The sequence below is a fragment of the Brevibacterium sp. LAARM3_SD1 genome, from assembly GCF_057364765.1.
This window is the reverse complement of the sequence record NZ_JBNFOL010000005.1, coordinates 1-114,285: the sequence shown is the minus strand read 5'-3', so window position 1 is coordinate 114,285 and position 114,285 is coordinate 1. Positions and strand designations below refer to the sequence as shown.

The 114,285-nt window shown below is 62.5% G+C and carries 108 protein-coding genes, 1 tRNA gene and 7 pseudogenes (1 of these 116 only partly in view); 72 read left to right on the top strand and 44 right to left on the bottom strand.

The window, feature by feature from the left end; translation table 11 throughout:
- Positions 1–369: pseudogene (locus tag AC2W7L_RS04485) on the bottom strand (IS1634 family transposase); its annotated part reaches 203 nt to the left of the window's first position; the annotation flags it as partial.
- 704 nt (positions 370–1,073) lie between these two features.
- Here AC2W7L_RS04485 and AC2W7L_RS04480 point away from each other — a divergent pair.
- From AC2W7L_RS04480 to AC2W7L_RS04430, 11 genes and pseudogenes are all read left to right on the top strand, one after another.
- A complete protein-coding gene (locus AC2W7L_RS04480; RefSeq protein WP_486003441.1) occupies positions 1,074–2,297 on the top strand; it encodes an ROK family transcriptional regulator in 1,224 nt (407 codons plus the stop codon).
- A gap of 100 nt (positions 2,298–2,397) precedes the next feature.
- Entirely contained in the window at positions 2,398–3,732 is a 1,335-nt protein-coding gene (locus AC2W7L_RS04475; RefSeq protein ID WP_486003440.1) for an MFS transporter, read from the top strand.
- Between the two features lie 103 nt (positions 3,733–3,835).
- Entirely contained in the window at positions 3,836–5,209 is a 1,374-nt protein-coding gene (locus tag AC2W7L_RS04470) for an MFS transporter (protein ID WP_486003439.1), read from the top strand.
- A 181-nt stretch (positions 5,210–5,390) separates the two neighbouring features.
- Positions 5,391–5,510: pseudogene (locus AC2W7L_RS04465) on the top strand (NAD(P)-binding protein); the annotation flags it as partial.
- Between the two features lie 57 nt (positions 5,511–5,567).
- Positions 5,568–7,088 (top strand): GMC oxidoreductase, encoded by a 1,521-nt coding sequence (locus AC2W7L_RS04460; RefSeq protein WP_486003489.1) that lies wholly within the window; start codon positions 5,568–5,570, stop codon positions 7,086–7,088.
- Positions 7,081–7,548 carry a C-glycoside deglycosidase beta subunit domain-containing protein gene (locus AC2W7L_RS04455; protein WP_486003438.1) on the top strand — a complete coding sequence of 156 codons (468 nt, stop codon included), beginning with the start codon at positions 7,081–7,083 and terminating at the stop codon, positions 7,546–7,548. The genes AC2W7L_RS04460 and AC2W7L_RS04455 overlap by 8 nt, the downstream gene beginning before the upstream one ends.
- Positions 7,548–8,672: a TIM barrel protein gene (locus tag AC2W7L_RS04450; protein WP_486003437.1), complete on the top strand. Its 1,125-nt coding sequence runs from the start codon at positions 7,548–7,550 to the stop codon at positions 8,670–8,672. Before AC2W7L_RS04455 ends, AC2W7L_RS04450 begins: the two co-directional genes overlap by 1 nt.
- A complete protein-coding gene (locus AC2W7L_RS04445) occupies positions 8,669–9,868 on the top strand; it encodes a lactonase family protein (RefSeq protein WP_486003436.1) in 1,200 nt (399 codons plus the stop codon). The genes AC2W7L_RS04450 and AC2W7L_RS04445 overlap by 4 nt, the downstream gene beginning before the upstream one ends.
- Positions 9,865–10,473, top strand: a pseudogene (locus tag AC2W7L_RS04440) (Gfo/Idh/MocA family protein); the annotation flags it as partial. The gene AC2W7L_RS04445 and the pseudogene AC2W7L_RS04440, both read left to right, overlap by 4 nt.
- The gene (locus AC2W7L_RS04435; RefSeq protein ID WP_486003488.1) at positions 10,473–11,024 is read left to right on the top strand and encodes a Gfo/Idh/MocA family oxidoreductase; all 552 of its coding nucleotides are present in this window, start codon (positions 10,473–10,475) and stop codon (positions 11,022–11,024) included. The pseudogene AC2W7L_RS04440 and the gene AC2W7L_RS04435, both read left to right, overlap by 1 nt.
- On the top strand, positions 11,021–12,073 hold the full coding sequence (locus AC2W7L_RS04430; protein WP_486003435.1) for a sugar phosphate isomerase/epimerase family protein: 1,053 nt from the start codon (positions 11,021–11,023) through the stop codon (positions 12,071–12,073). The genes AC2W7L_RS04435 and AC2W7L_RS04430 overlap by 4 nt, the downstream gene beginning before the upstream one ends.
- 237 nt (positions 12,074–12,310) lie before the next feature.
- Here AC2W7L_RS04430 and purU read toward each other — a convergent pair.
- The 3 genes and pseudogenes from purU to AC2W7L_RS04415 all read right to left on the bottom strand — a co-directional run.
- Positions 12,311–13,153, bottom strand: a pseudogene (purU, locus tag AC2W7L_RS04425) (formyltetrahydrofolate deformylase); the annotation flags it as partial.
- Positions 13,154–13,183: 30 nt separating this feature from the next.
- The gene (locus tag AC2W7L_RS04420; protein WP_486003434.1) at positions 13,184–14,098 is read right to left on the bottom strand and encodes a methylenetetrahydrofolate reductase; all 915 of its coding nucleotides are present in this window, start codon (positions 14,096–14,098) and stop codon (positions 13,184–13,186) included.
- Positions 14,099–14,102: 4 nt separating this feature from the next.
- A complete protein-coding gene (locus tag AC2W7L_RS04415) occupies positions 14,103–15,458 on the bottom strand; it encodes an aminomethyl transferase family protein (RefSeq protein ID WP_486003433.1) in 1,356 nt (451 codons plus the stop codon).
- Between the two features lie 114 nt (positions 15,459–15,572).
- Between AC2W7L_RS04415 and AC2W7L_RS04410 the strand changes: the two genes are divergently transcribed.
- Positions 15,573–16,499, top strand: coding sequence for a LysR family transcriptional regulator (locus AC2W7L_RS04410; protein ID WP_486003432.1), 927 nt, complete (start codon positions 15,573–15,575; stop codon positions 16,497–16,499).
- A gap of 93 nt (positions 16,500–16,592) precedes the next feature.
- Here AC2W7L_RS04410 and AC2W7L_RS04405 read toward each other — a convergent pair whose 3' ends face one another.
- Genes AC2W7L_RS04405 through AC2W7L_RS04390 form a run of 4 tightly spaced genes read right to left on the bottom strand, consistent with a single transcriptional unit; the run spans position 16,593 to position 20,596 of the window.
- Complete coding sequence (locus AC2W7L_RS04405; protein ID WP_486003431.1) at positions 16,593–17,603, bottom strand: VOC family protein; 1,011 nt, start codon at positions 17,601–17,603, stop codon at positions 16,593–16,595.
- A gap of 17 nt (positions 17,604–17,620) precedes the next feature.
- Positions 17,621–18,304, bottom strand: a complete 684-nt coding sequence (gene ligK, locus AC2W7L_RS04400; protein WP_486003430.1) for a 4-carboxy-4-hydroxy-2-oxoadipate aldolase/oxaloacetate decarboxylase — start codon at positions 18,302–18,304, stop codon at positions 17,621–17,623.
- Positions 18,305–18,359: 55 nt separating this feature from the next.
- On the bottom strand, positions 18,360–19,382 hold the full coding sequence (locus tag AC2W7L_RS04395; protein WP_486003429.1) for an amidohydrolase family protein: 1,023 nt from the start codon (positions 19,380–19,382) through the stop codon (positions 18,360–18,362).
- Positions 19,379–20,596, bottom strand: coding sequence for a 4-oxalomesaconate tautomerase (locus tag AC2W7L_RS04390; protein WP_486003428.1), 1,218 nt, complete (start codon positions 20,594–20,596; stop codon positions 19,379–19,381). Before AC2W7L_RS04390 ends, AC2W7L_RS04395 begins: the two co-directional genes overlap by 4 nt.
- A gap of 135 nt (positions 20,597–20,731) precedes the next feature.
- Here AC2W7L_RS04390 and AC2W7L_RS04385 point away from each other — a divergent pair, with 135 nt between their 5' ends.
- From AC2W7L_RS04385 to AC2W7L_RS04365, 5 genes are all read left to right on the top strand, one after another.
- Positions 20,732–21,433: a GntR family transcriptional regulator gene (locus AC2W7L_RS04385; protein WP_486003427.1), complete on the top strand. Its 702-nt coding sequence runs from the start codon at positions 20,732–20,734 to the stop codon at positions 21,431–21,433.
- A gap of 214 nt (positions 21,434–21,647) precedes the next feature.
- Positions 21,648–22,970 (top strand): MFS transporter, encoded by a 1,323-nt coding sequence (locus AC2W7L_RS04380; protein WP_486003426.1) that lies wholly within the window; start codon positions 21,648–21,650, stop codon positions 22,968–22,970.
- Positions 22,971–23,202: 232 nt separating this feature from the next.
- On the top strand, positions 23,203–24,108 hold the full coding sequence (locus AC2W7L_RS04375; protein WP_486003425.1) for a bifunctional methylenetetrahydrofolate dehydrogenase/methenyltetrahydrofolate cyclohydrolase: 906 nt from the start codon (positions 23,203–23,205) through the stop codon (positions 24,106–24,108).
- 14 nt (positions 24,109–24,122) lie between these two features.
- Entirely contained in the window at positions 24,123–24,776 is a 654-nt protein-coding gene (locus AC2W7L_RS04370) for an MFS transporter (protein ID WP_486003424.1), read from the top strand.
- Positions 24,773–25,363: an MFS transporter gene (locus tag AC2W7L_RS04365; protein ID WP_486003423.1), complete on the top strand. Its 591-nt coding sequence runs from the start codon at positions 24,773–24,775 to the stop codon at positions 25,361–25,363. Before AC2W7L_RS04370 ends, AC2W7L_RS04365 begins: the two co-directional genes overlap by 4 nt.
- Before the next feature lie 133 nt (positions 25,364–25,496).
- On the opposite strand, the gene AC2W7L_RS04360 is transcribed toward AC2W7L_RS04365, so the two are convergent.
- The 8 genes from AC2W7L_RS04360 to AC2W7L_RS04325 all read right to left on the bottom strand — a co-directional run bounded on the left by AC2W7L_RS04360 (position 25,497) and on the right by AC2W7L_RS04325 (position 32,944).
- Complete coding sequence (locus tag AC2W7L_RS04360; protein WP_486003487.1) at positions 25,497–25,811, bottom strand: FAD-dependent oxidoreductase; 315 nt, start codon at positions 25,809–25,811, stop codon at positions 25,497–25,499.
- Positions 25,812–25,820: 9 nt separating this feature from the next.
- On the bottom strand, positions 25,821–25,997 hold the full coding sequence (locus AC2W7L_RS04355) for a hypothetical protein (protein WP_486003422.1): 177 nt from the start codon (positions 25,995–25,997) through the stop codon (positions 25,821–25,823).
- Positions 25,998–27,086: 1,089 nt separating this feature from the next.
- Complete coding sequence (locus tag AC2W7L_RS04350) at positions 27,087–28,109, bottom strand: sensor histidine kinase (RefSeq protein ID WP_486003421.1); 1,023 nt, start codon at positions 28,107–28,109, stop codon at positions 27,087–27,089.
- A 556-nt stretch (positions 28,110–28,665) separates the two neighbouring features.
- The gene (locus AC2W7L_RS04345; protein ID WP_486003420.1) at positions 28,666–29,388 is read right to left on the bottom strand and encodes a response regulator transcription factor; all 723 of its coding nucleotides are present in this window, start codon (positions 29,386–29,388) and stop codon (positions 28,666–28,668) included.
- Between the two features lie 141 nt (positions 29,389–29,529).
- Positions 29,530–30,546 (bottom strand): CotH kinase family protein, encoded by a 1,017-nt coding sequence (locus AC2W7L_RS04340; RefSeq protein ID WP_486003486.1) that lies wholly within the window; start codon positions 30,544–30,546, stop codon positions 29,530–29,532.
- Complete coding sequence (locus AC2W7L_RS04335) at positions 30,547–31,143, bottom strand: hypothetical protein (protein WP_486003419.1); 597 nt, start codon at positions 31,141–31,143, stop codon at positions 30,547–30,549.
- A 1-nt stretch (position 31,144) separates the two neighbouring features.
- A complete protein-coding gene (locus AC2W7L_RS04330; RefSeq protein WP_486003418.1) occupies positions 31,145–31,831 on the bottom strand; it encodes a DUF4956 domain-containing protein in 687 nt (228 codons plus the stop codon).
- Between the two features lie 39 nt (positions 31,832–31,870).
- A complete protein-coding gene (locus AC2W7L_RS04325; RefSeq protein WP_486003417.1) occupies positions 31,871–32,944 on the bottom strand; it encodes a VTC domain-containing protein in 1,074 nt (357 codons plus the stop codon).
- Between the two features lie 443 nt (positions 32,945–33,387).
- On the opposite strand from AC2W7L_RS04325, the gene AC2W7L_RS04320 reads away from it, so the two are divergent.
- The gene (locus AC2W7L_RS04320) at positions 33,388–34,329 is read left to right on the top strand and encodes a S1C family serine protease (RefSeq protein ID WP_486003485.1); all 942 of its coding nucleotides are present in this window, start codon (positions 33,388–33,390) and stop codon (positions 34,327–34,329) included.
- 1,620 nt (positions 34,330–35,949) lie between these two features.
- On the top strand, positions 35,950–36,504 hold the full coding sequence (locus AC2W7L_RS04315; RefSeq protein WP_486003416.1) for a hypothetical protein: 555 nt from the start codon (positions 35,950–35,952) through the stop codon (positions 36,502–36,504).
- A gap of 32 nt (positions 36,505–36,536) precedes the next feature.
- Here the strand turns inward: AC2W7L_RS04315 and AC2W7L_RS04310 are convergent, their stop codons facing one another.
- A complete protein-coding gene (locus AC2W7L_RS04310) occupies positions 36,537–37,379 on the bottom strand; it encodes a DUF5677 domain-containing protein (RefSeq protein WP_486003415.1) in 843 nt (280 codons plus the stop codon).
- 456 nt (positions 37,380–37,835) lie between these two features.
- The gene (locus tag AC2W7L_RS04305) at positions 37,836–38,474 is read right to left on the bottom strand and encodes an FRG domain-containing protein (RefSeq protein WP_486003414.1); all 639 of its coding nucleotides are present in this window, start codon (positions 38,472–38,474) and stop codon (positions 37,836–37,838) included.
- 506 nt (positions 38,475–38,980) lie between these two features.
- Here AC2W7L_RS04305 and AC2W7L_RS04300 point away from each other — a divergent pair.
- Positions 38,981–40,204 (top strand): zinc-ribbon domain-containing protein, encoded by a 1,224-nt coding sequence (locus tag AC2W7L_RS04300; protein ID WP_486003413.1) that lies wholly within the window; start codon positions 38,981–38,983, stop codon positions 40,202–40,204.
- Positions 40,205–40,622: 418 nt separating this feature from the next.
- On the opposite strand, the gene AC2W7L_RS04295 is transcribed toward AC2W7L_RS04300, so the two are convergent.
- Positions 40,623–40,943: an 8-oxoguanine DNA glycosylase OGG fold protein gene (locus AC2W7L_RS04295; protein WP_486003412.1), complete on the bottom strand. Its 321-nt coding sequence runs from the start codon at positions 40,941–40,943 to the stop codon at positions 40,623–40,625.
- A gap of 321 nt (positions 40,944–41,264) precedes the next feature.
- Between AC2W7L_RS04295 and AC2W7L_RS04290 the strand changes: the two are divergent.
- The 3 genes and pseudogenes from AC2W7L_RS04290 to AC2W7L_RS04280 all read left to right on the top strand — a co-directional run.
- Positions 41,265–41,351: pseudogene (locus AC2W7L_RS04290) on the top strand (metal-sulfur cluster biosynthetic enzyme); the annotation flags it as partial.
- A 177-nt stretch (positions 41,352–41,528) separates the two neighbouring features.
- Complete coding sequence (locus AC2W7L_RS04285) at positions 41,529–42,014, top strand: ribonuclease H family protein (RefSeq protein ID WP_486003411.1); 486 nt, start codon at positions 41,529–41,531, stop codon at positions 42,012–42,014.
- A 210-nt stretch (positions 42,015–42,224) separates the two neighbouring features.
- Positions 42,225–43,823, top strand: a complete 1,599-nt coding sequence (locus tag AC2W7L_RS04280; protein WP_092013696.1) for an ABC-F family ATP-binding cassette domain-containing protein — start codon at positions 42,225–42,227, stop codon at positions 43,821–43,823.
- Between the two features lie 30 nt (positions 43,824–43,853).
- On the opposite strand, the gene AC2W7L_RS04275 is transcribed toward AC2W7L_RS04280, so the two are convergent.
- The 3 genes from AC2W7L_RS04275 to AC2W7L_RS04265 are packed head-to-tail and all read right to left on the bottom strand — an operon-like array spanning position 43,854 to position 45,402.
- A complete protein-coding gene (locus tag AC2W7L_RS04275; protein ID WP_486003410.1) occupies positions 43,854–44,756 on the bottom strand; it encodes an SURF1 family cytochrome oxidase biogenesis protein in 903 nt (300 codons plus the stop codon).
- Entirely contained in the window at positions 44,753–44,965 is a 213-nt protein-coding gene (locus AC2W7L_RS04270; RefSeq protein ID WP_482400309.1) for a hypothetical protein, read from the bottom strand. Before AC2W7L_RS04270 ends, AC2W7L_RS04275 begins: the two co-directional genes overlap by 4 nt.
- Positions 44,962–45,402, bottom strand: coding sequence for a DUF3099 domain-containing protein (locus tag AC2W7L_RS04265; protein WP_486003409.1), 441 nt, complete (start codon positions 45,400–45,402; stop codon positions 44,962–44,964). The genes AC2W7L_RS04270 and AC2W7L_RS04265 overlap by 4 nt, the downstream gene beginning before the upstream one ends.
- 184 nt (positions 45,403–45,586) lie before the next feature.
- Here AC2W7L_RS04265 and AC2W7L_RS04260 point away from each other — a divergent pair, with 184 nt between their 5' ends.
- The 3 genes from AC2W7L_RS04260 to AC2W7L_RS04250 all read left to right on the top strand — a co-directional run bounded on the left by AC2W7L_RS04260 (position 45,587) and on the right by AC2W7L_RS04250 (position 47,716).
- The gene (locus AC2W7L_RS04260) at positions 45,587–46,297 is read left to right on the top strand and encodes a beta-ketoacyl-ACP reductase (protein WP_486003408.1); all 711 of its coding nucleotides are present in this window, start codon (positions 45,587–45,589) and stop codon (positions 46,295–46,297) included.
- A 145-nt stretch (positions 46,298–46,442) separates the two neighbouring features.
- A complete protein-coding gene (fabI, locus tag AC2W7L_RS04255; RefSeq protein ID WP_101544266.1) occupies positions 46,443–47,201 on the top strand; it encodes an enoyl-ACP reductase FabI in 759 nt (252 codons plus the stop codon).
- A gap of 8 nt (positions 47,202–47,209) precedes the next feature.
- Complete coding sequence (locus AC2W7L_RS04250) at positions 47,210–47,716, top strand: SixA phosphatase family protein (RefSeq protein WP_172169584.1); 507 nt, start codon at positions 47,210–47,212, stop codon at positions 47,714–47,716.
- A 76-nt stretch (positions 47,717–47,792) separates the two neighbouring features.
- Here the strand turns inward: AC2W7L_RS04250 and serB are convergent, their stop codons facing one another.
- Complete coding sequence (gene serB, locus AC2W7L_RS04245; protein ID WP_486003407.1) at positions 47,793–48,476, bottom strand: phosphoserine phosphatase SerB; 684 nt, start codon at positions 48,474–48,476, stop codon at positions 47,793–47,795.
- Entirely contained in the window at positions 48,473–49,207 is a 735-nt protein-coding gene (locus tag AC2W7L_RS04240; RefSeq protein WP_486003406.1) for a hypothetical protein, read from the bottom strand. The genes serB and AC2W7L_RS04240 overlap by 4 nt, the downstream gene beginning before the upstream one ends.
- Before the next feature lie 44 nt (positions 49,208–49,251).
- Here AC2W7L_RS04240 and AC2W7L_RS04235 point away from each other — a divergent pair, with 44 nt between their 5' ends.
- Genes AC2W7L_RS04235 through AC2W7L_RS04225 form a run of 3 tightly spaced genes read left to right on the top strand, consistent with a single transcriptional unit; the run spans position 49,252 to position 51,840 of the window.
- Positions 49,252–50,037: an ABC transporter ATP-binding protein gene (locus tag AC2W7L_RS04235; RefSeq protein ID WP_486003405.1), complete on the top strand. Its 786-nt coding sequence runs from the start codon at positions 49,252–49,254 to the stop codon at positions 50,035–50,037.
- Positions 50,038–50,039: 2 nt separating this feature from the next.
- Positions 50,040–50,876, top strand: coding sequence for a sulfite exporter TauE/SafE family protein (locus AC2W7L_RS04230; protein ID WP_486003404.1), 837 nt, complete (start codon positions 50,040–50,042; stop codon positions 50,874–50,876).
- 25 nt (positions 50,877–50,901) lie between these two features.
- Complete coding sequence (locus tag AC2W7L_RS04225) at positions 50,902–51,840, top strand: TrmH family RNA methyltransferase (RefSeq protein WP_486003403.1); 939 nt, start codon at positions 50,902–50,904, stop codon at positions 51,838–51,840.
- Here the strand turns inward: AC2W7L_RS04225 and AC2W7L_RS04220 are convergent.
- Complete coding sequence (locus AC2W7L_RS04220; protein WP_486003402.1) at positions 51,825–52,496, bottom strand: DUF998 domain-containing protein; 672 nt, start codon at positions 52,494–52,496, stop codon at positions 51,825–51,827. The genes AC2W7L_RS04225 and AC2W7L_RS04220 overlap by 16 nt on opposite strands.
- A gap of 34 nt (positions 52,497–52,530) precedes the next feature.
- A complete protein-coding gene (locus AC2W7L_RS04215) occupies positions 52,531–53,814 on the bottom strand; it encodes an erythromycin esterase family protein (protein ID WP_486003401.1) in 1,284 nt (427 codons plus the stop codon).
- A gap of 131 nt (positions 53,815–53,945) precedes the next feature.
- On the opposite strand from AC2W7L_RS04215, the gene AC2W7L_RS04210 reads away from it, so the two are divergent.
- Both AC2W7L_RS04210 and AC2W7L_RS04205 read left to right on the top strand, forming a co-directional pair.
- Complete coding sequence (locus tag AC2W7L_RS04210; RefSeq protein WP_486003400.1) at positions 53,946–54,566, top strand: TetR/AcrR family transcriptional regulator; 621 nt, start codon at positions 53,946–53,948, stop codon at positions 54,564–54,566.
- Between the two features lie 226 nt (positions 54,567–54,792).
- Positions 54,793–55,305: a hypothetical protein gene (locus AC2W7L_RS04205; protein WP_486003399.1), complete on the top strand. Its 513-nt coding sequence runs from the start codon at positions 54,793–54,795 to the stop codon at positions 55,303–55,305.
- Between the two features lie 354 nt (positions 55,306–55,659).
- Here AC2W7L_RS04205 and AC2W7L_RS04200 read toward each other — a convergent pair whose 3' ends face one another.
- Positions 55,660–56,253 carry a dihydrofolate reductase family protein gene (locus AC2W7L_RS04200; protein ID WP_486003398.1) on the bottom strand — a complete coding sequence of 198 codons (594 nt, stop codon included), beginning with the start codon at positions 56,251–56,253 and terminating at the stop codon, positions 55,660–55,662.
- A 369-nt stretch (positions 56,254–56,622) separates the two neighbouring features.
- Between AC2W7L_RS04200 and AC2W7L_RS04195 the strand changes: the two genes are divergently transcribed.
- From AC2W7L_RS04195 to AC2W7L_RS04175, 5 genes and pseudogenes are all read left to right on the top strand, one after another.
- The gene (locus AC2W7L_RS04195; protein WP_486003397.1) at positions 56,623–57,189 is read left to right on the top strand and encodes a TetR/AcrR family transcriptional regulator; all 567 of its coding nucleotides are present in this window, start codon (positions 56,623–56,625) and stop codon (positions 57,187–57,189) included.
- 73 nt (positions 57,190–57,262) lie between these two features.
- A pseudogene (locus tag AC2W7L_RS04190) lies at positions 57,263–57,640 on the top strand (TrmH family RNA methyltransferase); the annotation flags it as partial.
- Positions 57,641–57,852: 212 nt separating this feature from the next.
- Positions 57,853–58,368, top strand: a complete 516-nt coding sequence (locus AC2W7L_RS04185; RefSeq protein WP_486003396.1) for a virulence RhuM family protein — start codon at positions 57,853–57,855, stop codon at positions 58,366–58,368.
- Positions 58,369–58,392: 24 nt separating this feature from the next.
- A complete protein-coding gene (locus AC2W7L_RS04180) occupies positions 58,393–58,818 on the top strand; it encodes a type II toxin-antitoxin system death-on-curing family toxin (protein WP_486003484.1) in 426 nt (141 codons plus the stop codon).
- A 120-nt stretch (positions 58,819–58,938) separates the two neighbouring features.
- Positions 58,939–59,709, top strand: coding sequence for a phosphatase (locus AC2W7L_RS04175; RefSeq protein ID WP_486003395.1), 771 nt, complete (start codon positions 58,939–58,941; stop codon positions 59,707–59,709).
- A 45-nt stretch (positions 59,710–59,754) separates the two neighbouring features.
- Here AC2W7L_RS04175 and AC2W7L_RS04170 read toward each other — a convergent pair whose 3' ends face one another.
- On the bottom strand, positions 59,755–60,306 hold the full coding sequence (locus tag AC2W7L_RS04170; RefSeq protein ID WP_486003394.1) for a YbaK/EbsC family protein: 552 nt from the start codon (positions 60,304–60,306) through the stop codon (positions 59,755–59,757).
- Positions 60,307–60,483: 177 nt separating this feature from the next.
- Here AC2W7L_RS04170 and AC2W7L_RS04165 point away from each other — a divergent pair, with 177 nt between their 5' ends.
- Positions 60,484–60,738, top strand: a complete 255-nt coding sequence (locus AC2W7L_RS04165; protein ID WP_009375892.1) for a type B 50S ribosomal protein L31 — start codon at positions 60,484–60,486, stop codon at positions 60,736–60,738.
- 120 nt (positions 60,739–60,858) lie between these two features.
- Here the strand turns inward: AC2W7L_RS04165 and AC2W7L_RS04160 are convergent, their stop codons facing one another.
- Genes AC2W7L_RS04160 through AC2W7L_RS04150 form a run of 3 tightly spaced genes read right to left on the bottom strand, consistent with a single transcriptional unit; the run spans position 60,859 to position 62,891 of the window.
- On the bottom strand, positions 60,859–61,683 hold the full coding sequence (locus AC2W7L_RS04160; RefSeq protein ID WP_486003393.1) for a PfkB family carbohydrate kinase: 825 nt from the start codon (positions 61,681–61,683) through the stop codon (positions 60,859–60,861).
- A 45-nt stretch (positions 61,684–61,728) separates the two neighbouring features.
- Complete coding sequence (locus AC2W7L_RS04155; RefSeq protein ID WP_486003392.1) at positions 61,729–62,193, bottom strand: tRNA (cytidine(34)-2'-O)-methyltransferase; 465 nt, start codon at positions 62,191–62,193, stop codon at positions 61,729–61,731.
- A 20-nt stretch (positions 62,194–62,213) separates the two neighbouring features.
- On the bottom strand, positions 62,214–62,891 hold the full coding sequence (locus tag AC2W7L_RS04150) for a class I SAM-dependent methyltransferase (protein ID WP_486003391.1): 678 nt from the start codon (positions 62,889–62,891) through the stop codon (positions 62,214–62,216).
- Between the two features lie 257 nt (positions 62,892–63,148).
- Between AC2W7L_RS04150 and AC2W7L_RS04145 the strand changes: the two genes are divergently transcribed.
- The 7 genes from AC2W7L_RS04145 (at position 63,149) to metX (ending at position 73,481) form a co-directional block, all read left to right on the top strand.
- The gene (locus AC2W7L_RS04145) at positions 63,149–64,342 is read left to right on the top strand and encodes a 13E12 repeat family protein (RefSeq protein WP_486003390.1); all 1,194 of its coding nucleotides are present in this window, start codon (positions 63,149–63,151) and stop codon (positions 64,340–64,342) included.
- A 23-nt stretch (positions 64,343–64,365) separates the two neighbouring features.
- Complete coding sequence (locus AC2W7L_RS04140; protein ID WP_486003389.1) at positions 64,366–64,887, top strand: HNH endonuclease signature motif containing protein; 522 nt, start codon at positions 64,366–64,368, stop codon at positions 64,885–64,887.
- Between the two features lie 39 nt (positions 64,888–64,926).
- Positions 64,927–65,664 carry a porin gene (locus AC2W7L_RS04135; RefSeq protein WP_486003388.1) on the top strand — a complete coding sequence of 246 codons (738 nt, stop codon included), beginning with the start codon at positions 64,927–64,929 and terminating at the stop codon, positions 65,662–65,664.
- A gap of 44 nt (positions 65,665–65,708) precedes the next feature.
- Positions 65,709–67,358 (top strand): Y-family DNA polymerase, encoded by a 1,650-nt coding sequence (locus tag AC2W7L_RS04130; RefSeq protein WP_486003387.1) that lies wholly within the window; start codon positions 65,709–65,711, stop codon positions 67,356–67,358.
- 14 nt (positions 67,359–67,372) lie between these two features.
- The gene (locus tag AC2W7L_RS04125; RefSeq protein ID WP_486003386.1) at positions 67,373–70,834 is read left to right on the top strand and encodes an error-prone DNA polymerase; all 3,462 of its coding nucleotides are present in this window, start codon (positions 67,373–67,375) and stop codon (positions 70,832–70,834) included.
- A gap of 288 nt (positions 70,835–71,122) precedes the next feature.
- Positions 71,123–72,445 (top strand): O-acetylhomoserine aminocarboxypropyltransferase/cysteine synthase family protein, encoded by a 1,323-nt coding sequence (locus AC2W7L_RS04120; RefSeq protein ID WP_486003385.1) that lies wholly within the window; start codon positions 71,123–71,125, stop codon positions 72,443–72,445.
- Position 72,446: 1 nt separating this feature from the next.
- Entirely contained in the window at positions 72,447–73,481 is a 1,035-nt protein-coding gene (gene metX / locus AC2W7L_RS04115; RefSeq protein WP_167196329.1) for a homoserine O-acetyltransferase MetX, read from the top strand.
- 90 nt (positions 73,482–73,571) lie between these two features.
- Here the strand turns inward: metX and AC2W7L_RS04110 are convergent, their stop codons facing one another.
- Both AC2W7L_RS04110 and AC2W7L_RS04105 read right to left on the bottom strand, forming a co-directional pair.
- Positions 73,572–75,611, bottom strand: a complete 2,040-nt coding sequence (locus tag AC2W7L_RS04110; protein WP_486003384.1) for an acyl-CoA dehydrogenase family protein — start codon at positions 75,609–75,611, stop codon at positions 73,572–73,574.
- Positions 75,608–76,219: a TetR/AcrR family transcriptional regulator gene (locus AC2W7L_RS04105; protein WP_486003383.1), complete on the bottom strand. Its 612-nt coding sequence runs from the start codon at positions 76,217–76,219 to the stop codon at positions 75,608–75,610. The genes AC2W7L_RS04110 and AC2W7L_RS04105 overlap by 4 nt, the downstream gene beginning before the upstream one ends.
- A 58-nt stretch (positions 76,220–76,277) precedes the next feature.
- Between AC2W7L_RS04105 and AC2W7L_RS04100 the strand changes: the two genes are divergently transcribed.
- The 5 genes from AC2W7L_RS04100 (at position 76,278) to AC2W7L_RS04080 (ending at position 81,479) form a co-directional block, all read left to right on the top strand.
- The gene (locus tag AC2W7L_RS04100) at positions 76,278–77,567 is read left to right on the top strand and encodes an acetyl-CoA C-acetyltransferase (RefSeq protein ID WP_486003382.1); all 1,290 of its coding nucleotides are present in this window, start codon (positions 76,278–76,280) and stop codon (positions 77,565–77,567) included.
- On the top strand, positions 77,564–78,916 hold the full coding sequence (locus AC2W7L_RS04095) for a 3-oxoacyl-ACP reductase (protein WP_486003381.1): 1,353 nt from the start codon (positions 77,564–77,566) through the stop codon (positions 78,914–78,916). The genes AC2W7L_RS04100 and AC2W7L_RS04095 overlap by 4 nt, the downstream gene beginning before the upstream one ends.
- 11 nt (positions 78,917–78,927) lie before the next feature.
- Entirely contained in the window at positions 78,928–79,764 is an 837-nt protein-coding gene (locus AC2W7L_RS04090; protein WP_486003380.1) for a MaoC/PaaZ C-terminal domain-containing protein, read from the top strand.
- Positions 79,765–79,848: 84 nt separating this feature from the next.
- Positions 79,849–79,936, top strand: a tRNA-Leu gene (locus AC2W7L_RS04085).
- A 235-nt stretch (positions 79,937–80,171) separates the two neighbouring features.
- Complete coding sequence (locus AC2W7L_RS04080) at positions 80,172–81,479, top strand: M20/M25/M40 family metallo-hydrolase (protein ID WP_486003379.1); 1,308 nt, start codon at positions 80,172–80,174, stop codon at positions 81,477–81,479.
- On the opposite strand, the gene AC2W7L_RS04075 is transcribed toward AC2W7L_RS04080, so the two are convergent.
- Both AC2W7L_RS04075 and AC2W7L_RS04070 read right to left on the bottom strand, forming a co-directional pair.
- Positions 81,433–81,816: a hypothetical protein gene (locus tag AC2W7L_RS04075; protein ID WP_486003378.1), complete on the bottom strand. Its 384-nt coding sequence runs from the start codon at positions 81,814–81,816 to the stop codon at positions 81,433–81,435. The two genes, AC2W7L_RS04080 and AC2W7L_RS04075, sit on opposite strands and share 47 nt — an antisense overlap.
- A 108-nt stretch (positions 81,817–81,924) precedes the next feature.
- On the bottom strand, positions 81,925–82,107 hold the full coding sequence (locus AC2W7L_RS04070; RefSeq protein ID WP_167196305.1) for a DUF5703 family protein: 183 nt from the start codon (positions 82,105–82,107) through the stop codon (positions 81,925–81,927).
- Positions 82,108–82,165: 58 nt separating this feature from the next.
- Here AC2W7L_RS04070 and AC2W7L_RS04065 point away from each other — a divergent pair, with 58 nt between their 5' ends.
- On the top strand, positions 82,166–82,897 hold the full coding sequence (locus AC2W7L_RS04065; RefSeq protein WP_486003377.1) for a histidine phosphatase family protein: 732 nt from the start codon (positions 82,166–82,168) through the stop codon (positions 82,895–82,897).
- An 87-nt stretch (positions 82,898–82,984) separates the two neighbouring features.
- Here AC2W7L_RS04065 and AC2W7L_RS04060 read toward each other — a convergent pair whose 3' ends face one another.
- The gene (locus AC2W7L_RS04060) at positions 82,985–83,821 is read right to left on the bottom strand and encodes an undecaprenyl-diphosphate phosphatase (protein WP_486003376.1); all 837 of its coding nucleotides are present in this window, start codon (positions 83,819–83,821) and stop codon (positions 82,985–82,987) included.
- A gap of 69 nt (positions 83,822–83,890) precedes the next feature.
- On the opposite strand from AC2W7L_RS04060, the gene AC2W7L_RS04055 reads away from it, so the two are divergent.
- Complete coding sequence (locus AC2W7L_RS04055) at positions 83,891–84,805, top strand: aldo/keto reductase (RefSeq protein WP_486003375.1); 915 nt, start codon at positions 83,891–83,893, stop codon at positions 84,803–84,805.
- Between the two features lie 46 nt (positions 84,806–84,851).
- Here AC2W7L_RS04055 and AC2W7L_RS04050 read toward each other — a convergent pair whose 3' ends face one another.
- Entirely contained in the window at positions 84,852–85,112 is a 261-nt protein-coding gene (locus AC2W7L_RS04050; protein WP_025778383.1) for a hypothetical protein, read from the bottom strand.
- A 57-nt stretch (positions 85,113–85,169) separates the two neighbouring features.
- On the opposite strand from AC2W7L_RS04050, the gene AC2W7L_RS04045 reads away from it, so the two are divergent.
- Genes AC2W7L_RS04045 through mshC form a run of 3 tightly spaced genes read left to right on the top strand, consistent with a single transcriptional unit; the run spans position 85,170 to position 87,872 of the window.
- A complete protein-coding gene (locus tag AC2W7L_RS04045; RefSeq protein ID WP_486003374.1) occupies positions 85,170–85,733 on the top strand; it encodes a DUF3090 family protein in 564 nt (187 codons plus the stop codon).
- A gap of 6 nt (positions 85,734–85,739) precedes the next feature.
- A complete protein-coding gene (locus tag AC2W7L_RS04040; RefSeq protein WP_486003373.1) occupies positions 85,740–86,552 on the top strand; it encodes an SCO1664 family protein in 813 nt (270 codons plus the stop codon).
- A gap of 60 nt (positions 86,553–86,612) precedes the next feature.
- Entirely contained in the window at positions 86,613–87,872 is a 1,260-nt protein-coding gene (mshC, locus tag AC2W7L_RS04035; protein WP_167196284.1) for a cysteine--1-D-myo-inosityl 2-amino-2-deoxy-alpha-D-glucopyranoside ligase, read from the top strand.
- 56 nt (positions 87,873–87,928) lie between these two features.
- Here the strand turns inward: mshC and AC2W7L_RS04030 are convergent, their stop codons facing one another.
- Positions 87,929–88,759, bottom strand: a complete 831-nt coding sequence (locus tag AC2W7L_RS04030; RefSeq protein ID WP_167196281.1) for a proteasome assembly chaperone family protein — start codon at positions 88,757–88,759, stop codon at positions 87,929–87,931.
- A gap of 22 nt (positions 88,760–88,781) precedes the next feature.
- Between AC2W7L_RS04030 and AC2W7L_RS04025 the strand changes: the two genes are divergently transcribed.
- Complete coding sequence (locus tag AC2W7L_RS04025) at positions 88,782–89,456, top strand: HAD family hydrolase (RefSeq protein WP_167196278.1); 675 nt, start codon at positions 88,782–88,784, stop codon at positions 89,454–89,456.
- A gap of 3 nt (positions 89,457–89,459) precedes the next feature.
- Here the strand turns inward: AC2W7L_RS04025 and AC2W7L_RS04020 are convergent, their stop codons facing one another.
- The gene (locus AC2W7L_RS04020) at positions 89,460–90,269 is read right to left on the bottom strand and encodes a RecB family exonuclease (RefSeq protein ID WP_486003372.1); all 810 of its coding nucleotides are present in this window, start codon (positions 90,267–90,269) and stop codon (positions 89,460–89,462) included.
- A 127-nt stretch (positions 90,270–90,396) separates the two neighbouring features.
- Here AC2W7L_RS04020 and AC2W7L_RS04015 point away from each other — a divergent pair, with 127 nt between their 5' ends.
- The 3 genes from AC2W7L_RS04015 to arc are packed head-to-tail and all read left to right on the top strand — an operon-like array spanning position 90,397 to position 94,325.
- Positions 90,397–91,557, top strand: coding sequence for a site-2 protease family protein (locus AC2W7L_RS04015; RefSeq protein ID WP_167196272.1), 1,161 nt, complete (start codon positions 90,397–90,399; stop codon positions 91,555–91,557).
- Between the two features lie 45 nt (positions 91,558–91,602).
- Positions 91,603–92,676, top strand: coding sequence for a tRNA (adenine-N1)-methyltransferase (locus AC2W7L_RS04010; RefSeq protein ID WP_486003371.1), 1,074 nt, complete (start codon positions 91,603–91,605; stop codon positions 92,674–92,676).
- Positions 92,673–94,325 carry a proteasome ATPase gene (gene arc, locus AC2W7L_RS04005; protein ID WP_486003370.1) on the top strand — a complete coding sequence of 551 codons (1,653 nt, stop codon included), beginning with the start codon at positions 92,673–92,675 and terminating at the stop codon, positions 94,323–94,325. Before AC2W7L_RS04010 ends, arc begins: the two co-directional genes overlap by 4 nt.
- Positions 94,326–94,440: 115 nt before the next feature.
- On the opposite strand, the gene AC2W7L_RS04000 is transcribed toward arc, so the two are convergent.
- Complete coding sequence (locus AC2W7L_RS04000; RefSeq protein ID WP_486003369.1) at positions 94,441–94,845, bottom strand: DUF3054 domain-containing protein; 405 nt, start codon at positions 94,843–94,845, stop codon at positions 94,441–94,443.
- Positions 94,846–94,877: 32 nt separating this feature from the next.
- Here AC2W7L_RS04000 and dop point away from each other — a divergent pair, with 32 nt between their 5' ends.
- The 7 genes from dop (at position 94,878) to AC2W7L_RS03965 (ending at position 101,006) form a co-directional block, all read left to right on the top strand.
- Positions 94,878–96,407 carry a depupylase/deamidase Dop gene (dop, locus tag AC2W7L_RS03995; RefSeq protein WP_167196260.1) on the top strand — a complete coding sequence of 510 codons (1,530 nt, stop codon included), beginning with the start codon at positions 94,878–94,880 and terminating at the stop codon, positions 96,405–96,407.
- A gap of 11 nt (positions 96,408–96,418) precedes the next feature.
- On the top strand, positions 96,419–96,610 hold the full coding sequence (locus tag AC2W7L_RS03990) for a ubiquitin-like protein Pup (protein WP_167196257.1): 192 nt from the start codon (positions 96,419–96,421) through the stop codon (positions 96,608–96,610).
- A 1-nt stretch (position 96,611) separates the two neighbouring features.
- Positions 96,612–97,409 (top strand): proteasome subunit beta, encoded by a 798-nt coding sequence (gene prcB / locus AC2W7L_RS03985; RefSeq protein WP_486003368.1) that lies wholly within the window; start codon positions 96,612–96,614, stop codon positions 97,407–97,409.
- A 34-nt stretch (positions 97,410–97,443) separates the two neighbouring features.
- On the top strand, positions 97,444–98,133 hold the full coding sequence (gene prcA / locus AC2W7L_RS03980; RefSeq protein ID WP_486003367.1) for a proteasome subunit alpha: 690 nt from the start codon (positions 97,444–97,446) through the stop codon (positions 98,131–98,133).
- Entirely contained in the window at positions 98,134–99,537 is a 1,404-nt protein-coding gene (pafA, locus tag AC2W7L_RS03975; protein ID WP_486003366.1) for a Pup--protein ligase, read from the top strand.
- Positions 99,538–99,601: 64 nt separating this feature from the next.
- The gene (locus AC2W7L_RS03970) at positions 99,602–100,558 is read left to right on the top strand and encodes an FKBP-type peptidyl-prolyl cis-trans isomerase (RefSeq protein ID WP_486003365.1); all 957 of its coding nucleotides are present in this window, start codon (positions 99,602–99,604) and stop codon (positions 100,556–100,558) included.
- 73 nt (positions 100,559–100,631) lie between these two features.
- A complete protein-coding gene (locus tag AC2W7L_RS03965) occupies positions 100,632–101,006 on the top strand; it encodes an FKBP-type peptidyl-prolyl cis-trans isomerase (RefSeq protein ID WP_486003364.1) in 375 nt (124 codons plus the stop codon).
- An 87-nt stretch (positions 101,007–101,093) separates the two neighbouring features.
- Here AC2W7L_RS03965 and AC2W7L_RS03960 read toward each other — a convergent pair whose 3' ends face one another.
- Positions 101,094–102,227 carry a DUF3866 family protein gene (locus AC2W7L_RS03960; protein WP_167196242.1) on the bottom strand — a complete coding sequence of 378 codons (1,134 nt, stop codon included), beginning with the start codon at positions 102,225–102,227 and terminating at the stop codon, positions 101,094–101,096.
- Positions 102,228–102,267: 40 nt separating this feature from the next.
- Here AC2W7L_RS03960 and AC2W7L_RS03955 point away from each other — a divergent pair, with 40 nt between their 5' ends.
- The 5 genes from AC2W7L_RS03955 (at position 102,268) to AC2W7L_RS03935 (ending at position 108,084) form a co-directional block, all read left to right on the top strand.
- A complete protein-coding gene (locus AC2W7L_RS03955) occupies positions 102,268–103,290 on the top strand; it encodes a helix-turn-helix transcriptional regulator (RefSeq protein WP_486003363.1) in 1,023 nt (340 codons plus the stop codon).
- The gene (locus tag AC2W7L_RS03950) at positions 103,274–104,161 is read left to right on the top strand and encodes a WYL domain-containing transcriptional regulator (RefSeq protein ID WP_167196239.1); all 888 of its coding nucleotides are present in this window, start codon (positions 103,274–103,276) and stop codon (positions 104,159–104,161) included. Before AC2W7L_RS03955 ends, AC2W7L_RS03950 begins: the two co-directional genes overlap by 17 nt.
- Before the next feature lie 86 nt (positions 104,162–104,247).
- Positions 104,248–104,532: a Sec-independent protein translocase subunit TatA gene (tatA, locus tag AC2W7L_RS03945; protein WP_167196236.1), complete on the top strand. Its 285-nt coding sequence runs from the start codon at positions 104,248–104,250 to the stop codon at positions 104,530–104,532.
- On the top strand, positions 104,529–105,371 hold the full coding sequence (gene tatC / locus AC2W7L_RS03940) for a twin-arginine translocase subunit TatC (RefSeq protein ID WP_486003362.1): 843 nt from the start codon (positions 104,529–104,531) through the stop codon (positions 105,369–105,371). The genes tatA and tatC overlap by 4 nt, the downstream gene beginning before the upstream one ends.
- The gene (locus tag AC2W7L_RS03935) at positions 105,364–108,084 is read left to right on the top strand and encodes a DEAD/DEAH box helicase (protein ID WP_486003361.1); all 2,721 of its coding nucleotides are present in this window, start codon (positions 105,364–105,366) and stop codon (positions 108,082–108,084) included. Before tatC ends, AC2W7L_RS03935 begins: the two co-directional genes overlap by 8 nt.
- Before the next feature lie 11 nt (positions 108,085–108,095).
- On the opposite strand, the gene secA2 is transcribed toward AC2W7L_RS03935, so the two are convergent.
- The 3 genes and pseudogenes from secA2 to AC2W7L_RS03920 all read right to left on the bottom strand — a co-directional run.
- A complete protein-coding gene (gene secA2 / locus AC2W7L_RS03930) occupies positions 108,096–110,357 on the bottom strand; it encodes an accessory Sec system translocase SecA2 (RefSeq protein WP_486003360.1) in 2,262 nt (753 codons plus the stop codon).
- A 42-nt stretch (positions 110,358–110,399) separates the two neighbouring features.
- Positions 110,400–111,122 carry an exonuclease domain-containing protein gene (locus tag AC2W7L_RS03925; RefSeq protein ID WP_486003483.1) on the bottom strand — a complete coding sequence of 241 codons (723 nt, stop codon included), beginning with the start codon at positions 111,120–111,122 and terminating at the stop codon, positions 110,400–110,402.
- Between the two features lie 218 nt (positions 111,123–111,340).
- Positions 111,341–112,036 (bottom strand): annotated as a pseudogene (locus AC2W7L_RS03920) (5'-3' exonuclease); the annotation flags it as partial.
- Positions 112,037–112,169: 133 nt separating this feature from the next.
- Between AC2W7L_RS03920 and AC2W7L_RS03915 the strand changes: the two are divergent.
- Both AC2W7L_RS03915 and AC2W7L_RS03910 read left to right on the top strand, forming a co-directional pair.
- On the top strand, positions 112,170–113,096 hold the full coding sequence (locus tag AC2W7L_RS03915) for a metal-dependent hydrolase (protein WP_486003482.1): 927 nt from the start codon (positions 112,170–112,172) through the stop codon (positions 113,094–113,096).
- Between the two features lie 272 nt (positions 113,097–113,368).
- The gene (locus AC2W7L_RS03910; protein WP_486003359.1) at positions 113,369–114,127 is read left to right on the top strand and encodes a polyprenol monophosphomannose synthase; all 759 of its coding nucleotides are present in this window, start codon (positions 113,369–113,371) and stop codon (positions 114,125–114,127) included.
- Positions 114,128–114,285 lie beyond the last annotated feature (158 nt).

The following is a 114,285-nucleotide window of genomic DNA, read 5'->3' as shown; positions in this document are numbered from 1 at the left end:
TGAACACGACCGTTAAGCACGCCTCGATCGCATCCTCGGTGCGGTGAAAGATCGGGCGGGCACTCAGATTGGTCTTCGACATCCGAAAAGACTGCTCGACATGCCACAGCTCGTGATAGGAACCCACGACTTCGCGGGCTGTCATCGTCTTGGCCTCGATGTTGGTGACGTAGCCCTTCCACCCGGACAGACCCGCTGCTTTGTCAGAACTGGGCTCGTCGAAGATCTTCGTCAACCCCTTGGTCTTCACGCACCGTGCCGCTTTCGGATTCGGGTCCCCCTCGATGATGCGCATCGCCCTGTCGCGCTGCAGGTTCAGCGTTTCCCTGTAGCGGAGTGCCCGTTACGTCGGTACTGTCGCACCGCCCGCTATACTTTGGGACTAATGCAATAGTGCTGACGATTGCGACTGCCAAACCGCCAACGCTGCCGAGCCACGCTGGAATTACGGCTCCCCAGAAGTTGAGAGCAGTCATACGGCGAATATACCGGGGCTTGCCTTTAGGAGGGCATCCGGAAGTGTCTTGAGATCGTGGGGTAGGCAGAAGACGGTAAAGGATCGCCACGCCTACTCGTAGGCCTTGCGTGTGTTGGCTGTCAAGATGTGCATTTCGTGTCCAGGCAAGATCGCCTCGAGCTCTGCCAACTCGTCCCCGACCCCAGGGGATAGGACAGCCTCGGGGACCGCCGCTGCTGCCAAACGGGGTGCGGGCCTTCATGCCACCAGTATTCACGACCTACCTGCATCTCTGCGCGCGGTCTGTGCTAATGGCGCTTCTCACCGTATGGAAGTGAGCCACCGTCGCGTGAGCCGCATGGTGCTTCTTGACATCGAGCTGTCGAGCCTTCTGCTGTAGATCTCTGTCCTCTAAATAAGACGAAAACCAGTGAAGAGCCAACGCCCTGCAGCACTATGGTGAATTGCTCGCCGGTGTCTCTATCGGCAGTAAGCTGATGAGAACTCGAAATTGGATCGTTGGCGAGCCTGCCTCTGACCGTCCAGGTGGCAAATTGATTTGAGTATCCATGACGGATCGATTCGCATTGATTGTTCAAGTTCCGAACGATAGATTGTGCACGTGGTTTCAACGAATGGCAGCGATCGTAAAAAGACCTCCGGGTTCAGACAGCATAATGAACAGAGGGTGGTTGATGTTCTGCGTCTTTCCGGGCCCTCTTCGCAGGCGGGTCTGGCTAGGGCAACGGGGCTTTCTCCTGCCACGATCACGAGTATCGTCAGGTCTCTGACGTCCGATGGTCGGGTTGGGTCACGATCAGTCAACGGGCGCGAGACCCTGGTCTCGCTCACCGCGGGGTCGGGACGACTGGTGTCGATCAGTGTGCGGCCGGAGTCCGTAAGCGGTGCCCTATTCGACCTTGAACGCGAATTTCGTGTGGATGCGTCCAGTACTGATGTTGGTGTCGAGATGCCGAGCAGTCCCGAAGTCGTAGCGCAAGTGGTCGAGGAGCTAGCGAGGCGAGCTGACCTCTCTACCTACGATCTCACTGAAGTGGCTACTGCAGTGCAGGGGCCGATCTCGCGAGAGACGGGGGCAGTAGCATCATGGGCGGGAACACACATGCCGAGTTGGCGTAATATCGTTATTCGTGCCGAATTGGAGCAGCGCTTGGATCTGCCTGTTTTCGTGGACAACGACGCGAACCTCGCTGCGATTGCAGAGTGGACCTGGGGAGCGGGTCGTGGAGCCTCGAACCTCTTCTATCTCATGTGCTCGGATCATGTGGGAGGAGCGTTCCTCCACAATGGGGAAGTTTTCTCCGGCGCAGACGGATTGGCGGGAGAGATCGGGCACATGGTTGTTGACCATACGGGTCCGGTCTGCGAGTGCGGAAGCCGTGGATGTCTGACGATGTACGCTTCGCAACACGCTCTTCTCACTGGACTTCGTCGCCACGCCGCCTTCGTCTCCACGAGAGAGGTGATTGACGCTGCTGAGTCCGGTGATCTGGCCGCCCGTGGTGCCCTCTTTGAAGTTGGACGGCTGCTTGGTCGTGCTTTTGCCAACGTTGGTAAGCTCACCGCGCCAAACGTGATGGTACTCGGAGGAGACCTCGGCAGGGCGGGTCGACTGGTCCTGGAGAGTCTTGATGCATCGCTTGAGATCACGAGCCTGAGAGCGGTTTCGCCATCGATACAACTAAGGCCCGCTGGCATCACTGACGGCGCGGTGATCCTCGGCGGGGTGGCGGCATTGCTCAGGCGCTCCGGAGGCGACCTCAGTGAGCTGCCTCTGTGGATGGAGTTCGGATCGACCACGAACTCGTCCGATGAGTAATTGTCTGCGCTGTTGACATAATTCAATTTAAAGGTAAAACTTCGGCAGATCAGTTTCCTGATGGAATGTTCAGATAGTAAACAGTCGAAGGATCTCAACGATGAGACACAGGCCTCAGCCCGGACGAACGCCCACCACACCACTGCCGGTATCGGCCCGACGCGGATCCGATACTGCGGTATCCGTTCGACTCGTCATCATGATGATGCTCGAGTTCTTCGTGCCAGGCACGTTCGTCGCAACGATGGGATTGGTCCTCGCGACTTACGACATGGGAAGCATCATCGGTGCGTCTTACACGTTGGCTGCCGTGGCCGCGATTGTCTCACCGATGTTCCTCGGCGCTCTTGGCGATCGTTTCCTGCAAACTCAGAATGTTCTGGGACTGTCGCATATAGCGGGCGGCCTTGTCCTTTTGGCGTTACCCGCGGCGGTCCACGCCGATAAGGCACTTGTTGTTCTCTTGCTCATCTTTGTCTACAAGATCTTCTATCAGCCCACGGTAGGACTGGCGAACTCGATCGCACTGCGTCATCTGGGCGAGGGCAGGCGGTTCTTTCCCTATATCCGTGTCTTCGGCACGTTGGGGTGGGTCATCGCCGGACTCACGATCGGTTGGATGGGCTTGTCAGCCTCCGTAGCGGCCTTCACCGTCACCGCAATCGGTAGCTTTATCATGGGCCTGTATTCGTTCACATTGCCCAAGACACGGCCCGAAGGTAAGGGGGCTGGCGTGGCGTGGGGCGATCTTATCGGCGCGAAGGCATTCGTCTTGTTGAAAGATCGCAGTTTCCGCACCTTTATGCTCTGCGCAGTGCTGACTGCGATCTCATTGGGAACTTACAACTCGTATGCCTCACCGTTCCTCGGTGCGATCGGCATCGAAAACGTCGCCGGAGTGCTTGCGATCGGCCAAATCTCTGAGATCGTCTTCATTCTCACCATTCCCTTCGCTATTAAGAAGATGGGTATGAAGGGCGCTCTGTTGCTTGGCATGTTCACCTGGGGCGCACGATTCCTTCTCCTCGGCCTTGCCGCGGACCACGAGGCGTGGATCGCCGTTGTCGCCGTGGGCTTGCATGGAATCTGCAACGACTTCTTTGTCATTGTCGGGTCGATGTATATCGATCGGGTTGCGCCGGCCGAGCTTCAAGCACAAGGGCAAAGCATGCTGATCCTCGTCATCCAAGGAATCGGAGCTTCTATCGGTTCTCTTGTGGCAGGAACGGTGTACAACATGACCGTCAACGCGGCTGAGAATCCGTCACCGCAGGACTGGTGGCCGATCTGGGCCTTCCCGATGATCGCCGCGCTGATCACTGCATTTCTGTGGATCAGATACTTCCGAGACCCCGACCGGTACTCAAATGTGAGGCCCGGAGACTTTACGAATACACGCGCTGCAACTGGGGATGGAACCGCTCCTTCGGCCTGATTCTTGCCAGACCACGAGCTGAAACAACAGCGAAAACCAATAGTCGTAGGGACCCTTCAAACCCTCTTCAAACACTCATCACGAGACAGCATTGGGAGACAAAATGACCGAGACCCACCGCGGTGAAGACGACGACGTCTCCACTCGAGAAGCCCGATTCGGCAGCAACAGGCAAAAGACAGCAGGTGTAGAATCGACCACCGACCAAGAGCGCATCTTTCGTTCCGACCGGAACGTGTTCGTCAGGCTCACAGCGATGATGCTGCTGCAGTTCATCGTCTTCGGCTCCTGGTTCGCCACGTTTGGCCTCGTCCTCGCGACGAATGGCCTCGCTGACATCATCGGAGCTGCCTACTCACTCGCTGCTGTCGCCGCGATTGTGTCGCCAATGTTTCTCGGTGCCATTGCCGACCGGTTCATGGCCTCGCAGAAAGCACTTGGACTCGCCCATCTCGGTGGTGGCTTCGTGATGCTGTTCCTGCCGGCGGTCGTGACCACTGCGAATGGAGCACTGGCCCTCGGCGCGATATTCATTTACATGCTCTTCTTCCAGCCGACCTTGGGAATGGCCAATTCGATCGCATTCCGCCACCTCGGTGAAAACAAACGCCTGTTTCCCTATATTCGGGTCTTCGGCACACTCGGGTGGGTAATCGGCGGCTTGACCGTCGGTTGGATGGGGTTGTCCGCATCAACAGGACTCTTCTACGTCACAGCGATCGCCAGTTTCGTCTACGCCGCCTACTCTTTCACACTGCCGGCCACGCCCGCACCAGCCAAAGGCGTCCGGTTCTCCTTCGGCGACGTCGTCGGCGCTGACGCCTTCCGTCTCCTCAAGCACCGTAATTTCGCTATTCTCATGATCTGCGCACTCTTCACATCGATCGCCCTCGGTGTCTACAACACCTACGCGTCGCCCTTCCTCGGGGCCATGGGCATCGGCAACGTCGCTGGTGCACTTGCGATCGGCCAAGCCACCGAAGTCGCCTTCATCATCACGATCCCCTGGGTGGTCCGTCACATCGGCATGAAATGGGCACTGTTCGCGGGAATGGTGATGTGGGGTGTCCGCTTCGCAGTGTTCATCACCGCCGGAGGGCTCGACAACGGGTGGCTCGTCATCATCGCGATCGCGCTCCAAGGAATCTGCAATGACTTCTTCCTCGTCCTCGCGGCAATGTACATCGGCAGTGTCGCCCCCGTACAGTACTCGGCGCAGGCCCAGAGCATGCTCATCCTCGTTGTCTCCGGCTTCGGCCAACTGATCGGCTCAGTTCTCGCCGGCTGGGTCTACGCCGGAACGGTCGGGGCGAATCCGACCGCCACTGCCGCAGACTGGTGGCCGGTATTCACCATCCCAATCATCTCGGGGGTCATCACAGGCATTATCTGGGCCGTCGGCTTCCGCTACTCCCGTTCCGAGACGCTGACTCCCTATCCGATTCCCGATGCGAAGACCGCAGCGGCGGCCTCGTGACTATTCCTAGGGCACACTCCACACCCACGCCTAGACGCGAGAAAGCCGGAAATATCCACGAGTGGACCGCCTACCGCTCACAGCGCCTCGGTCTCAGAGAGCTCCGAGGACCGACCGAACCGTACTGAAACGATCCCACTTCAGTACAGAACTACAAGGCACCACTCGGAACAGGAACACAATGAGCAACGACATCTCCACCAAGCACTTCGACGCGATCGTCGTCGGATCCGGACCAGCCGGGAGCACCGCGGCCAAGGAACTCACTGAAAGGGGCCTCGAAGTTCTCCTGCTCGAGGCCGGCCGCGACATCACCGAAGACGATTTCGTCCCCGGACCACCCGCTCCGCCCGCGGCGATGAGCATCGACCTGAGAGGCAGAGCTCGTGCCTTTCTCCGCGGCCAGTACGTCCAGGCCCGCCGCGCGATGTACCAGCCTCAGAAGGACCCGTTCCTGGTCAATGACTTCAAACAGCCCTACTCGACGTCGGGCGAGAGTTTCCTGTGGATCAGGGGCCAGCAGCTCGGCGGCCGTTTCCACTCCTATGGGCGGATGCTCCTACGCGCGTCAGACCACGAGTTCAAAGGTCGTACACGGACCGGTCGCGGGCTCGATTGGCCGATCTCCTACGCCGATCTCGCGCCATACTATGACCGAATCGAAGAATTTCTCGGTCTCTATGGCAACTCCGATGGACTGGACAATCTGCCCGACGGCAAATATCGCGGCCCATCCCTTCTTACCGCTGCGGAAGAAGAATTCCAACAGACCGTGGCCGGCCGATGGCCGGACCGAAAAGTCATCGGATGGCGGTACGCTGCCCCCAACCTCCATCGTGTGCCCCTCGGAATCATCGCCGCTCGTGACACCGGACGACTCACTGAACGGATGAATTCCGTGGTCAGTCGCGTCACGATCGACCGGAGAACAGGTCGAGCCGACGGCGTCGAGTTTGTCGACCGAATCACGAAGCTGAATCACACGGCGCGTGCAGACGTCGTTGTCTCGTGCGCCTCGACGATCGAATCCATCCGCCTACTCCTCAACTCGGCGAACGACCAACATCCTGACGGCCTCGCCAACTCCTCCGGAGTCCTCGGGAAATACTTCATGGACCAGACACCAAGTCTGCTCTTCGGGGACGACCCGAAGCGCAAAGGATATGAAACGCTCGACCCCGCTCCACCAGATCCCTACTATCCTCCTGTCGGAGGTGTCTACATACCGCAGTTCGACAACATCGACCGCGTCTCGAATCCGAACTTCCAGCACGGTTGGGCGATGCAAGGCACGATTGGTCGTATCCCTGTGCCTGACGGACATGGAGGAACAGTCGGACTGATGGGCTTCGGCGAGATCGAGCCTTTGCACCAGAACCGCGTCAGTGTCAGTAGGCGGCGAAAGGATCATTGGGGCATTCCGATTCCGCGCATCCGTCTTGGAATCACCGAAAACGAACGCAACCTCATGACAGCACAAGTGGCCGGTCTCAAAGAAATGGCGCAGGCAAGCGGCTACCGGATCAACTTCGCGGGCTCCGCTCTCGGCTTGGATTCGAAAAAGGTGTGGCCCGACGCCGATCCGATCAGCCGAGCTCTGTTCGTTCTCGCATTCAAAAAGAGTGTGTCGATGGGGGCGGCCATTCACGAATGCGGTGGAGCCCGTATGGGTTCAGACCCTCAGAGTTCCGTGCTCAACGAGTTCAATCAGGCGTGGGACGTACCGAATCTATTCGTCACAGACGGTAGTGCCTACGTCACCAATGGTGCCGTAGGCCCGACCCTGACAATCATGGCTATGACCGCTCGGACCTGCAAATACATTGCCGACCAACATTTCAACGGCGGACTGCATCAGAAAGGGGCATCCCGTGTTTGATAATCTCCTCATCCGTCCGAACAGTCTCCGAAACGAGGAGCGCGACGGAGACGTGATCGGCTTCACGCTCGCTGTGCGAATTGCAAACTATCGAGGCGTCTACCTCTCACTCCACAATGGCTACTTCCTCGAAGTCGATGGAATCCGATATCCAAATGACGTCCAGACTTTCGAAATCAATGGAAAGCCCCCGCGAACCTACCAGCAACTGGAAAAGGCTGTCTGGGAGCACTGGGACTACGACGACGAGGCGATTCTCCACGTCGCCGTGCCCGGCGGTCTCGCGCCGGGGGAGCACATCATCCGGTTTCAACAGTCCGTGCTCGCTGCATACGGCTATCTACCGACTGACGAGGAATGGGTGAACGCTCCGCCCGAGCCGGGTACAGGCGCGGGATCGGATAAGACACTGCACATCGTGACCTACCGAATTCCCCTGACCGACGAGGTGAACGCCTGATGCCCATCAAACGTGGAGTCTCGCTCTACAGCTATCAACAGACTCAATTTCTCAAGCAACTCGACCTGGAGGGCCAGATTCGAGAAGTAGGAACGAATCTCTACGGTGCCGAAGGCATCGAAATGATCGACGAGATGTCCTTACGCTATCCCGACCCCGGTGAACAGTTCGTCGACCAGTGGTTCCAATGGATGGACCGCTACGGCACAACACCGGTGGCGATGGATGTCAGCATGGACGTGCTTCAATTCCGCGACCATGTGATGACATTTCGTGAGGCCGCTGACCGGCTCATCCACGACATCCGATTGGCTAAACGACTCGGATTCTCGATCGTGCGCACACTGTCCGTCGTACCTATCGAAATCATCGCTATGGCGCTGCCGGTTGCTGAAGAGCTCGACATCAAGCTCGGCAAAGAGATTCACCAGCCGATGCGCCTCGAAGGTGAAGAAGTACAGGAGATTCTCGAACTGGCCGAACACACGGGAAGCAGCCACATCGGAATTGTCCCTGACTTCGGTATATTCCAGTTCCGGCTCTCGGAGGCACAGCTCCAACAGTTCGGACGACGAGGTGCCCAACCGGCGGCACTCGAGTCCTCGGTCGAACTCGCGTTGGCGATCCGGGACGGACAGGTCCCCTTCGAGCTCGAGCCCATTCATAGCCGCACTGCTGGGAACATCCGAGTCGAATTCTCCCAGTACCTCACAAGCGGGGAAACGCCCCCGGACGTCTCCGAACTTTTCAGAGCGGTAGAAGAGTGGACGAATAGGCATGTCGAATCGCCTGAGACGATCGACTTCACCGTTGTTGCCGAGGCCCTGTTGTTCTCCCACACGTCTGTGCAGCGCCTGCGCGACCTCATTCCACACATCACGCACATCCACGGCAAATTCAATCACATGTCGGAGGTTGCCGGGTCTCCGGGAAACTTCGAAGAACCAGCAATCGACTACCCCGCAGCGATTCAGGCGCTCAAGGACGGCGGATTCGACGGCTACATCAACACCGAGTACGAAGGCCAGCGTTATTGGCAGGACTTGCCCGTCTCCGGTCTTCAAAATGAAGTGGAGCAGGTGCGTTGCCATCAGGACATGCTGCGACGACTGATCGAATCATGACGAAAGACGATGACACCCGTCTCATCGCGTGGGCAGGATGCTACGCCGACGGCCCCGCAGAAGGACCAGGCGGAATCGTCGTGCTCAGCGTCAACCGCGATGGCACTGACCTTCGCATGAACGGTCGGACTGATTGCCCGGAACAGGCCGGATACCTCGTATACTCACCGTCGCGTTCGACCCTCTATGCAGTGGACGAGCGGAAAAACGACGGGCGCGGGCCGACAGGACCTGCGGCATCCGTTTATGCGTTTTCAATCGACCAGACCAACGGGACTCTCACCGAACTCAACCGACAGATCTCTCCGGGGCCATTTCCCACGTACCTGTCTATCCATGAAGAAGGCGCAAAGCTCGTCAGCGCCAATCATGGCAGCTTCGACCACGTCGAGCACGTCGTGAAGACCGCGGAAGGGTGGACCACAGAATTTCGCTATGACGACTCCACCGTGGTGCTCTACGACATCGACAGAATCGGACGAATAGATGGCATCTCTGATGTGAGGGTTTTTGCCGATGGAGGTGTCGACCCAAATTCGTCGCGGCAAGCCAGCGGACACGGTCAGGCGAGTGGGCACGCCCATTGCGCCGTCATTGACCCGACAGGGAAATTCGTTGTCGTGTGCGACAAGGCCGCCGATCGGATCACAACCTTCGGACTGAGTGAGACGTTCAAAGAGATATCACATCTGCAGCTGCCGCCTGAAACAGGGCCCCGCCACCTCGTATTCAGCCCTGGAGGAAAACATGCTTGGGCGACGTGCGAGTTCTCCTCAACTGTCGTCTCACTCAGCTTCGACGCCTCGAGCGGCGAGTTCGGGCTGCTGGGCGAGGTGGTCGCCACGGCGGCGGACGGTCCCCAGGGTAATGAGCCGGCGGATATTCGATGCCACCCGAACGGCCGTATCCTCTACGTGAATAACCGAGGTGAGGACACGTTGGCCTGGTTCGATATCGGTAGCAGAGGGCAACTCGTCCGCGCCGGGGCCACCAAGTTGGCAACGTCCGACCACCCAGGAGTTGCCGCTCGCAGCTTCGCTCTTTCACCGGGTGGAGAGATCCTGTTGCTCGCTGACCGACCGGCGAACTTGATTCGATCGTACCGAATCGACGCAGACTCTGGGGCCGTCGAACAGGTGGATGCATTTCCCGTAGCTGATCCGGCGTTCGTGACTGTCGCGAACCTCGGGCAATGATGGAAAGGAAGAGAATGCAGAACATGTACTCTGACGGTCAGGATCGCCCGCGGGTTGCGTTTGTCGGCACCGGAATGATCGCAACCGCGCACCTGCGCGCCGCCCGCCATGCTCGGGCGTCCATTCTTGGGGTCCTCGCGTCCCGGCCCGAGCGCTCACAGCGAGCGGCCCAGGAGTGGAGGCTGCCGGAAGGATACCCAGATCTGGCGGCTCTGATCTCTGATCGACCTGATGTTGTTCACATCTGCTCACCGAACGACACACATGCGCCGTATGCTGAAGAACTCATCAACGCCGGGATCAACGTCGTTGTCGAAAAGCCGATTGCGACGACGACGTCTGATGCACTCCGTATCGCCCGAGCAGCACAAGAGAACCACGTTCTCGCAACAGTGCCATATGTCTACCGTTATCACCCTCTGGTGAGAGAGATCCGCGCTCGTCGAATTGCTGGAGAGTTCGGCGATGTCGCTCTCGTGCATGGCTCCTACCTGCAGGATTGGATGATGTCACCAAACGTGGGCTCATGGCGCGTCAGTTCCAAGACGGGCGGTTCGTCCCGTGCATTCGCCGACATCGGCACCCACTGGTGTGATCTTGCCGAATTCGTCTCCGGGGAGACATTCACCGAGGTGATGGCGTCCACAAACATCATTCACCCCACTCGCCCCATCGCATCAGGCACCTCGTTCGCGCGCCACTTGACCCACGGGGAGAACATATCCAGGTCGAGACCGAAGACACGGCGATCGTCACTTTCCGAACGGCGAGAGGTATTACGGCCAATGTCGTCGTTTCCCAAGTGTCACCGGGACGGAAGAACCGACTATGGATCGAAATCGACGGTGTCGACGGTTCGGCGGTGTTCGATCAAGAGACCCCTGAGTCGATCTGGCTTGGCAGTGAACACGGCTCGATGACACTACACAGAGGGGAGGGCCAAGTCAGTCGCGATCAGCATCGTCTCAACTGCACCCCGCCTGGTCACTCCCAGGGGTGGACTGATGCGTTCGACGCCTTCGTCGTTGATACCTATGCTGCTGTGCGGGGGAAGGAACACAGCGGCCTGCCGACGGTCGATGACGGAGTGCGTTCTGTTCGTCTCGTCGAAGCAGTTCTTAAGTCAGCCGAAACAGGAGAATGGACCACAGTATGAATGACGCGGTCAGTGATGACAGCCTCAAGTCGGATAGCGTGGCCTCGAGCCATCCCATCACCCTGTTCACAGGTCAGTGGGCAGACCTGCCCTTTGAAGAAGTGGCACGTCTGGCCGCCTCGTGGGGTTACGACGGTTTGGAGATCGCTGCCAGCGGTGATCATCTTGACCTGGAAAGGGCTGACGAAGACGAAGCATACCTACAGTCGCGCCGTGAGATTCTCGATCGGCACGGGTTACAGGTATTCGCAATTTCGAACCATCTCACAGGGCAGGCTGTCTGCGACGATCCGATCGATTTCCGGCACAAGGCGATCGTACGACGCTCCACATGGGGCGATGGCGACCCTGAAGGAGTCAGGCAGCGGGCCGCCGAAGATATGAAACGTGCTGCGCGAGTTGCGCGCCGACTCGACGTCGGCACCGTCGTCGGATTCACCGGGTCAAAGATCTGGCAGTATGTGGCGATGTTCCCGCCGGTGGATCAATCGGTGATTGAGGGTGGTTTCGAGGACTTCGCTACTCGGTGGAACCCCATTCTCGATGTCTTTGACCGTGAAGGAGTGCGCTTCGCGCTGGAGGTGCACCCGAGCGAGATCGCCTATGACTACTGGTCCAGTGTACGGGCGCTCGACGCAGTGGAGCACCGAGAAGCTTTCGGTTTCAATTGGGACCCCTCACACATGCTGTGGCAGAACGTCGACCCTGTCGGGTTTATCACCGATTTCGCAGATCGGATCTACCATGTCGATTGCAAGGACACGCGCCTTCGCCCTGCCAACGGCCGTGCTGGAATACTCGGTTCGCACCTTCCGTGGGGTGACCCGCACCGACCCTGGGACTTCGTCTCGGCCGGACATGGCGATGTGCCGTGGGAAGACGTGTTTCGGGCTCTCAGGGCGATCGGCTATACAGGTCCTATCTCGATTGAGTGGGAGGACGCCGGGATGGATCGTCTGTACGGCGCTGAGGAAGCGGTGCGTTACATCCGCTCGCTGCTGTGGCCCAAGCCGACTGCATCTTTCGACAGCGCCTTTTCCAACCAGTGACGCGTTTCGCAATGCACGCCAACTATCTTGCAGCGGACTTCAAGGGCGTCCAGGAAGTGGGAGAAACAGCGGTCGACGTGGCAACGGTGTGATCGTCCTGGACGATCATGCAACTCGTCTGCACAACTGAACAGCGCGCACTTGCTGGGTCTGAAGTGCTTCTTCACCCAACCAAGTGCGCGCTGTCAGCTGGTGATGTGTGATGGTCTGATCGTCACACAGGACACCGGGGAACTATCAGCTGAAGACGATAGTGTGATTGCCGTGTCTGACCACCCGATCTTCCACGTGAGCCTGCACAGCTCGTGAGAGCACGGCGCGTTCGACGTAGGCACCACGTTTCTGTAGGTCCTTGTGATCGAATGTGTGATTGACCGAGGCCACATCCTGTTCGATGATCGGCCCGGCATCGAGCTCGGGAGTGACATAGTGAGCAGTCGCCCCGATGAGCTTGACCCCCCGTTCCCACGCCTTGCGGTATGGCGCGGCACCGATGAATGCCGGTAAGAACGAGTGATGGATATTGACGATCGGTACCTTGACCGCGTCGAGGAAGTCACCCGAGAGGATCTGCATATAGCGGGCGAGAACCAGGAAGTCGGCCTGACCTTCGATGAGTTCGAGGATTGTGGCCTCTGCCTCTGATTTGTCCGGGCCCGCCGCTGGCACATGGTGGAAGGGGATGCCGAAGAAGCTCACTTCTTCTTCGACATCGCGGTGGTTTGAGATCACCATGGGGATCTCGACATTGAGCTCTCCGCGCTCATGTCGCCACAGCAGTTCAAGGAGACAGTGGTCGGATTTCGAAGCGAAGACGATCATCCGCTTGGGGATCGTCTGGTCGACCAGCTGCCATGTGAGGCCGAGCTGTGGCAGTGTCGCCGCCAGGTCGGCTTCGAGGAGGGGCCGTGTCTCGACCAGATCCTCCATCTCGATTTCGAGTCTTTGGTAGAAGGTCGAGTCTTCGCCCTTGCTGGAGAATTGATCACTTTTGACGATATTGCCGTCATGACGAGTCACGATTGTGCTGACGGCCGAGACGATGCCCTTACGCTCAGGTCCGGAAACGATGAGGCAGGCTCGGTCGCGTTCCTTTGAATGATGGTCTGGCTACTGTCGGGAGACATCGGTATCCGACTCTCCTTTGCGCATTGATGGATTCGCTTCGCGGCCACCGTCTGCCAGGTATTCTTTTGCCCACTGCGCGGTGGCCTCGAGGCCACCGAACGTGTAGAAATGGATTCGCACGTCGCCGAAGTCGTGACCAGCGAAGTCCTCGGCGGCACGTTCGATGAAGGTAGCCGGGGTGGAACGGCCGAGAAGGTTGGTGACAGAGGCTCCATATTTCTTGAGCAGAGCTGCATTCGCAGAGATTCCAAGTCTGCGTGCGAATCCGAGGAGGCGTTTGACTCCTGCTGGACCTGGTGCTCCGACTCGAATCGGAACGTCGATTCCGCGGTCTCGGACGGCTTGGACCCAGTTCGCGACTGCCGTCGAATCGAAAGATACCTGGGTGGTAATCGAAGCCGCGATGCCTGCACGCTCCAAAGCAGACAGCTTCTGCTCCAGCGCGTTCCACAGCGTGACTTCGTCGATGTCTGGGTGGCCCTCCGGGTATCCGGTGATCCCGACCTCCTTGACTCCGAATTCTTCGAGCAATCCGGTTCGGATCACGGAGAAGGCATCGGAGAACGGTCCCACAGGTTTGGTCGGGTCGCCGCCGACGATGAAGAGCCGCTCGACAGCGCCGACAGCGGCTAGGCGTTCGAGATAGTCGCGAAGCTCTTCTTCGCCGGTGAGACGCCGAGCCGAGATGTGCGGTACTGCATCAAATCCTGCTCCGACTATCGCCTGCGCTGCTTCGATGCGCATCTCGGTGGTCTCATTGCCGAGATAGGTGAGGTTGACAGTCGTCCCGGCGGGAATTGACGCCGCAGCTGCGCCGAGAGCGTCGATGTCCTTGGCCGTCATCTCAAGGGAGAAAGCCGACAGCAATTCTCGAGAATCGATGGTCGTCTGTGTCATCATCTCAGTTCTTCCGGTAGTTTTCGCGGGCGAATGATGAGTACGGTGCCGGCTGAACGACGGCCTTGATGCTGACCTGCCGGTGGTGCTCCACTGCAGGCTTGGTCGACACTGGTGACTCGCCCCACAAGAGTTCGACTTCGGTACCTGGCGCTGCGTATTCCTTGTCGATGCTGGCCAGTGAGATGAACGCCTGTTCGTTCGTGATGTAGCCGGCGTCATGAGAGATGCCGACGGTCTTTCCTTTGACCTGGATTGCGTCGACCTGGAAGAGACCGTAACGCGCCTTGGGGAACTCGATGTACTTGGCGGGGACTCCAGCTTCATAAAGCGTCTGCTGCGTGGCCGCAAGGTCCTGGGGGTCCCAGACCAACGTCACCTTTTCGCGGTTGTCGCGAGTGGCGATGTCCTCGAGAGCCTCGCGCCCGATGAAGTCGTGGTCAAACTTCACTGTGCGTCCGTAGCCGATGTCGTAGGGCGTGTTGTAGTAGTCTTCGATGTCCTCAGAGGCAAAACTGCCTGCGAGGGATCCCATACGCTCGGCGGGAAGCCACTCGAGGTAGTCGGCCATTCGATGTCCTGTGAAGATCGCCGGCGTCGGCGACGGCACCCACGCTGATTCGAGGTTTGCCGTGGAGTAGGCTTTGGCTCCAGCACGAACGAGATCGAACTTCTCTCCCTTGGCGAGGAACTCTGCTCGAACATCGTCTCCCTCCTGCCACGGGCCGAAGAGCTCGAACCCGGGCTGTCCGGCCATCCCATGACGCAGCGAGCGGACAGTGTGCCCTGCGATTTCGAGGTCGGCCATGCCGAAGAACTTGGTGTCGGGAACCGGGCCCCCGATGACATCTTCCAGGAGCGCCAAAGCGTTGGGGCCCTGGATCTCGTAGCGGTAGAGGACCGGGTCGCCTGATTCGCGCATGATCGAGTTGCTGTCGCGTTCGAACGTCACATCATAGCCACCGGTTTCAGCGATGTACTGGACCCAGTCGATGACCATGTACCAGCCGACGAGGTCAAAGGAGTCCTCCTCAAGGTAGAAGAGCACGGCATCGCCGATGAGATAGCCCTCGTAGTTGACGGCCACGAACTGTTTGGCCTTGCCCGGAGTGAACTTCGCGAAACTGTTGACGCCGGTGTCGGTCAGCAGTTTGAGTGCATCGGGGCCCTTGATGAACAGATCGGTCATATGGTGCGACTGGTCGAGGAAAGCGACCGATTCACGCCATGACCTCTGTTCTGAGCGCCAGTTCGTGAACTCGGGGGTGACCGGGAAGATTGCTGGCCGCGCCTGGGCATTCCGCAAGGCAGGGATGACACCGCCGGCGGCTGAGATGGCTTGGGCTGCAGAATACGTCATGGTAGCTCCTTCACTACGTTTCTTGATGAACGCAAGCAACACTACTTAATTGAGGCACCTGATAGAATTAGTAATACTAATTCGACCGTGAATGATTCTGCAGAGGTGGAGCCAATGACAACGATCGATCTCAACCTGATCAAGGTCTTTGTCAACGTGTACGAGAGTCGCAGCCTGACATCGGCGGCTCAAGAACTGTTCGTCACACAATCGGCGATCAGTCAGTCGCTGGGGCGTTTGCGAAAGCACTTCGGGGATCCACTGTTCGAACGTGTCGGGAGAAGAATGGAGCCCACGCCGGTGGCGCAAGATGCCTATCCTGAATTGCGTGCGGCAGTGGATAGCATCGACACCGCTCTGGGGAGAGTGCATCGCTTCGATCCGAGTACCTCGGACAAGATCTTCCGGATCGCGTTATCGGAGCTGGGAGAGGTCGGATGGATGGGCAATATTCTTGCCGAGGTGAGAGGAACTGCACCGTCGATTCGAATCGAATCGATCTCCCTCGACCAGACGCAGTTTGTCGATTGGCTCGAGCGAGGATACGTCGATGTGGCGGTGGCACCTGCCGATCTGTCAGGTGGATTCGTGAGAACTCGAGTCAAAGATCAGTCCTATGCCGCTGTGGTGTCGAAACAGACTTTGGGGGCAGACTCGCTGACCTTGGAGCGCTTTTCTGAGTTACCGCGGATCGCGGTCACTGGCGATTCCGCATCTGAGCTTCTCAAGACAGCCGAGCGTCACGCCGACGTCTACCGTCAACCGGCCGCGACCGTCGAGAGATTCGCCGCGTTGCCGAGTCTTCTGCGGTCGAATCCCGGACATGTCGCCATCATCCCGCGTCCGATCGCAGAAGGGTGGGCACACGTGTGGGACCTCGAAGTGCGCGAATTGCCCTTCGAGGTCCCACCAGTGCGTCTGCACGTATGCCGTCGAAGCACGTCGCAGAGCCAAGACGCGCTCGACTGGTTCTACCGAACAGTCATCCGTGCAGTAGTGACCACTCCGGCCGATTTCGGATCAATGCACGTAGAGAGCTGAGTCCCCGGGGTAGCAAGAGTCATCCGTGCCACTCAACCATGGAGAGAACCTGCTGTGCATGTACCGTACAAATTGGGCGAACCGCAGCAGTTCCTATGACTGCGGCGTGTACGGGCGACCTTCCATTGCAGCACGATCAATCTCTTCCTGGTCAGCGACATAGGGAGTGCCGTGGGTATGGAAGGTGGGCACGGTCTTCATTCCCCAGGCCTGTCCCTTTGCCCGCTCGGCTTCACTCCACTCGACGACGGGCCAGTCCGGGTCGAGGATGAGGCGGGCTCCAGCGTTGGCGAACTCGATGCGATTGCCACCCGGCTCCCAGACGTAGAGGAAGAAGGTCTGATTGATGGCGTGTTTATAGGGACCGTACTCGATGAAGATCCCATTCTCGAGGAAGATATCGGCTGCTTTGAGAATGTCCTCGCGCGTATCGGGGGAGAAAGCAAGGTGGTGGAATCGTCCGCGTTCTTTTGTCCAATCGTTGGAATAGACGACGTCGTAGGACTTCTGTTGGAACCGGTACCACCATGCTCCATAGCCACCGTCATCGAGGGCGACGCGTTCGGACTCGCGCGCCATCATGACATCTCGCCAGAACTCGCCCGAGGCGGTGACGTCGGCTGCGAGGTAGTTGATGTGGTCGAGACGCCGAGCATTGACTCCGTGGCCGGGGAACTTCGCAGCCTGATTCTTCAATGCCGGCTGGTCAGCTCCGGAGGGCTCGTAGCGTTCAGTGTCGTAGTAGATGGCCATGAGGTGACCATCGGGATCTTCGAACTCGTAGGAAGCACCCACGCCTACTTCGGGTTGTTTCCACCCGTGTCCAAGCCCGGTTGTTTCGATCGCAGCGACTCTGCGCTCGAGAGCCTCTTGACTGGAGGCTCTGTAGAGTGTGCGTCCGACGCCATTGGTGTGCGAGGCGGTGAGTTTGATGGTGTAGAGCTCGTATTCGTCCCAGCACCGAAGATAGGCGGAGTCACCGATTCGGGCGACCTCTTTCATCGCGAGCAGATCGGTAAAGAAGCTTAGGCTCTCGTCGAATACCGGAGTGAAGAGTTCAACCGCGCTGAGATGGGACACGTCGAAATTTTCGTAGTTTGTCATGGTGAAGCCTTTCGTAGTCAGTCGAGGTAGGTCAGGCCGGCGTCTGCCAGCGGCTGCCGCATTCCGTACAGGTCGAGTCCGAGGACTCCTTTGTCGAACTCAGCGCGCTTCTGCGCTTCGTTGTCTTCGCGTTTCTGTGCGGCATCGGCCACATCGGACACGCGCTCCTGGGGCACGACGACGACTCCGTCGTGGTCAGCGACGATGACATCGCCCGGGTGAATAAGCGCGTTCGCGCAGACCACAGGGACGTTGACGGAGCCGAGCGTCGCTTTGACGGTGCCTTTGGCGCTGATGGCTCGGGAGAAGACGGGAAAGTCCATCTCTTCGAGTTCGGTGGTGTCGCGGCAGCCGCCATCGATGACGAGACCGTTGGCTCCGCGGGAGCGCAGCGAGCTGGCGAGCAATTCACCGAAGAAGCCGTCCTCGGATTCGGTTGTGCAGGCAGCAACGACGACGTCGCCAGGTTGGACCTGTTCTGCCGCAACGTGAAGCATCCAATTGTCGCCCGGTTGCAGGAGCACGGTAATCGCGGGCCCGCACAGAGAAGCACTCGGATAGATCGGGCGGATGTAGGGGCGCATGAGGCCCACCCGTCCGAGCGCTTCGTGAACGGTTGCAACGCCGAACGATCGAAGTCTGGCGACCTCAGTTGGTTCGGGTCGAGGGATGGAGGTGTGGACTATGCCGAGATCGAACATTCTGCCTTCTTTCGTATGAGGTGGTTGGGAATGTCGTGGTGGACTCGAACGAGAGTCAGAGGCCCTGTTTGTGAAGAAGCTCGTCGAGGCGAGGGTAGACCCGGCGGACATTGGCCTCGAAGATTGAGGCACGTTCGTTCTCATTGATGTCAGCGGCATCGAGATAACGGACAGTGTCGTCAAAGTAGTGGCCTGTTTCTGGGTCGATTGTGCGCACCGCGCCGATCATCTCCGACGCGAACAGAATGTTCTTCGTCGGAATTGCGGTGAGGAGTTCGTCGATTCCGGGCTGGTGGTAGACGCAGGTGTCGAAGTAGAGGTTTCCCAACAGGTGCGTGTCCAATTCTGGTTTGTTCAATGCAGCGGCCAGACCGCGAAAGCGACCCCAGTGGTACGGTGCAGCGCCGCCGCCGTGGGGAATGACGAGGTTGAGCTCGGGATAGCGTTCGAACAGGTCACCTTCGATGAGCTGCATCACCGCAGTGGTATCGGCGTTGAGATAGTGGGCTCCAGTGGTGTGGAACGCTGGGTTGACTGATGTCGAAACATGTATCATACCCGGCAGTTGGTGCTCGATCATGGCCTCGTAGATGGGGAACCAGGAAGAGTCGGTTAGCGGGGGAGAGGTCCAGTACCCGCCCGAGGGATCGGGGTTGATGTTGACAGCCACCGCGTTATTATCCAGTGCACTGCGTCTGATTTCGTCAACGCAGGTGGCCGGGTCGAATCCGGGGGACTGGGGGAGCATCGCTGCCGCAGCGAACCTGTGCGGGTAGAGGCCGGCAACACGTGCGCAGAGATTGTTGCAAACTCGTGCCCACTGAGCGGAAACGCTGAAGTCTCCGACATGATGTGCCATGAACGAGGCACGCGGCGAGAAGACTGTGAGGTCGATTCCGCGTTCATTCATGAGGCGCAGCTGGTTGGATTCCAGGGACTCACGGATCTCATCATCACTGATGGTGGGCCCAGTACCTGGCAGTTCGAGACCTGCGTTGAACGCAGTGAGCTGTGCTTCGCGCCAATGGCCCAGCGCGCCTGGAGCTGTCGTGTAGTGTCCGTGGCAGTCGATGATCACGCTTGCATTCCTTCCGTTGGAGTGTGGGTATTGCCCTCGTGCGAGTCGTCGGACACCGAGGCGTTGCCCGTCCACAGACTGCGGGGAACGTAGACTGAGCCGGCCATGAGGGTTCGGGCGGTGCGTGTGAGTCCCGAGCGGATGACGGTCTCGCCGTCGAGGCGAAGGTCGACAGGAAAGCCGCCGCTGGGATGGTCGATCAGTAACGTGCGTTCATCACCGGTGCCTGGTTGCGAGACTGCAGCGGCGACGGTCCCTTCCATGCACGCGGCAGTGGCGATGGTGAGTGCGGCGAGAACGCCGACGGACCTGTGGACTGTATGCGGGATGAAGCTACGGGTGTTCAGCGCTGAGCCAGTCCTAGGCTCGGAGACGAGCGTCATCTTCGGATAGCTCTTGTCCGTGACGTTGCCCAAGCCCATGAGTCTTCCGGCCTCGAGACGGAGGTTTTCAATGCTCTCCCTTAGACGGGTGTTAGCCTCAAGGACTTCAGGCGTTTCTGTACCTTTCAGGCCTAAGTCGGTGGCTCGGATAATGACGACGGGTTGGCCGTTATCGATCATCGTGGCGTCGACGGCGGTCCCATCGGGAAGTCGCAGTTCGTCGCGTCTGTTGCCTGTCGGCAAGAGTTGTGGAGCGATCGACCCCGCTGTGTCACGGAAGAGGATGGACACTGGGCTGCCAGTGCCATTGACTCCGTCTATTGCGGTTTCTCCAGCGTATTCGATGACGCGATGCCCGTCGGGCAGCACGGGGGTGTGCACGGTGATCTCGGCCACGAGGCCGGTGTTCAACGTTCTCACCGTGACAGTTGTCAATTCTTCCACCGGGCAGATGAGGCCGATTTCTATAGCGAAGGGCACGACGGCGGCGAGCATGTTTCCGCAGTTCGCGAGTGTCTGCACTTCAGTGCTCTCCGGTTGAAGTTGGGCGAATGTGAAATCAAGGTCGATACCGACGGCGTCAGAGACGGAGACGATGCCGGCCTTGCTGGTGAGAGGATGCCCGCCGCCGAGACCATCGACTTGCAGAGGGTGTGGGCTTCCCATGACCGCGCTGAGCACTTGGTCGCGCTGTCCGGTGTCAGCGGGCAGATCTGACGCCTGGAAGAACGCGCCCCGTGAGGTCCCGCCGCGCATGAACAACGCGGGCAAGGCAGTCTGTGAACTCGAGACGCTTGGACCCGCAGGCGGTGGGGAGTTGGAATCATGCATCGTTGCAAACCTTTCGACAGCCGGACACTTCGAGTATAGATGTTAACAATATTGTGCTCAATCTGAGGTTGCATCGCGAATTCCGAGGTATGTCGGTACGCTGAACGAGACCGAATCAGTTGGCTAACGGAGCAGATGAACATGTCAGATTCACCCGCGATTGCTGATCCGAGTGCCCTTCGCCCTTCGCGCAGAGCCGAAACGATGCCCGCGGCCCATCTGAGTGACCGGCTGCGAGAGAAGATCATGTCCGGGGACCTCGTGCCGAACCAGCGATTGATCGAAGCTGATCTCGCCGAAGAATTTGGTTCTTCGCGCGGAAACGTGCGCATTGCTCTGGCTGACTTGAGCGCTGAGGGGCTTGTGGAGAAGGTGGCCAATCGCGGAGCCAGGGTCCGGGCCATTTCGCTCGAGGAGGCGATCGAGATCACCGAGGTGCGGGGAGCGCTCGAATCGTTGTGCGCTCGACGAGCGGCTGAGAAAGTGGATTCTGATCAGGTTGAACTGCTCAGAAGTATCGGTCGGCGTATGGCTGAAGCGGTCGTTGACGGAGACCGGGAGGCCTATTCTGTGTGTAATAGTGAACTGCACTCCCTGGTCATCGATATCAGCGGGCAGCGTACTGCCGCTGAGACGATCAGGCGTCTCCGGGGGCAGGCGGTGCGGTTTCAATACAAACTGGCTCAGCAGCCTGGCCGCCCGGCAGAGTCTCTCCCTCAGCATCTTGCCATCATCGAAAGTGTGTGCGCGCACGATCCCAATGCGGCAGCGGCTGCGATGCAGGCTCATATCAGTAGCGTGGGTCGTTCGATTGAGGCAATCGAGGCGGCAAAGTAGGCGACTTCGGTGCGCTTATCGGGCTCGTTGAAAAAGCTAATCAGTCGGACTCTCCCATTCTCGTGTTAATGAAATTGTTGACAATGTGAGTCTGATGCTGGTTCACTCTTAGTTGTCGGTTCATGCCGACTCACTCTCAACGACGAGCTCGAACTGAGGAGCCCACATGGTCTCTGCACAACCCACACAAACCGCGACGAGTAGGCGTGGAGTCATGATCGTCATGGTCCTGTCGTGGCTGGCGGTCTTCTTCGACGGCATCGACACCTTCATGTACGGCGCGACTATTCCGTCTATGACGTCCGACGTAAGTTTTGGGATGACTGATCTCCACGCTGGCAACATCGGCTCCTATGCCACCTTCGGCATGCTCATCGGTGCTCTTTTTGCTGGAATGATGACCGACGGAATAGGGCGACGACGCGGCATCATCGTTTGCACGATTATTTTCTCAGTGGCATCAGCTGGATGTGCCCTCGCTCCCTCTGCCACCTCCTTCGGCATCTTTCGTACGATTGCCGGCGTTGGCCTGGGCGGTCTCTTGCCGACAGCGATCGCGATGGTGTCCGAATTCGCCACCGACAAGCGTCGAAACCTGTCCATCGGCATTCTGATGACAGCACACCAGTTCGGCGGCATCGTTGCTGGCCTGTTGGGAATCTCTCTGCTGCAATCAGCAGGATGGCGCTCGATGTACTGGGTCGGCGTCATTCCTCTGGTGCTGCTCGTGCCGTTGATCTGGGCATTCCTACCTGAGTCGCTGAGCTTCCTCGTCGCCAAAGGGAGAATGGAGAAGGCCCAAGCAACAGCGCGGAAGCTCGGCATGGTCGTACCTGCACTCACAGGCGACAGCTCCGCGCCCAGAGATTCGTTCATGCGGAATCTCGGTCGTCTCTTTCAGCGTCGGAACGGTCTCATTACGCTACTCTTCTGGGCGGCTTCTTTCGGCGGTCTCCTTCTCGTCTATGGGGTGAGCACATGGCTGCCGAAGCTGATGGCGGCCGAGGGCTATGAGCTCGGCTCCTCGCTGTCGTTCCTCATCGTGATCAACCTCGGTGGTGTCTTCGGGCTGTTGGTCGCCGGCCGAACGTCGGACAAGCTGGGGCCTGTCAAGGTCGCGATGCTGTGGTTCATGGTCACTGCTGTCGCCGTGTGCCTCCTCAGCGTCAAAATGCCGATTGTCATCACCTACCTGGTTGTCTTCATCGCAGGGTTCTTCCTTTTCAGTGCCCAGACCATGGTCTACGCCGCAGTCGCTCATGTCTTCCCCACGAGGACTCGAGCATCGGCCATCGGATGGACGACTGGAATGGGTCGGTTCGGCGCGGTGTTCGGCCCGTGGATGGGCGGACAGCTGATGGCACTCGGGCTGCACGATTGGGGTTTTGCGGCGTTTGCAGCTTTCGCCGTGTCATCGATGATCATGCTTCTGCTCGTCCTGGTGGTAACGAGGACCAGCCGCGGCCGTGCAGTCGACTACTCCGTGCGTCAGCACGATTCCCTGACAGCCATCGGAGACGGTGGGCAATCCATCTAGCGGCGGCATTCTGAGCTGGAGAACTGAGATCAATGGTGTTCCGCCAACAGTCAGCTTCGTTCGACATCGACAGCGACGACGCCTCAGCTCTACTTGGGTTGACGTTGAACAGAGACGTGTAGTTGACGGTATGTTCGCGTCGCCGCCGAACCGACTCAAACCCGAAGTGATCTGGCGCGACGATATGCCCGCGCGAACGCCGGCAAACAACAAAAAGTGAGGAGCAGTACTGATGACAGCAGTGAGGCTTGACGGCCGAGAAGCGTCGCAGGTGATCAAGACTGAATTGACCGAGCGAGTCGCGATGCTCAAACGCCAGGGAACAATCCCTGGCATTGCGACAGTGCTCGTAGGCGCAGACCCTGGATCGCGGCTTTATGTGAATATGAAGCACAAGCAGTCAGTGTCTGTCGGGATGAACTCGATTCAGCGCGAGCTGCCTGCCGACGCGAGCCAAGCCGACATTGAGACAGTCATCGATGAACTCAACGCCGATCCTGATTGTCATGGCTACATCGTGCAGCTGCCGCTTCCATCTCATATCGACACAAAGGAAGTGTTGGAACGAATCGACCCGGCCAAAGATGCGGACGGATTGCACCCGACCAACCTGGGCCGCCTTGTTCTGAACGTCAACGAGCCTATTCAGTCTCCTCTGCCGTGCACACCCCGCGGAGTCGTCGAGCTCCTCGAGCGTAACGGCTATGATCTGCGCGGCAAGCATGTGGTTGTCGTGGGTCGCGGCGTGACAATTGGCCGTACGATTGGGCTGCTGCTCACCCGACGTGCGATCAACTCGACCGTGACGCTCACACATACGGGAACGAAGGACCTCTCCAGACATTTACGCCAGGCCGATGTCATCGTGGCCGCCGCCGGAGTGAAGCACCTGGTAGGCCCAGAAGATGTGAAACCAGGTGCTGCGGTCCTCGACGTGGGTGTCACACGCGAGAACGATCCGACCGGCAAGAGCCGCATCTTTGGTGACGTGGACCCGGCGGTTGCTGACGTTGCTGGATACGTGTCTCCGAACCCGGGAGGCGTAGGCCCAATGACTGTCGCGCTGCTGCTGACTAACGTGGTCGAGGCCGCAGAGAGAACCTTCGACGCACACGAGGTGCAAGTCCAGCCGCGATAGAAGAATTGATCGTGATGCCCAGGGCGACAGCCCGCACCAAGGTTCGAGAGGAGACCACTACTCACCGTCACGCATGGATCGTCCTTCTTGTAAGTGGGGTCGTCGCCGCGATGCATGTGTGGAAACTACCCGGTGCACTCGCGTTCATCCGCACGGATCTGGGCATGAGTCTGGTCCAATCGGGCACTCTGCTCGGCATCGTCCAAGTCGGGGCGGCCCTGCTTGGACTGAGCGGCTCCATCGTAGCCGAGAAGATCGGACTGCGGACCACGATCCTCATCGGTCTCGCAACTCTGGCGCTCGGCTCATTAGTCGGAGCATTGTCTCAGGAGACCTGGCAGCTGATGCTCACACGAGCGTGCGAAGGAGTCGGCTTCCTTTTCGTCACGCTGGCGGCCCCTCCGCTGATACGGTTGAGCACCGAACAGGGCAGAGTGTCCCAGGCGATGGGCTGGTGGTCGGCTTTTCAGGGCATAGCCGTGTTCTTCGCGGTGCTGGTCTCTACAGTGCTGCTAGGTGGTCTCGAGTGGGTCAACTGGCAGGTCTGGTGGGTGATCATGGGGGCGGCATCTGCTCTCATGATGGTCGTCGTCATCAGGGCGGTGCCGTCTGACTCGGGGCATGCCCTGATTTCTGTTCCGCGCTGGCGTCGATCGGTTCGACATTGAAGACCCTGGTGCCGTGGGTCATCTCCGCCATATTCGCCTGCTATACGTTGCAATGGGGTGCGATTATCGGCTTCTTGCCCGATATCGTAGGGCATCAGGAAGGGGTCATGGTCGGTGTGGCCACTGCCGCTGTTGGAGGAGCCAATGGTGTCGGCAACGTCATCAGCGGTCAGCTGCTCAAGCACGAGGTCTCTCCTCGGCTGTTGGTTATCGTCGGAATGATCAGCATGATCGTAACGACCGTGCTGATCTTCGCCCCTGACTGGGGGAGTGTTGGTGGTGGCGAGTGGTTCCAGCTGATGATCGCTGTCGTCTTCTCCGGTGTTGCGGCATTCATTCCGTCGACGATCACAAGGATCGCCGTTGACGTTCCTTCACCTCATGGGTCGCCCTCGGCAGTGCTGGGACTGATGATCCAGGTCTACAACGCAGCCAACTTCATCGGCCCGATCGTACTCACTTCCATCGCGACCGCGGTCGGCGGCTGGCAACTGTCCTGGGTTATGACATCAGCAGCCGCTGTTCTCGGTGCTGTCCTTGGGGCGGTGTTCCTCAATCCCCGTCGTTTGAGGATCTCCTTCTCCTGAGTTGGATGACACGATTGACGAGTCTCTGCGTTCTGATCAGGGGCGGTCTGAAACCGCACGCTGGTGTAGATCGGATGGCGGGCTGCGTACCGTGCTCGATCAGTGTCGTTCCAGACGCCTATCGGTAAAGAACTCAACAACCTGGCCCAGGCCACCTAGTTGTCGTCGCCGTTAGGGGCAACGCACTAGACCATAGCCAATCGACAGCCGGGCGAGCTCCGACGGCGACATCTGCGGCATCCACCTTCACTGTCCGACCGTTGCCGAGTGTGACTCCTGTCAGCTTTCCGTTCCTCTCCTCGAACCCGCTGACTCCGTGGCCCAGTTCCATTTCGACGCCATGTTCGCGATGCAGCTCGGCGATCATTGGGCCAGCCTCGTCGCCCACGACGTTCTGCATCGGCAGGGTGAGTGGGGCGATCAAAGAGACCGTGTGACCGAGCGAGATAGACAGATGCTACCTCCGCGAAGCCAGCCCGATCACGGCGACGCGTGCGGCCTTCTTCATTCTAGTGCGCGGAGCCAGCGTGTCATCGAGAGTACGCAGGACGTGGACTCCTCGGAGATTGTGTCCGAACGGCAACTCTCGCGCAGTCACCCCGGTGGCGATGATCTGCCCGTCATAGTCATCCAAGTCGCCGGTCTCGAGTGTGATTATTCGCGCGTCAACCCCGAGACCGGTGACTATGCTTGAGAGGTGGATCGTCACGTTCGCAGTCGCGAGTTGTTCAGTAGAGCGCAAGTATGCCTTTTCAGCAACCACGTCCCTGTCAGAACCTGTTTCGACAGCGGCGGTCTACCATATGGCGTATGTCGTTCTTCACCAAAGATGCGGATCTCTCCGGTGTGTCCCTATGCGCAAAGTGCATCTGCTGATGCATTTGCCGCAGCCCCCGCGCCGACAATGACGATTCTCATGGTCGCAGGAGTCGGCACCACTGCGCGAGCACGCGGATGGCGGTTGCGGGGCACAGGGCTGCGGCCTCACCGATGGCCGCCAGAAGCAAATGATGACCGATGTTGCCTACCACACCAGTATGGGCTGAGCATTTCGCTTCAGGTGCCTACTACCCGCTTTTCCCGGCATGGATGAGAGATGCCCTCGCGTGAACCGAATAGTGACAGACGTCATCGTTCCGCAACACAGCATGGAAAGATTGCAGACTCCACTAGCCTTCGTGTTGATGTCGTTTTCGTCGTCCGCGACGTTAGCTTTCTCTTCGCCAGCGACCAAAACGAAATTACTTGAAGGTAGGACATTTAAGCTCGTTATGACCTACGCTCCGCCCGCGAAGCTGTCAAGGTCTCTAGCCAGTCTCTTCCGCAAATGTTTAAGGCAAAATATAACAGCGCAACCGCCGCGAACTTTGAAGATACGCCGACGTCGAACACATCGGCAGGTTGAAATGCCCGACATTTGAGTGGTGCGGCAGCCACGTCAAAGGGACAGAAGAGTCCTCTCACGGACGACCGCGATCCCGAGGGCCGTGGTGTGAGTTCAGTACGGAAGCACCGTTGCGGTCGGCAACTCTCAAATCCAAGACTGACCCAGCTTTCGAAGTGTATATCGGCCCGAACGCCCAGATCTTATGCAGATTTGCGTTACTACCCAAGAATGTTCTGGTCTGCCCCACCAGGGTCGAAGTTGTCCAAACTTGTTCTCGTACAATACGTGGTCCAGACGCATGATGAAGCGTGGACATTGGACGAAGGTGCGAAGCTATCAGATCCCTCGGAGACGGAATTCAAATGAACTGCCTGTGTCTGTCGGTATCAGGTTCAGTTCTCCGCCCATGAGGTCGACGAGTCCATCTGCGATTGCCAACCCCAGTCCCGAAGACCCGCCGCGCACGCCGGGCCTCCTACTTCGTGCTGAATCGCCGCGAACTAAACGGTCGAAAACAGTATTGCGGATCTCTGCAGGGATTCCCGGACCATCGTCCGTGATTGTGACAACTACGATCGGGGCCGGATCCGGGTTTCGCTCGTCCGCGACCCGGTCGGCCCTCACTTGCACCCTTGTACCTGGGGGCGTGTGAACGGAGGCATTCGTGAGCACGATCGACAGAGCCTGCCGTACCTGATCAGCAGCACCCCAAACTTCGAGTGCATCTGGGGGAAGGTCGATGACGATCGAATGCTCTGGGCTGAGCACATGCGCGTCTTCCACTAGCTCAAGGAGAAGAGCTGAGATATCAACGGCCTCTGCCTTCGTTGACTGCCTTCCCGCCTCCAAACGGGCAAGTAGAAGGAGATCGTCGACCAGGGAGGACATTCGCATGGCTCCGGCATCGATCTTCGACAAAGACGTTGCGACCTCGGTCGGCAGTCCCTCCCGATACGGACGGGTCAGGTCGGACCATCCTCGGATGGTCGCTACTGGGGTATGCAGCTCGTGAGATGCATCAGCAACGAATCGTCGCATCTGCATGGTTCCGCGATATCTTTCCTCGAGTGCCGAGCCCACATGGTCGAGCATTCGATTGACCGATGCGCCCACATCGCCGACTTCTGTTCCGGGAGTCGCCAGCTCAGAAGGAACCCGCAGCGCCAACTCCGGTTTGCCCGCGCCGAGCTCGAGATCGGCTACTTGACGAGCAGTCCGAGCGACGTCACGCAGATCACCCAACTGACGGCGGATGATGACAGCCATGAGCAGGGCAGTCGTTAGAACACCGATGGTCACAACAACCGCTGTGGTCCATGCCGTGCGTTCTAGAGCCGAATCGACATTCGTTTGGGGCACTCCATACACAGTGCGCGTGTCTCCGTCGTCGAAGGCGACGACCCGATACGAGCCGTACCCAGGGATCTCCACCGACTAGTGTCGAGTCTGCGAATCTGTCTGGACCGAGACATCTTCATCGTTGCTGCCATCGCCTGCTGCGAGGAGCGCCGTTACCGCAGTCTCAGTGAGGTTTTGAGGGTGATTTCGGCCAACCTCAGCGATGAGACCTTGTGTGCTGGTCTTGGAGTCGACAGCGACTAGGGCACCGTCCCCGACACCGGGCTGGAAGAGGATTTTCAGCGCCGAATCCACCTGCTCGGGCGATTGCGAGTCGAAGCCCGCACCGGGGCTTCTATCTGAGGTCAAACTCGGTCCGTGTTAGCTGCGGGAGAATCCAGTCATCCGCTCGAGCTGACTGTCGAGGTCGGACATCAGCGATGCCCTCACACTCAACCAGGATGCTGCTCCGATACCCACTCCGACGAGAACCAAGACCATGCTGGCGATGACGATCAACCGTGTCTGCAACCGCCAGCGGCGAAGAAGCCACCGTCGACGTCAGTGTGATCAGACGTCACAGGTCCGCCTTCAACATGTAACCGGCCCCACGCTTGGTGTGGAAGAGATTCGGCAGATCCGGGAACGGTGCGTCGATCTTCTTGCGCAGATATGAAACGTAGAGTTCAACGATGTTGCCGTTGCCTCCGAAGTCGTAATCCCACACACGATCGAGAATCTGCGCTTTCGACAATACTGCTCTCGGATTGTTCATGAACAGTTGCAGTAGATCGAATTCCCGGGCAGTGAGATCAATCGTGCAGCCGGAGCGGGTGACTTCACGTGAGCGCTCATCGAGTTCGAGATCACCCACGCGGAGAATATCGTGATCGATGGGCAGGATGAGTGCACTGCGACGTATCCTGGCCTCGATTCTGGCGAGCACCTCGTCGAGGTTGAACGGTTTCGTCACGTAGTCATCACCACCGAGCCTCAACCCTGTGAGTCGGTCATCGACCTCGTCGCGCGCCGATAGGAAGACGACCGGAGTCTCGATTCTCTCTCGGCGGATCTTCTCGAGCACCTCGAAACCATCGACATCGGGAAGCATGACATCAAGGATGATGACATCGAAGTCGTCCTTCCTGGTACGTGCCACTGCGTCACGCCCCGTCCCGACGCTCTTCGCGTCCCATCCCTTCAGTTGACAAGCCATGACAAGCAACTCGGCAAGGTACTCTTCATCATCAACGACGAGAATACGTGCCCGAGAATCCGGACTCTTCGCCGGAACACTCATGAACTCTTCACCTTCCTAACCGGGCCGACGCTATGACGCGGCGTCGGCCCGGCCGTTACGCTCAGTATTCGAACACGAACCAGACTCATTTTCAGCTTACGTTCGCCTGCCACCACTGGTGCCGTGAAGCCTGAGCCTTTCCTATCTGCCGCCAAACATTCCCGATGACGGTTCCGGAGCCTCGGCACTGATCGTCGACAGCTTCTCCTTGATGGAGGCCACTGCGGTCTGAGTCTCCTCGTCACCGGAGGCCTCTGCTTGCTCGGCGAGGGTCGAGAGCGTTTTGGTCGCATATCCGTTGTCGATCAGTTCGGAGTACAGGTCGGCATAGGCATCTTCGTAGAGCTGATAGAACTCGTCGTTATCCAAGAACCGCTCTTTCAGCACTCCGCTGCCACGACTCTGACTAGAGTCACCGTCGCCTTGGCTGCCGCCAGGACCGCCCTCGGGCATGCCCTGACCACCTTCCGGCATGTCGGGCATCTTGCCGTCTCCTACCTCAGCTCCTTCAGACTTCTGACCCTGGTCCTGATCGTCGTTCTGGCCGCCTCCCGGCATTCCGCCCATGTTCGACAGTGCCATGTTCAGGTCCCATGACAGGACTTCGAATTTCTCCGAGTCCGTGTCGTACCACAGATAGAAATTGTTCCCTGCCCCATCCATGGCGTCCCAGTTCGACAACAGCTCTTGAGTCGCCAGGTATTGAGCAAACGAGTCGACATCAAGATGGTCCTCGATCTCCTCGGCGAACTCGTCGTCATCGGATTCGTTGACGAACTTCAACAGTTCCATCACCGGTTGCAGGTCATACGAGCCTTCGGCGTTGATCTGTTTGAAAGACTCTTCGTAGTCGGTCGGATCTTCGCCGACGTAGTCGAACGATCCGCTCGCCCGCCCTTTGTAGAGAACACCGTTTCCGAGCGCGTCCGCCCACTGTGTGTCGGGAGAGTCGAGGACGAGCCTGGCTGCCGAGTCACTGCCGTTGACAGAGACCGACGAGAAATTGAACTCCTGAGTGGCCTGATCGGATTCAGCCGTCAAGCTCAACGCCAGTGCCTCATTCAAAGCCGTATCCGATCCGTTCGCAGCCGGCCGCAGCGCGACCTCGGTACGACCCTGATAGGCCCGACCATCTTCGAACTCCTCAAAACTGACCAGTCATGGCAGCTCCTCGGGGTGGTCTTCCGATAGTTGCACCATCTGCATGCCACCACCGGGTTCACCGCCCTCGTCAGTTCCACCACCAGCGGGCATGTCCGGCATTCCGTCCTCGTCGCCTTCTGGCATATCCGGCATCTGCCCGTCCTTGCCGCCGGGCATGGCCGAATCACCGCGCAGCGACATAAGGGTGGAATTGCCCTTCAGCCGCAAACCGACATTCTCGATAAGCGTTCCATCAATGGTCATATCCGCATGGATGAATTCCTTTTCACCCTCGTCCTTGAATGTCTCCATCATGTCTTTGTACTCAGACTCATTGAAGCTGATTTCAATCGTGTGGTTCGAACCGTCGAAGAGGTCTCCCGTCCCCTCGATATTGTTGGTGACTGTGTCTTCCGAGACCAACTCGGAGGTGATGAAGGGCCGGACTGTGTACGCGCCGAAGACCAGTGCCACTGCGATGAAACCGGCTGCAACTGCGGCCGCCGTCTTCCAGTAGTGACGTAATCTCACCGGCAGGCGATGGCGGAACCGGACCCGTTTATTCTCACCGCCTTGTTGGGGCGCATTCGACTGTGACGATTTCTTCGACATGTCACATGTCCGTCTGGTCGTATCCGGTCAGGACCGTTGCCTTCTGACCCACATTGACCGAGCGGAGTTGGGAGATGAGGTCATTGGGCTTGACGCCCTTCTTCAGTTTCGCCGTGTAGCTGTACTCCATCAGCGAGCCACCGCGAATGCTTTCTGTGCTGATGAGCTCGAACTCATCGGTCGAGGCGATGAGGATGTCATCGATGCGAGGTCCGTAGTCCCCGTCATCGGCAGGGACCTGGACCTTGACGACCTGACGCTGGACGTTGAGGCCGAAGAGATTGAACCGGTGCATGAGGAGAATGATCGCGCAGATGAAGACGGTCGCGATGATCGCCAGAGTGTAAAACCGTGTGCCACAGGCCATGCCAATACCCATGACGAGGAAGATGAATCCGACATCACGTGTTTCTTTGATTGCGTTTCTGAATCGCACTACGGATAGTGCCCCGACGAGGGCGAACGCTCGGGCGATGTTGGAACCGACGATGAGCATGATCAATGCTACGAGCATGCCGAGGATGATCAGTGTTTGGACGTAGCTCTGGCTGTAGCTGACGTTCTGGTGGGTCGCCCGATATACCCAGGCGATGACCAGGCTGCACGCGAAGGCCAAGAGCAGTGACAGCATCACGTCCCAGACGCTGAAGGTGCCGGATAGATCGGTCAGGCTGAAATCGAGGTTCATAAGAGGTTTGTTCCTATTCTGTAGAAATTGTTGGTGATACTAGGAGGCGGACATCGTGTTCGCCACATGCTGATCCTCAGGCACATGGAAGACAGATCGTGGAGCCAGTCCGTGGGCTTCGACGCTTTGGCAGTACTTCGAAATACGCTGGATCTGGAGGCCGTACCGGGCAGCCATGTCTGTGACCCAATATGGTGCGCGTTCGTTGATCTTGACTTCCATCACCGCGAGATCGGGCCGAATGATGTAACGGTTCTCGGTTTCTGACCTCAGATCGAAGTCACGGTCCCTGCCCCTGACCCGATGATCGAGAGTGACCCTCAAGCCCAGGTCCGCATCAGTTCCGACATAGGGTTCTCGTCGATACCCCGTCATCGCGATCGGACGCAGATCGAGGCGAATGATCAGATCAAGGACCTCGTCGATGAAGGGCTGATCGGCAGACCCTACGCTGATGTGTTCTCGACGGTCACACAGGGCAAGAGCCTGTTCATAGGGCAGAATGACTCTGCGTTTTTGTGTCACTCGGTTCACGCGCTGTTTGATCTCGACGGAGACAGACGATTGATCGTCGGTGGCGTCTCCGGTTTCGCCGTAGCGGCGTATCCGCAGCTTCCGCCGGAACTTCAGCCCCTCGATCTTTTCGTAGTAGAACCGCAACCGTGACGTGTCGTAGTAGACGCTCCACACGCCATATCCTCGAGGACCGGCATACGAATCTCTCGTCATCCGCTCATTGAGCTCAGCACGAATATCACCGACCTGGTCCGAGGGAACGAGATACTTCAACTCGTACCTGTTGAAAGCGTGTAGTCGACTCGGGGCGCGAAGTCTCTCCCCCTGGCCTTCGTGCTTCGCTGGATTCTTCGGTTCTGCTGTATCGGTGATCGTGCGTTCGCTGTTGTTGGATCCGATCTCATTAATATCAGTTCCTTCTTGTTGGCAATGCCGACACGATGAACTTATGGAAACAACCGATGAACAGAGTATGTCTAACCTGTGTCCAGGCTGTGCGATCCTCTGGATTCGAATCGCGACGAACTCCGGCCGGACGCCCTCGCCCGTGTACCCCTTCGTCTTAGGTTGAAAACAGGTGCTCCATGGGTGAGTCACAGGTTCGCATGAAGAAATAGGTACTCAAAGCTTCGCACCAGAAAACGAGGAGCAGAACGATGGATGAACCTACCATTCGAGCACCGCAGCATGATGGAACGCACCCAGGGAGCGCCCCGGCCACACGGCCCCGAAGATCGAGAACAACGCATGTGCTTCTTGCCATCGGCATGACTTGCGTCCTCACGGTGGTGGCAGCCTTCGGGATCTCCTACACAACGCAGGCGGCTACTCGCATCGACGATTTCAGTGCCGAAGACATACCTTTTCAGGACCAATCACTGAGAACCAGTCCTGGAGTGCAGGATCAACCTCAGGACTCGACACCGAACCCTTCCGAGGACAACCGACTGCCCGTTGGGCCAGAAGGTGGATCGACCTCCGAACAAGGGTAGCTCGACTCCCAGCCAGCCACAGAAGCTGAGTCCACTGGCGTTGTCCTCATAGAGACCGAACTCGGCTACCAGCAATCGGAAGCAGCAGGAACCGGAATCATCGTCGACAGCGAAGGCACGATTCTGACCAATAGCCATGTCATCGCGGACGCAACATCGATTTCCGTAACGATTGCAACGATTGGTCAAACCTATGAAGCCACCGTCATCGGGACAGACTCGACCGAAGACGTCGCCGTTGTACAGATCGATTCCACAACACCTCTTGAGCCAGCCACTATGGCCTCGGACGAGGTTGCAGTCGGAGATTATGTCACCGCTGTGGGCAATTCCGGTGGCACCGGAGAATTACAGGCCGCTGAGGGAACGGTCACCGCGACCGACGCAAGCGTGACCTCCACGTCCGAAGCAACCATGGAAACGGAATCGCTCGAGGGCATGATCGAAGTCGATGCCGATATCGTCTCAGGCGACTCCGGGGGCGCTCTTCTCAATGACGACGGAGAGGTCGTCGGAATGAACACGGCCGCGTCTCAGGGCAGCGCCGACATCACCGGATATGCCATCGCCATCGACAATGCACTCGACACCGCCGATGAGATCAGGCACGGAATCAGCACCGATACCAACACCATCGGCTATCCGGCGTTCCTCGGAGTCAGTGTCAGATCGTCACAGTCATCCTCCATCGAGAGCGGAGACTCACCCCTCGGCCCGGGCTCGAATCGCTCCCCCCAGACACAGTCCAGCAGTGACGAATCCGGGGCGAGCGTCATCGACGTGTATGAGAACATGCCTGCAGCGAATGCCGGCATACAGGAAGGTGATTCCATCACGCGTGTCGATTCGATTGAGATTACGAATGGTCAGCAACTCTCCGAAATCCTCGAACAACACCATCCCGGAGACCAGTTTGACATCACATGGACCAATTCCAGTGGCGAGTCCAACACTGCCTCAGTGATGCTCGAGGAGGGTCCAGCTAACTGACGACACTCGCCCTGCATCAGTCCTGACAGCCGAGAGTCCGTCCTTGGTCTTGCGTCCCTCTTTACGCTATGCGTTGGAGGAAATGCCAACGCACCATTGATGAACTTCCGCAGTTCCCACTCCATTGGTAGGAAACGTCGCGGCATCAGGCGGGTGCGAGAGTACGTGACACAGGTTCGAAACCGACCGTAGAATCATGCGACGTCTCTTGGACGAAACTCTCGACGTCGCGGAGAATCGCGGTGGTAATATCCTGGCCTCTTTGAAGCTGTCGGCTTCAACGGTCAGTTGCAAGTCGATGAGGTCGGGATGACTGCTCGGAGAGAAGGTCATATTGTGGACCGCAGGTACATGGGTGGCACTGCCAGGACGACTCTGATTGAACCAGCTGAGCACGAGGTCTCGGTTGGTATCACCGGAGATCTCGATCTCAACGGATACCGAGAAAAAGCCGCTTTTGTTCGGATCCTGGTTGAGCCGAGTCGTTGTCACGATCCCCTCCCGACCAAGAAGTCGCCCGACGGGGTCACCAGTCGTGCTTGTCTGCGCACCATTACAGTTGGCGCTAACTTAGACTCAAGCCTCGCCGTCACAATGCTTCGTTCGTCTCCCCGTGGGCGTCTTGTGAGTCCTTGCGGTGCTGTGACGATTGCACTCGACGACGTCGATGAACACAACCTAAGAAGTAGGGCAGGAGAAACTATTAGTCGATCTGCAGCGCTCAACCGATCGATGAGGGCAGGACTATCGCACGGAGGTTTCAACGGGGACGTCGAATCGATACATCTCGAATCGATACATCAGTGGTTCACCATTCGTGAGACCGACGAATTTGGGGCGACCTACGGGAGTGTAGCCGGCCTTCCACGCTTTGTCAGTGGCCTCGTCATCAAGCTTGATGATGCGTTCTCCCCGTTGGTAGACGGACTGGACACGTTTGGCTTCGATCTGATCAGCAGCGGCAATTTCAATACTCAACTTCGCATACCGTGACAGTAGATCGGTTACCCTTGAACGTTCCCGTGGGGAGGACCTGACCATTTCCTGTTAGGCGAACGTCCTACTTTCGGGATGCCTCAGTGATTCCAGAGCGGGCTCGCGCGCGACCAATCTCACTTCGCGCCCCGTGCGTGATGGGAACCGCCTGCACGACCAGAAAAGTTCTGAGCATTTTCGGCAAGAATGTCGGCCGCCCTCCCTGGAGCCGGTCGAGGAGGAACTAGATCATCGTCAGTTGACTGAAGGTTCGAGACCATTCGGTCGTGAGCGAACGGATATGTTCAAATGGCATTTCAAGCTGACCAATACTCTGCGTCGAACGCACCAACAACGCGATAGCCCCAATGGGCTTCGTAATTACCGCGCACCCCAGAGCGACGGTAGTGGGATCGAGAATCTCCGAGAGGGTTCCGAAGATGTTGTTCGTGACAATGATTCAGCACCGAACCCGGCGACGATGGCCGAGAGCGAAGCCATCCAAATCAGAGTTGTTAGTGCGACCAACACGATTCCTTAACTGGAGACAAGTAGACCCGTTACTGATGGACTTCTACTGAGCTAATGGCTACCAGCGGCTACAGTACGTGCATGAGACATGGACCAGATGGTATCGAGTTAGCGGTGTACGATCAGATCGGAGAGATACTGGGCGTCGAAGTTCGGCACCACGATGACGGCTCGACGCAAGGAATGTTTGACGCTGTTCTGGCTTATCCCGACGGTTCCAAGGCCGCGCTAGAGGTTACTTCGAATCAGTCAGCGGAATTTATGCGTCAGTATGCAGAAAATAGGCGCAACGGTAGGCTCAACATGATTGGTTCGGCCGACTCACCAGGAGTGGACAACTTCGCCGCTTGGCTCGACAGCGTGCTCGATGAGGACTCGGTGAGCAGGAACTTCGCTAAGCTCGACCGTAGTGGCCTGTTAGAACAACATCTGGTTCTGATCGTACGCGGCACCGAGGCAGAAGCTTTAATGTACGACATGTCTGTCTCAGCGTTGCCGACCACCGCACCAAAACTGCCTAGCACCTGTACAGATCTTTGGGTCAAGCTTCCGGATCAGAATTTTCTCCGGTGGAATCGTGACGGCAGCTGGTCTAAGCCTCGACATACGTATCCGACTTCCGAACGAATTGATGAGTACAAGTCACATGGCGGGGCCCCAGGTTGTTGAGCTCCGCTGTTGTTAGAGGATCGTTGTAGCGATCATTTTTGCTTAGCCTTTTGCCGCCGCCTTATGGGCTCGTCTGAAGGAATCATGTCGAGGACTACGTCGCATTCTCTGGCAATATGCCGGATGGAGTTCTTCGCCCGGTGATCGGTCAGTGTAGTTGTGAGTGCGTAGACCGCTCTGCATGCTGAGAAAAGCGTGAAGTAGGCGAGCTGGTTGGAGGGAAAGTCCGACGGCGTACTGCTAAAGATCGGCATACCATTCCCTTCTCCATGCTCAGGGCTAGATAAGTAGAGATCGGCGACCGTCACCGAGGGATGGCAGTACTCGGAGAGCATCCGATAGTAGCTATAGAGATCTTTGCCCTGTCTAAAATCGTTGATCATTCTGTTGACAAACCGCGCCTGCTCCTGCGACGTGGTGTCAAGGGTTTCGTGGTCGAGCCCTGCAAGGGTGTCTGCATTCTTGACCAAATGGGGAACGCCAGACTCTTTCATCGTCGTCTGTAGATTTTTTCGACTCCGACCGTACTCGTTGGCAATTGCTCGCGGTGCATCGGGTCCACTGATGTACACCCAATTTTGCGTAAGCGATGTTTCGTAGGCCATGCGAACCAGTGGGATCGACTGAACTACATGCCCCTCGCCAAGCAGGAGCCGAATCGACATAGAAAGTTGCATGATATGAGCGCAGTACCCAAGCAACAGAGCAGATTGAGTCCGGTCGAACCGGGTCCGCTTGCCATTGACTTTCTTTGCTCGGACCACTAATTTGCCCTGTCCTGAACTGGCCAGGTAGTTCCACTCGGTCTGGAGGTCGTCGAGTTTCGCCAGCAGGAACTGAAGCTGCTGGAACCCTTTGGCATCAACGCTATGCATGAAAAGATCGTAGACGACTTTCGAACTGGAGTATACGAACCCTGAGAACGGCGTACGCGCAACGTCTCAAACTGCGCCATTCCTCGAGTAGTTGGAACTCTTAAACATATCTGGTGGAGAATGTGCGAGAGTTCGCCTCCTGGATGTACCCCTGGCGTGGCTTAATTGGCTCCCCGCCTAATTAACGACTTCAGTGAATCCCCACGAACACTTATGCAATCGATGATGTTGCGGACGATGAATTCTGAGTGGTGTAAGTGGTAAGCGGAATCTCTACTAGCAGAAGTCTGTGGGTGCGGTCTACGGAGTTCAGCAGCCCGTTTTTGGAACACATGGAAGTCGGAACGAATGAAGAATGTGAGATCGGATGCTCATCGGTAGCATTCGCCTGCAGCTACGTGGTGGTCCACCCGCATTCCTCTCGCGCTCGACCCGGAATCCGGTGGGGGCGTTCGACTACAACTTTGCTGGGGTGAACCCTTCGGACAGGCCGGCCCAGTCGGGATAGATAGTCTCGCGGGTGAAGCCGAAGTGGGCTTCGAGCATTGACCGCAACATAGATTTCACCTCTCGCGGGATACGGATTCCCATTAGGTTGGGATATGCGCGTTGAGGCTGTCCCCTCTTACTGGTGAGCTGCTCATTACCCATTGCCGTCTCGAGCTTTCCCCTATGCGAGGCCTGCGGCCGCCGAACCGCGAACAGCTCACACTCCGGTGCTTCGGTCTCCGTCAGTGGCGATGTCGAGAACATGAACTCTCCACGCTGCGCAGCAATGCGTGGATCGATAGGCGGGGTTGTGATGACCATCGAGGCACGCGACTTTCTTCCGAGCATCGCCTGATACGAGCCGTCCACCCACGGCTTACTGACTGGGCTGAGCGCGTCGCGCCGCACAGCGATCAGTACTCCGTCAACTTCATCTGTGCCTATTTCGGCTACGTCATCACACAGCATAAATAGAGCAACGAACGGGTCGGTGGTGATGTCGATGAGCCGAGTGGCGGCACCGTTGTGTCGATAGCGAGCGAGAATTTCCCAGTCCCCAGCGTGCTGGGCGTCAGCGACGCCGATGCGTCGAGCCGTGTCAATCATGTTAAGTTCGTGCTCATTGAGGGAGTCACCTACGATTCCCGCGCGGTGGCACCCGATTCTAACCGCCAAGCAATGTTGGCCTGTCCACGCCAACGCACTCCTTTCTCCGGACCAAGAACGCTCACACCACCAATTGCGTTGATGATCGACCGACACGTATCTTGTTGTCCTCGTAGTGTTGTAGTTCTAGCCGCCGCCGGAACAAAAATTAGATCGTCACTCCACGGGCCGAATGCCGCGTTTGATTCATTGGTGTCATCTTCGACTCCGTTCATGCGGACGATTCTGCCACAGGAGAACGTGTTGCGAGACGGTGTGCCGACAGCGCTCCATATGGCTTGGGGAGGTGCTGTCTGACTTTGGTTCGTGCCCGAGACGATTCAGCGTGATTCTTGTGTGCGTACGAGATCACACTCGGTGCCATCGGGCAGGCTCTCGCGGTGGACGAACACGGTGGACGGTGAGGTCCCCCAGCATACGCAGGAAGAAGTGAGAGACAATGAGATATGACCATGTTTGAGAGCAGTGGCGAACGAGTCCACCGCTCCGACATCTGGGCGGGCTTCGCCTTCGACAGCATCCACGAAGTAGATCATCCGCACCTTGTCGCCCAGACCCGCGACGGAATCCCCGGTCTGGTCGACATCTCGGCCCGCGACCTCTTCGGCGTCGATTCGTGGTTCGCCCTGAAACAGAGCACGCGGGAAGCCGCGCGCCGAACCTTGGAAGACGGAGGTCAACCGGCTCAGTCTTTCGACCGATGGATCAGTGAAGGATGGCAGCTGGAGCGAAACCGCGGACATCGGATGCTCGCCTCCCACCAGTACCGGATCGGTGATGGTTTCGTTGACCCCAAGGGGAACAAGCGCAATTTCCTGGTCCCCGACTGCTGGATGCGAGAGAACGGGGACCCTGCCACTTACCTGACCAGCTACTCCGATGTGGTACTCATACGCTGTCGGGCGCATGGTCCCTGCGCCATTCCTGTTCGTACCCTCATGCAATTGGGCAGCAGGTGTTGGACGTGCTTGCAGGAAGATAACTCCGGACGAAAGAGCAAATTTCTGAACGTCGACAATTCTCGTCTCTCATCGCAGTTCTCCGAACTCAACCTCGGACTGCGCCCCGATATGTTCCGGGCCACGTCCCAGTTCGACATCATCTGGGAGTGCCCAGTCTGTGCCAACCGCTGGTGCATCCCTGTCTTTCTGCGCAGCCGTAACAACAGAAGCAACTGCCCTTCCTGCCAGTCCAACACCTCGAAGTCAGAAATCACATTGTGGTTGGCCCTGAAACAACTGTTGCCGGGCATCGAGGTGCGCCACGGAGAAGGAGTGACTGGATATTCCGCCTCGGACGTGACGATTCCGGGACATCGCATCATCGTTGAGTACGACGGTGACCTGCATGCCAAGAAAGGCGACTCGGAACTTCGCAAGGACCGCGCCACCTACCATCTAGGTTGGAAGACCATTCGCCTACGTATGGTCGGCCTGCCGCCAGTGTTGCACCAGAAGGTGCGGAGCATGGACACGCCGCGCAGCGGCAAGATCCATGCCACTCTGCCCAATCTACTTCGAGTCCTGATCGAGTGGGGTGTGCCCGTCCCTCCGGAATCCCTGGAGGCTGATCACTTCGCCCTGACCCAGGGACTGCAAGACGAGGCGTCCAGTCTGCTCGAACGCATGAGCCACAGGCGCAAGAACACGGGGAGAAAGCGCTCCGCCTGAATCGCGTGTTCGACTGTGCCCGCATGGTTTCGTTGTGCGGGCAACAGAAAGGGATCATCTAAGATCCGCTATACCGATGAATACTCCATCATGGCTGTATCCATCGCCGTTAATGCCCGCGAACGCGCTCAGCTCATCATCGCTCCTTACGAGAGCGGGTTCGTCTCGCGCCGAGGGCACGGTTTCGGTATTCTGTCTCGTGTAACGCCCCGGTGACCATTCGGGCCTCACGGCCTGGACTCCCGGGGCGACAGTCTTCTCGAGGGAAGGTCCGGCGCGAACAATCGCGAGGACAAACCGGACGCAAGACCGGAGTCGTGCCACCGGTACCTGGTGCGCCGTCGCTACCAGAAGTTCGAGTCTCTCGATCATCGCTTCGTCACGAGGGCAGTGGAGCCGCTTCGGGCCGGTCTCGCGTCTAATCGAAGATCGCCAGTTCGACCTGGGCTCGCGTCCGGCCGAAAGGGGCACTCCACGAGTCGATCTGGGCGAGATAGCGGCAGTAGTCTCGACTGGAACGCGGCGACGGGCAGATGGCTCTCTTCCCAACAATGTGAGGAGCAATCCAGTCGCTTACGCGCTTGTCCAGGATTGGGCAACTCTGGGACTGTCGATGGAGTCGGCCATCGACGCGAAGGCGATCCGTTTCGTGAAGAAGGCTGCGCCGAGGTACTTGAAGAAGGTTGGATCCGACGGCGACGACCTCGAACGAGTACTGCTCGCACGCGTTGCTCGACACGCATCGCAAGCACTTCGGCCAACGCGTCTGCGTCTAGTCTCTGCAGCGTCCTGATGCACATGTGTGGACGAGGTGCACACCGAATCACGTCGTACCTACGTTCGAGAATTCACTTTGGCATGAGTGTGTTGAAGCAGCATCTGCAAGACCAGCTTCGTGCCTGCGAGCACCCTTCAGCACCCTCCATCCTCCGCCCGATCCTCAGTCAAATAGTGTCCGGTCATTGTGCGGGGTTTTGTGCGTGAAACGGCGTGAAAGTGTTAGGCACGAAGCGTATAAGGCCTGGTCAAGATGCGTTTCCACGAAGAGGGTAGGCTTCACAACTGGGTCTGGATGCCGCCATGGGGCCCGGAGAAGATCACCGAGGACGGCCGCGAACAGATGCGGGCGCTGGGCTTCAATATCTGATCCGATACCCAACACCATCGCCGAGGCGGGGCGACCTGAGAAGGTCACCCCGTCTCAGCGATCGTCGTTGGGTGGGATGTCCGTGACCGGTGCCGGGGTCGCGGAGATCACCGCCCCGCGGACCGAGAACTCGCATGCGGCGTGAAAGAATGGAATCCGACTTTCCAAGGAGAACCATTGACGATCATCGCTGCCGCCGACGGATCCGCGCTCGGCAACCCCGGACCCGCCGGGTGGGCCTGGTACATCGACGACACCTCCTGGCACGCCGGCGGGTGGAAGAATGCGACGAACAACCGCGGTGAGCTCATGGCCGTCCTCGACCTGCTCTGGTCGACCGCCGAGTGCGACGACAGTCTGAAGATATACTGTGATTCGCAGTACGTGATCAACGCCCTGACCAAATGGATGCCGGGGTGGAAACGCAAAGGGTGGAAGAAGGCCGATGGAAAAGAAGTCCTCAACAAGGACCTCTTAGCGTCCCTCGATGAGGCGCTGAGCGGGCGGACGGTCGAGTTCGAGTGGGTCAAAGGCCACAACAACCACGAACTCAATGAGGCCGCCGATGATCGAGCCCGCGCCGCAGCCACCGCATTCCAGAAGGGCACGGCTGTGCCGGAGGGCCCCGGTTTCGTCCCGCGGGACGTCGACTGCGGCAGCTGAGGACGCACCGGCAGAGGAACCGTCAGTCACGTCCCTGCACGAGGACGTCCTCACCGAGCCCGCCACCGCAGAGGCTGCGCCGGCCACCACCGTCGTGTCGTGTCGGGTGCCGTCCGCAGTCGCAGATGAACTCGTCGCCCGGGCACAGGCTCGCGGCATCCACCCCCAAGAATTCCTGGCCGAACTCATCGGCCGCAGTTTGGAGACAGAATGATTCAGGCCTCCGGCCTCGAAGTCGCCGTCGGCGCCCGCACCCTCATGTCCGAGGTGTCCTTCCGCGTCGATAAGGGCGACCGTGTCGGTCTCGTCGGGCGCAATGGCGCCGGCAAGACGACCCTGACCAAGGTGATCATGGGCGGACACCCCGCTCAATCGGGATCCGTGTCGATCTCCGGCACCGTCGGCTACCTGCCGCAGGACCCGCGCAGCGGCGACCTCACCGCCACCGGCATGGAGCGCATTCTCTCGGTGCGCGACCTCGACGTCCTCGTCAAACGTCTGCGGAAGGCCGAACGTCAGATGGCTTCGCCGGATGAGAAGGTGGCGACGAAGGCCATCGATCGGTACCCGCGCATCGAAGCCGAATTCATCGCCGCCGGCGGTTATGCCGCCGAATCCGAAGCCTTCGCCATCGCTGCGAATCTCGGCCTCGACGAAGCCCTCATCAGTCAGGAGATCGGCACGCTCTCCGGCGGTCAGCGCCGCCGCGTCGAGCTCGCCCGGATCCTGTTCTCGGCTCCGGACACGATGATCCTCGACGAGCCGACGAACCACCTCGACGCCGAATCCGTGCTGTGGCTGCGTGACCACCTCAAGGCCTATTCCGGTGGCCTGATCATCATCAGCCACGACCTCGACCTCATCGACGAAGTGGTCAACAAGGTCTTCTTCCTCGACGCCACCCGTCAGACCATCGACATCTATTCGATGGGCTACCGGCTGTACCTCAAACAGCGTGAGGATGATGAGCGGCGTCGTCGCCGCGAACGTGCCAACGCGGAGAAGAAGGCCGCGGCCCTCAACGCTCAGGCGAACAAGATGATGGCGAAGGCGACGAAGACCGTAGCCGCACAGCAGATGGCCAAACGTGCCGACCGGCTGCTCGCCGGCCTCGAGGACGAACGTGCCACAGAGAAGGTCGCGAATCTGCGCTTCCCGGCCCCGGCCGACTGCGGTCGCGTACCGCTGACGGCCGAAGGACTCTCACGCAGCTTCGGTTCGACCGAGGTGTTCACGGGTGTCGACCTCGCGATCGACAAGGGCACACGCGTCGTCGTGCTCGGCTACAACGGCGCGGGCAAGACGACTCTGCTGCGTCTGCTCGCCGGACTCGACGAACCGGATTCCGGTGAAGTCGTGCCCGGACACGGTCTCAAGCTCGGCTACTATGCGCAGGAGCACGAGACCCTCGACCTCGAGCGCACCGTGCTGGAGAACATGTCGCGGAACTCCCCGCACCTCGATGACACGGCGGTGCGCAATGTGCTCGGATCGTTCCTGTTCAGCGGTGACGATGTGCACAAGCCCGCAGGAGTGCTCTCCGGCGGTGAGAAGACACGTCTGGCTCTGGCCACCCTCGTGGTCTCGAGCGCGAACGTGCTGCTGCTCGACGAGCCGACGAACAACCTCGATCCGGCCTCGCGTGAGGAGATCCTCTCGGCGATCCGCCGCTACGAGGGTGCGATCGTGCTCGTCACACACGATGAGGGTGCGGTGTCCGCGCTCGATCCCGACCGTGTGCTGCTTCTGCCCGACGGTGACGAGGATCTGTGGAACGACACGTACCTCGACCTCGTCACGCTCGCCTGAGCAGGCTCGCCGAGACTCGCCCGAGGCGGCTCACTGAGAGCGGAAGCGCTCCTCGAACAGGGCATCCTCATCGGCTTCGGCCTGCCCGCGCACGGTCGGTGAGGCCCAGCGATTGCGGCCGTACCGGCTGCCCGGCTGGCTGATCTTCGCGCCTGCATCGAGTGCGGCCTTGTCGATGACGACCATTTCGCCGTCGGCAATGCCGTGCTCGACCGCCTCGGCGGCGGCTTTGCGCTCACGACGGGCCGAGATGACCACGGCGATGATGATCATGATTCCGAAGGCGAACCACTGGAGCATATAGGACAGATGGTTGCCCGGATCGAGCTCGGGCATCGGCAGCGGGGTCAGTCCCTCTTCCGGGGCACCACCGGTCTCCGCCGGTGAGGCCTCGACGTAGACGTGCGCATAGCCGTCATCCATTCCGGGGATGCGCGCGGGATCGATGGCTCTGATGAGGCCCTTCGGGTTCTCATCCTCGGATCCGTCCTGAGCGGGACGCAGGTGAGCGACGACGGTCTGCTCACCCTGCGGTGCCGGTGGCACGGAGTCCTCTTCGGCGGTGAAGCCGCGGACGACGGCGATCGTCGACCCGCCGGCGATTTCGAACGGAGTCACCACATAGAAGCCGGGCTGGTCATTGACGGTGCGATTGCGTGCGAGGACGGTGTTCTCATCGGAGAACTGACCGGTCAGCTCCACCTGTGTCCACTCGTCGGTGGTCTCCAGCGTGGAATTCGGTGTCGAGAGCACCGAGGAGATGTCGACGGGGTCGGCGGAGTAGTTCGCGGTGATCGTGGCGATCTCCTGCTCCCGCTGATCGCGGCGGTCCTTCTGCCATAGGGCGAGGAACACGCAGGCGATGATGACGATGATCGCCATGGCGATGTATTTGAGCCAGCGTGCGGAGAAGAGGAAGGAATAGCGGCTCAACCTGCGTCCTCCGGAATCTCGTCGACGGAGACGTCGGTGATGAAGAAGTCGCGCAGCGTCAGGAAGTCGCGCAGATAGTCGAGGTGCTCATCGCAGGCCAACCACGTCTTCTTCCGCTCGGGACTGTGGACGCGGGGATTGTTCCACAGCAGGGCGCGGGTTGCGAACTCCCGGCATTCCTTCGCGGAACACTGCAGCTGCTCGCTCAAGCCTGGTCACTCCTGTCGTCGTCTTCTATGGTCTCACCCGGGACGGTCTCACCCGGAATCGTCTCGCTCTCCTCGTCTGGGCTGTGGTCGTCCTGGTCGGATTCGGCTGTGCCCGGTGCGGCAGCAGTGAAGTCTGCGTCGTCGACCGGCTCATCATCAACGGTCTCCCCGGCGAGGGTGTCGCCGGAGATCGTCTCACCCCGTGCGGGCGGCAGCTCCGCCAGCGGGGCCTGATCGAGCAGCGCGGACTGATCATCGCGGGTGCGTTCGCGACCCGCATTGGCGAAGATCACCGCCGGATAGGGGAGGACTACAGCTCCGGCCACGCAGATCCACATGAGGATGTGCAGATCGGCGACGAAAGCGAAATAGGCGCCCACGAAGCAGGCCGTCCTGATGCCCATGGTGATCGAATACTTGATGATCCGAGACTTCATATCATCATCAAGGGCGGTGTCTGCCGTTGTGATCTGCTGAGAGTGCCTGACCATATCCTTCTTCGATCGATGACTGCCAAACATGATACTCGTCCTTTGTGAGAGTCGTATCCATCGACCAAAGGACAGGATAGGTTTGTCCACGATAGATTTGAAGAACACAGTCGATCAACAGGAGACCAACGTGTCAGATCCACGCACAGTCCTCGTCACCGGCGGCAACCGCGGAATCGGTCGCACCATCGCCGAGGAATTCCTCGCCCAGGGGGACAAGGTGGCAGTCACCTCCCGCAACGGTCAGGCCCCGGAAGGGGCGCTGGCAGTGGCCGCCGATGTCACCGACAGCGACTCGATCGATCGGGCATTCACCGAGATCGAGGAGAAGCTCGGCCCCGTCGAGGTCGTCGTGGCCAATGCCGGAATCACCGCCGACAACCTGCTCATGCGGATGAACGATGATGAGTTCGAATCCGTCATCAACACGAATCTCACCGGCGCCTTCCGCACCGTCAAGCGCGGCATCACCGGCATGATCCGAGCGAAGAAGGGCCGCATCGTCCTCATCTCCTCGGTGTCGGGTCTCTACGGAGTGCCCGGCCAGGCGAACTATTCGGCCTCGAAGGCCGGACTCGTCGGCTTCGCCCGCTCCATCACTCGTGAGGTCGGCTCCCGCGGAATCACGGCCAATGTCGTCGCCCCCGGGTTCATCCGCACGGATATGACCGATGAGCTCAGCGAGAAGCAGCAGAAAGAATACCTGTCGACGATCCCGGCCAAACGCTTCGCCGAACCCGCAGAGGTCGCCAAGGTCGTGCGCTGGATGGCCTCGGACGAAGCCGCCTACATCTCTGGTGCCGTCATCCCCGTCGACGGCGGACTGGGCATGGGCCACTGACCCAGACGGCGCCGGGCCGGCCACCACCGGATCCTGGGCCGCAGACGATGCGGCGGCCGGGCCACAGCCCGTAGACTTCGATACAGAGACACCGCCCGAAGCGGCGTCATGCACACGCAACCACCTTCCTTTCGAAAGGACCACCATGGGAATTCTTGACGGAAAGCGCATTCTCGTCACCGGCGTGCTCACCGAGGCGTCGATCGCCTTCGCCGCTGCTCGCATCGCACAGGAGCAGGGAGCCGAGGTCATCCTCTCGAGCTTCGGCCGCCAGATGAAGATCACTCAGGTCATCGCCGAACGCCTGCCCGAGACCCCGCAGGTCATCGAACTCGACGCCACGAACGAAGAGGATCTCGCAGCCCTGCCCGAGCGCCTCGGCGGCAACATCGACGGAATCGTCCACGCCATCGCCTTCGCACCGAAGGATGCCCTCGGCGGAGTCTTCCTCGACACCCCGTGGGACTCCGTATCTGCGGCTATCCACGTCTCCGCATACTCGCTCAAGGCCATTGCTGTGGCCGCGAAGCCCGTGCTGAACAAGGGCGCCGGAATCGTCGGTCTGACCTTCGACGCGACCATCTCCTGGCCGGTCTACGACTGGATGGGTGTGGCCAAGGCCGCCTTCGAATCGACCGCCCGCTACCTCGCCAAGTACGTCGGCGAAGACGGAGTGCGCGTCAATCTCGTCTCGGCCGGACCGCTGAAGACCACCGCCGCAACCTCCATCCCCGGCTTCGGCACGCTCGAAGACATGTGGGGCGACCGCGCACCCCTGGGCTGGGATCAGAAGGACACCACTCCTGCCGGCAAGGCCATCGTCGCCCTGCTCTCCGACTGGTTCCCCGCCACCACCGGCGAGATGATCCACGTCGACGGCGGATTCCACTCGACCGGCGCCTGAGACAGCTCATGCCTGTGCTCATCCTCGCCCGCCACGCCAAGGCGGAAGCGCACGGTCCGACCGACTTCGAACGGTCACTGGATGCGAAGGGTCTGGCTCAAGCGGTCGAGGCCGGTGCCGAGATCGCCGAGCGCTGGTCACCCGATGTGGCCATCGCCTCGGCGGCCAGGCGCACCGTGCAGACCGGACAGGCTGTCGTCGAAGCCGTCAACCGTGCTCACGGAGGAACCCTCGACGAACCGGGTGACCTGACCCTGCGCGAGGATCCCTCGCTGTACTCCGGGTCCGTCGACGACTGGCTGGATGCGATCAACTCGATCCCCGCGGATGCGCAGTGCGCGTATATCGTGGGCCACCAGCCGACCGTCGCCGAGGTGGTCGGCCACCTCAATCCGGAAGGCGGGGTTCCCGACACGTTCCGTCCCTCGTCGATCGCGGTCTTCGACCTCGAGAGCTGGGACGTGGAGCCGGGACACTACCCGGCCCCGCAGATCCGGGTCTTCCACGGGGTCTGAGACCCCATAGAGCTCCGCCCGAGCCGAACGACTGTGGCCCTGACGAATGCATCGTCAGGGCCACAGTCGTCTTCAGTCAGTGAGACCCGTCCGCACGGGCAGTCACGAAATCGATCACGGCACGCAGATCCCGAGTCTCCACCGACGCATCCGCTGCGGCGACGAGAGCGGGCTTCGCGCAGAAGGCGACTCCGAGTCCGGCGACTTCGATCATGCCGATGTCATTGGCGCCGTCCCCGACCGCCACCGAGGCGGCCCGGTCGTACCCACCGGCGGCCAGCAGATCCTCGAAGATCTCCGCCTTGGCGCTCGGGTCGATGACACGGCCGTTCGTCCGCCCGGTCAGCTTGCCATCCTCGACATCGAGTCCGTTGGCGAAGACATCGGTGATCCCCAATTCTGCGGCCACGGGAGCGATGATGGCGGTGAATCCGCCCGAGACCAAGGCCACCTGGCCACCGGAGGAGTGCACGGCCGCGACCAGGTCGGCAGCCCCCTCGGTGAGGGTGATCTGCTCGCGGACCTCATCGAGTACGGTCTCCGGCAGTCCGGTCAGCAGGGCGACCCGTTCGGCCAGGGAGGCGGCGAAGTCGAGTTCGCCGGCCATGGCCCGTTCGGTGATGTCGGCGACCTTGTCTCCGACTCCGGCGTGGGCGGCGATGAGGTCGATGACCTCCTCGTTGATGAACGTCGAATCGACGTCCATGACGAGCAGCTGGACGGGGATCTGGGAGGCATGGGCCTGGGGCGTCTCATTCACCCCTTCATCGTAGCCACAGCCATGATGTAGTCCGCGGCGGCGGGGTGCAGCTGAGACAGCAGCGCACCGAACCGGGGTGGGGCGATGGTGGCCGGGGCCAAGACCGTGCGCATCCGTTGATGGATGTCGAGTGCGGCGTAGATGGCTCGGGAATCCGCCTCGGTGGGGATGAGCCGGGAGATCGGGTGCAGTGTCGACAGCTCCTCCTGCCAGTCGCGCCACGGCCCCTGTCGCCATTCCTCGGGGACGTCGATGGTCTCGATGAGCCCCAGGCCCTCCATCACCAGCAGGCGCAGACGCCGCAGCGCCTCTGCAGCGGTTCCGACCGTGACGGGGCGGAAGACGGCGGGGGCACAGGCCAGGATCTCCACGTTCGCCTCGGCGCCGATGAGGGCGATCGCCGCCTGTTCGTCACCGCGGTGAAGGACGACGGGGGCCGAGTGGCGGCCGACCTTCGTCCTGGCGGTGCGATCGACCGGGGGAGTCGTATGCGGCAGGGACGGGTGGTGCAGCGCCAAGCGCGCATGCGTGATTCCGGCGGCGGCCGCCTCGGCGGTGAATAGCAGCAGACCGGTGGGCACGGCCGAGTCGAAGACCTCATCGGAGACGATGAGAGGAACATCACGATCGTCGTCGAGGAAGGCAGAGGAGACCTCGTCAGGAGGCAGGGTCGAGCGCAGACGGTGGTTGAGCGCCAGGGTCAGCAGCAGTGAGTCGGTCGTGAGGTCCATGTCGAACCAGGATAGACGGCTCGTCTGCGATAGAGTCTGAGGATATGAGTGAAGTCCTGAATCTGGATTCTGTGTCCGTGCGCCGGGGGACCAATTTCCTCCTCGACGATTTCTCGCTGACCGTCGCCGAGGGCGAGCACTGGGCGGTGCTCGGACCCAATGGTGCGGGCAAGACGACCCTGCTCGAAATCGCGGCCGGTCGCATGCATCCGACGACGGGTACGGTCACCATCCTCGAGGAGCAGCTCGGGCGCGTCGATGTGTTCGAACTGCGTCCGCGCATCGGCTATGCCTCGACGATTCTGGCCAACCGCATTCCGAGTTCCGAAGCGGTCCTCGACACCGTCCTCACCGCCGCCTACGGCGTCACCGGGCGCTGGGTGGAGGAGTATGAGCAGGACGATATCGAACGTGCCCGTGATCTGCTGGCCGCGTTCCACATCACGCATCTGGCCGATCGCACCTTCGGCACGCTGTCCGAAGGCGAGCGCAAGCGCGTGCAGATCGCGCGTGCACTCATGACCGACCCGGAGCTGCTGCTGCTCGACGAGCCCGCTTCCGGACTCGACTTCGGAGGGCGTGAGGAGCTGCTCGGTGCGCTCTCGGAGATCCTGTCGTCGAAGTGGGCTCCGGCGACGATCATGGTCACCCATCATGTCGAGGAGATTCCCGCGGGCATCACTCACGTGCTGCTGCTGTCCGAGGGCACCGATCTTGCTGCAGGTCCGATCGAGGAGACCCTGACTGCGGAGAATCTCGCTGCGACCTTCGGCATCGACGTCAAGCTCACCCGGGACGGTCAGCGCTACCACGCACGTTCCGCCCTCTGAGCATGGAGTTCCTGGCGCACCTGAGCCTCGAGCCGTGGCAGATCGGCCTCGTCATCGTCGCCGGAATCGCGGCGGGTGGCATCAATGCCGTCGTCGGCTCCGGAACTCTCATCACCTTCCCGGCACTTGTCGCCTTCGGAGTTCCGCCGGTGGTGTCGACGATGAGCAATGCGGTCGGTCTCATCCCCGGCAACATCGCCTCCTCGTTCGGGTACCGCGAAGAGCTGCGGGGGCAATGGAAGCGGATCCTCGGGTTCGTTCCCGCCTCACTGTTCGGGTCGCTGACCGGGGCGTATCTGCTGCTGCACCTGCCCGAGGATGCGTTCGAGACGATCGTGCCCGTCCTCCTCGTCGTGGCTCTGATCATGGTCGTGGGGCAGCCGTATCTCTCGCGGTATCTGAAGCATCGGTCCCTACGCCGGGCCGAGGCTGCCGGCGTCGAGCATCGGGCCGCCTCGGTGGGGGATCGACTGTCCACGGGCCGCTACATCGCCGTGCTCCTCGTCGTCTTCCTCACCGCGATCTACGGCGGCTACTTCGCCGCCGCCCAGGGCATCATCCTCATCGCCCTGCTCGGTCTGATGCTGCCCGACGATCTGCAGCGTCTCAACGGTCTGAAGAACGTGCTCGTCCTCGTCGTCAACACGGTCTCGGCGAGCACATACATCATCGTCGGCCACGACCGGATCAACTGGATCGCCGTGATCTGCATCGCCATCGGCTCCCTCATCGGCGGGTACTTCGGGGCGCGAATCGGCCGGCGGTTCTCACCGGTGCTGCTGCGCACGGTCATCGTCATCCTCGGCCTCGTCGCGATCTGGAGGATCGTCACGCTGTGAGTGGAGCTGTGAACTGGGGAGTGCTGTGAACACGCCGGCCAAGGCACCTCTGACCCGCCAGCAGGTCATCGACCGATCCGCCGAACTCGGGATCGCCGTCGAGCGTCTGCGCTTCTTCGACGAAGCGGACCTGACTGCCGACGGTGCGGAGGCCGGGAAGTCAGGGGTCGGCTCGGGCGATGGTCTGCACGGGCGACTCGAGGGAATGCGCGACTACACGCAGCTGACCGATGTCGCCCTGCGCAGCGTCCGCGAACCCGCCGAGGGACTGTTCATCGCCGAATCCTCGAAGATCATCCGCCGCGCTCACACCGCCGGACTGTCACCCCGTTCCTTCCTGACCAGCCCGAAATGGCTGTTCGATCTCGCCGACATCATTTCTGTCAGCGATGTGCCGATCTTCATCGGCACAGATGCCGCCGTCGAAACGCTGACCGGATTCCACCTCCACCGAGGCGCCCTGGCCGCGATGGGTCGTCCCGTCCTGTCCCCGGTCGCCTCCTTGGTCGAGGACGCCCGGCGCATCGTCGTCATCGAGGACATCGTCGACCATACGAATGTTGGTGCTCTAATTCGTTGTGCAGCCGCGATGGGCGTCGATGCGGTCCTCGTGACTCCGCGTTGCGCCGACCCGTTGTACCGGCGAGCTGTCCGAGTGTCGATGGGCACGGTCTTCCAGGTCCCTTGGACAAGGATCGATCCTTGGCCAGAGAGCATCGGTACTCTCCAGGATGCAGGGTTCGTCGTCGCGGGCATGACGCTGGGCGAGGGGGCGATCACCTTGGAGGAATTGGTCGCTGAAGACCATGAGAAGCTCGCTCTGGTCTTCGGGTCCGAGGGTCATGGATTGACTCGGGCGACTGAGCAGCGGCTCGACAAAAGGGTGACGATCCCGATGATGGCCGGGGTGGATTCGCTGAACGTCGCTGCTGCGGCGGCGGTGGCGTTCTACGCGACGAAGTAGCCGTCTTGACGGCTGTCGCAATAGGCGACGACGGCGAGGACTGGGAGCCACAGGTAGGCTGGCCACAGTGCTAGTCTCTCGAACAATCCGCCGAGTTCGGCGTTGCCAACGCGGGCGAGGTAAACGCCCGTTGCTACCAGTGACACAAATCCGACGGCCAGAGTAGAGCGGGCGAGCACTGGTCGATGCCGCAAAACAAAGCTGGCGGTAAGCAGGGCCAGCGGTTGAGCGAGGAAAACCGGCAGAGACATGACGGCGTGCAATTCCAGGTCCCGGTCGAGTGGGACGAGTCCGGTCGCAATCGAGCTGAGCCCGGCGAGAACCCATAGCACCACCGTCGTGCTGGCCGCCAGCCCTCTCCGCGGCCAACCCCTGAGAAGAAGCGCTCCTCCCGCGAGCAGCAGGCCGAACACGACAAACGAGACGTTCTGAAGTAGGTGCCACGGGGAACAGACCGGAACCTGGCCAAACGAATACCCGATAGATGTACATGTGGTCGCTCCGAGATCGCTGATCGTATTATTGATCAGGCTGTAAGAGGTGGTTACAGCCGTCGCGGTGAGGAGCTCGGCCCCGATGTACAAAGGTTGTACTGCCCACATCAGCGCTCCGAGTCGAATAGTCACGGTCGGAGCCGGTTGCGCGTCAATGACCATGGCAGCCATCCTTCGGGTGTATACGGCGAGGATTTCATCTGGCCGATCGGGTGTACAGAGTTCCCGACGTTCTGGCGACGCAACCCAGGCCGTCGAAGCTCTCGAACGCCGGCTGTTCGAGGAAGTAGTCGGCCATTCTCATGCGTCTGAAACGCTCCGCATCGTTCACCTCTGGCGCTGCCTTCCGCAGGTCGACCAGCGTCCAGGGAGCATCCCCGGCGAAGGCGGACTCCACGCAGTCGGCTTCCGGTTTCGGTTGGGGTGCTTCCTGGAAGGGGAACGCCCCTGAGCCGTCGAGTGCTGCACCGTTGGTGATGGCGGTCCGTCCGGCGCGGGCCGTGAGGCCGATTGACCGATAGTCTTCGCCCAGGGCAGCGGCCAGATGGTATCCAGCTGGGTAGAGCAGTTGCCCGTCGTCGCCACGTTCTGGCTCTTTCTTGATGTGCCAATTATGAGCCGCGACGACGACCTTGGCCGCCGGGTCCTCGTTGAGCGATCGCAGGACCGATTCCGCCAGGTAGACGTCGCGGAACGTCGAGGCGATGCCCATGTCTTCGCTGAGGAAGGACCGGTGGACCTGGTCGACGAGCCACGCGCCGCGCAGGTGGTGCACTACCTCGGCATGCTCGGCAGCGCTGCCGGCGACGCGTCGACTGCTGGTCATTCGCTCGGTCCGGGCGACGAGTTCGCTCAGAGTGCTGCTCAGCTCATCACGGTCGTGCTCCGGAAGGGTGGCGTAGTTGCCCAGGACCATGGTGGCCAAGCGGTCGTGATATCGGCTGACGAGTTCGATAGCGCGGTCCAGTGTGGGGCCGGATGCGGGGTCGTGTTTACGCAGGTAGGGTGCGATTCGTTCCAGGGCCGCCAGGGGGGAGCCGATCGAACCGGGCAAGTCGATACCGACGCAGTCCACCGGCGAACTCCCGCTCATATTGCGGGCCCGTAGCCAGCGGAGGGTCTCATACATCTCCGGGGCGTCGCCCAGGGACATCGCGATCCCATCGGATGCGACGCGCTCGACCTCGCCGGGGCCACCATGTACCCAATCGGAGACCACTTCGGCCTCGGCGAACGGTGCTTCCAGTGTGAGAACTGTGAATCCGTGGTGCTCGACGAGATAGCTTAGGATCCGGTGCCGTATCTGGTAAAACTCCGAGGTATGGTGAGAGCTCTCACCGAGGGCGACGACGCGCGCCTCACCGATCAGTTCGGATACGGGCTCAAGCTCGTCCAGCGGGGCCTCTGGATCGAGGTGTGACTGTGGTGTGCCGTTCGTGGTGATCCATTCTGACAGCGTCTTTGGGGCAAGTGTTGTCATCGGCAACCTCCGCGAGGAATAGGCGCGTGTTCGGACGGCTTCTCGCCAATGACGACGACGGCGTCCGAGGCTTCGTAGGTGTACACTGTACTCCTAACCTGTAATCTACGCCTGCTCAGTCTGGAACGTCAATGCCCCGACCGAAGTCTCGAACCGAAACCGACATCGCGGATGCGGCGCTGGCCGTGCTCGAGAGGGAGGGCCACGCCATGCTGTCGATGCGCAGCGTTGCGCGGGAACTCGGGATGAGCGCAATGGCCCTGTACCGCTACATTGACGACCGCTCGGAGCTGGAACGCCTGGTGGTGGATCGCATCTGGGCGTCCGTCGAGCTCGACGTGGACGAGGCCCCATGGGAGGACCAGGTTGTCGAGCTGGTCGGACGAGTCCGAGCCGAGGCCGGGGCGCACCCCGAGGCCGTCCCCCTTCTGCTGCAGCACCGGCACGATACGCCGAGCTCCGTGCGCTGGATCGAGACGATGCTCAGCCTCCTCGCCGACGCGGGGTTTCGCGGCACCGACCGCGTCGTGGCGCAGCGTGCGATCGTGCACTTCCTCGTCGGGGCGATCCAGGCGCAGCGGCTGAGCTCCGTGTCCGGTGCGGGGACGGCCGCCATGGTCGAACTGCCCGAGGAAGACTTCCCTCATCTGGTCGAGTCGGCCGGTCTCGCCCGCGGGCTCGATCCGGATGAGGAGTTCCACCGAGGCCTGGTGAGCCTCCTGGCGGGGCTGCGCCGGGAACAGGGAACGTGACGCAATCATGCTGGGTGCGTGACAGATGGACACCGCATGGCCGGGGGCGCTGCGTAGCGGTCGCGGCACCGGTGTGCGCGCCCGTGTACGCCGCCGTGTCTTTCCGGCTGACCGGCGTGCCGTTGACGCTCACCGTCTGGCCTGGACGCGCGACCGCCGTTCGGGCGGCGACGACAACTGGGCGTTCCGAGAGAGCAAGAACAGGAAATCCTGAGGAGGAATACCCGTGGCATCGTCCAATCAGCCGTCGACCACGTCCGAGGCCGGGCACATCCATCAGTCGGCCCGCGTCCCGGCGGCGCTGCGCTGGCTGGTGGTCGGCATCGGGGCCAGCATCGTGCTGCTCATCAGCCTGCCGATCCTCATGCTCGCCAACCAGTCCAAGCTCATCGCGACCATCGAACGGGAGGCCGCTGGCACGCTTAGCGAGGAGTGGATGGGCCGCGTCGTCGTCTTCGTGATGATCTACTCGATCGTGCTGCATTTGCTCGATCTGATCGTGCTCGTGTGGCTGACCCCGAAGGTGCTGCGCGGTCGGCAGTGGGCACGGATCACCCTGACGGCATGCCTGGCCGTCGCCACCGCAGGGAGCCTGTACTCCGCGACCATGGGCGGCGTCTTCCTGTGGATCGCGATTCCCACCGACCTGCTGCATCTGCTCATGCTCGTGCTGCTGTGGGCACCGCCGAGCGTGCGAAGTTTCTTCGCCGCCCAGCGAATCCAGCACGCTCCCCGCTGAAGGCCTCAGGGACATCACCGCGTTCAGCTGCGTCAATGCGTGACAGTCCCCGCAGACCCCATTTCGTGAGGATTGACGAGCCCCTTGGTGGGTTTGTGGAGCGAGTGAGATGGACCGGACTGAACGAGTGATTGTTCCCTGGGCGGACCGCCAAGCGGACCCGGGCGGTTCGACAGCCCCAACGGGCGGGAGCAGTTCGAGTCAATCTTGCCCGCGCTGCCAGCGAGACCGTTACCCCCGTTGCATCGCAACGCTGCCAGCATTCCGGCCTCGCCGTCCCGCTTGAGTTGTGCTGGCTGCCGTGCCTGCGCGATCGACTCCTGGGCCGCGCCGGAGTCGCCGCGGGTAACCAGATCAGCACTCGGCTCGGCGCTCGTACCACGTGATATTGGCCCCGTTCGGGAACGTCCTACTGTCCGCAGCGGTGAACTCCGTGGGGCGGAAATAGCCCTCGACGAGGGTCGGACCGGCACGGGCCACGACGGGGTAGCGCTTGACGATCAGCTCGTCGATCTCGGGCAGCAGCGAGCCGGCCAGCCGGCCGCCGCCACAGAGCCAGATGTCCAGTCCCTCTTCGCGCTTGAGCTCCTGCACGAGCGCTGCGGCATCGGGGGCCAGCGTCACAGCAGGCTCCTCGATCCGGTCGCATGATGCGGAGGCCACGTATTGACGCATGTGCGTGTACGGACTGGCCGTCCCCTGATCGAGCACGACGTGGTACGTGTTCAGGCCCATCACCACAGTGTCGAAGCGCTTGTTCGGCGCGGCTTCGAGCCCGGCCTGCTGGCGGTATTGGCTGGGCACTGTCTCGGGGTAGCGCTGGTTGACCCAGTCCATGTACGTGGCGACGTCCGCGCCCTCGCCGACGGGGTAGAAGTCCACTTCGCCGTGTGGACCCGCTATGCGGCCGTCGATGGACACGCCGATGTAATAGACGAGCTTGCGCATCAAGACTCCTTTCCATTCGCTCCGCTCAGTGCGGCTCGATGTTGATGCTGCGCGGGATCCGAAGTGGAGACGTCCTCCCTTCGGCCGCCAGCACGTGCAGCGGACTGAATTGGCCAGCGTTGAGGATCCGAACGACGACACTTGAACAGCATCCTCCCGGCCCAGACGTGTCCCAGCGGACAGTGAGCCCGGTTTTCGTGCGGCGCACCAGTTGCGCCAGACGGAGCAGAACCGAGTAGCTCGGTGCGAGCGCATGCACGATGATCAGCGGTTTCCAGAGCTCCACAAGAGGCGACCATTGTCACTCCATGTAAAGTACTATGATCAGAGTGGTTTGAGTGTTACTACTGCGATTGGAGTGGTGTCAATATGCGGAGGAACGATGAGAGGAGAGCGGCACTCGTCGACGCCGCCATCGAGGTCCTCGCGGGGCAGGGTGCGCGGGGCCTGACGTTGCGGGCGGTCGACGGTACAGCCGCCGTGCCGCCGGGGACGGCATCGAACTACTTCACCAGCCGCGACGACCTGCTCACCCAGGCCGCTGCCCGCGTGTACGAGCGGGTCCAGCCCGACGAGCAGACCATCGCCAACCATCTCACCGGCAAGCAGGATCGGGAGAAGTTCGCTAACGCAATGCACGAAACCGTCCGCCGGGTCGCCAGTTTCCGATCCGGTTACTTGGCTCTGCTCGAGCTCCGGCTCGAAGCCACTCGCCGTACCGAGCTGCGGACGGTGCTGACCGATAGCGTCCGCGGCGACCTTGCTGCCAACGTCGCCGCTCACAAGGCCTCGGGCCTGCCCGGTGATTCGACGTCGGTGCGATTGTTGCACATGGCGCTGAACTGGCTGATCGTCGAGCGGCTCACGCTGCCGGAGGTCTATTCCGCACAGGAGGCCGACGAACTCGTCGCGCGCGCCGTCGAACGACTCATCTGAATCTAGAACTCAGAAAGTGGGGGTGAATGCCCCATGTGCCTTCATCGGCACAGCGCGTAGTTTGGAACACCCGACCAACGTCGGTGCGATCTTCCGCTCCGCCGCCGCGTTCGGTGCCGATGCCGTGCTCGTGACTCCGCGCTGCGCCGATCCGCTCTATCGCCGGTCGATCCGGGTGTCGATGGGCACGGTCTTCCAGGTGCCGTGGACGCGCATCGAGACCTGGCCCGGCGGGATCGCCGAACTTCAGAAGGCCGGATTCCATGTGGCGGCTCTGGCACTCGATGATGATTCGGTGAGCCTGCGGGAATTCGCCGCCACCGCAGCAGAACGCACGGCTGTCGTCTTCGGCACCGAAGGAGACGGCTTGAAGAGATCGACGATCGCCGCCTGCGATTCGACCGTGATGATCCCCATGAGCGGGGGAGTGGACTCCCTCAACGTCGCGGCGCCTCGGCGGTCACCTGCTTCGCCCTGCAGGAGGGGTGAGTCGTGTCAGTTGTCGGCTGACCTTCGAAACCCGCGCAGTCCATCACCGACTGCTCCGCCGTCCACAAGACTCTGACGACTGAGCAGTCCAAGGTGGCTGATAGCGGACTTCCTGCGTTTGCCTCCTTCGTTTCAGTCAGAGGTTGAGTCAGTACCGCACTCTAGAGTTCTGTCATGGACACAATTGAGCTCTACAGCGCCGATGGCGGGTCAACGTCGATCGAAGTACGTCTCAACGGAGAGACTGTTTGGCTGACCCAGCAGCAGATCGCCGACCTTTTCGAGACGTCTCGAGAAAACATCACTATGCATCTGAAGAACATCTATTCCGAAGGTGAGCTGGTCGAGCAGGCAACCCGTAAGGAATTCTTACAGGTTCGGCAAGAGGGTTCTCGGAAAGTGAGCAGAAGGGTCGCTCACTACAATCTGGACGCAATTATCTCAGTCGGCTATCGGGTGAAGAGCCGGATTGCAACCAAATTCCGCATCTGGGCTACCGAACGGCTGCGTGCCTATTTGGTAGCTGGCTACGCAGTCAACGAGGAGCGGCTGGCTCAGTTGGGGTCGATAGTCAACGTACTCTCACGTGCGAACGATGAAATGGTCGCAGGAGTCGTTGATGTTCTCTCTGTCTATCTTCCCGGCATCACTCTTCTCCGTGAGTTCGATGAGGGAGACATCGCTTCTTAGGCCACTTCGGTCCCGAATTGGACTCTGACAATCGAAGAAGCTCGTTCAGTTATCGCTCGGTTAGCCCGCGAGTTTCCCGCCGACCGTCTACTCGGTCGAGAACGAGGGAACCAACTGGAATCTGTGGTGAACGCGATCTATCAAGGATTTGGTGATGTGGAGCTCTATCCAACTGTCGAAGAGAAGGCTGCGAACCTGCTCTATTTCATTGTCAAGGATCACCCGCTCGCCGACGGGAACAAACCTAGCGCAGCAGCTCTGTTCATTGTATTCCTTGAGCGGAACGCACTGCTGCTCGGCAGAGAAGGGCGCCTACGCATCGACAGCAACACGCTTGCCGCAGTGACCCTCCTGGTCGCGTTGAGCGATCCCGCGGAGAAGGAACTGATGATCGCACTCATCATTCGGATGCTCACGCCCGTGGTCGATGGATCGAATTACGAAGAATAGCCGCGAAGGGGTGTCGGCGCAGCTGGCCCTCTCGGGCCGATATTTCCATTACGTTCAACTCATACGGATAGAGTTGGGACGAGCCGAACCGGGCTCTGAAAGCCCCGAACGAGGAGATCAGTGGACCGCAGCACGTTAGCCCATGCCCTGGAAGCTGGACGGATCACCGGGGAGGTTGCCACTCCGAGAGAGAACAACCTCTCGCACATCCACCGTTTCCTCGACCAGGAGCGCCAGTTCGACTTCGGCGTCGAACTCACCCGGAACTGGGATTATGATTCGGTGTTCGCGCTGATGGTCGAGCGCTGTGGTCTGCGGCCCGATCTCGACTTCGTCGTAGGCGTGGACACGATCTCCACTGACGCCTGCATCGACGCTTTGGAGAGACTCGCGGAGGCGGTCGGTGAGGTCACGCGGGCAGGTGGACGCATCCTCTTTGCCACCGGTCATCCGGCCGGACTGCTGCCCGTGCACATGGCCATTGCCGCCGCAGCGAAGTCGGCAGGCGCCGTCATCGACACCCGTGACCACTTGATCCCGGTCCCGGAGATCGGGGGCGACGTCCGACAGATCAACAACGTGTGGACCTGGCACCTGCACGGCGGCAGCCCGCACACGCACCTGGCCGAGCCGATGCATGCCCTGCTCGATGATGTCGCCGCCCGCGGCGGATCGGCTCCCGACCTCGTCGTGGCCGACCATGGGTGGGCCGGAGCCGCCGCGAGCAGGGGACTGCGGACCATCGGCTACGCCGACTGCAACGATCCGGCCCTCTTCGTCGCCGAGGAACAGGGACAGATCGAGGCGACCATCCCGCTCGATGACGACGTCGTGCCCAACCTCTACGCCCCGCTCATCGACTTCGTCATCGAACGCGCGGGACTGAACTGACGGTCGGCAGCTGACAGGCCGGTGGGACTGGACTGAGCGACACGGTCACTCGATGTCGTTGGCCAGGTCCTCGATCACCTCGGCGCCGGACAGGGACGCGAGTGTGGAGCCGGAGAGCAACAGCTTGGAGCCGCGGATTCCGGAGCCGATGATGAGCTCGTCGGCCGCAGCGACGCGGGAATCGATGAGCACCCGGTAGTTCTCCGGAAGTCCGATCGGTCCGATCCCGCCGTACTCCATCCCGGACTCGCTGACGGCACGCTCGAGCGGGAGGAACGACGCCTTGCGGACGTCGAGGAGCTTCTTGACTCGCTTGTTGACATCGGCCCGCGTGTTCGCGAGCACCATGCATGCGGCGATGCGCTCCTCGCCGCCTCGAGAACCGGCGACGAGGACGCAGTTCGCCGAGGTGGCCGGCGGCAGATCCGTGGCCCCGAGGAGAGACGCAGTGTCTGCGATCTGCGGGTCGATGGCAAAGACCTCGACATCGCCGGAGACCGTCGGCAGGGCGGCGGCCGTCGATTCGGCCATGAGCTCCGGAGCGGTGTCGGCGGGTTGGAGGGTGAACTGAGTGGACAGGCGTTCCTTCGTGGTCATGGCCACAGTGTAGGAGATCCGTGTCGAATCGCTTTGTCCGGGCCCATCAGTTAGAATTGACTGTCGCTCCGTGTCCGGTTCCTACGGTTCGGAGCGTGTCCAGCAGACGAATTCGGGCACTGGCAGATGGGTCGGACCCATATCAGGCGCCTGAAAGAATTCAGCAGAGGTAAGAAAATGAAGAAGGACATCCACCCGGAATACGCGCCGATCGTGTTCAACGATCTGGCTTCCGGCACCAAGTTCCTCACCCGCTCCACCGCTAAGAGCGACAAGACCATCGAGTGGGAAGACGGCAACACCTACCCCGTGATTGACGTCGAGATCTCGTCCGCTTCGCACCCGTTCTACACGGGCAAGCAGCGCATCCTCGACTCCGCCGGCCGCGTGGAGAAGTTCAAGGACCGCTACAAGGGCTTCGGCAAGCGCTGATCTCTGGCGTTCCCAACAGCTTCATACAGATTGCCCCGCACACCGAATGGTGTGCGGGGGCAATCTGCTGTCTGCGGACTGGCTGCCGTCCCCGCGGGGACGCAGCTACGGCAGCAGTGATCAGTCGACGGTGACCGAGACCTCGGGGGAGGGACTCACCCGAGCCGCCGGATGGTAGAGCGAGGCGACGCCGGTGGCGTTGTCGAGGCAGTTCGCGATTCCGTGAGCGACCTTCTCCTTCGCGGAGACGACCGCGTCCTTGATGTCCAGACCGGTGGCGATGCCCGCCGCGATCGAGGAAGCGAAGGAGCAGCCTGCGCCGTTGACGAGCTTGTTGTTGACCTTGCGCGAACGCAGAGTCGTCACGTTCTCACCATCGAAGAGGATGTCGATGGCATCGTCTCCGGCGAGACGGGCTCCGCCCTTGACGACGACGTTCTTCGCACCCTGCCCGTGGATGATCTTCGCGGCCTCGACCATGCCTTCGACGGAGTCGATGGGGCCGACCCCGGCCAGGGTCGCGGCCTCTTCGAGGTTCGGGGTGACGACGGTGGCCAGAGGTACGAGGTTCTCGACGAAGAGATCCTTGAGGTCGACCATGGTGCCTGCGCCCTTGCACACGAGCACAGGGTCGAAGACGTACGGCAGATCGTTGGTCTTCAGCTTCTCGGCGAGGACCAGAGCCGAATCGACGGAGCCGAGCATTCCGGACTTGATGGCAGAGAACTCGTGCACGGCCATCGTCGAGTCGAGCTGACGGGTGACGACCTCTGGTTCGATGAACTCGAGGACGTGGGCGAATCCGTCATTGGGGTCGAAGGTGACGATGCAGGTGACGGCGGCAGTGCCGAAGGCACCGTATTCGTCGAACATCTTCAGGTCGGCTTCGAGTCCGGCTCCTCCGGATACGTCGGATCCGGCGACGGTGAGCACCTTTGCGGTCATTGTGGTCCTTTCAGGTAAAGCGTTCGCGAAGAAGTCTACGCGGGTTCAGGCCCCTGCGTAGCCGTGCTGACGCCAGGCTTCGTAGATGGCGATGGATGCCGAATTCGCCAGGTTGAGCGAACGACGGGCTGGCAACATCGGGATCCGCACCGCCATGTCCACATGGTCGTCGTTGATGACCTCGTCGGGCAGCCCCGTCGACTCGCACCCGAAGAGGAGGACGTCGCCGTCTTGGTATTCGACCTCGGCGAAGGAATTGTCCGTGTGCGTGCTGAACGCGATCACCCGACGCTCACCGAGGTGGCTCCACAGTTCGTCGATCGATGGATGGACGGTGACATGGGCGAGGTCGTGATAGTCGAGCCCGGCGCGGCGCAGCTTCGCATCGGAGAGATCGAAGCCGAGGGGCTCGACGAGATGAAGATGGGCCCCGGTGACCGCGGCAAGCCGGATGGCGTTTCCGGTGTTGCCGGGGATCTCGGGAGTATGGAAGACGATGTCGATATTCATATCCCCTTCATCTTCTCACCTCAGAGACTGGCCTTACGCACGAGGAGGTACCCCTGCCCAGTCGTCTCCGGAAAGCGGCCTGCCCGATCGGGTTCGCGTTCGAGACGGGTGGCCGGAACGAAACCATGAGGGGCAAGAGCGGTGAGCACGTTATCGATCGAGCGTCGGTGGAAGTCGAGGTCGACGTCGAAGCCTGCGAGATCGGAGAAGTGATCGACTCGATCGCCGAGCTGAAACGCCAGCTGGAACCAGCCGCCCGGACGAAGGACGCGAGCCGCCTCGGCGAAGACGGTTGAAAGCTCCTCATCGGGGATGTGGATGGTCGAATACCAGGCGACGAGACCGGAGAAGGAATCATCGGCATAGGGCAGTGCGGTCATCGATCCGACGTCGAACGGAAGCGTCGGATAGAGGCCCCGAGCGAGTTCGACCATGGCAGGAGAGAGGTCGAGTCCGCGCGGTCCGAGTCCGAGGGCGGCGAGGAACGAAGTGATGCGACCCGGACCGCAGCCCATGTCGAGGACCGCGGCTGAACCGGTGCCGAGGACGAGTTCGGAGAAGGCTCCGAGCACTGCGCGGTCATGAGGTTTCGCGGTGAGCTCATCGGCGATCCATTCCGTGTAGGTCTGGGCGATCGCGTCATAGGAATCACGCGTCGAGGATTCGTGCGTACTGGTCTCGTGGGCTTCGTCGGTCATGACGTCACCCTACCCGGATGCGCCGTCGCTGACTCATCGTCTGGGCACGTTGTCTGGACACGGCACCGGTGGCCCGGGTCGGGTGTGCGAGTGTCACCATCGGAAACGAAAACGAATCGAATCTATGGAATGAATGATGAGTGGAAAGAGGGATAAGAGAGATTCTCGTGTCAGCGCCGAGTTCTAGAGTGATGGCACGGTCGGCGGTCATGGGGGCTGCGGAGCCGGAGGGCCGGAAGGCCGCGGGGAGGGGAGCCATGCGCAACGAAGAACGGGGCGATTCATGGGATGTGATCGTGGAGAGGGCAAGGCGCTCGAGGGAGGCAGCAGCGCCGGATTCGACCTCGGGGGAGACGGTGCGACCGCGTGCAGCGAAGGCCGCGGAACTCGATGGGCTGAGCGTCGATTCGAAAGACTATGGGGGATCCGCGGACGACGTAGATCTCAGCACCCTCACCTGTGCGCAGATCGTGGATGACATTCGGCGCAACATCTCATGCATCTCGTTCTGCCATGCACGCGTCATCGCCCTCATCGACGAGGTCGAAAGGCGGGGACTGTGGGCGGAATGGGTCGGGGTGAAGACCCTGACCGAGTGGGTGATGCATGTGGCGTCCGTGAGTATGCACACGGCTCGCGAGTATGTGCGTGTGATGAGGGCGCTGCGGGAGATGCCGAAGGTGAAGAAGAGTTTGGCGGGCGGTGATGTCAGCTTCTCAAAGGTGAGGGAGGTGACCCGGCTGGGGGAGCGGATCGGCGACGATGAGGCGCTGCGTCTGGCCACACTTGCCACCGGCAGCCAGATCAGTCGGATCTCGCAGAACTATCAGCAGCTGGCCGACAAGATCGACAACGGCCCGTTCCCGTTGTATCTGGCTCAGGACAGTGTGAGCATGCGTCAGGTGGGGCCAGGGCGCACTCGCATCACGACCGAGCTCGAGGAGGATGAAGCGGCGGAGATCGCCACAATGCTCGACGCTGCCCGTCAGGTTCTCGAGCGCCCTATCGCCGAGGTGGGCGAGACGGCAGAGTCCGGTGCGGAGGATGAAGTCGAAAACAGTGCTGGGGAAGTGCCGTACGAGCCGGTCTCCCAGGTGATGTGCCTGATGGAGGTCATCCGGGCTTTCCCTCGCGCTGCGCCCGCCGGTTCGGTCGATGCCGACCGTGCCCGCCTGCTCGTCCACGCCTCCGCCGAGGTGATCACCCGCAGCGGCGCCACAGTGGAGGCCGCCCCGGCTTTTGAGCCTCCGATGGTGAGCATCCCCGCAAGGGCCGCGACCGAAACTGGTGTCCCCGCGGGGATACCTGCCGGAGGGAAGTCCAGGGCGGACATGCTGACGGGGGCGACGTACGAGGAAGACGTCCCCGCGGGACGCAGAAAGAGCGCGCGGACACGACTCGTCGGATCGAGGGATTCGGAGGCATCACTGCAGCGACGGCGGAGCGTCTGAGCTGCGAGGCTCTCATCAGCGGGGTGATCAAGGACTCCGGAGGCGACGTCCTCATGCTCGGGCGGTCGAAGCGTCTGGTGAGCAGGCGGCAGCGACTGGCTCTGAGTGTGCGCGATGTCTGCTGCCAGTTCCCCGGCTGCCGGAGCCGCCGACGATGCGACGCCCACCACATCCGCCCCTGGTCGCAGGGAGGGGCGACGGACATGGACAATCTCATCCTGCTCTGCCGTCGTCACCACACCGTGGTGCACAAGTACCAGCTGCGCATCGAACGCACCGGAGCGGACTTCGCCGGAGCGATGCGCGGTCCCGCCGCCTTTGCCTTCTACCTGCCCGACGGCTCTCAGCTGCTTCCTCTGGAAAGTCGAGTGAGGGGACGGATGATGTTCAACACAGCGGTTCGCGTCGCCGAGGTCAAGAAGATCACGAAAGCGGCCGATCCTGGCACCGTCGGTGGCGGTTACGGCTTTGACCTCGGCCTCTGTATCGCATGGATGTTCGAAGCCGAATGGCGACACGCCCGGGAGAAGAATGCGGCTGCCTGAATCTTGCCAATTTAGAACACCAGTTCGATAATGGATGTCATGTCAGCAGCACCAGTCATCGAACAGCTCAGCCGGGAGACGGGGATCTCCACGGCTGCGGCGCTGTTCGATAAGATCCCACCCCATCCGGTGGATCCTGTGCTCTCTCCGCTGTTCCGTCGCGGCGGCCTGCCGCGTGGGGAACTCGTCACCGTCACCGGTGGGCTGTCGCTGAGCTGCGGGCTGGCGACGATCGCTGCGGCGACCCGGGAGCAGAAGTGGTGTGCCGGCATCGGACTCGGCGAGCCGTCCGTGTCCTCGATCGCCGACCTCGGTGTGGACCTCGACCATTTCGTCAACCTCGCGACTCCCGGTGAGGACTGGCTGCGAGTGGCCTCGATCCTCATCGAGTCCTTCGACATCATCCTCGTCGACCCCGGCTTCGCCCCGAGCGCTTCCGAACGGGCCCGACTCCTGGCGAAGATCCGTGAACGGCGGATGAGCCTCATCAGCCTCCGCCCCATGTCCGGCAGCACGGAGCAGATCGAGATCACCGACACCCGCTGGTCGGGTGCCGAACATGGTCGCGGACGTCTGCAGTCCTGCCTCGTCCGTGCTCGTTCACAGACGGGAACCCACCGGTTCCTGCTGCCGGGACCATCAGGGACTCCCACCAGCGTCCCGCGGGACGCTGGAAGTGGTGGCAGGCGGGGGCTCCGCAGGGACTGCGAACGTGGCAGCCGAAGCACGCGCCGTTCCTGCAGAGGACACGGACACGAACGCGGACACGGCCGATGATCCTCGGTGGTCGGCGATCACGCAGCTGCGGAAGGTGATCAGCCATGTCGGATGAGTCCGGCCGCACCCTCGTGCTCACCGTGCCCGACTGGCCGGCGGTGGCCGCAGCGGTCGAACACGATATCGCTCCGGGCCGTCCTGTCGCGGTCCTCCACGCGGGCGGGGTGATCGCCGCCAATGCTCCTGCCCGTGCCGCCGGAATCACCGCCGGGAACAACAAGCGCGCCGTGGGATACCGCTGTCCGGAAGCCCACGTCGCGGTCTGGGACGAAGAGGCAGACAACCGACATTTCAGCGCCGGGGTCGGTGCCCTCGAAGGCCTCGTCGCCCGGTTCACCCTGCTCAGCCCGGGCACATTGGCGATCCCCCTCGACTCGCTCAGACACGGCTACGCCGACGAAGCCAGTGCTGTCGAGACTCTGGTCTCGGCTCTCGTCGCCGACACCGGGTGGGAGTTCTTCCCCGGAATCGCCGACACCGTCTTCGCCGCGGTCCTCGCCGCCGGGCAGGCGCGTCGGGTCGAACCCGGGCAGACCGTGGACTTCCTCTCCGCCCAGCCGATCACCACCTTGGAATACGCCGGCGCCGAGGCGACCGCACTGATCGAGGTCTTCCTGCAGCTGGGGCTGCGCACCCTCGGTGACTTCGCCCGTCTCGAGGCCAAAGACGTGAACGCGCGCTTCGGTGCCTTCGGTCGGCATCTGCACGACCTGGCCTCCGGGCGGGCAGGAGCCCCGCTCGCCGATCATGTCCGGGGCGAACAGCTCGAGGTCGAACTCGACCTTGATGCCCCGACAACCCGCAGCGACACCCTCGGCTTCCTCGCCCGCCAGCTCGGCGCAGATCTGCTGGGGAAGGTGCGCAGGCAAGGGCTGGTCTGCACCCAGATCACGATCGAACTCGATGCCGCGGCCGGCCAGTCCTCGTCCCGGACCTGGCGGATCGAGGACATGCAGGAGAACGCGATCGCCGACCGTCTGCGGTGGCAGGCCGAAGGCTGGCTGGCCGGAGTGAGCGCCGGGGCCGGACGCCCCGGCCCGAATCAGGACTCCGGCACGGAACAGGCTGACCCGCAGGCGCTCGACATCGTCGACGAACCGGCACCCGATGCCGAGGACTTCTCCGAGGACGGCATCATCGCGCTGCGTCTCATCGCGGCCGAACTGACCACCCCGATCGGTGCCACGCGCAGTCTGTTCGACGAGAACACCGGGCAGATCACCCATACGCTCGAGCGTCTGCAGGGACTGTTCGGTCCCGATGCCGTCCTGGTTCCGGGACTCCAAGGCGGGTGGGACCCCGCCGAGACGAACCTGTGGACCCCGTGGCAGCAGACGGCCGCCCCCGAGCGCAGTCCTGCCGCGCCCTGGCCCGGGGCCCTGCACGCGCCCCGTCCGACGACCGTCGAACACTCCGCCGTCGACGTGCTCGCCGCCGACGGATCACCGGTGGAGGCACGCCCTCGGGCTGGGTGCGGCGCCGGCGACGATCAGATTCCCCACCGGGCAGACCGAGAGCATCACCGACTACTCCGGTTCCTGGCCCATCGAATCCGGATGGTGGGACCCGAGCCGAGCCGTCTACCGGACCCGTCTGCAGGTGGTCACCGATACCGGTCGTGCTCTCCTGCTGAGCAAAGAACGCGGCCAGTGGTACCTCACGGGCCGCTACCGCTGACCGGCAACCCCACCTGAGAGGAGGAGACCCGATGGGATTCTCGAACCCGCGCACACCGTGGTCGAAGCTGGCCCGCCGCCTCGAAGGCAAGGACGACGTCGACAAGCCGGTCGTCGATAAGCTGTCCGCTGCCAAGCCGCCCGTGGACCAGCCGGCCGATCACCCGGTCGATAAGCACGCCGACGGTTCCGACGCCCCGGCGTTCTCCCGCCCCGACCGCTACCAGGTCTCGGTCGGTCCCGGCGGTTCGGACAGACTCAGCCGCTATCAGGGGCCGAAAGACACCGGCGGCGCTCAAAGCCCCGGCAGCGGACCGCTGCTGTGCCGGAGCAGCGTGGATTGGGCGGAGCTGCATGTGCATTCCCAGTTCAGCTTTCTCGACGGAGCCTCCGACCCCGAAGACCTCGTCGCCGCCGGTGCCGCCGCCGGGCTGAGCTCCCTGGCGCTGACCGACCACAACGGACTCTACGGAGCCGTCCGCTTCGCCCACGCCGCCGCCGAGGTGGGGCTGGACACCGTGTTCGGCTCCGAGCTGTCCATCGGGCTGACCGAGAAGATCCCCGGCCAGACCGATCCCGACGCCACCCACCTGCTTGTCCTCGCCCGCAGCGTCGAGGGCTATCACCAGCTCTCTCAGGCCATTACCGAGGCGAACCTGCGCGGTGAGAAGAACCGCCCTCTCTTCGACCTCGAAGAGCTCGCGGCAAAGGACGGCGACTGGATGATCCTCACCGGCTGCCGCAAAGGTCCGCTGCGACGAGCGTTGGGCGACGATGACGGCGGGCTCAGCGCTCTGCGCGAACTCACCGCACTCTTCGGATCCGACCGGGTCGCCGTCGAACTCAGCCGGGACGGAACCCCGGATGACGACGAACGGCTGCGCCACTTCGGCGATCTGGCACAGCGGGCGGGTCTGCCGGTCATGGCCAGCAATGCCGTCCACTTCGCCACTCGGGCCGCGTGGAAGTCGGCCCAAGTGCGCGCCTCGGTGCGGTCGCGGAAGTCCCTGGACGAACTGGCCGGATGGCTGCCGGCGACGGCGAGCGCACGCATCCATACCGGTGAGGAGATGCTCGCACGCTTCCCTCGGCAGGCCCTGGACAATGCGGTGCGGATCGGTCGGGAATGCTCCTTCGTCCTCTCCTCTGCCCGACCCGATCTGCCGAAGGCTCCGATGCCCGATGAGACCGAGGGGGAGACGTATCTGCGCGGCCTCATCGCCGAACGCGGCCGCACCCGCTACGGAACCCGAGCCGAGAACCCCCGGGCCTGGGAACAGCTGGACCGGGAGATGGACATGATCGCGCAGCTGGGATTCTGCGGATACTTCCTCATCGTCTTCGACATCACCGAATTCTGCCGCCATATGGGCATCTTCTGCCAAGGGCGGGGATCGGCGGCGAACTCCGCGGTCTGCTACGTCCTGGGCATCACCGCCGTCGACGCCGTCAAACACGGACTGCTCTTCGACCGGTTCCTGTCCCCGGACCGCAAGGGGTACCCGGACATCGACATCGACATCGAATCCGGCCGCCGCGAAGAGGTCATCCAATACGTCTACGACCATTTCGGCCGCGACCGGGCCGCCCAGGTCGCCAATGTCATCACCTACCGTGCGAAATCGGCGATCCGGGACGCCGCCTTCAGCCTCGGCTATGCCCCCGGACAGCAGGATGCGTTCTCGAAGTCGAGCAACCGGTGGTCGAGCCTGCCCGATGCCGCGGACTCACCGGTGCCCGCCCCGGTGCTCGACGTCGCCGAGGATCTGCTCGGCTCCCCGCGCCATCTGGGCATCCACTCCGGCGGGATGATCCTCGCTGACCGCGCCATCGGCGAAGTCGTGCCGATCGAGAAGGCGACGATGGGCCACCGCACCGTCGTCCAATGGGACAAGGACGACTGCGCGGCCATGGACCTGGTGAAGTTCGACCTGCTCGGCCTGGGCATGCTCACCGCCCTGCACGAGATGGTCGGGCTCGTCCACCGCCACACCGGGGTCCTCATCGACCGGGCGGAGATCGATGACGACGACGAAGCCGTCTACGAGATGCTCTGCCGAGCCGATGCGATAGGGGTCTTCCAAGTCGAATCCCGTGCTCAGCTGGCCACTCTGCCCCGACTGCGACCGACGACGTTCTACGACCTGGCCGTTCAAGTCGCTCTCATCCGACCGGGGCCGATCCAAGGCGGCTCCGTCCACCCTTATATCCGCAGACGGCAGGGCCTCGACGAGGTCGAATACCTCCACCCGCTGCTCGAGAAGTCCCTGGCCAAGACCTGCGGGGTCCCCCTGTTCCAAGAGCAGCTCATGCAGATGGCCATCGACGTCGGGGGGTTCACCGGGGCCGATGCGGACCGGCTGCGGCAGGCCATGGGCTCACGTCGGTCGGAGAAGCGGATGGCCGAACTCGCCGAGAAGTTCCGCACCGGAGCCATGGACCGCGGAGTGGACGAGGACACCGCCGAGACGATCTTCTCCACCATCGCCGCCTTCGCGAACTACGGATTCCCCGAATCGCATGCCATCAGCTTCGCGAACCTCGTCTATCAGTCCGCCTGGTTCAAATACCACCACCACGCGGCCTTCACCGCCGGACTGCTGCGCAGTCAGCCGATGGGCTTCTACTCCCCGCAGTCCCTCATCGCCGACGCCCGCCGGCACCAAGTGCCGATCCTGCCCGTCGACATCCACCGGTCCCGAGCAGCCACGGACCTCGAACGGGTCGAACCCGGAAAGCCGGGACACACCATCACCGAGGCGGGGGCCGGGGACGGGGGCACCGCCTCGGCGGAGGAGCTGGGGATCCGCTTGGGACTGGACACCGTCGCGCATGTCGGCTCCTTCGCCGAGGTGATCGAGACCGAACGCGACAACGCGCCGTTCACCTCGGTGGCGGACTTGGCCGAACGCACCGGAATCGGCAAACAGGCCCTGGAATCCCTCGCCACAGCCGGAGCCCTGTCCGGATTCGACCTCGACCGACGGCAGGCGCTGTGGCTGGCCGGGGGAGTCGCCGGTGCCCATCCGGGGCTGCTGCCGGGGACGGCGAGCGTGGACTCGGCCCCGACCCTGCCGGCCATGGACGCCTTCGACGTGACCTTGGCCGAGCTCTTCTCCACCGGAATCACCGTCGACGGCTACCCCACGGAGATCCTGCGCGAGTCGCTGATCGCCCGCGGATACTCATCGACCGCGGATGCGGCGGCGGCCGCGGACGGAACCCGGATGACGGTGGCCGCGATCGTCACCCACCGGCAGCGCCCGGCGACCGCCTCGGGGATCACCTTCATCAACCTCGAGGACGAATTCGGGATGCTCAATGTGGTGGCCACCGCCGGGCTGATGAAGCGCTTCCGCACGGTCGCGACCTCCCGCAACGCACTCGTCGTCACCGGGCTCATCCAACGCGGGGGAGACGTGGTGAGCCTCTACGCGCACAAACTCATCCCCCTCGAAGTGCAGCTGCCGACGAAGGCCCGCAACTTCCGGTGACATCGATTTCCGGTGACCGCGATTCCCCGTGACCCCGATTTCCGGTGTCCTCGGCATCGCCGCCAGCTGCAGACAGCCTGCATCGCCGGCAGCTGCAGACAGCCTGCCCAGGTATGACACAGGAGCAGCTGTGTGACGCACGAACACGTCCGGGTGTGACGAAAGATGACACATGATGACGCCAACATGACAGACAGGCGGACGCAAGCCGGAGAAGTCGATGACAGTAGACACATCACATCGCCTCAACCAGCGACACCGCCACCGCACTCACAGAGGAGAGTCACCATGACCCAGGCATTCGAAACCCGTCAGATCCATGCCGGACAGGCACCCGACCCGGTCACCGGTTCACGCGCCCTGCCCATCCACCAGACCACCTCGTTCGTGTTCAACGACGTCGACCACGCCGCGGCGCGCTTTGCGCTGACCGACGTCGGCCCCGTCTACAGCCGCCTGACGAACCCGACGAACGAAGTCGTCGAGAACCGCATCGCCGATCTCGAAGGCGGCGTCCACGCCGTCCTCACCGCCTCGGGCCAGTCCGCGGCCTTCCTCGCGATCACGAACGTCGCCGGAGCCGGTGACCACATCGTGGCCAGCTCCAGCCTCTACGGCGGAACCGTCAACCTCTTCGATGTCACCCTGCGCAAGCTCGGCATCGAAACCACCTTCGTCGACGTCGACGACCACGCAGCCTGGAAGAACGCGATCCAGGACAACACGAAGCTCCTCTTCGGCGAGGTCGTGTCGAACCCGCGCTCGGACATCCTCGACATCGAGGCGATCTCCGGAATCGCCCACGAAGCCGGTGTGCCGCTCTTCGTCGACAACACACTCGCCAGCCCCTACCTCGTGCGTCCGATCGAATTCGGTGCCGACGTCGTGCTCCACTCCGCTACGAAGTACCTCGGCGGCCACGGCAACTCCGTTGCCGGAGTCCTCGTCGACAGCGGCAACTTCGACTACGGCGCACAGCCGGAGAAGTTCCCCGGCTTCAACGAACCCGACGCTTCCTACAACGGACTCGTCTTCGCCCGTGACCTCGGCGCCGACGGACCCTTCGGAGCCAACGTGTCCTTCGGACTCAAGGCCCGCGTGCAGGGCCTGCGCGACCTCGGACCCTCGCTCAGCCCGACGAACGCGTTCCTGCTGGCCCAGGGCATCGAGACCCTGAGCCTGCGCATCGAACGCCACGTGGAGAATGCGAACAAGGTCGCTTCCTACCTTGAGGCACACAGCCAGGTCGACCGCGTCGCCTACGCCGGACTCGAGTCGAGCCCCTGGAACCATCTGGCCAAGAAGTACCTGCCCAACGGTGTGGGTTCGGTGGTCGCCTTCGACATCGCCGGCGGATACGACGCGGCTGTGGCCTTCGTCGACGCCCTCGAACTGCACTCCCTGGTGGCGAACATCGGTGACGTTCGTTCGCTCGTCATCCACCCGGCTTCGACCACGCACGCTCAGCTCGACGAGGAAGCTCAGAAGGCCGCCGGAGTCAACCCTGCCCTGGTGCGTCTGTCCGTGGGAATCGAAGGCATCGACGACATCATCGGCGACCTCGACAAGGGCTTCGCAGCGGCAGCGGCGAAGGCGTCGGCCGCGGCCTGAGATGACCACCCAGAGCACCTCCGTCGAAAGGATCCTGGGCTTCGGCACGGACTCGGGGCACACCTTCGGCACGGTCGAGATCGCCTATGAGACCTTCGGCACCCTCAACGCCGACCGGTCCAATGCGATCCTCATCGAACACGCTCTGACCGGCGACACCCGCGTCACCGAATGGTGGGCGGGTGTCGTCGGGCCCGGGGAGGCCGTGGACACCGACAAGTACTTCGTGGTGTGCGCGAACTCCCTCGGGGGCTGCTCGGGCACGACCGGGCCGCAGTCGACCTACGATGACGGCCTGGCCTACGGCTCCCGATTCCCTCGGGTCTCGATCCGCGATATGGCACGCCTGGAGCACAACCTCGCTCAGATCCTCGGCATCGACTCCTGGGTCGCCGTCATCGGCGGATCCATGGGAGGTGCCAGAGCGCTGGAGTTCGCTCTGCTGGACAAGCGGAAGGTCCGCAAATGTGCGGTCATCGCCGCACCGGCTTTCTGCGAAGCCGACCAGATCGCCTGGGCGATGATGCAGGAACGTGCGATCGAACTCGACGCCGACTACTATTCCGGTGACTATTCGGCCGTCGGCAGCTTTCCCAGCCACGGCCTCGGCCTGGCCCGGCAGATCGCGCATCTGACGTATCGCAATGATGCCGATCTCAACGAACGCTTCTCCCGTCGGCTGCGTTCGGAGGACTACTACGAGGTGACCTCGTACCTGGACCACCAGGCCAAGAAGCTCACTGCACGGTTCGACCCGCACAGCTACATCGTGCTCACACGTGCCCTGCGCGACCATGATGTGCGCCGAGGCCGGTCCTCCGACCTCACGACCGCACTGGCCGATGCCTGCACCGACAACCTCGTCGTCTCCGTGTCCTCGGACCGGCTGTTCCCGCCGGAGCAGGTGGGCATCCTCGCCGAGGCGCTGCCCGGGAGGGTCCGGCACCACATCATCGACTCCCCGGTCGGCCACGACGGGTTCCTCACCGAGACCGAGAAGATCTCCGCGGTACTCGCCGACTTCCTCGCCGACTGAGACGGCTCCGAATCACCCCAAGCACCAGAAGACCCCCGCAGACCGTTCGCTGCGGGGGTCTTCTGGTGGGCCCGGATCACGGGCCTGCGGTCACCGTGCGGCGGCCTTCGCCTTCTTCTTCGTGGCCTTGCGCAGCTGCTTCTCGTCGACCGGGAAGTCCTGACGAGCCCGCGCCCGACGGTAGTAGTCGGCGGCCTCTGCCTGACGCTCGGCTTCGACGCCGGATGCGATGGTGGCCCGACGGTGGACGTCCGAGTAGCCGAATGCTTCGACGAGGTCGAGGGCATTGGCCGCGAGCTTCTTGCACAGACGGTTCAGCGTCTCGTTGATCTGGCGTGCACGCGCCATCGGCAGGCGACCGTACATGAGGTGCCAGGCCATGTGCTTCTCGATCAGTCCGAGACCGTAGGTGTCACGCAGACGACGGAAAGCCTTGGCCTGATCGGCGTCGGTCTGCTCCTTCATCTTCTCGTCCAGCGCCTTCCACTTCTCGAGCTCGACATAGGCGCGTGCCATCTCGATGAGCTCATGCTGGTGGACGTTGAACAGATCGGCCGCCTGCGCGGCCGGCATCTTCGTCGCAGGCCGCAGCGCCTGAGCAACTCCGGCGACCATGACCTCCAGACGCGTTTCGAGCAGGGTTCGCTGCAGGCGTCCCGAACGGATCCGCTTGTCGCCGAGGTTCGGGGTCAGCGCATCCGAGATCGCCCGTCCGGCATTGGCCAGACCGGTGCGGTAGAGCGTATGTTCGGCGGCCTGGGTGCCGATGAAGCGGGCGGCTCCGCCGACGTCGAGGTTCGCGAATTCCTTCGCATAATCGCCGAGGAGGCGCTTGGCCACGAGCTGCAGCAGCACCGTGTTGTCGCCTTCGAAGGTGACATAGACGTCGAGGTCGGCGCGCAGCCCCACGAGGCGGTTCTCCGCCATGAATCCGGCACCGCCGCAGGCCTCACGGCATTCCTGGATGACGTCGAGCGCCATCCAGGTCGAGTCGGCCTTGAACGCAGCCGCCCGGGTCTCGAGCAGAGCCCGGTTCTCCTCGGAGTCATCGGCTCCGGCGAAGACCTCTTCGAAGGAGGTCAGCAGCTTCTCGTGCGCGAACGCCGAGGCGTACACGGCGGCGAGGGCCGGCATGAGGCGACGCTGATGCCGGCCGTAGTCGAGCAGAGTCGTCTCGGCGAAGTCATCGCCGGCCGTGAACTGCTTGCGTTCGAGTCCGTAGCGCACGGCGATGTCGAGGGCGATCTTCGATGCGACCACGGAGGCGCCGTCGAGCGAGACGCGGCCCTGGACCAGAGTGCCGAGCATCGTGAAGAAGCGGCGTCCCGGCGATTCGATGGGTGAGGAGTACGTGCCGTCGGCGGTGACGTCTCCATAGCGATTGAGCAGGTTCGTGCGTGGGATCCGCACGGAGTCGAAGGCGAGGCGCCCATTGTCGACTCCCTTGAGCCCGCCCTTGTAGCCGTCGTCTTCGATCGAGACTCCCGGCATCGGCTCACCGGCCTCGTCGCGGACGGGCACGAAGAAGGCATGCACCCCGTGCTTGACTCCCTTGGTGATGAGCTGAGCGAAGACGACGGCGGCCCGGGCATCGCGGGCGGCGTTGCCGATGTACTCCTTCGTTGCGGCCCGGAAGGGGGTCTCGATGACGAACTCTTCGGTCGCCTCATCGTAGGTGGCGGTGGTCGCCACGTTCGCCACATCGGATCCGTGCCCGATCTCCGTCATCGCGAACGAACCCAGCAGACGGCCGGACTGAGCGTCGAGCAGCCACTTCTGATGCTGTTCCTTATCCCCGAGATGGAGGATCGCTCCGCCGAAGAGTCCGAACTGGACGCCGGCCTTGATCTGCAGGCTCGGGTTGGCCGTGACGGTCTCTTCGAACCCGGCGACGTTCGTGGCGTGTTCGTTCTTTCCGCCCATCTCCGGTGACAGCCCTGTCATCGGCAGTCCGGTCTCGGCCATCATCATGACCCCGTCGAGGGTCTTCGCCCGTGCGGTGTCGAGATCATCGGCCGGATCGTCATGGGTCGACGACGCTTCGGCCAGGGTCCGCCCGAGTCGGCGAGCTTCTGCCCAATGTCCGTCGAGGACGTCGTTGATGGCTTTCGGGTCAAGAGACAGCTTCATTGTTCTACTCCTCGTTGTTCGGGCAGGGTTGCCCAGAGCCAATGGGTGATGGTGGTGGCGAATTCCTCGGGCCGGTCCGGTCGGGACAGCCACGTCTCGGTGGCGGCGCGGACGAAACCGATCGCTCCGGCCGACCACAGCCGAGCCTGCTCCCCGCTCAGGTCGAGGCGTTCGGCCAGCTGCCCGGCAACGGAATTGAAGAAACCGCCGGTCTCCTCGGGCGCGAACCGGTTGACCGCGGTGTCGCAGAAGCGATACACGTTCGGGGAATTCCCGGCGAGCGTGACGAATGCGCGGATCATCGCGGCCAGGGACTCCTGCGCCGCGGCTGAACCCTCGCCCTTCGCCGAGGCGGCCGCGGCCTCATCGAGAGACCGGACGATGACGCCCATCGCCCATTCGCCCATGGCTGCCTGCAGACCCGCCCGGTCGGCGAAGTATCGGTAAAGCACCGACTTCGACGTTCCGGTCGCGTCCGAGATCTGCTCCATCGACATGTCATCGCCGTATTCGTCGACGACGAGCCGCACAGAGCGCAGAAGTTCGCGACGACGCTCATCGCGGTGCTTCTGCCACCTCGTCGAGCGGCCGTCTGTGATCGATTTCATGTAACCGACAGTATCAGGTACTGTCGGTATCGGCTAAATCAACCACTCGGAGGTGCACATGTCCGCTCCCAACAACCGCGCCGTCATCCTCGGCGGCAACCGAATTCCGTTCGCCCGCTCGAACAAGCAGTACTCGAAGGCCACGAACCTCGATATGCTCACTTCGGCCATCGACGGGCTCGTCGCCCGCTTCGGATTGGCCGGCGAGAATATCGGCGAAGTCGCCGGAGGCGCCGTCCTCAAGCACTCGAAGGACTTCAACCTCACCCGTGAGGCCGTGCTCGGCTCGGCCCTGGCGCCGACGACGCCCGCCTTCGATCTCGGTCAGGCCTGCGCCACCGGCCTGGAAGCCGTGGTCAGCCTCAATAACAAGATCAACGCCGGACAGATCGAGTCCGGAATCGCCTCCGGCGTGGATTCGACGTCCGACGCTCCGATCGTCATCAACGATTCGATGCGCGAGATCCTCCTCGAACTCACCCGTGCGAAGACGATGGCGCAGAAGGCGAAGATCGCCTCGCAGATCCGCCCTGCCTACCTCGCGCCGCAGGCACCGAGCACGGGCGAACCGCGCACGGGCTTGAGCATGGGCGAGCACCAGGCGATCACCACGGCTGCCTGGGGCATCAGCCGACAGGCTCAGGACGAACTCGCCGTGGCCTCGCACAAGAACCTCGCCGCGGCCTGGGAGTCCGGATTCTTCGACGATCTCACCACTCCGTACCTCGGGGTCAGCCGCGATACGAACATGCGTGCCGACTCGACCGTGGAATCCCTGGCGAAGCTCAACCCCGTCTTCGGCAGGAAGCTCGCCACCGAGGCGACCATGACCGCCGGCAACTCGACTCCGCTGACCGACGGCGCTTCCTCGGTGCTGCTGGGCAGCGAGGACTGGGCCGCCGAACACGGCTTCACCCCGTTGGCGCGCCTCGTCGACGCCGAAGCAGCCGCCGTCGATTTCGTCGACGGCGACGAAGGTCTGCTCATGGCCCCTGCCTACGCAGTTCCGCGGCTGCTGGCCCGCAACGGGCTGACCTTCGACGACTTCGATGTCTTCGAGATCCACGAAGCATTCGCCTCCACTGTGCTCTCGCACCTGGCCGCCTGGGAATCCGAAGAGTTCTGCAAGGACAAGGCCGGACTGGATGCGGCACTGGGCACCATCGACCGCGACAAGCTCAACCCGCTGGGCTCGAGCCTGGCCGCAGGTCACCCCTTCGCCGCCACCGGCGGACGCATCATCGCCAGCACCGCCAAGCACCTGAAGACCACCGGCAAGAAGCGCTCCCTGGTCTCGATCTGCGCCGCAGGCGGACAGGGACTCACTGCGATTGTGGAGGCAGCATGAAAGACACCTATCTCTCCCTCGTCAACGGACCGCTGAAGCAGGTTGCGAAGACCCTCGGCCTGCCGCAGCCGGTCGAACTCAACCGCTTCGGCTCCACCCCGGCGTCCTATGAGAACAAGCCGGTCCTCGTCCTCGGTGCTGGTCCCGGCGCCCAAGGCCTGGCCGATCAGCTGCTGGAGAACGGACTTGAGGTCCGCCGCAACGCCCAGACCGGTGAGAAGCTGCGGGCTGTCATCGCCGTCCTCGACGATGCGCAGTCTCCGGCCGATCTGTCACCGGTCGTCCTCGAAGTCGGTGCCGCCCTGCGTTCACTGGCCGCCTGTGGTCGAGTGATCACCATCTCGACGGCACCGGATGCGCAGAGCCAGACGCCGGAGCAGGCCGCCACCGCCCAGGGCATCACCGGCTTCACCAGGTCGGTCGCCCATGAGATGCGCGCCGGCGCCACCGCCAACGGGATCCTGCTCGACGGAGTCGACCTCACCGCACCCTCGGTGGCAGCGGCCCTGTGGTTCCTGCTCTCCGGCAAATCCGCCTATGTCTCCGGCCAGTTCCTCACGGTCTCCTCCGACGCCGGGCAGCGACTGAGCCTGAGCGAATTCATGTCCACCGGCGATGCCGGCCCGCTGGCCGGACGCACCGCTGTGGTGACCGGTGCCGCACGCGGAATCGGAGCCGCGATCGCCGAGAATCTCGCCCGTGACGGCGCCTACGTCGTCGGCGTCGACATGCCGCAGGCCGGTCAGGCGCTGGCGCAGGTGATGAACCGGATCGGCGGCAAGTCGCTGCAGCTCGACATCACCGCAGCCGATGCCCCGGACAAGATCACCGAGGCGCTCGGAGCACCCGTGGACATCCTCGTCCACAACGCCGGCATCACTCGAGACAAAATGCTGGCGAACATGGACGCGGCCAAATGGGATTCCGTCATCGCCGTCAATATCGCCGCGCAGACGGTGATCAATGCGCGCCTGTCGGAGAAGGGACTCTTCGCCGACGGCGCCCAGGTCGTCTCCCTGGCCTCGACGTCGGGTATCGCGGGCAACCGCGGCCAGACGAACTACGCGACTTCGAAGGCCGGAGTCATCGGACTCACCGCCGCCTCGGCGGAGGACTTCGCTGCTCGTGGGGGCGCGATCAACGCGGTGGCGCCCGGGTTCATCGAAACGGATATGACCGCGAAGATGCCGACATTGACCCGCCAGGTCGCCCGCCGGCTCTCGAGCCTGCAGCAGGGCGGTCAGCCGGTCGACGTCGCCGAAGCCATCGGCTTCCTCGCCTCCAGCGGTGCTCGCGGCATCAACGGACAGACCCTGCGCGTGTGCGGTCAGAACATGGTGGGTGCATGATGGCGGATTCGATGCTTCCCATCTACGCTCGTGCCCTGCTCAAGACCCTGCCGGTGGGACCGCGCACCGGTCCGGAGCTGCCGGACTATGCGATCGATCGCAGCATCCCGCTCGAACCGGTCGCCTATGCTGGCTTCGCCCATGTCGTCGGCCACGGCCTGGACGACATCGTCCACCCCGGCTATCTGCACATCCTCGGCTTCCCGCTGAGCATGCAGCTGCTGGCCGATCCCGAGGTGCCGCTGCCGATGATGGGGATGGTCCACATCCACAACCGCGTCGATATGCATTCGCAGGCCCGCCTCGGCGAGGTCGTCGACTTCCACCTCGAACTCGCCGGTCCCTTCGAGCACACGAAGGGCACGACGATCGAGGTGCGGCTCGAGGCGAAGGTCGACGGACGACCCGTGATGGACGAGGTCTCCACGTACCTGGCCAAGGGGCGGAAGCTGTCGGGAGCCAAGCCGAAGGCGCAGGTGCTGCACTTCGAGTTCACGGCGCCGCAGGCGAGCGCCGTATGGCGTCTGGATCCGATCATCGGCCAGCGCTATGCGAAGGTCTCGGGAGACTACAACCCGATCCACCTCAACGGTCTGGCCGCGAAGGGATTCGGTTTCCCGAAGCAGATCGCACACGGGATGTACAGCGCCTCTCGGGCGTTCTCGGCGATGGATCCCCGCCTCGAGTCCTACCGTTGGGACGTGTCGTTCGCGAAGCCGATCCTGCTGCCGGGAACGGTCGGCTATGCCCTCACTTCAGGGCGCCGCCACGAGGTCGCGGAGTCGGCCGTCTTCGACCTGAAGACAGGCAAACCGCATGTGCTCTCGCAGGTGGCCGACCTGCACTGACAGCCGAAAAAGTGGAGTGCGTCACAAATGCCGATTTCGATTTTGCGACACCGTTTCGCGCATGTAGAGTTATCTCTGTTGCCAGCGCGAGTGGCGGAATTGGTAGACGCGCTAGCTTGAGGTGCTAGTGCCCAACTTATCGGGCGTGGGGGTTCAAGTCCCCCTTCGCGCACAACGAGGAGATGGCCTCCGGATTTCGATCCGGAGGCCATCTTCGCATTCGGCTCCAGTGACTTCCGCTGGTTCGAAGTGCGGATGCCCCGTTCTTCAACACCACGGATGAATTTTGAACACGCGGGTGCGGATCGAACGTCGAGGCGATCACCACCGCGGGTGGGATACGGTGGTGACTGTCAGGCCGATCACAGCACTGCCGCGTGATCCACCCACCACCGAGGGGAGTCCCCGTGTTTGATTTCAGTGCCGCAGAGGACGAAGTCACCGAACTGTGCCGTCAGCTCATCCGCATCGACACTCAGAACTGGGGCGGGAACAAAGCCAACCCGGAGCTGCCCGCCGCTGAGCTCATCGCCTCCTGGCTCGCCGAGGTGGACCTGAAGTCCGAAATCGTCGAATCCTCACCGGGACGGGCCAATCTCGTCGCCCGTGTCAAGGGCTCGAATCCGCAGGCTCCGGCTCTCGTCGTCCACGGCCACACCGACGTCGTTCCCGCAGCCGCGGAGGACTGGAGTGTCGACCCCTTCGAGGGCGTCATCAAGGACGGTCTGCTGTGGGGCCGCGGCGCGGTGGACATGAAGGACATGGACGCGATGATCGTCGCCTCCGTCCGGGCGATGCTGGCCCAAGGACTCACCCCTCGCCGAGACCTCGTGATCGCCTTCTTCGCCGATGAGGAGGCAGGAGGCAACTACGGCGCCCGTCATATGGTGCGCAACCGGCCCGAACTGTTCTCCGGAGCCACCGAGGCGATCTCGGAGGTCGGCGGCTACTCCGTGGACGTGCGAGGACAGCGCGTCTACCTCATTCAGACGGCGGAGAAGGGACTGGCCTGGCTGAACCTCATCGCTCACGGCACCGCCGGACACGGGTCTCAGCGCAATGACGACAACCCCGTCACGCGGCTCGCCGCCGCGATCACGAGGATCGGCAATCACCCGTGGCCTCAGGAGATCCCCTTGGCCACGCGAAAGCTGCTCGAAGGCGTCTCGGAGCTCACGGGGATCGAGTTCACGGCAGAGACGATCCCGCAGCTGCTCGCCGAGCTCGGATCGGTCGAGAAGTTCGTGGCACCGACCTTGCAGAACACCTCGAACCCGTCGTTCCTCGAAGCCGGATACAAACACAACGTCATCCCCGGCACCGCGACCGCCTACGTCGACTGCCGCACACTGCCGGGTCAGCACGAAGACGTGATGCTCAAGATCAAGGAGCTCGCGGGGGAGGGCATCGATATTTCCGCAGAGGACGAAGGCGAGGCGCTCGAGTCGCCGTTCGACACTCCGCTGGTCGCGCAGATGCAGAAGAGCCTGCTAGCCGATGACCCGAGCGCGAAGGTTCTGCCCTACACGCTCTCCGGAGGCACGGACAACAAGTCGATGGCCGAGCTCGGCATCACCGGCTACGGCTTCGCCCCGCTCCAGCTCACCGGCGACCTCGACTTCCCGGCCATGTTCCACGGCGTCGACGAGAGGGTGCCGATCTCGGCGCTCAAGTTCGGGACGCGGGTTCTCGGCGACTTCCTGATGAACGCATGACCGGGACCGGCAGCACCGTCACGATCCCGACGAGCACTCCAGCAGCGCTGAGCACCGTGGTCAGCGTGACGTCGGAGCCCGGGATCGGCAGCAGCGCATCGAGTGCCAACGCCCCGACCAGATTGCCGAAGAGCGCGAACAAGCTGAGCAGCAGCACTCCCAGCCGCTGCCGACCTCCGGGCGGCAGATCGGTGGAATCGACGATGAGTTCACGCAGCAGTGCGACGAGTCGTCGGGCCGCCCCTCGTGAACGGGCCGAGACCACAAGGGCGATGCCGACACAGAGGAATCCGACGACGAATGAGACGAACGCGGCGAAGACGGCGTGGCCGAGCACCTGACCGAGCAGGCCGTTCGCTCGTCCCTGCAGGACATCGCCGCTCCCGCAGCGATCGTGACGAAACCAGCGGTGAGCACAGTGACGAGGGAGGAAGACCTCACACCATCAGCTGCTCAGAGTCAGCGGCATGATCTTCCGGCGCAGCCAGACGGTGCGGACTCCGCCGACGGAGATGCGGGTCCGAGCGAGTTCCCACTGTCCGTATTCCGCCTGGTCGTTGAGTTCCTGCAGGCTGACCGAACGCGGCACATCACGAGAGAACGAGACCTTCCGGAACTCGTAGGTCATACGTGGACGCTGACGTTTCATAGCCTCACCCTAGACGATCTGGGCTAGTCTTGGCGGTATGCCCGTCATCGTTCTTCTGCGGCACGGCCTCTCCAGCGCCAACGTCTCCGGAATCCTGGCCGGACGCGCCCCCGGCGTGTCTCTCACCGACGAGGGGAGACGGGCCCTGCGGGCCAATCTCGAACTGCTGCCGCACCGGCACTTCGCCGGCCTTCTGCATTCGCCGCTGCAGCGATGCGAAGAGACCGCGATGGTCGCGGCGGAGGTGGCCGAATTCGATGACATTGCCGTCGATGACGCCGTCATCGAACTCGACTACGGCGAGTGGACGGGACGAACGCTCAAAGAGCTGGGGCGAGAGCCCCTATGGAAGACCGTGGTGACGTCAGCGTCGCAGGCGAGGTTCCCCGGTGGGGAATCCATCACCGAGGCGGCCGACCGATCGACGGCCCGCGTCCGTGACCTCGTGGCGCAGCTGCGCGAGGAGGAACGCTCCGATGCGGACCTCGGGGCCGCTTCGAAATCAGGGACTGCCTCGGAGTCAGGGACCGACGTTGGGAAGCCAGCGCCGCCTCGGTGGGCGATGATCGTCTCCCACGGAGACATCATCAAGGCGATCATCGCCGATGCACTGGGAATGCCCCTCGACGAATTCCAACGTCTGAGCGTCGCTCCGGGATCATTCACGGTCATCGACTATTCCGGTGATAGGCCGGTGCTCGCAGCGATGTCAGTGACCGCAGCCGGACTCGCACAGTCTGCCGCCGTCGGCGGCGGCGGACTGCGCTGATCTCGGCAGTCGTGTGAATGCGCTGATCCCGGCACTCATGAGCGAGTGCCGGGATCAGTTCATGCTGGTGCAGGACGGGACGTCGACTCAGACGGCGGCGAGGACTCCCGTGCCGAGCAGGATATAGAGGACGATGCCCAAAGCTACGCGGTACCAGACGAAGATGGCGAAGGACTTCGTCTCCACGTACTTGAGGAACCAGTGGATGACGACGAGGCCGAGCCCGAAGGCGATGATCGTGGCGAGGATCGTCGGTCCCCAGCCGAGCACCATGGCCTCGCTGCGACCCAGCGTCTGCGCCACGCCGTAGAGGCCCGAACCGACGACGGCGGGAATGGCGAGGAGGAACGAATAGCGGGCCGCGGAAGGACGGTCGAAGCCCATGAACCGGCCGGCCATGATCGTGCCGCCGGAACGTGACACGCCGGGAATGACGGCGAGAGCCTGAGCGAAGCCGTACAGAATGCCCTGACCCCAGGTCATGTCCTCGAGGGTGCGTTCGCGCTTTCCGGCCCAGTCGGCGAGGCCGATGATGAGACCGAAGACGATGAGCATCGTCGCCGTGATCCAGAGGCTGCGCAGAGCGCCCTCGATGTAGTCCTGGAAGAGCAGGCCGATGATGACGATGGGAATCGAACCGACGATGATGAGCCAGCCCAGGCGCACCTCGGGATCCTGGCGATCATGCTTGCCGACGAGCGCCTTGCACCATTTCGAGATGATCGAAACGATATCGCTCCAGAAGTAGACGACGACGGCCGCCTCGGTGCCGATCTGGATGATGGCGGTGAAGAACGCGCCCGGATCGGAACCGGGAAGCATGAGTTCGCCGACGATGCGCACATGCGCCGACGAGGAGATCGGGAGGAACTCGGTGAGCGCCTGCACGATTCCGAGAACGGCAGCGACCAACCAGTCGTACATACGACTCCTTGAGAATATGAGGTAGGAACGAAACCACGGTAGTCGCAGCATCGGGTAACCTCAAGAAACATGAAGCACCAACGCCTCGGCACCACCGGTCTGGAAGTCAGCGATGTGGGTCTCGGGACCTTCGAGTGGGGGCATCGGGTCGATGACCAAGTCGCCCAACGCCTCGTCGATGAGTACAAAGACGCAGGTGGCAACCTCATCGAGCTGCCCAGTTCGGCCACGATGTCCGCCGAGGTGCTCGGGCAGCTGCGACTTCCCGAAGAGATTCTGGTGCTGGCCCGAGTGGGCGTGTCCATGAGTGAACCCGACCACATCGAGGTCGGACTCGGGCGCTCGAGAATCCTCAGTCAGGTCGAATCTCTTCTGCGCACAGTGGGTCGCGAACACCTCGACGTGCTCGTCCTCGACGTCTTCGATGCCGAGGTCGACCGCGCCGAGACCGCCTCGGCGGTTGAGACGCTGCTGACGTTGGGAAAGATCCGCTACGTCGGAGTGTCCCATCACACCGGTTGGCAGCTGGCGGAGATGCGCGGTGCCGGAATTCCGGTCGCCTGTGCCGTCGCCGAATACTCTCTGCTCAATCGCGAGGCGGAGGCTGAGCTTGTCCCCGCCACGGACTATGCGGACGTCTCACTCATCGCCGGAGCCGGGCTGGGCCGCGGAGTGCTCACCGACAAATACCGGAACGCGACACCGCAGGATTCGCGCCTGGCGGGGGAGCTGAGCGAATACGCCGGTGCCTACCTCGACGAGCGGTCGAATCGGGTGCTCGCCGGCGTCCGTCGCGCCGCGACCGCACTGGGTGTCTCACCCTTGGACATCGCCCTGGCCTTCAACCGCCAGCACGGAATCGCCAGCACCTTGGTCTCGCCCCGCACCCCGGCGCAGCTGGCCGAGGTCACCGCCAGCGCGGTCGAATTGGCCGATGAGATCGCCGAGGTGCTCGACCAGATCTCGTGGAGTCCGCCGGCCTAGAGCGCCCGTCGGCTCAGCGCCGCGGTTCCGATTCTGTCTGAAGCACTCAGTCGTCCTCGTCATCATCGTCGAGGAGGAACTCGTCATCGTCCTTGGCATCCTCGACATCATCGAAGAGTTCGAACGGGGTGACTTCGTCGAACGCTGTGTAGATCGCGTCTTCGTAGATTTCGAAGGCATCGGCCAAAGCCATATAAGCGGCTTCGACTCGGGGGTCTTGGTCACCGTTGCGGTGTGCGGATGCAGCGTAGTGCTCTCTCACTGCTTCGAGGAATGCGTCCAGGGCCTCACGAGGATCAGTGCTCATGACTCAAATGTATCCCAGGCCGGACCGACATGTAAGTGTTTGAACTAGGCTGAAGACATGGCAGCTCTGTACGACCACCCCACACCCGATCGTTTCGTCGTCGGCACAATCGGACTTCCCGGCGAGAGGACGTTCCTCCTCCAAGCGAAATCCGGCAATGCGCTCACGACCGTGGTCGTCGAGAAGGAGCAGGTCGAGATCCTCTCCGATCGGATCACCGAACTGCTCGACATGGTGATGATCAAGGACCCGGCCGCCCGGGTTCCGCAGACGGCGCTCGATGATCTCATCGACAATGCCGGGCTCAACGTTCCCATCGAACCGGAGTTCCGCGTCGGCACGATGAGCCTGGGCTGGGACACCGTCAAACACGAACTCGTCATCGAATGCTTCGAACTCACCGAGGCGGACGCCCAGGCCGGAACCTCCGCCGACCCCGATGATGACGAAGTCGAACGCGAAGTCCTGCGCGTCGTCCTCGACGCCGCCGCTGCCCGAGAATTCGCCCGCCGCGGAGAACAGGTCGTCAGCGCCGGACGCGGAGACTGTCCGTTCTGCTCCCTTCCGCTCGAACCCGACGGCCATCTGTGTCCGCGTGCCAACGGGATCCCGCGCGCCTGAACTGTGATGGACCATGGGATTCTCCTCGACGCTCTGGAAGCGGGGGACTGGACGGAGATGGGCTCGATCCCACGCGCCAGCAACGACACCCGCCTGCTCGTCCTCGAACACGAAGGCCGGGCGATCAAGGCCGTGTACAAACCCATCTCCGGAGAACGGCCTCTGACGGACTTCCCGCTGGAGACGCTGGCACTGCGCGAGGTCGCAGCCTTCCGACTCTCCCACGCACTCGACCTCGGAGTGGTCCCGCCGACCGTGCTGCGCGACGACCTGCCCGCCGGTCGCGGCTCTCTGCAGGCCTATGTCGAAGCCTCCGAGGCTGACGAAGCGGTGACCCTGTCGACGGTGAACGCAATCCCCGTCGATCACACCCCGATCTTCGCTCTGCGCACTGAGGACGGTCGCGATCTCGTGCTCTCCCATTCCGTCGACGAGGGGCTGCGAGCCATCGCCTTCTTCGACCTGCTGGCCAACAATGCCGACCGCAAAGCCGGCCATGTCATCACCGGCAGCCCACTGCCGAGCACCGCCTCCGCCGATATCGGCATCTTCGGCATCGACAACGGCCTGACCTTCCACCATGAGGAGAAGCTGCGCACTGTACTGTGGGGTTTCTCTCGCACCTCCTTCTGCGCCGAAGAGATCGATGCCCTGCAGGAAGTCGCCGCCATGGACGACACACTGCGGACACAGCTGAGCGACTGCCTGTCGGCCGACGAAATGGAAGCACTGAAATACCGGGCGAACCGGCTTCTCTCCGCCGAGTTCTTCCCCGAAGCACCCGCCGATCGCACCGTGATTCCCTGGCCGCCGATCTGAAACAGGCATCACGGCGGTACGGAAGTGCCGAACGCCTGCCTCTCGGTTAGGCTGGGTGCCGTGAAGTCATGGCCCGAACCTCAACTGCCCCGTCTGACCAGCACCGGCAAGGTGCCCACGGTATTCGACACGAGCACCCGCAGCCCGCGCCGACTGCGCGGATCCGAGCAGACCGCGCGACTCTACGTCTGCGGCATCACCCCCTACGATGCGACGCACCTCGGGCATGCCGCCACCTATGTGGCCTTCGATCTGCTCAATCGGATCTGGCGCGATGCGGGACTCGAGGTCGACTATGCACAGAACACCACTGATGTCGACGACCCGCTGCTGGAGCGGGCCGATGCCACGGGAGTCGATTGGCGCGAACTCGCCTCCTCCCAGATCCAGCTCTTCCGCGAGGATATGGAAGCCCTGCGGGTGATCCCGCCGGCCAGCTTCATCGGCGTCGTCGAATCCGTCGACGAGATCGCCGCCGGTGTCCGGGACCTCGTGGACAGGGGGGCCGCCTACACCCTCGACAACGGTGACGTCTACTACCGGGTGTCGACTCAGATCACCCCGCCGTTCGGCACCGTCAGCCATGACGATCGGGAGACCATGGCAGCACTGTCGGCCGAACGCGGCGGAGATCCCGAGACCCCGGGCAAGGAGAACCCCATCGACCCGCTGCTGTGGCGGGCCGAACGCGAAGGCGAACCCTCCTGGGACGGTGGAACTCTCGGACGCGGACGACCGGGGTGGCATGTCGAATGCACGGTCATCGCCGATAAATACCTCGGCTTCCCCGTCGATGTGCAGGGAGGCGGAAACGACCTCATCTTCCCGCACCACGAGATGAGCGCCGCCCACGCATCTGCGTGGCGGAAGAAGCCGATGGCGAAGACCTATATGCACACCGGGATGGTTGGTCTCGACGGCGAGAAGATGAGCAAGTCGAAAGGCAATCTCGTTCTCGTCTCGCAGCTGCGCGAGCGCGGAGTCGACCCCATGGTCATCCGCACCGTGATCCTGTCCAACCACTACCGCAGCGACTGGAGCTTCACCGAGGAGCAGCTGTCCATCGCCGAGGCTCGCCTCGAGGCATGGAAGCACGCGGCCAAATGCGAATCAGAATGTCGACAGGGGCTGCGCGAGCACATCATCGGCCTGCTGCGCGAAGCACTCACCGATGACCTCGACAGCCCCCGGGCCCTGGGCATCCTCGACGAATGGGCCGAACACTACGCAGACTCCCAGGCTTCGGAGACCGCGGCGCTCAGCGGCGACCGCGTCGCCGATGCCGTCGATGCCCTGCTGGGCATCCGCCTGCTCGACTGACGCTGCTGGACTGACGGCGATCGGCGTTCACCGCCGGATCCCCGGATGCCCGTGGTTCACTTATCGCGGCCGCGTTTGCGCAGATAGCGTTCGAACTCGGCTGCGATGGCGTCACCGCTGGCTTCCGGCAGCTCTGCCGAATCGTTCTGCTTCTCCAGTGCTCTGACGAGTTCGGCCAGCCTGGGGTTGAGGGAGACGAGTTCGTCGGCGCCGAGTTCCCAGGCCCGGCTCTCCTCTTCGAGCACGTGGATGTCGACTTCGATGCCGGCATAGCGTTCGACCGCCTTGGCCAGCGCGAGCTCGGCCTTCGGCGATGGCGACTCGGCCAGGTAGTCCGGCACACCCACCCACAGATTGATCGCCCTGACACTCCGCCATCGGCAGGCGACTCCGAGGAGCCCGAGAATGCCGATGGGGCCCTCATAGCCATTCGCGTCGATGCCGAGCTCGGACGCGAGCTCCGAGTCCTCCGTATTGGCCACCACCGGCAGTGGACGCGTATGCGGAACCTCGGCATGGAGCCCGCCGAGGAGGACGACGGTATCGTCGTCACCGACGTGAGCGAGGACGAGGGAGAGGAACTCCCGCCATTTCAGACCCGGTTCGTGTCCGTGGATGACAGTGATCGGCCGTTCGCCGAGGCGGCCCCGATGAACCGCGACACCCGGCCAGGCGATCGAGGCGGTTCCATCCTCGTCGCGAATGATCTCGGGTTCGGAGAAGCGGAATTCGTAGAACCCATCAGTATCGAGGATCTCGGAGTCGTTCAGGTCCCAGACCTCGATGAGATCCTTGACCAGCGAACTCGCCGCTTCGGAAGCATCGGCATCCTGACCTTCGAAGGCGATGAACACGAGTGCCCCGGACCCGGATGGAAGAATACTCATGGTTCCAGACTACGCTGGGTGTATGACGAACCATGCATCAGCCGACCCTGCCGCTGTCCTGTGGGACATGGACGGAACCCTGGTCGACACCGAGCCGTATTGGATCCGTGCCGAGACCGAACTCATGAACGCTCACGGCCTGCCCTGGTCGGAAGAGCAGGGGCTCGAATTCGTCGGCAACGAGCTGATCGTCTCCGCCCGAATGATGCGGGACGCCGGCCTCGACCTGCCCGCCGAGGAGATCGTCGAAACCCTGATGGGCAACGTCATCGCACAGATCCGTCAGTCCGTGCCGTTCCGTCCCGGTGCTCTGGAGCTGCTGGCCGAACTCAAGGACGAAGGCATCCCGAGCGTCATGGTCACGATGTCCTACCGGCCGCTCGCCGAGGCGGTCATCGCCAGCTGCCCTCCCGAGAGCTTCGCCGGGCTCGTCTCCGGCGATGAGGTGTCCGCCGGCAAGCCGGATCCCGAACCGTACCTGCGCGGGGCGGCCCTGCTCGACCTCGATCCGGCCGACTGTGTGGCTCTGGAGGACTCGAAGCCGGGCCTGGCCAGCGCCGAGGCGGCCGGAACCATTGCGATCGGGATCCCGCATTTCGTCGACCTCGAACCGCGTCCGGGCCGCATCCTCTGGGACAGCCTCGAAGGCCGCGGAGTCGCCGAGCTGCGACGTCTCCGCGCTCAGCAGAGCGCCTGAAACTCAGGCCCCGACGATCTTCGTGATCTGCGGAGTCGGCGGAGCGGTGTTGCCCCAGGCCGGGCAGAGCGGTTTGAACGTGCACCAATTGCACAGCGGTGACTTCTTCGGCCGCCACCGATCCGACTCGGCAGAGGCGATGATGTCCTTCCAGATCGCATCGATCTCGAACTGCGTCTGTTCGACCTCAGCCATCGTCGGATGCGACTTCAGCACGCTGCGCGAACCCAGATACATCAGCTGCAGGGTGTGGACGAGTTCGCCGGAGAGCCGATAGACGACGAGAGCGTAGAAGCCCATCTGGAACTTCGCCTCCCGCCCGTACTGCGGCTTCGGCTGCTTGCCCGTCTTGTAGTCGACCAGACGCCGCTCGCCGCCGGGGGCGACATCGACCCGGTCGATGAACCCGCGCAGCTCGAGTCCGTTGTCGAGGGTCGTGCGGACGAACTTCTCCGTCTCCTCCGGTTCGAGATGCTCCGGATACTCGAGGACGAAGTAGGAATCGATGAGCCGACGCGTCGATGTGAAGAACGTCTCCTTCTCCGATTCCTCTCCGAAGATCTCGAGGACGTCCGGGTCCTTCTCGACGAGCTCCTCCCACGCCGGCATGAGCATCGTCTGCGCGAGTTCGGCCGTGCGCTCGGCCGCCGGTGCGGTGAAGAGCTTCTCGAGCACCGAATGGACGACCGTGCCGCGGAACGCCGCCTGCGAAGGCGGCTCCGGCAGCTTGTCGATGCTGCGGAAGCGGAACTTCAGAGGGCATTGGATGAAGTCGTTGGCCCGGGAGGGCGAGAGACTGGTGAGCTCGGCCATAACTCCACTGTAACGACCTGCCCGGACACGACGTGGCGACCAGCGGTCGGAGCGTCGTCGCTGTTAGGCTGAGTTACCGACCCCCAGTGGTCCGCTGACCACGACATCGACCGGAGGAACCCCTTCAATGGCCGCGAAAAACCACCACCCCGGTGCGTCATCGGGTCTGCGCTTGGGCACCGTCCTCGGCGCACCGGTGATTCTGGCGTGGTCGTGGTTCCTCGCCGCCATCGTGATCACCATCCTCTTCACCCCGTGGCTCAATCAGGTCCGACCGGATCTGGGCATCGGGGCCTGGTTCGTGGCCTTCGCCTACGCGGTGCTCCTCTTCGCCTCCGTCTTCCTCCACGAACTCGCTCACGGCGTCGCCGGTCAGTTCTACGGGCAGAAGGTCGCCGCGATCGAGCTCAACATCTGGGGCGGGTTCACCCGGTTCGAGCCGCAGATGGACAATCCGCGCGACAAAGCGGCGATGACGAGCTTCGTCATCTCTATCGTCGGCCCCATCGTCAACATCGTTCTGGCCCTGCTGGGATGGTGGTGTCTCAGCGCCGCCAGCCCCACCTCGGTGCCGTGGCTGCTGCTCATCGCCGTCACCTTCGCCAACGTCGCGCTCGGTGCCATCAACCTGCTGCCGGGCATTCCGCTCGACGGCGGCTGGGCGCTGCAGGCGATCATGTGGCGCATCACCGGATCCCAGTTCCTCGGCACGATCGTGGCCAGCTGGGTCGGACGCATCATCGCCGTCGGCTTCATCGGCTGGTCGGTCATCACCCCGCTGCTGGCCGGCGAACGACCCCAACCGCTCACCGTGGCCTGGATGTCGCTCATTGCGATCATGCTGTGGTTCTCCGCGGGAGATGCCGCGACCCACGCCAAACGCGCCCGGAAGATGGAGACCTACGACCTCTCCCAAGTCATCCAACCGGCGATCGCTGCCACCTGGGACGCCGACCTGGCCGACACCCTCGACTATGCCAACACACTCGGGAACGCGAAGGAGCGCACGCTCATCGTCGTCCTCGACCAGAAGGGGCTGCCGTACGGCCTCGTCGACCGGCACGCCGCAGCCGGTCGCCTCGCCGAGAACCTCGATGCCGTTCCCACCGGTGAAGTCGCCCGCCCCCTGGCCGGGTGGATCGGAGTGCCGAAGGACATCACCGCCCCGCACCTGCTCGAATCGCTCACGCATCGACCGAAGGCACAGTTCAGCTTGGTCATGGACGGAAACACCCTGGTCGGAGTCATCGACCTGCAGGAGTTCTTCGACGAACTGCTCGCGGCCTGAGCCGGTTGTGTGAGGCAATCCTCACCAGCGTAGAGTGGACTCATCATGACTCAGCCACTGCATTCCCGGCCCCCGCGCGTTCTCAGCCGCGGAGAGAAGGTCCAGCTCACCGACCCCAAGGGGCGGATGCACACCTTCGTGCTCGCCCCGGGTGAGCACTTCCACACGAACAAGGGCCTCATCAGCCACGATGACATCATCGGGCGCACAGAGGGAATCATCGTCGCGAACACCGGGGGAATCGACTTCCAGGTCTTCCGCCCACGCTACGAAGACTTCGTGCTCTCCATGCCCCGAGGGGCCGCAGTCGTCTACCCGAAGGACTCGGGACTCATCGTCACCCTCGGCGACATCTTCCCCGGCGCGACCGTCGTCGAAGCCGGCGTCGGATCCGGCGCCCTGTCGATGGCGCTGCTGCGTGCCGTGGGGTCGGAGGGATCCGTCCATTCGTTCGAGCTGCGTGAGGAGTTCGCGACGATCGCGGCGGGAAACATCGCCGACTTCTTCGACGGAGAACCGGAGAACTGGTCGGTCACCGTCGGCGACCTCGCCGAGACCCTGCCGCAGACCTTCGGACCCGGCAGCGTCGATCGTGTCGTCCTCGACATGCTCACCCCCTGGAATACGCTCGACGCGGTCAGCGAAGCCCTGACACCCGGTGGAATCGTCATCGCGTATGTGGCCACCGTTCCGCAGCTCTCCCGCTTCGTCGAAGCGCTGCGTGCCTCCGGCAAGTTCGCCGAACCCGAGTCCATGGAGGCCATGGTCCGCGGCTGGCATGTCGACGGACTCGCCGTCCGCCCCGACCACCGGATGATCGCCCACACCGGGTTCCTCATCATGGCCCGCCGAATGGCCGATGGCGTGAGCCCGCTGGAGAAGAAGAAACGCCCACAGGGAGCCACCGCCGCCGCTGAGGATGTGGCGGCGTGGACTGAACCCGAAGTCACCGAAGCAGCCATCGGCACCCGCACCGCACATGGGAAGAAGCTGCGCCGGGTGATGCGCGAGGCAGGCCGACGCCTGCGCGACGCGCCCGAGGGATCCGGCGACGCGCCGACCACAGATGTCACAGACAGCCCGACTGGCACGAGCACAGGGCCGAAGGAGGATCGATGACAGAGACCACGACCGAGGTGAAGAAGCTGCGCGAGGACACCGCTGCTCTGCGCCAGCAGCTCTACACGGCGGGCAAACGCAATGAGGCACTGTCGAAGACTCTGCGCACGGCCCGTGATGAGCTGAACCGGATCAAAGAAGAGGCTCGGCGCCTGACCGAGCCGCCGAACAACTGGGGCACGCTCGTCGCCCTCGGCGAGAACGCCGTGACCGCCGATGTCATCGTCGGCGGACGACGCATGCGCGTGGCCGTCGCCCCCGAAATCGAACCCGAGACGTTGCGCGCCGGAGCCGATGTGCTCTTGTCCGAAGGCCTCGTCATCATCGGCACAGGCGAGTTCCCACCCGTGGGATCGGTCGTCAACGTCCGTGAGTTCGTCGACTCTCAGCGCATCCTCGTCGGAGCTCCCGGCGACGATGAGCAGGTTTTCACCCTCGCCGCCGGCCTCGTCGACGCAGGACTGCGCGTCGGCGATGCCGTCGTCGTCGACACCCGGACCCATTACGCACTGCAGGTCGTCGAGAAGCCCGAGGTCTCCTCGCTGCTGCTCGAAGAGGTCCCCGACATCACCTACTCCGACATCGGCGGACTGGCCGACCAGATCGAACAGATCAAGGATGCCGTCGAGCTGCCCTTCGAGCATCCCGAGCTCTACACCGAGCACGGACTCAAACCACCGAAGGGAATCCTGCTCTACGGACCTCCCGGCTGCGGAAAGACGCTCATCGCCAAGGCCGTGGCGAACTCCCTGGCCGATCGCACGGGCAAGGTCCGCACGAGCAAGACCTACTTCCTCAACATCAAAGGCCCGGAGCTGCTGGACAAATACGTCGGAGAGACGGAGCGTCAGCTGCGCCTGATCTTCGCCCGAGCACGCGAGAAGGCCTCGGCCGGTTTTCCCGTCGTGGTGTTCTTCGACGAGATGGAATCCCTGTTCCGCACCCGCGGAACCGGAAAATCATCGGACGTCGAGACGACGATCGTGCCGCAGCTGCTCACCGAGATCGACGGCGTCGAACAGCTCGACAACGTCATCGTCATCGGTGCGTCGAACCGTGAGGACCTCATCGACCCCGCGATCCTGAGGCCCGGCCGACTCGATGTGAAGATCCGCATTGAACGCCCAGACGCCGAGGCCGCCCGGGACATCTTCGAGAAGTACCTGACCGCGGAGCTGCCCCTGCACTCGAGCGTGCTCGCCGGTCATGACACCCCCGCCGAGGCGGTCGCCGCACTCATCGACAGCTGTGTCGAACGGATGTTCGCAGAGACCCCGGAGAACGAATTCGTCGAGGTCAGCTATGCCGACGGTTCGAAGGAAGTCCTCCACTTCTCCGCTTTCGCCTCCGGAGCGATGATCCACAACATCGTCGACCGCGCGAAGAAGGCGGCGATCAAATCGCTGCTCGACACCGGCGAACGCGGTCTGCGTCCCGGACATTTCGAGGATGCGATCGCCGAGGAGTTCAGCGAACACGAGGATCTGCCGAACACGACGAACCCCGACGAATGGGCGCGGATCTCCGGCCGCAAGGGCGAACGCGTCACACATCTGCGGATGATGCACCTCGACACGACCAGGGGAGCCCCGACCGTGCCGTACGAGACCGAGATCGCCGAGGTGCGACCGAACTCCGACCTCGTCTGAGCCGTCCCGAACCCGGGAAGAGCGAAGAGCCCGCCGTGGCCGTCAGCTGACGGCCACGGCGGGCTCTTCGTGTGCGGATGTCCGCGGGTAGGCCTCGCAACGAGGCGAAGGGCGTTCAGCGGCTGCGTCTGCGGCGGCCCGAACCGCCGGAGACGGCGGTGGCGATGAGACGCCAGCCGACGAGGGTGATGAGATTGAGCGAGGTCGCCACGATCATGAAGCTCACGGCGACATTGCCCGGATCCTCGCCCTGGCCGGCGATTCCGCGCAGGACGAGTCCGCCGAGGACGGTGATCGCCCAGACGCCGGTGCCCGTGGCCAGGGGAGCGATCGGTCGATCCCAGACGGCAGTGAGCAGCCACGCGATGACGAGGGCCGCGACGAACGGCCACGCTGTGGTCATCAGCCCCTGCGGATCGAAATTGTGAGAATGTGTGTAATGACCGACGATCGTGAACAGAACCACGAGGATGAGGTCGACGATCAGTGCGATGGGGAGATGAGATTTCTTCGTTGCCACGTCCCCGAGTCTAGACCTTGGAGGAGAAGCAGATGCTCAGAGTCAGGCGCGTCATGGGAGCCGAGACGGAGTTCGGCCTCAGCCAGCCGGGCAACCCGCGAGCGAACCCGATGCGGGACTCGGCCCGGGTCGTCGACGCCTATGCCGGTCCTCGCGGGCTGAAGTCGTCGCAGAACTTCTGGGACTTCGCCACCGAGTCCCCGCTGGCCGACGCCCGGGGCTTCTTCATGAACATCGCCGATGCCGACGCCTCGCAACTGACCCATATCCCTCAGGACGACGTCGAAGCCCAGTATCTGGCCAATGTCGTCACGGAGAACGGCGCTCGGTACTACGTTGACCACGCCCACCCCGAATACTCCTCCCCGGAGGTGCTCACTCCGCGCGATATCGTCACCTTCGACCGGGCCGGCGACCTCGTGGCCCTGGAATCGGTGCGGACGCTTGAGAAGAGCGCGGAACCGGTCAATCTGTACAAGAACAACACGGACTCCAAGGGAGCCTCCTACGGCACCCATGAGAACTATCTCGTCGACAGGTCCACGGATTTCGAGGACATCGTGGCAGGACTCATCCCGTTCTTCGTCACCCGCCAGATCCTGTGCGGATCGGGACGGGTCGGCATCGGTCGTGAAGGAGAGGGCAAAGGCTTCCAGATCTCGTCTCGAGCGGACTTCTTCGAAGCCGAAGTGGGCCTCGAGACGACCCTGCGCCGTCCCATCGTCAACACCCGTGACGAACCGCACGCCGACCCCGCGAAGTACCGTCGGCTGCACGTGATCATCGGCGACGCCACCCTCGCGGAGCCCGCAACGTTCGTCCGCTTCGGCGCGACATCCCTCGTCCTCGGACTCATCGAAGCCGGACTGGCACCGCGGATCGAACTCGCCGACTCTCTGCAGTCGCTGTGGGATGTCAGCCACGACCTCGGCCTGACCGCGCGGCTGCCGCTGAGCGACGGAACGACGCTCACGGCATTGGAGATCCAAGAGCGCTTCTATTCCGCCTGCATCGAACACGCGGATCACGACGACGCCGCGACCACCGAGGTGCTCGCCGAATGGCGCCGGTTCCTCGACGGACTCTCGACCGACCCGAAGACTCTCGCCGACTCCATCGACTGGGTCGCCAAGTGGGTGCTGCTCGAGAGCTACCGAACACGGGAGGACATCGACTGGGACCACCCGAAGCTCGCCCTCATCGACGTCCAATACCACGATGTGCGCCCGGAGAAGGGGCTCTTCCACAAGCTCGAACGAGCCGGACGCATCCGCCGGATGACCACCGACGCCGAGGTCGAAGCCGCCGTGACCAACGCCCCCGACGGGACCCGGGCGTTCCTGCGCTCCGTGGCGGTCAGCCGCCTCGGCGAGGATCTGGTGGCCGCCAGCTGGGATTCCCTCGTACTCAATGCGGGAGCCTTCGGAGTGGTGCGCCTGCCCATGCACGAACCGCTCAAGGGCACTCGCGAACTGCTCGCCGAACGAGTCGAGGGAATCGAGACCGCCGAGGGCCTGCTCAAGGCACTCGGAGTGGATAGACTGAGCGTGAAGAACGACTGAAGGAGTGTGAGATGAGCTCGCAGGAACAGGTCCAGAGAGACAAATCGACCGGTGGGGGAGACGCCCCCGTCGATCCGCCGGAGGCCGTGCAGGGACAGATCAACACTCAGAACGTCGATTCCATCCTCGACGAGATCGACGGCGTGCTCGAATCGAACGCGGAGGAATTCGTCAAGAACTTCGTGCAGAAGGGCGGCCAATGAGATGGCAGGATTCCCTCCTGCATTCTTGAGTTCGACGAGCAACTCGTTCGTCGAACTCGCCCGTTCCCTCGCCCCCGAAGCGCTGCCGCACCCCGGTGCCCGGGATCTGGCCGAACAGTCCCCGGAGGGCACGACGATCATCTGCTTCCGCACGGCCAGCGGAATCCTCATGGCCGGTGACCGGAGGGCGACGATCGGCAACCTCATCGCCTCGCATTCGATGGAGAAGGTCAAAGCCGCCGATGATTACTCCGTCATCGGCATCGCCGGCACTGCCGGTGTCGCCCTCGATCTCATCCGGCTTTTCCAACTCGAACTCGAACACTACGAGAAGATCGAAGGCGCCCGCCTGTCGCTCAACGGCAAAGCCAACCGACTCGCGGCGATGCTGCGCGGAAACCTCGGCCTGGCGATGCGGGGACTGACCGTCGTCCCGCTGTTCGCCGGTGTCGACGAATCGCGACCCCAGGGCCAGATCTTCAGCTTCGACGTCACCGGCGGAAAGTACGAAGAGCACCGGTTCCATTCCATCGGCTCCGGTTCCGGCTTCGCCCGCGGGGCAGTGAAGAAGCTGTGGCGGGCCGATCTCGACCAGGAGCAGGCGATCTCCGTGGCCGTCGAGGCTCTCTTCGACGCGTCCGACGACGACTCGGCGACGGGCGGACCGGATTTCGTCCGGCAGATCGCTCCGACGATCTTCACCGTCGACCTCGACAACGGGGTCACCGAAGTCGATTCCGCCACCGTCTTGGACACCGCCACCGAGGTCGTCGCCCGCCGCACGGCCACCGCCCGGTGATGAGTGCGGCACCGTTTCCGCGAAAGGATCGTCGATGAGTCAGGCACCGTTCTACGTCTCGCCCGAACAGCTGATGAAGGATCGGGCGGACTTCGCCCGCAAGGGCATCGCCCGCGGCCGCTCCGTGGTCGTCATGCGCTTCGACGTCGGAATCCTGCTGCTGGCGGAGAACCCGTCACCGACGCTGCACAAGATCGCTGAGATCTACGACCGGATCGGCTTCGCCGCCGTCGGCAAGTACAACGAATTCGAGACCCTCCGCCAGGCCGGAGTCCGCTATGCCGATCTGCGCGGATACTCCTATGACCGCACCGACGTCACCGCTCGCGGACTGACCAACGCGTACGCGCAGACGCTGGCAGGAGTCTTCACGACCGAATCCAAGCCCTTCGAGGTCGAACTCGTCGTCGCCGAACTCGGACTCACACCGGAGACCGACCAGCTCTACAGGCTCAGCTACGACGGCTCCGTCATCGACGAGACCGAACATGTGGCCATCGGCGGTCAGGCCGATGCGATCACGGCATCTCTGGCAGGGGTGCGCAGCTCGCAGATGAGTCTGCGCGAAGTGTTCAACCACGGTGTCGCCGCTTTGGCCGCCGCAACCCAGGCGACGCTGGCCACCGACGCACTCGAGGCCGCCGTCCTCGATCGCACGACGTCGAAGCAGCGGACGTTCCGCCGCCTCGACGATGCGGCGATGAGCGAACTGCGGGAGGACTGAATGGCACGCATCTACGGGCTCGAAACCGAATACGGACTCGCCCACACCGCCGATCCCGACGGCCGGCGCATCGGCCCCGAGGAGATCGCCCGCTACCTCTTCCGCCCCGTCGTCGAATGGGGCCGGTCGTCGAACGTGTTCCTGCCCAACGGCTCGCGCCTCTACCTCGACGTCGGATCCCATCCGGAGTACGCGACCGCCGAATGTGACGACCTCGGCGACCTGCTCGCCCAGGACCGGGCCGGCGAGGGCCTGATGATCGACCTGCTGGACAAGGCTCAGGCCGCGCTCGAAGCCGACGGCATCGGCGGACGCGTGCACATGGTCAAGAACAACACGGACGCGGCCGGAAACTCCTATGGGTCCCACGAGAACTTCCTCATTCGCCGCACCCTCGACTTCAATCGGCTGACGACGGTGCTGCTGCCGTTCCTCGTCTCCCGGCAGCTGCTCGTCGGGGCGGGAGCCGTGATCCCGCGCCGGTCGGCGTTCACCCCGGACGAGGAATCCGACCGGACGGAGATGATGTTCGGTCTCTCCGCGCGTTCGGATGTCATGTGGGAGGGACTGTCCTCGGCGACGACGCGGTCGCGTCCGATCATCAATGCCCGCGACGAACCGCATGCGGATGCGGAGAAGTACCGGCGGCTGCACGTCATCGTCGGTGATTCCTCGATGTCGACGGCCACCTCGGCGCTCAAGATCGGGTCCGCGGTGCTCATGCTCGACCTCATCGAACAGGGTGCGCGGATCCCGGAGAACGGACTGCGCCACCCGGTGCGCGATATCCGGCTCGTCGCCCGAGATCTCACGGGACGGGTCGTGCTCGAACGCACCGACGGGACCACCACGACTCCGCTGGGACTGCTGTCGGACTACCGGGATCGGGCTCAGCGGATCGTGGAATCGGGGGAGCACAGCCTCGGCGATGATGATCTCGCCCACTACGTCATCGACCTGTGGACGCGGATGCTCACCGCGGTCGAATCGCAGGACTTCTCAACCGTGGACACGGAGATCGACTGGGTGATGAAACGCACCCTCATCGAACGGTCCATGCAGCGCGGAATCACCGATATCGCCGATGCGCGGATCCACCGCCTCGACATCGCCTTCCACGACATCACCCCCGCAACGGGGCTGTTCCCCAAGCTGGAAGCCGCCGGGATGGCGAAGAGCCTCGTCCCCGCCGAGGCGGCCGAGCGCGCGAAGGACGTCCCGCCCGAGAGCACACGGGCGGCGATCCGCGGTGAGTTCGTGCGGGCGGCTCATGCGGCCCGTCGGGACTACACCGTCGACTGGGTGCATCTGCGCCTCAACGACGAATCCGGTCGCGCGGTCGCACTCAAGGACCCGTTCGCCACGACTCACCCGCAGGCGGAAACACTCATCGCGGGCCTGTAAGATCGCCCTGTGATCCGGTCGAGCCCCTACCCGGGCGCGGCCTCGGCGTGACGAAAGGAAACCAGTGCGCACCAAAGTGCTCAGCGCCATCGCGGCGGGTCTGCTGCTGCTCTCGGCCTGCGGGCAGGGTGATGAGTCAGAGGACTCGACCACACCTCCGCCCTCGGTCGCCGCTCAGGACGCGAAGTCGACCAGCCTCGACGACATCACCGTCGACGGCAAGGTCGGGAAGAAGCCCGAGGTCAGCTTCGAGGCCCCGCTGGTCATGGACAAGACCGAGAAGAAGGTGCTCAAGGAGGGCACCGGCGACAAGATCGCCGACGGCGAGCAGGTCACGGCACAGATGACGCTGGTCTCCGGAACGACCGGCAAGACCGTCGAATCCAGCTACGACTCGGATTCCGCCGCCGGATTCCCCATGGACAAGTCCCAGATCTCCGAAGATCTGTACAACGCACTCATCGACGTCACGGTCGGATCACGCGTGATGATGACGCTCAACGGCAGCGCCGAGCAGGGTCAAGCCTCGCAGACGCTCGTCTACGTCATCGACGTCGAGGACACGAAGAAGCCGCTGACCCGCGCCGAGGGCAAGAAGGCCGACCAGTCTGACAATCCCGTCACCGTGAAATGGGGCGACGACGGTGCCCCGTCGATCTCGAAGCCGAAGGGCAAGAAGCCGACCGAGCTCGAGACCTACACGACGATCGAAGGCGAAGGCGACGAGGTCAAGAAGGGCCAGAGTGTTGCCGTGAAGTACTCCGGCTGGCTGTGGGACGACACGTCGAAGACCTTCGACTCGAACTGGAAGAAGGACGGACAGCCCTTCGTCGTCGCCCCGGTCGGCGAGGCTCAGGTCATCGACGGCTGGAACGAGGGGCTCGTCGGCAAGAAGGTCGGCGACCAGGTCGTCCTCGTCGTCCCCCCGGACAAGGGGTACGGCAAACAGGGCAGCGAACCGTCCATCCCGGGTGATGCGACCCTGATCTTCGTCGTCGACATCCTCTCGGCCCAGGGCTGAGAGACCGGTCAGGCCGTGACTGACTGGTCTGTCCCGAACGACAACTCAAGAGAACCGACACCAGGAGGAACACATGAGCAAGCAGAAGCCCGAAGTCGATTTCCCCGGCGGCGACGCCCCGACCGAGCTCATCATCACCGATGATGTCGTCGGCACCGGCGCCGAGGCGGGACCCGGCGACACCGTGAGCGTGCACTACGTCGGAGTCGCCCATTCCACGGGCGAAGAGTTCGATGCCTCGTACAACCGCGGCACCCCGCTGGAGTTCCGCCTCGGATCCGGAATGGTCATCTCCGGTTGGGACCAGGGCATCCAGGGCATGAAGGTCGGCGGACGCCGCACCCTGCAGATCCCGCCGCACCTGGCGTACGGCGACCAGGGCGCCGGCGGAGTCATCCAGCCGGGTGAATCGCTGATCTTCGTGTGCGACCTCGAGAACGTGCGCTGATATCGGCACCCGCTGATTCTGACTGAAACAGCTGTGGCCGGGTTCTTCGGAACCCGGCCACAGCTGTCTTTTCTGAGGGACAGGCCCTCAGCTGCGGACGAGCTCGGCGGCACAGCGTCCCGCGGCGGCTGCCGCGAGGAACGATGCCGCATCGGCGGGCAGCTTCCTGCCCATCGTCGACAGACGCACCGGTGAGGCGCGCAGCGCATCCCACAGTCCGGTGAGATCGACATCGACGAGATCATGCATCTGCAGTCGAGGCAGCTGCTCGGCAACGGTCTCGGCCACAACATCGGGGTCCGGATCCATCTCTGCCCGTTCCGCCTCGGTGAGGGTGGAGAAATCGGGCACCGGCACGGTCGTCCCCGGTCGGGCGATCTCACTCAGCGGCGTCAGCGAATGATGGGAGATGCCGAAATGGCGGCCCCGGGCGTCCGCGTTCGACATCCGCAGCAGACCCACCGGATGTCCGCCGAGCAGGGCCGCAGCATTGAGATGCTCTCCGGTGACCAGGCCCGAATAGCCGTACTTCGTGCCGGTGCCCAGATTCCCTGGGCCCTGAGCGACGATCGTGATATCGGCGCCCATCACGTGCTTGGCGGCGAGCAGTCCCGTGTGGATGGTCACCGCCTCAAGATCTCCGCCCCAGGCCTGGCCGGTGCTGATCACGCCGGCCAGCCAGGCAGCGTCCTTGAGCCCGGCGACGGCTTGGGAGAACGGGGCCGGCAGAGCTGCACCGTCGCTGAGAACATACGCCACCGACAGTGAGGGGTCGACGCTCCGGATCCCGGCGATCACCGCGGGCAGAGCCGAATGCAGATCGGCCACGACCACAGGCATGTTCTCGAGGTGCTCCGCCTCGGCGAGGGTGGAATGATGCTGCGATTCCTGATCGTCGACGCCGAGGACCATCGTCTGCAGAGGGGAGTAGCGGTCCTTGACCAGATGACCGGGACCGTCCGGCGGGTCGGCCGGCAGCGCATCGGGCAGGGCGATGATGAGACCGAAGCCTCCGGTGCCCAGTCGCTTGGCCAGAGCCGAGACATTGACGATGACGGTGTCCTGGGTGCGCGGCTGCCCGACGGCATCGGTGTAGGCGACCGCCCGGATGGATCTCACATCGGTGCCCGGCACGGCCTCGTCCAGTTCGACGTCGACCTCTGTGTATCCTGGCCGGGTGGAGCGAATCGCTGTGACGATTCCTTTGCGCCAATGAATCATGGTCCCAAGACTATCGCCCGGCCTAGGTTACGGTGGAATCGTGAAAACACCCCGCACCAGCAGACAGAGACAGCAGACCGAGCGTCTGATGAATCTGCTGATCGCCCTGCGCGCATCCCGCGGCTGGGTGTCGCGAAAGACGCTGATGAGCGCCATCGATGGCTATTCCGGGCTCGACGAGGTCGCCTTCGACCGCAAGTTCTCCCGTGACAAGGACCTGCTGCGGCATATGGGCATCACCATTGCGACCCGCGCCGAACACGATGCCTACGGTGACGTGGGGGAGACCGGCTACCGGATCTCCACCGCCGACTACGCCATGGGTGACGTCGAGCTCACCCCCGCCGAGGTGGCTGCCGTGACCGTGGCCGCCGCATTCTGGTCGGAGACCGAACTCGGGGAGTCTTCGGCCCAGGCGCTGACGAAGCTGCGTGCTCTCGGCATCGATCTCGACCAGTCCGCCGCCGCACCGGGAAGCGTCGACCCGGGCACCGCGGCACACAGGCTGGCGAGTGCGAACTTCGCCACCGCGCTCCACCACATCAACGCCCGCGAAGCCGTCGGCTTCCGCTATCACAAGCCCGGTCAGAGCGTGCGGAAGGTGCGGCTCGAACCCTATGCCCTGCTCAGTCGCGGTGACCGTGTCTACCTCTTCGGCTTCGACCTCGATCGGCAGGCGCGGCGCACCTTCCGGCTCTCCCGTGTCGAAGGCGGGATCGCGAAGCTCAGCGGCCGCGAGCCCGGGGACTATGAGATCCCCGCGGACTTCTCCCCGCAGCTGGCGCTGCAGTCGAGTTCGGAGATGGCCGTCGTCGCCGAGGCGACGCTGCACATCCGCGCCCACCGGGCCGATCCGCTGCGGCGCCGTCAGATCCGCACCGACGGAGACGATGTGATCATCGGCTATTCCGACGTCGACACCTTCGCCGCCGAGATCGTCGGCTTCGGAGACGCCGTCGACGTGGTCGACCCGCCTGAGCTCGTGCGTGCCGTCGACCGCAGACGCGAAACGATTCGCGAATCCCTCAACCGCCTGGGAGGCGCCAGTGTCCTCAGCGCGTGAACGCCTCACCCGGCTGCTCAGCCTTGTTCCCTACCTCGATGCCCACCCAGGTGCGGACCTCGAAGAGACCGCCGCCTACTTCGGCATCGACTCCGACACCCTCATCGACGATCTGCAGCTGCTCTTCGTCACCGGTCGACCCGGACACATGCCCGATGACCTCATCGATGCCTCGTGGGAAGGCGGGCAGATCTTCATCTCCAACGCCGAAGAGGTCTCCGTGCCCGTGCGGCTCAGCGCCGAGGAAGCCGGTGTCCTCGTCCTCGCGCTCGATATGCTCTCGTCCCTGCCCGGACTCGATTCGGAAGCAGTGGCCACCGCCGCGACCAAACTGCGAGCGGCGGCAGGCGAGAACCTGCGCACAGCCGTCGACGTCAGCCCCATCGACGCCGACGAGGACCTCCTGAGCGCCCTGCGACAGGCGGTCGAGGACGGCGCCGCCCTGCGCATCGACTACTACGTGGGCTCCCGCGACGAACTCACGACGCGGACCATCGCCCCGACCCGCTTGGTCCCGGGCGCGGACTGGTACGTTGATGCCTGGTGCTACTCGGCCGGAGCTCCGCGTCGCTTCGCCCTGGGCCGCATCCGGTCCTGGGAACCGGCGGTGCATCCGCCGATGTCGGTCAGCGTTGCCACGACGACCTCATACGAGGTCACCCTCGGTCTCGCGGCCGGGGGAGCATGGCTGGCAGATGAACTCGACGTGACGAATCGGGAATACCTCGACAGCGGGGACACGAGCCTACGCATCCGCCTGCTCGTGCATTCGGTGGAGTGGCTCAGCCGCTTCCTGCTCTGTCATGCCGATGTGATCACCGAGATCGACGACACCGAGGCGGTCGCGGCCGCCCTGCGCAGGCTCGGTTGAGAAGAAGACCGCGTCCGGACGTGGATGAAAGGCACAGCCGCAGCGCGTAGAATCGTCCACAGAATCAACAATCCAAGGAGCTCCCCATGAAACCAAGTTTCGTGCAGATCGCGATCGTGATCCTCATCATCGTGATCATCTTCGGCGCGCCCAAACTGCCGCAGCTGGCCCGAAGCCTGGGACAGTCGATGAAGATCTTCAAGTCCGAAGTCAAGGACCTGCGCGACGACGAAGACGAATCCGGCAAGACCACCGAGCCGGGAGCGCTCAACAAGAACTCCTCGACCGATTCCACCCCGGGCGCCGGTGAGACCACCGGAACCGAGGAATCGCGGCGAGAGAAGCAGGACCCGCAGTCTCACGAGAAGTGAAAGAGAACAGTCAGCGGAAGCCCTCTCGATCACGGAAGAACAATCCTGAGAAGAAGATGCCCGTCGTCGGGCACCTCGTCGAGTTGCGCAACCGCGTCATCATCGCCGCCATCGCCATCGCCCTGGGTGCGGTAGCCGGCTGGTTCCTCTACGACCCCGTCCTCGACATCCTCCAAGAGCCGATCCGCACCATCCGCGACAACGGTGGACGGATGGCCGAGATCAACTTCGCCGGAGTCGCCTCGCCCTTCGACCTGAAGATCAAACTCTCGTTCTTCATCGGTCTCTTCCTCTCCTGCCCGATCTGGCTCTACGAGGTCTGGGCCTTCATCGTCCCGGGCCTGAAGCGCAAGGAGAAGCTGTACTCGCTGGGCTTCCTCGGCGCGGCCATCCCGCTGTTCCTGGCAGGGTCGACGATGGCGTTCTTCGCATTGCCCAATGCGGTGAAGGCACTGACCTCGTTCACTCCCGAGGGCGGCACGAACATCATCCCGGCACAGGACTACCTGAGCTTCGTGATGATCATCATTGTGGTCTTCGGACTCGCCTTCGTCCTGCCGGTGCTCATGGTGGGACTCAACATGCTCGGGATCCTGTCGGCGGAGAGGATCAAGAAGTCGTGGCGCATCATCGTCATGATCGTGTTCCTGTTCGCCGCGATCGCCACCCCGACTCCGGACGCAATGTCCATGTTCTTCCTCGTCATCCCCATGATGACCCTGTTCTGCCTGGCATGGGTGATCTGCCTCTTCAATGATCGCCGGCGCAAGAAGCGCCTCATCGCACAGGGCCTGTGGGTCGACGAGGACGAACTGACCGACGAAGAGAAGAATGACTGATCCCACACCGCTTTCGACCGACACTCCTCCGGAGGAACCATTGAGTCCCTCTGCCGCCTATGCCGACTTCAAGGCCCGTGCGGAGTTCGCCCGCACTCCCTTGGGACAGTTCATGGAACGCACCGAGTTCGCCCTCGACGACTTCCAGGTCGAGGCCTGCAGCCATCTGCAGCAGGGCGAGGACGTGCTGGTCACGGCGCCGACCGGAGCAGGCAAGACGCTCATCGCGGAATTTGCCGTGGAGCTGGCACGCGGTGAGGGCAAACGGGTCTTCTACACCACCCCGATCAAGGCGCTGAGCAACCAGAAGTTCAACGACTTGGCCGAGGTCCATGGGGCCGAGAACGTCGGGCTCCTCACCGGTGACACATCGATCCGACGTGATGCGCCGATCATCGTCATGACCACCGAAGTGCTGCGCAATATGCTCTACAACGACGTGGCGGGACTGTCAGACCTCGGCTTCGTCGTCCTCGACGAAGTCCACTACCTCGCCGACCGGTTCCGCGGCCCGGTCTGGGAAGAGGTCATCATCCACCTGCCGGACCGAGTGCAGATGGTGTCGCTGTCGGCGACGGTGTCCAACGTCGAGGAATTCGGGGCCTGGCTGCGTGAGGTCCGAGGACCGACGACGATCGTGTCGACGAGCCACCGGCCGGTGCCGCTGGTCAACCACGTCCTGGTCGGCCACCGGATGTACGACCTGTTCACGCACAGCGATTCCGACCGCATCGATCCGGCCCTCAACCATGCCACGCGCACGCACGGAGGACCGCGCTCGAAGCGCGCACGGGCCACCCGAGCACGGTTCCGCCGGCCCAGTCGCACCCAGGTCGTGGCGTCCCTCGCCGAGGCGGCGATGCTGCCTGCGATCATGTTCATCTTCTCCCGCAACGGCTGCGACGAAGCCGTCGAACAGTACCTGAGCACAGGCACCGACCTGAACTCTCGGGAAGAGAAGACGATCGTCAACGCGGCACTGGAATCGCTGCGCGATGAACTCGCCGACGAAGACCTCAGCATCCTCGGCTATCACACCTTTCGCGAGGGATTGCTGCTCGGAGTCGCCGCGCACCACGCGGGGATGATTCCGCAGTTCAAACAGCTCGTCGAAGAGCTGTTCTCGCAGGGAATCATCAAGGTCGTCTTCGCCACGGAGACCCTGGCGTTGGGCATCAACATGCCCGCTCGCACCGTCGTGCTCGAGAAGCTCGTGAAGTTCAACGGCGAAGCGCATGTGATGATCACCCCGGGGGAGTACACGCAGCTGACCGGACGCGCCGGTCGCCGCGGAATCGACCGCATCGGCCATTCGGTCGTGGTGTGGCACCCGACCATCGAGGTCAGCGAACTGGCCGCGCTGGCTTCGAACCGCTCCTACGCACTCAACTCGGCGTTCGGACCGACCTACAACATGACGGCGAATCTGCTGTCGCGGATGAGCTCGGACGAAGCCGCGAAGGTGCTCGAGACCTCGTTCGCCCAGTTCCAGGCCGACAAGGCCGTCGTCGGGCTGGCGCGCAAGGTACGCAAGAACGAAGCCACGATCGAGGCGTACGAGAAGTCGATGCACTGCGATCTCGGTGACTTCTCCGAATACGCCGCACTGCGTCGGGCGATCTCTGACACGCAGAAGCGGGAGACCCGGACGAAGTCGCGGAACAAACAGCGCGATATCGTCGAATCCCTCACCGCGCTCAAGATCGGCGATGTGGTGACGATGCCGGCCAAACGCGTCGGCGGTCGCGCGGTCATCATCGCCCCGATGAGCAACAAGGACGGTGTCTCCAGGCTCCCCACAGTCCTCACCGAGCAGGGCAAAGTGTGGCACCTGCGCCCGCACGAGGTGACCGAGCCCGTTGCCGCTCAGGGGCGAGTCCGAGTGCCGAAGAAGTTCAACCACCGGCAGGCAGGTGATCGCAGGCAGCTGCTGTCCATCCTCGAAGCCGCCGTTCACGACGGCAGGGTCGATGCCGAGGCCCACTGGGAATCGAAGAGACAGCATCAGGGTGAGAGCACCACTGTGGCCGAACTCCAGGCGCAGATGCGGGCACACCCCTGCCACGACTGCCCGGACCGGGAGCTCCACGCCCGCTGGGCCAACCGGGCGGACAAACTCATCCGAGAGAACGACTCTCTCATCGCCCGTATCGAAGGTCGCACCACCTCGATCGCTCTCGTCTTCGAACGAGTTCAGGATGTCCTGCGCGGTCTCGGTTTCGACCCCGAGCATTCGACGATGCTGCGTCGGATCTACGGAGAACGCGATCTGCTGGTGGCGCTGACGATCCGCGCCGGACTGTGGGACCGACTCAATGAGCCGGAGCTCGCGGCCTTCGCTTCGATCTTCGTCTTCCAGTCCCGCAGGGACACCCTGACCGCGCACCGGGCGCCGAGCGCCGACCTCAAGGCCGTCTGCGATGAGTCCGAGACGATCTGGCGGCGCCTCTTCCACCTCGAGGAACAGCATGCGCTCAATACGACCGACGAACCGGACCGAGGGCTGATCAGACCGATGTACCGGTGGACCGAGGGCAAAACGCTGTCGGAGTCTCTGCGGGGAAGCGATATCGCCGCCGGAGACTTCGTCAGGTGGGCCAAGCAGAGCCTCGACCTGCTCGGCCAGGTCGCCGAGGTCATCGACCCGGAGACCGCAGTCCGCGTGCGACGCTCGATCGAAGCCATTCGGCGCGGAGTCGTCGCCGACTCCTGACCGGCGACGTCTCAGCGGCGGGCCTTCTTGACGATGTTCTCGATATCGGAGCCGAACGCATTCTCCGTCGTCAGATAGGTCCACGTCGACGATGGACGCTTGAGTCCGTGCGACTCGAGGTCGATGCCCTCATCGGTGATCGTCGCTTCCTCGATCGTCGCCTTCGAATCGTCGATGACATCGGACCAGAACGATGAGAAGACGCGGATGGATTCGGTGTTGAACGCCTCGTGCGGCTTCTCCCTGGCGAAGGTGCGCAGGTGGATGCCCTCGCGCAGATCGTTGAGGAAGGCGAGATGGTCGACCCAGCGCGCGTCGAGGTGGAAGAGCATGACTTCGCGGAGTACCGAGTCCAGCAGTTCTTCCGAATGCTCCTGCACGATCTCATCGGCACGGTCGCCGAGCTCCTCTCGCAGCTGGTCGACCGGCTCGTCGTCCTTGCGGATCTCGGCACGGCGTTCGAGGACGAGGTCGCGCTGTTTGGCCATGAGCTCATTGAAACGCCAGGTGTCACGATGCAATGCGGTGTTCTGCCCCTCGGCGATGCGCTGAGCGTGTTCGACGAGGCCGAGTGCACGCTTGGATTCGATGAGTCCGGTCTCATCTCCTTCGGAGACGAAACGTTGGATCTCGGGAACTCTGGTGAGCAGCTCATCCTCGAGGCTGGTGAAGAACACGGACGTGCCGGGATCACCCTGACGACCCGCGCGACCTCGCAGCTGGTCATCAAGTCGTGACGAAGGATAGCGACCGGCGCCGATGACGAGGAGGCCTCCGGCATCGGCGACATCATCGTCGGCCAGACGGATATCGGTGCCGCGTCCGGCCATCTGCGTCGACACCGTGACCGCACCGGGGGCACCGGCCTTCGCGATGATCTCGGCCTCCCGGGAATCGTCCTTCGCATTGAGCACGGCAACGTCGATTCCGCGCTCGGTCAGCCGTTCGGCCAGCGACTCGCTCTCGGCCACCGACGAGGTGCCGATGAGCACGGGACGATTCCGGGCATGATTGTCGGCGACCTCTTCGACGATCGCCCGCTCCTTCGACTCCTGATAGGTGAACAGCCGATCGGGTTCGTCGATGCGGATCACGGGCAGGTGGGTGTCGATGGGCACGATCTCCAGTCCGTAGAATTCGCGCAGATCGTCACCGACGGCCAGGGCGGTGCCGGTCATTCCGCAGACGGTCCCATAGCCGTGTATGAGCTCTTCGACGGTCATCTGGTCGAGGATCTCTCCGCTGTCGGTGGCGTCGAGGCTCTCCTTGGCTTCGACCGCGGCCTGGAGCCCATCGGGCCAACGCTGGAGTTCGGCGACGCGTCCGCGGGAAGAGGAGATGAGTTTGATTCGTCCGTCGACGACGAGGTAATCGACATCGCGTTTGACCAGCGCCCGGGCGTGAAGAGCGAGATTGACGGCGGCGAGCGTCTCGGAATCCTCTCCGAAGAGTTCGACGTCGAGCTCCTCCTCGACCCGGTCGACTCCGGCATCGGTGAGCGAGACGGCATGGCGGTCGGCGCTGACCTCGTAGTCGGTGCCCGGGCTGAGCCGGGATACGAGTGCGGCGATCGCGGCGTCGGAGTCCTGGACACTGGCCGAGCCGGCGAGGACCAACGGCACACGCGCCTCGTCGATGAGCACGGAATCGGCCTCATCGACGATGACGACATCGCGTTCGGGGACCCGCTGATCGGCATCCTCGGTGAGGAACCGGTCCCTGAGGACATCGAATCCGACCTCGGTCACCGACGCGTAGACGACCTCGGCACGGTAGGCCTCACGGCGTTCGTCGTCGTCCTGCGTACCGGAGATCGCAGTGGATTTCACCCCGAGGAGGTCGAACAGCGGCTTCATCCAATTGCGGTCGCGGACGGCAAGGTAGTCATTGACGCTGACGACGTGCACGCGCCGTCCCTGCAGCGCATAGCCGGCTGCGGCCAGGGCACCGACGAGAGTCTTGCCCTCACCGGTGGCCATCTGCACGATGCTGCCCTGCAGGAGTCCGACGAGTCCGCGCAGCTGTGTGTCATAGGCTCGTTCGTCCAGGACCCGCTCACCGGCTTCTCGCGCCAGAGCGCAATAGCGGATGAGCGTCTGCTGCTGGGTGCCCGAAGCGAAGACCTCACCGGCGGCCTCCGTGAGTTCGGCATCGCTGAGTTTCGAGAATTCGCGCCCGGCCGCGTCCAGATCGTCGACGGCGCGCTCGAACCAACCTGTCGTCTTCTCCGCATGAGAGCCGGGTCGGTTGAGCAGGCGAGAAAAGAATCCCATTGTCGTCCTTCGTCGTTTGTACGTCGGTGTCGAGTCTAGCGTTCAGGACATCGGCCACGAACCGTCGACGACGGCTTCGGCGTTGCCCTTCTTCCGCAGCCAGGCCTGCAGTCCTGCCGCCTGTGAGCGTCTCCAACCGGCCTGCGCGGCCATGATCTCATCGTTGCTCATCGCAGAGATTTCCGTGGACTTTTCGGCCAATGCTCGGGAAATGTCCAGAGCGGCCAAGGCATCAGCGGCGGCATCATGGGCGTCGAGGAGTTCGATGCGGTAGGTCTTCGCCGTCTCGATGAGCGTCCGCTTGCCCTTGCGGTACGCATCGATGTGTTTGTCGACGACGAAGGTGTCGATGATCGTCGGGATGATCGACGGGAAGTCGATGTCCGGGCGATGGCGGGCCACTTCGGCGGACATCACGCTGAGGTCGTAGACGACATTGTGTCCGACGACGACGGCGCCTTCTTCTCTGAGCGCGGCGAATTCCGCGCACAGTTCGGCAACGACCTGGGCGGCTGTCGCACCGTTGGCCTGGGCGAATTCGGTGGTGATGCCGTGGACAGCGCGCGCCGATTCGGGGATCTCGATGCCCGGATCGGCCAGCCACGTGCGCACCTGGGTAGCCGATTCGACGAAGGCCGCGGTGACGATGCGGGCCGTGGCCGGTTCGACTCCGGTGGTCTCGAGGTCGAAGCCGACGAGCCGTGACTGTGTCCACGAACCGGTCGCTGCAGACCGCGGAGCCGACTCGGCGGACTCGTTCGACAGCCGCGGCGCCGTCGTGAGTCCCTGTGCGCCGTTGTGTGCCGCCGGCGCGCGGCTGTGCCCGACACGGATTCCAGTGCACTGGTGAGGTTGTCGACGGAGCGGCGGATGTTCTGCCCTTCGGCGGCATCATCGACTGCGGTGCGGTCAAACGTGTTCGGGATGCTGTCGAGATCGATGCCGTGGTCGACGTCGGTGAGGCAGCGCATGACCTCGAGAGTCTTGTACAGGGTCTCTTCGACCTCGATGATCGTTGCGGCACGCTTGGGGCTGAGCCCACCGGTCTTCACACCGGCCTTGGCCGCCTTGACGATCGTTTCGAGGGAACCGAAGTTCTCCAACAGGGTCGCGGCCGTCTTCTCTCCGATGCCGGGGGCTCCGGGCAGCCCGTCGGACGGGTCGCCGCGCAGAGCTGCGAGCTCACGGTAGCGGGTGCCGTCGGGCACTCCGTAGGCCGTCGGCAGGTCGGCCTGCGTGAGGGCCTCCCACTCGCCGCCCTTACGGGGACGCAGAACGCTGACCTCGGCGGACGAATCGAGCAGAGCCAGCAGATCGCGATCGGGTGAGACGATGACCACCGGGCTCGTCGACTGGGCGGCCATCGTGGCGATGACATCATCGGCTTCGGTTCCGGCCACCTCGGCGATGGGGATTCCTGCGGCCGTGAGGACGCGGTTCATGATCGGCAGCTGCACGGCCAGTTCGGGTGGGATCTCCGTGCCGGATTCCTCGTCCTTGACGCGTGCCGCCTTGTACTCGGGCATGATCGCGGTGCGGAAGGCTGGTCGCCAATCGGCGTCCATCGTCGCGATCACACGATCGGTGTCGAATCGCCGCACCATCTGGGCGACGGTGTCGAGGACCCCGCGCACGGCGTTGACCGGGTGACCGTCGGCATTGACGATCGAATCCGGCACCGAATAGAAGGCGCGGTAGTACAGGGCTGGAGTATCGAGCAGAACCAAGGGCTTCACATCAGGTGACGATACCCGACCCTCCTGACACAGGTGTAGCCGCAACGGCCGACGGTGTAGCCTGTCGGCTGTGACTATGTACTTTGGTGGAGATGTTTACAGCAGTGTCGACCCTTTTGCGACGGCACTGGGACATGCGGACGGAAAGGTCTCGTTCATCGGTTCCGATGAAGCGGCCAAGGCCCTCGATCCGGAGGCGATCGACCTCGGTGAGGACTTCCTCACCCCGGGCTTCGTCCATGCGGGACTGATCGTGGACGAATCGTCCCCGACGGTTGCGGAACTGCATGCGCAGGGGTTCACCCATGTGCATGCGATCGGCACCGCCGAGGCGGTCGCGCAGTTCGCCGCCGACGCGCCGGAGGGACTGTCGGTCGTCGACTACCCGCAGCTGGACTCGGGATCCGCCGAGGCCCGCCGCGCCTCGATCACCGCCTCCGATCTGCTCGGACTGGAGCAGCTGCCGGCACTGAGTCTGCTCATTCTCGTCGACTCGGATGACCAGCTCACCGATGTGCTCGAGGCCCTGCGTGGCGATGCCGCTCATGCCCAGCGTCACGGCTACCGCCTGCGCCTGGACTTCCCGGTTTCGGAAGACCAGGTCGAGGTCCTCGGCCGCAGCGGGATTGCCATCACCCTCGACCCGGCGCAGCCGCAGCCCTTGGCACAGCTGCTCGCCGCCGGAGCGCAGGTGTCCTTCAGCCATTCCGAGGCATCACCCTGGGCGGGAGTTCGCAATGCCGTCGTCGGCGACGGAGGAATCGGTGCCCGTGCCGCCTTCAACGCCGCGACCCGCTTTGCCCACCGGGCGGCCGGAAACCCCGAAGGCGGAGTGCTCGCCCCAGGGGCCGATGCCGATATCGTGCGGTGGAAGGTAGAGCGCCTCGTCGTTCAGGTCGCCGACCCGCGAGTCGCCGCATGGAGCACCGACCCGCGATCGGGAACACCCGGTCTGCCCGAATTGTCTTCCGACGTGGCGCTGCCCACGCGAGTCGAACTCTGAGACGAACCTTCGGTCTGTCCAGCCGACACGCCGATGGATAGAAAATTTCGATTCCTGCAATTGGGCCTGTGACCTGCAATTTCAGTCATCAGGCCAGGTCACAGCGATTTTGCAAAGTCCGCATCGGCCATTAGATTCGACGTGAACATTCCGCTTGATGTGGGATGGAGTCGGCACTCCCGTCAATAGATAACTCGCTGCTGCTGCAGCGTGGTCCGAAGGCGGGGGTGTCGACTCATTGTCTGGCCCGGCTACCGCGTATCGTGGGGTCCGTGCCTTCCAAGATTCTTGTCGTCATCCCCACGTTCAACGAACGTCTCGCCCTCCCCGTGACACTGGCCGGATTGTTCGAGCAGCAGCCCAACGTCGACGTCCTCATCGTCGATGACAGCTCTCCCGACGGAACGGGGGAGTGGGCCGACGAACAGGCTCAGAACGATCCCCGCATCAACGTCCTCCACCGCAGCGAGAAATCCGGACTGGGCATGGCCTATATCGCCGGATTCGAATGGGCGCTGGAACGCGACTACGACATCATCTGCGAGTTCGATGCCGACGGATCTCACCGTTCGCTCGACCTGGGGCAGCTGCTCCGCGCCGCCGAAGAGGGGCGCGGGGATCTCATCATCGGATCGCGGTGGGTGCCCGGCGGAGAGATCGTCGATTGGCCCAAGTCGAGGTACTTCCTCTCCCGCGGCGCGAACGTCTACGTCAACGCGGTCATGGGACTGGGGGTCAAGGACGCGACTGCCGGGTTCCGGGCGTATACCCGTCCCGTGCTCGAAGCGCTCGATCTCTCCGGTGTCCAGTCGCAGGGATACTGCTTCCAGATCGACATGACTTACCGCACCGTCGAAGCCGGATTCCGCGTCGCCGAGGTGCCCATCGTCTTCGTCGAACGCGAGCTCGGCGAGTCGAAGATGAGCGGCTCGATCATCACCGAAGCATTCACCAAGGTCGCCGGCTGGGGGCTCACCCGCCGCCGCAACCAGTTCCGTCGTCTGCTGGGTCGTAACGAACAACCCGCCTAACCCCCTATTGCTACCTGACGGCGGCCCAGCAACCTGATGTGGAAACTCGCGACCTTGCTGACAACCTCACTCAATACGTTGCTGACAACCTCGCTCACTAGGTTGTGAACGACCTGACTCACTAGGTTGCTTACACCAAATGAGTGGGGTTGTCAGCG

Bases quoted from the DNA above. Each gene is read 5' to 3' on its own strand.
- AC2W7L_RS04170 (WP_486003394.1), bottom strand. From the start codon at position 60,306: ATGACCACGAAGGAACGCCTGTCCACTCAGTTCACCCTCCAACCCGCC.
- fabI (WP_101544266.1), top strand. From the start codon at position 46,443: ATGGGAATTCTTGACGGAAAGCGCATTCTCGTCACCGGCGTGCTCACC.
- pafA (WP_486003366.1), top strand. From the start codon at position 98,134: ATGGCACGCATCTACGGGCTCGAAACCGAATACGGACTCGCCCACACC.
- AC2W7L_RS04335 (WP_486003419.1), bottom strand. From the start codon at position 31,143: ATGTCGAAGAAATCGTCACAGTCGAATGCGCCCCAACAAGGCGGTGAG.
- AC2W7L_RS04235 (WP_486003405.1), top strand. From the start codon at position 49,252: ATGAGTGAAGTCCTGAATCTGGATTCTGTGTCCGTGCGCCGGGGGACC.
- arc (WP_486003370.1), top strand. From the start codon at position 92,673: ATGACAGAGACCACGACCGAGGTGAAGAAGCTGCGCGAGGACACCGCT.
- AC2W7L_RS04100 (WP_486003382.1), top strand. From the start codon at position 76,278: ATGTCCGCTCCCAACAACCGCGCCGTCATCCTCGGCGGCAACCGAATT.
- AC2W7L_RS04415 (WP_486003433.1), bottom strand. From the start codon at position 15,458: ATGACGTATTCTGCAGCCCAAGCCATCTCAGCCGCCGGCGGTGTCATC.
- dop (WP_167196260.1), top strand. From the start codon at position 94,878: ATGCTCAGAGTCAGGCGCGTCATGGGAGCCGAGACGGAGTTCGGCCTC.
- AC2W7L_RS04145 (WP_486003390.1), top strand. From the start codon at position 63,149: ATGCGCAACGAAGAACGGGGCGATTCATGGGATGTGATCGTGGAGAGG.
- AC2W7L_RS04215 (WP_486003401.1), bottom strand. From the start codon at position 53,814: ATGACAACACTTGCCCCAAAGACGCTGTCAGAATGGATCACCACGAAC.
- AC2W7L_RS04410 (WP_486003432.1), top strand. From the start codon at position 15,573: ATGACAACGATCGATCTCAACCTGATCAAGGTCTTTGTCAACGTGTAC.
- AC2W7L_RS04095 (WP_486003381.1), top strand. From the start codon at position 77,564: ATGAAAGACACCTATCTCTCCCTCGTCAACGGACCGCTGAAGCAGGTT.
- AC2W7L_RS04200 (WP_486003398.1), bottom strand. From the start codon at position 56,253: ATGCGCAAGCTCGTCTATTACATCGGCGTGTCCATCGACGGCCGCATA.
- AC2W7L_RS03960 (WP_167196242.1), bottom strand. From the start codon at position 102,227: ATGATTCATTGGCGCAAAGGAATCGTCACAGCGATTCGCTCCACCCGG.
- AC2W7L_RS04090 (WP_486003380.1), top strand. From the start codon at position 78,928: ATGCTTCCCATCTACGCTCGTGCCCTGCTCAAGACCCTGCCGGTGGGA.
- AC2W7L_RS04280 (WP_092013696.1), top strand. From the start codon at position 42,225: ATGATTCAGGCCTCCGGCCTCGAAGTCGCCGTCGGCGCCCGCACCCTC.
- AC2W7L_RS04105 (WP_486003383.1), bottom strand. From the start codon at position 76,219: ATGAAATCGATCACAGACGGCCGCTCGACGAGGTGGCAGAAGCACCGC.
- ligK (WP_486003430.1), bottom strand. From the start codon at position 18,304: ATGTTCGATCTCGGCATAGTCCACACCTCCATCCCTCGACCCGAACCA.
- AC2W7L_RS04390 (WP_486003428.1), bottom strand. From the start codon at position 20,596: ATGCATGATTCCAACTCCCCACCGCCTGCGGGTCCAAGCGTCTCGAGT.
- AC2W7L_RS04220 (WP_486003402.1), bottom strand. From the start codon at position 52,496: ATGGTCATTGACGCGCAACCGGCTCCGACCGTGACTATTCGACTCGGA.
- AC2W7L_RS04405 (WP_486003431.1), bottom strand. From the start codon at position 17,603: ATGACAAACTACGAAAATTTCGACGTGTCCCATCTCAGCGCGGTTGAA.
- AC2W7L_RS04060 (WP_486003376.1), bottom strand. From the start codon at position 83,821: ATGTACGACTGGTTGGTCGCTGCCGTTCTCGGAATCGTGCAGGCGCTC.
- secA2 (WP_486003360.1), bottom strand. From the start codon at position 110,357: ATGGGATTCTTTTCTCGCCTGCTCAACCGACCCGGCTCTCATGCGGAG.
- AC2W7L_RS04050 (WP_025778383.1), bottom strand. From the start codon at position 85,112: ATGAGCACTGATCCTCGTGAGGCCCTGGACGCATTCCTCGAAGCAGTG.
- AC2W7L_RS04155 (WP_486003392.1), bottom strand. From the start codon at position 62,193: ATGAATATCGACATCGTCTTCCATACTCCCGAGATCCCCGGCAACACC.
- AC2W7L_RS04230 (WP_486003404.1), top strand. From the start codon at position 50,040: ATGGAGTTCCTGGCGCACCTGAGCCTCGAGCCGTGGCAGATCGGCCTC.
- AC2W7L_RS04195 (WP_486003397.1), top strand. From the start codon at position 56,623: ATGCGGAGGAACGATGAGAGGAGAGCGGCACTCGTCGACGCCGCCATC.
- AC2W7L_RS04470 (WP_486003439.1), top strand. From the start codon at position 3,836: ATGACCGAGACCCACCGCGGTGAAGACGACGACGTCTCCACTCGAGAA.
- AC2W7L_RS04025 (WP_167196278.1), top strand. From the start codon at position 88,782: ATGACGAACCATGCATCAGCCGACCCTGCCGCTGTCCTGTGGGACATG.
- AC2W7L_RS04150 (WP_486003391.1), bottom strand. From the start codon at position 62,891: ATGACCGACGAAGCCCACGAGACCAGTACGCACGAATCCTCGACGCGT.
- prcB (WP_486003368.1), top strand. From the start codon at position 96,612: ATGGCAGGATTCCCTCCTGCATTCTTGAGTTCGACGAGCAACTCGTTC.
- prcA (WP_486003367.1), top strand. From the start codon at position 97,444: ATGAGTCAGGCACCGTTCTACGTCTCGCCCGAACAGCTGATGAAGGAT.
- AC2W7L_RS04370 (WP_486003424.1), top strand. From the start codon at position 24,123: ATGCCCAGGGCGACAGCCCGCACCAAGGTTCGAGAGGAGACCACTACT.
- AC2W7L_RS04430 (WP_486003435.1), top strand. From the start codon at position 11,021: ATGAATGACGCGGTCAGTGATGACAGCCTCAAGTCGGATAGCGTGGCC.
- AC2W7L_RS04310 (WP_486003415.1), bottom strand. From the start codon at position 37,379: ATGCATAGCGTTGATGCCAAAGGGTTCCAGCAGCTTCAGTTCCTGCTG.
- AC2W7L_RS03965 (WP_486003364.1), top strand. From the start codon at position 100,632: ATGAGCAAGCAGAAGCCCGAAGTCGATTTCCCCGGCGGCGACGCCCCG.
- AC2W7L_RS04165 (WP_009375892.1), top strand. From the start codon at position 60,484: ATGAAGAAGGACATCCACCCGGAATACGCGCCGATCGTGTTCAACGAT.
- AC2W7L_RS04345 (WP_486003420.1), bottom strand. From the start codon at position 29,388: ATGAGTGTTCCGGCGAAGAGTCCGGATTCTCGGGCACGTATTCTCGTC.
- AC2W7L_RS04110 (WP_486003384.1), bottom strand. From the start codon at position 75,611: ATGAAGCTGTCTCTTGACCCGAAAGCCATCAACGACGTCCTCGACGGA.
- AC2W7L_RS04020 (WP_486003372.1), bottom strand. From the start codon at position 90,269: ATGGCCGAGCTCACCAGTCTCTCGCCCTCCCGGGCCAACGACTTCATC.
- tatA (WP_167196236.1), top strand. From the start codon at position 104,248: ATGAAACCAAGTTTCGTGCAGATCGCGATCGTGATCCTCATCATCGTG.
- AC2W7L_RS04420 (WP_486003434.1), bottom strand. From the start codon at position 14,098: ATGACACAGACGACCATCGATTCTCGAGAATTGCTGTCGGCTTTCTCC.
- AC2W7L_RS04305 (WP_486003414.1), bottom strand. From the start codon at position 38,474: ATGATTGACACGGCTCGACGCATCGGCGTCGCTGACGCCCAGCACGCT.
- AC2W7L_RS04125 (WP_486003386.1), top strand. From the start codon at position 67,373: ATGGGATTCTCGAACCCGCGCACACCGTGGTCGAAGCTGGCCCGCCGC.
- AC2W7L_RS04445 (WP_486003436.1), top strand. From the start codon at position 8,669: ATGACGAAAGACGATGACACCCGTCTCATCGCGTGGGCAGGATGCTAC.
- AC2W7L_RS04265 (WP_486003409.1), bottom strand. From the start codon at position 45,402: ATGAAGTCTCGGATCATCAAGTATTCGATCACCATGGGCATCAGGACG.
- AC2W7L_RS04330 (WP_486003418.1), bottom strand. From the start codon at position 31,831: ATGAACCTCGATTTCAGCCTGACCGATCTATCCGGCACCTTCAGCGTC.
- AC2W7L_RS03935 (WP_486003361.1), top strand. From the start codon at position 105,364: ATGACTGATCCCACACCGCTTTCGACCGACACTCCTCCGGAGGAACCA.
- AC2W7L_RS04385 (WP_486003427.1), top strand. From the start codon at position 20,732: ATGAACATGTCAGATTCACCCGCGATTGCTGATCCGAGTGCCCTTCGC.
- AC2W7L_RS04135 (WP_486003388.1), top strand. From the start codon at position 64,927: ATGTCAGCAGCACCAGTCATCGAACAGCTCAGCCGGGAGACGGGGATC.
- AC2W7L_RS04055 (WP_486003375.1), top strand. From the start codon at position 83,891: ATGAAGCACCAACGCCTCGGCACCACCGGTCTGGAAGTCAGCGATGTG.
- AC2W7L_RS04375 (WP_486003425.1), top strand. From the start codon at position 23,203: ATGACAGCAGTGAGGCTTGACGGCCGAGAAGCGTCGCAGGTGATCAAG.
- AC2W7L_RS04015 (WP_167196272.1), top strand. From the start codon at position 90,397: ATGGCCGCGAAAAACCACCACCCCGGTGCGTCATCGGGTCTGCGCTTG.
- AC2W7L_RS04210 (WP_486003400.1), top strand. From the start codon at position 53,946: ATGCCCCGACCGAAGTCTCGAACCGAAACCGACATCGCGGATGCGGCG.
- AC2W7L_RS04160 (WP_486003393.1), bottom strand. From the start codon at position 61,683: ATGACCGCAAAGGTGCTCACCGTCGCCGGATCCGACGTATCCGGAGGA.
- AC2W7L_RS03915 (WP_486003482.1), top strand. From the start codon at position 112,170: ATGTACTTTGGTGGAGATGTTTACAGCAGTGTCGACCCTTTTGCGACG.
- AC2W7L_RS04130 (WP_486003387.1), top strand. From the start codon at position 65,709: ATGTCGGATGAGTCCGGCCGCACCCTCGTGCTCACCGTGCCCGACTGG.
- AC2W7L_RS04065 (WP_486003377.1), top strand. From the start codon at position 82,166: ATGCCCGTCATCGTTCTTCTGCGGCACGGCCTCTCCAGCGCCAACGTC.
- metX (WP_167196329.1), top strand. From the start codon at position 72,447: ATGACCACCCAGAGCACCTCCGTCGAAAGGATCCTGGGCTTCGGCACG.
- AC2W7L_RS04070 (WP_167196305.1), bottom strand. From the start codon at position 82,107: ATGACCTACGAGTTCCGGAAGGTCTCGTTCTCTCGTGATGTGCCGCGT.
- AC2W7L_RS04250 (WP_172169584.1), top strand. From the start codon at position 47,210: ATGCCTGTGCTCATCCTCGCCCGCCACGCCAAGGCGGAAGCGCACGGT.
- AC2W7L_RS04030 (WP_167196281.1), bottom strand. From the start codon at position 88,759: ATGAGTATTCTTCCATCCGGGTCCGGGGCACTCGTGTTCATCGCCTTC.
- AC2W7L_RS04040 (WP_486003373.1), top strand. From the start codon at position 85,740: ATGGACCATGGGATTCTCCTCGACGCTCTGGAAGCGGGGGACTGGACG.
- AC2W7L_RS03990 (WP_167196257.1), top strand. From the start codon at position 96,419: ATGAGCTCGCAGGAACAGGTCCAGAGAGACAAATCGACCGGTGGGGGA.
- AC2W7L_RS04475 (WP_486003440.1), top strand. From the start codon at position 2,398: ATGAGACACAGGCCTCAGCCCGGACGAACGCCCACCACACCACTGCCG.
- AC2W7L_RS04240 (WP_486003406.1), bottom strand. From the start codon at position 49,207: ATGGACCTCACGACCGACTCACTGCTGCTGACCCTGGCGCTCAACCAC.
- AC2W7L_RS04010 (WP_486003371.1), top strand. From the start codon at position 91,603: ATGACTCAGCCACTGCATTCCCGGCCCCCGCGCGTTCTCAGCCGCGGA.
- AC2W7L_RS04450 (WP_486003437.1), top strand. From the start codon at position 7,548: ATGCCCATCAAACGTGGAGTCTCGCTCTACAGCTATCAACAGACTCAA.
- AC2W7L_RS04185 (WP_486003396.1), top strand. From the start codon at position 57,853: ATGGACACAATTGAGCTCTACAGCGCCGATGGCGGGTCAACGTCGATC.
- AC2W7L_RS04045 (WP_486003374.1), top strand. From the start codon at position 85,170: ATGGCAGCTCTGTACGACCACCCCACACCCGATCGTTTCGTCGTCGGC.
- AC2W7L_RS04460 (WP_486003489.1), top strand. From the start codon at position 5,568: ATGAGCATCGACCTGAGAGGCAGAGCTCGTGCCTTTCTCCGCGGCCAG.
- AC2W7L_RS04300 (WP_486003413.1), top strand. From the start codon at position 38,981: ATGACCATGTTTGAGAGCAGTGGCGAACGAGTCCACCGCTCCGACATC.
- AC2W7L_RS04120 (WP_486003385.1), top strand. From the start codon at position 71,123: ATGACCCAGGCATTCGAAACCCGTCAGATCCATGCCGGACAGGCACCC.
- AC2W7L_RS04380 (WP_486003426.1), top strand. From the start codon at position 21,648: ATGATCGTCATGGTCCTGTCGTGGCTGGCGGTCTTCTTCGACGGCATC.